The sequence below is a fragment of the Variovorax sp. Root473 genome, from assembly GCF_001426505.1.
GTDB lineage: Bacteria > Pseudomonadota > Gammaproteobacteria > Burkholderiales > Burkholderiaceae_C > Variovorax.
In genome coordinates, this window is record NZ_LMEV01000017.1 from 707,718 (window position 1) to 819,321 (window position 111,604).

Sequence of the window (111,604 nt, forward strand, 5' to 3'; positions counted from 1 at the left end):
TACGCCTTCGGTCAGGCGCTCGAAGCCGACGCGACCAAGGTCGTGAAGGAAAAGGGCGGCACTGTGCTGGGCAGCGTGAAGCACCCGCTGAACACCTCCGACTTCTCGTCCTTCCTGCTGCAGGCGCAGAACTCCAAGGCACAGGTGCTGGCGCTGGCCAATGCCGGCGGCGACACCATCAACAGCATCAAGGCCGCGAAAGAGTTCGGCATCACCAAGAACATGAAGATGGTGGGCCTGCTGGTGTTCGTGACCGACGTGCACAGCCTGGGGCTGAAGAACACCGAAGGCCTGCTGCTCACCACCAGCTGGGACTGGAACCTCGACGACAAGACGCGCGCCTTCGGCAAGCGCTTCTTCGAGAAGACCAAGCGCATGCCTACCGACATCCAGGCCGCCGACTACTCGGCCACCATGACCTACCTGAAGGCCGTGCAGGCCTCCAAGACGATCGATGCCGACAAGGTCATGGCCACGCTCAAGTCCACGCCCATCGACGACTTCTACGCCAAGGGCAACATCCGTGCCGACGGCCGCTTCGTGCACGACATGTACCTGGTGCAGGTCAAGTCGCCGGCCGAGTCCAAGCAGCCGTGGGACTACTACAAGGTGGTCCAGAAGCTCAAGGGCGAAGACGTCTTCACCACGAAGGCTGAAAGCCGCTGCGCCCTCTGGAAGTGACCTCCCGCGGGCGCCCCTGCGGCGCCCGGGTTCGTTGAAACGCTTATGAACATTTCCCTTCCCGCCTTGTTGAGCCAGCTCCTCCTGGGGCTGGTCAACGGCTCGTTCTACGCCATCCTGAGCCTCGGGCTGGCGGTGATCTTCGGTTTGCTCAACGTCATCAACTTCGCGCACGGCGCGCTGTTTATGCTCGGGGCCGTCCTCACGTGGATGGCCATGGAGTACCTGGGCGTCAACTACTGGGTGATGCTGATCGCTGCGCCGATCGTCATCGGCCTGTTCGGCGTGGTCATCGAACGGTTGCTGCTGCGCTGGATCTACAAGCTCGATCACCTCTACGGCCTGCTGCTCACGTTGGGCCTCACGCTGCTGATCGAAGGCGTGTTCCGCTCGGTCTACGGCGTGTCGGGGCTGCCCTACGACGCACCCGATGCGCTCTCGAGCGCCACCGACCTGGGCTTCATGGTGCTGCCCAACTACCGCGCCTGGGTCGTCGTGGCGTCGCTGGTGATCTGCTTTGCGACCTGGTACGTGATCGAGAAGACCCGCCTGGGCGCCTACCTGCGCGCCGGCACCGAGAACCCGCGGCTCGTGGAAGCCTTCGGCGTCAACGTGCCGCTGATGATCACGCTGACCTACGCCTTCGGTTGCGCGCTCGCCGCTTTTGCCGGCGTGCTGGCCGCACCGGTGATGCAGGTGTCGCCGCTGATGGGGCAGAACCTCATCATCGTGGTGTTCGCGGTGGTCGTGATCGGCGGCATGGGGTCCATCATGGGCGCCATCCTCACGGGCCTGGGCCTGGGCGTGATCGAAGGACTCACCAAGGTTTTCTATCCCGAGGCTTCCTCGACGGTTGTGTTCGTGATCATGGTCATCGTGCTGTTGATTCGCCCCGCCGGCCTGTTCGGCAAAGAGAAGTAAGGCGAGCGGCATGAACATGAAAAAAATCTCCACTGTCGTCTACGGCCTGCTGCTGCTCGCCCTGGTGCTCGCGCCGTTCTTCGGCGCCTATCCGGTGTTCGTGATGAAGCTCATGTGCTTCGCGCTGTTCGCCTCGGCCTTCAACCTGCTCTTGGGCTACACGGGCCTGCTGTCCTTCGGCCATGCGGCTTTCCTGGGCGGCTCGGCGTATGTGGCGGGCCATGCGATCAAGGTCTGGGGCCTCACGCCCGAGCTGGGCCTGATCGCGGGCACGCTCACCGGCGCGCTGCTGGGCTGGCTCTTCGGCATCCTGGCCATCCGTCGCCAGGGCATCTACTTCGCGATGATCACGCTGGCGCTCGCGCAGATGATGTTCTTCGTCGCGTTGCAGGCGAAGTTCACGGGCGGCGAAGACGGCCTGCAGGGCGTGCCGCGCGGCAAGCTCTTCGGCGTCATCGACCTGTCGAACGACCTGACCATGTACTACGTGGCGCTCGTCGTCGTCGTGCTGGCCTTTTTGCTGATCGTGCGCACCATCCATTCGCCGTTCGGGCAGGTGCTCAAGGGCATCAAGGAAAACGAGCCGCGCGCGCTCTCGCTGGGCTACGACGTGGGGCGCTTCAAGCTGCTGGCCTTCGTGATCTCGGCCGCGCTGTCGGGCCTGGCCGGTTCGCTCAAGACGCTGGTACTGGGCTTTGCCACGCTGTCCGACGTGCACTGGACCGCCTCGGGCCAGGTCATCCTGATGACGCTGGTCGGTGGTCTGGGCACGCTGTCGGGGCCGCTGGTCGGCTCGGCCGTGGTGGTGCTGCTGGAGAACAAGATCGGCGAACTCGGCAGCTTCCTGGCCCGCATCACCACCATCGACTGGTTCAACACGCTGGGCGAGTCGGTGACCATGGTCACAGGCCTGATCTTCGTGATCTGCGTGCTGGCCTTCCGCAAGGGCATCATGGGCGAGATCATCGCCTTCATCGATCGGCGCCGCACGAAGCAGTGACGCAGAGGCCGTGGCGGCAGCAGACGGTGTGAACATCGTCTGCGCCGGCAGGCCAGCGCAGGCGGGGTGGGTACCCTGCGCCACTTGTGGCCCTTGCGGCCGGGGCGCAGAATCCGGCTCCCACTTCGAGGAGTCGGCCATGGCCCTTCTTCCGTACTTTGTCCTGACACCCGAACGGCGCGACACGCCGCTGAACGTGCTCGGCACGCAGGTGACGGTGCTGGCGCCGAACGCCTCGACGCAGAGCTACGGCGTCACCTTCCAGCGTGGTGACGAAGGCACGGGCCCGCCACCGCACAGCCACGACTGGGACGAGTCGTTCTACGTGCTCGGCGGCGAGGTCGAGTTTCACTGCAACGGTCAGGCCCACCGGTGCCAGCCCGGCACGCTGGTGCATGTGCCGCGCGGCACGGTGCACGGCTTTCACTACGGCAAGGGCGGCGGGCAGATGCTCGAGATCACCGGGCAGGACGCGATGGCCGCGCAGATGTTCACTGCCATCGACCGCGAGATTCCGGTCGGGCCGGCACCTGATATTCCGAAGCTGCTGGCGGTGCTGGAGCGCAATGGGGTGACGGTTTCGGCGTAGTTCACACGGCGGCGCCATCGGCCCTGGCAAGGCTTCGCACTCACTCGGAGGCGGACGGCCGCCGCTGTCGCAGCGACCTTTCGTTCGCCCGGCGTTGCACCGCTCTTGCAGCGCGGCTGATGACGAAGAAGACGGCCGCAATCCCCGCAGCAGCGCAGGCGCCCGTCAGCCGGCCGAAGGGAATGCCGAATGCAATCCCTGCCAGCAGGGCGAAAAGTCCGAGCTGAAGAAGATCTCCGATGGCGTCGAGCCGGTGCACCCATTTCATCGCAAGCCTCCGTTGTCGTGAATTGCCAGCATCCGGCGCTTCGCCTCACAGCCGCAGCGGCGCCGCATACCCCGTCATCTCCAGATACCCGCGCCCCACGCGCTTTCCTTGCTGCACATCACGCAGTTCGCTCAACCCTTCCCAGTACACGCCTCCCGTCGAGCCGCGGCTGTCCAGTTCCTGGTCGTCGAGCAGCGCCTGCACCTCGAAGCGGCCCGCGGGCGTGTCGATGCGCCAGTGCGTGGGGTAGCTCGCGCGGGTGCGCGGGCTGGTCCAGCTGCGCAGGGCGTCGAAGCGCACTTCGCCGGGACCGAAGATGCGCGCCGCGCCACCGCGCGCACGGAACGAGCCGCCGGACCACAGCGCACTGCCGTCGCGGCGGCGCAGGTGGAAGGCGGTGAGTGCGCTGCCGTCGTCGAGGTTCATGCCGATCCAGTCCCAGCCCACGGCCTCGGGGTGCATCAGCGCTTCGCTCCATTCGTGGTCGAGCCACGCGGTGCCGGTGATTTCGAACGGGGCCTGGCCTTGCAGCGTGAGGCGGCCTTGCGCCTGCAGGTGCGGTTCGCTGTAGTAGTAGCTCGCCTGCTCGGGAGCGGGGCCCTTGCGCGACAGGCCTTCGCGGCCTTGCAGCAGCACCGGCTGCGCGGGGGTGAAGCGCAGGTCGAGCGTGAATTCGCCGGCGGGGATGCGCGCGGTGTAGGCGCCGCTGCCGGCATCGCGCGCCAGCGACCAGTCGCGCAACCGCACGTCTGTGTCGGTTTCGCTGGCCGAGGCGACGTCGAAGCCCGCGCGGGCGATGCGCTGGTCGTGCCGCAGCACGCGGCCTTCGAGGTCGGTGACGGCCGCGTGCGCGAACACCAGCTGCTTGGCGGCGAAGGCCGAGCGCATGGCCTGTGTGGCATCGACGCGCGAGCGGAAGAAGGTCACCTGGAAACCGAACGCGCGCCCCGCGGCGGTCTGGCCGTGGCCGGTGATGTACCACCACTCGGTGCGCAGGTCGGGGTGGCTGCCGAAGTCGCGCGGGAACTGCAGCGCCTTCGCGGGCAGGGCCCGGGCGGCATGCGGCGCGCCCGCAGCGGCCAGCGCGGCCAGCAGCAACAGCTGCCGCCGCCCGACGAAGCCACCGGGTGCGCGCGTCGGCATCGTCAACCCGCCATCAGTGCGTCGATGCGCTGCTGCGCCGGCGCGATGTCGCCGAAGGCGTTGCGCACCCAGTCGGCGTCGTGATAGCTCGGCAGGTAGCGTTCGCCCGCGTCGCACAGCAGCGAAAGAATGGAGCCCTGCTGGCCGGCCGCGCGCATTTCATGTGCCACGGCCAGCATGCCGACGAAGTTGGTGCCGGTCGACGGACCGACCTTGCGGCCCAGCAGTGCCGACAGCGCATGCATGGCCGCCACCGAATCGAGGTTGGGCACTTCGAGCATGCGGTCGACCAGCGTGCGCACGAAGCTGGGCTCCACGCGCGGGCGGCCGATGCCTTCGATGCGCGAGCCGGGCGCGGTCAGCGTCGTGTCGCCGCTGCGGTGATAGGCCGAGAACACCGAGCCTTCGGGGTCGGCCACGCACACCTGCGTGTCGTGGCAGCGAAAGCGCAGGTAGCGCCCGATGGTGGCGCTGGTGCCGCCGGTGCCGGCGCCCACCACGATCCATGTGGGCACGGGGTGCCGCTCGTGGGCCATCTGCTGGAACATGCTCTCGGCAATGTTGTTGTTGCCGCGCCAGTCGGTCGCGCGCTCGGCGTACGTGAACTGGTCCATGTAGTGGCCGCCGCTGCGCTCGGCCAGCGCACGGGCCTCGTCGTACACCTGTGCCGCATGGTCCACGAAGTGGCAGCGCGCGCCGTAGAAGGCGATCTGCGCGACCTTCTCGGGCGAGGTGCTGCGCGGCATCACGGCAATGAAGGGCAGGCCCAGCAGCCGCGCGAAGTAGGCCTCGCTCACGGCGGTGGAGCCGCTGGAGGCCTCGACGATGGTCGTGCCTTCGCGCACCCAGCCGTTGCACAGCGCGTACAGGAACAGCGAACGCGCGAGCCGGTGCTTGAGGCTGCCGGTGGGGTGCGTCGATTCATCCTTCAGGTACAGGTCGATGCCGCGCGCGGCGAGCGCGGGCAGCGGCAGCGGAATGAGGTGCGTGTCGGCGCTGCGCTGGTAGTCGGCTTCGATGCGGCGGATTGCGCCGGAGAGCCAGTCGCCGCAGGAGGAGGATGAAGGGGTGGGCTGCATAGCGCGCCAGTCTACAAGTCATGCTCTGTCACCCGGCGGGTGACGGAAAGCGACGGGATGGTCGGGCTTCCGCAACGGCGACGAGCTGCCCTCGGAGTTCGACCCCGCGCGCGGCTACGTGGTGACGGCCAACGAGAACAACATCCTGCCCGACCATCCCGTCGCGAAGAAGAGCGTGGGCCACGAGTGCAGCGATGCGGCGTGCGCGCCGCCTCAAGGCGCTGTTCGCGGCCAAGGTGGCAGCAGGCTCGCGCTTCACGATCGAGGACTCGCAGCGCATGCAGAGCGACATCGTCGCCACGCCGGCGCAGCGCCGCTGCCGCGCTGTAAAGAGGGCGCTGCCCCCGCCCGCCGCGGCGCGCCCGGCCACGCCGGTCGTCACGCGGTCGTCATTCGCCGATGTGATGCTTGCAGGAGTTGAAATACTGCCCACAAGCTTGCTGACACGATCCACTTCTTCCTTGTTGACTTCAGCGCATGGTGGTCGTGGGCGAGTGGTTGGACGGGGCTTGGGCCGGGGCAGGGACGACAGGCTCGTGCGAGCCTTTGTCTCTGGCCTGACGTGCACAGCAGTGTGCGTCTGCATCGCCTGGGGATCGACAGCGAAGGCCGTGGCCGCGGGCACCGAGGTGCAGTCGGCAGATGCCGCCACCCGCGCGTCGTCCGAATCGCAGATGCTCGACTTCGACCTGCCGGCGCAGCCCTTGGCGGCTGCCCTGGCGCAATACGTTGCGGTGTCGGGGCGATCGGTGATGTTCATCGACGAGTGGGTGGCGGGGCGAACGTCCGCCCCGGTGCGCGGGCGCCATACGCCGCATGCCGCCTTGCGGGCCTTGCTGGCCGGCACAGGTTTCGCCGCGGACGACGTGGACACGCAGCTTTCCGGTGCCTTCATCCTGAAGCGCGTCGCAGCGGCGCCCGGGCTGGCATCGACCGTCGGTTCGCCACGCGGGTACGACGCCCTGGTCCAGGCCCGCGTCTGGGACGCGCTGTGCGCCGATCTGCGTACGGCCCCCGGCCACTACCGCGCGATCCTGCAACTGCAGGTGACCACGTCGGGCCGCATCAGCCAGGCCAGCCTGGTGTCGTCTTCGGGAGACCCGGGGCGGGACGCCGCCATGCTCGCGGCATTGGCCCCTGTGAAGATGGACCGCCCCCCGCCCGCGGACCTGGCGCTGCCGCTCACGCTGGCCATCCTCCCGCACGACGTGTTGCCCGGACCCCGCTGTGCCACGGTGCACTGACACATGACGGAGAACGTCATCCCGCTGCTGCGCAGCTTCCTGGTGCAACGCTACGAGCAGCTCAGGCAACGCCTGGCCGTGCGGCTGGGGAATCGCGAACTGGCGGAAGACGCCCTGCACGAAACCTGGCTGAAGCTGGAGCGCAGCCAGCCCATGGCGGGCCCCATTGCAACGCCCCAGGCGTACCTGCTGCGCATGGCGGTCAACCTGGCCATCGACGTCCGGCGCGCACAGAGCCAGGTCTTGCTGTCCGACGACATCGACATGCTGATGAACGAGCTGCCGGACCCGACGCCCGGTCCTGCCGAGGTCGCCGAGGCCCGTTCGCAGCTGGAGGCGCTGGACGGCCTTCTGTCGCGCCTGCCGCCGCGCCGCCGCGAGATCCTGCTGTTGGTTCGCCTGGAGGGCTGGTCCCAGCGGGACGTGGCCACGCGGCTTGGCATTCCCGTGCGGACCGTCGAGTACGAACTGAAGGCCGCGCAGGATCTTCTGTTCTCGCGGCTGGAACCGCGCCCTGGCAGGTCTTCATGACGGCACGAAGAAATAGTTTGCGGATTGCGGTGTCGGCAACCGTCTATCAAGTACGGGGCCCCTGAAACCGACATGACGACGCACCCTTCACCACCGACGCTTCCCGAGACGCTGCGCGAAGACGCGCGCGCCTGGGTGCGCAAGCTGCATTCGGGCGCCGCCACGCAGTGGGAGGCGCAGGCGTTCCGCCGCTGGCGCGACGCGAGTCCCTTGCACCAAGCGGCGTTCATCGAGGCCCGGCAGCAGTGGCGCGTGCTTCAACCCGCGCTGAACAGGCTGGTGCGCACCGACGCCGAAGCGGCGAGCCTTCACCGCGAGACCCTGCACAAGCCCGCGGCGAGCCGCCGGGCCTTCCTGGGCGTGGCCGGCGCTGCCGCCGCGGCGGGTGTCGCGGGGGTGGCGGTCTATTCGCCCTTGGGGTTGTGGCCCGCGGCCAATGAATGGCGTGCGGACTGGCGCACCGCCGCCGGCGAGCAGCGTGCCATCGCGTGGTCCGACCAGATCGGCGTGACCTTGAACACCCGCACCAGCATCCGCCGGGTGGCCCCGGACGACCAGGCCGAGGGGCTGGAGTTGCTGAACGGCGAAGCGGCGATCGAGATGCTGCCCAGTGCGCGCACCTTCAGCGTCGTGGCCGGCGCCGGTCGCAGCATTGGCGAATCGGCGCGCTTCGAGATCAGCCGCCTGGAAGGGCGGGTGTGCGTGACCTGCCTGGCGGGGCGCGTGCGCATCGAGCACCCGGCCGGCGACCGTGTGCTGCTGGCGCGCCAGCAAGCGGTCTACCGCGATCACTCGATCAGCGGCATCGCCGCCGCAGACCCCGAGGTGGCTTCTGCCTGGCGGCGCGGTGAGCTCGTGTTCAAGCAGGCGCCCTTGTCGGTGGTGCTGGACGAGATCAATCGCTACCGCCCCGGGCGTGTGGTCTTGATGGTGGATTCGCTGCGGGGGAAAACGGTCACCGCAACCTTCAAGCTCGACCGCCTCGATCTGGCCTTGCTCCAGATGCAGCGTTCCTTCGGCTTGAACGCCCGGTCGCTCCCCGCCGGCGTGCTGGTCCTGAGCTAGAGGTGGACCTCGGGGTTGGGTGGTGACCCTGTCTCGATGTCGCGGCTTCCCATGGTGGTCGTGCGCGGCCACTGTGAAGCTTTCGTGACTTTGCCGAGGGGCAGTGCGCCCTCGCCGTTGATCTGCAAGGACTTTCCGGACCGCGGCTGCAGCGGCACGCGCGCGCCCACAACGAGGCCAAAAATATTCTTCTGGAATTCGACGTTTCCGTCCCGTCAAGGAACTGACGGCTCCTGTCGCGTTGGCTTTCGATCGCCATCGCAGGGGCTTCTTGAATGGGGCTGGCCTGCGCGACGCGCGCGGCCCCTTCGGCACAGGCTTTACTTCGGCGGGAATGAGAAATGACCATCAGTGGGTGCAACGAAAAGAATCGCTCGACACGCGCGGCACAGCAGGTTTTCAGGATGCTTCCCATCGCGCGGGCCATCGCTGTGGCGCTGGCCGCAGGTGGGGTCCTCGGCAGCGCGCACGCCCAGCGGGCGTTCAGCCCGGCGTGGTTCGCCGACAAGGGCGCGGCGCAGGCGGGCGCGATCGCCACGGGCAAGCTGCCCAACGGCGCGCCGGCGTCCAGCCTGGTCCACCCGACGCAGCCGTCGTCGGCGGCGAGCCAGCAGCTGCAGACGTCCATCACCAACCTGAACCTGGCCGCGCGCGCGATCGCCGCGCAGCAGGCGCAGCAGACACAGAAGCGGGCCGAGGCGCTGGCCAGCGGCGAGTCCGCGCCGGACGGCCTGGCCGAAGGCGGCCTGAAGGTCGACACGAATTCGCTGACCGCCGGCTGGCTCAACGCCAGGGACCCCGTGCAGGCCGCAGCCAACGGCAGGACCACGGTCACCATCGAGCAGACCGCCGACAAGGCCATCCTGAACTGGGAGACCTTCAACGTCGGCAAGCACACGACGGTGAAGTTCGACCAGCGTGCCGGCACCCACGCCAAGACCGGCGCCAACGAGTGGATCGCGCTCAACCGCATCAACGACCCCAGCGGCCGACCCAGCCAGATCGCCGGCCGCATCGAGGCCGAGGGCAGCGTCTACCTCATCAATCGCAACGGCATCCTGTTCACCGGCAGCAGCCAGGTCAACGTGCGCAGCCTGGTCGCCTCCAGCCTCAAGCTCAGCGACGAACAGTTCAAGGCCGGTCTCAACACGCGCCTGGGCGCGAAGGCGGGCGACCCCGGTTACTGGAGCGGCCTCGAAGTGGCCGTCGGCATTCCCACCTTCGGTGAGAACTCCCCGCAGATGCCGGCCGATTCGAACGTGCTGTTCGCCGACATGGGCCCGGCCTTCGATCCGGGCACGCCGCCGGGCGACGTCAAGGTGGCGGCCGGTGCGCAGATCACGGGCCAGGGCGGCCACGTGCTGATGTTCGCGCCCAAGGTCAGCAATGCGGGCAGCATCCGCACGCCGAGCGGCCAGACGCTGCTGGGCGCCGGCGAAAACGTGTGGCTGGAGGCCAAGGAGATCAGCCCCACCGTGCGCGGCTTCGATGCCGTCACCTCGTCGGTGCGGCCCTGGGTCTTTCCGGCCAAGTTCCTGATCAACCCACAGACAGCGCCCGCCTTCCAGCCCTATCTCATCGGGCGCATCGTGTCCGACATCCTGCCGCTGATGGAACAGCGCGCGGCCCAGGTCGGCTACAGCGTGCACAACACTGGCATCGTCCAGGCCGATCACGGCGACATCACCATGGTGTCGCGCGAAATCAATCAGGGCGGCATCCTGCAAGCCAGCACCGCGCTGAACAACCGCACGGGCTCCATCCGTCTGCGCGCCTGGGGCCAGGGCGTGCACAACATCGACATCAACCTGGCGGCCGACGTCCCGCGCCTGGCGGCCTGGTCGGGCGGCACGCTGACCCTGGGGCCGGACAGCATCACCCAGGTCGTCAACGACTGGCAGGACACCACGCGGATCGAAAGCGGCTCGCTGGCCAACCGCTACCAGCCCGGGCGCATCGAGCTCTACGGCAAGACGATCGACGTGCAGACCCGTGCCCAGGTCACCGCCGCCGCGGGCCACATCGACATCCAGGCCCAGGCCAACCCGGCGGCCCTGCAGCGCAACACCCAGGTGGGCGACGGCAGCCGCATCCTCATCGGTGAACAAGCTACCGTCAGCACCGCGGGACTGATGCAGATGCCGGTGGACATGGCCAGCAACTTCGTCGAAGCCGAATTGCGCATCAACGAACTGCGCGACTCCCACCTGCAGGCGGGGACCTGGCTGTACGGCCGGAAGGTCATCGTGGATCGACGTCGGTCGGGCACTTTCAAGGGGCTGATGGCGGGCGTCGAATGGGTTACCGACGAGTCCGGCAAGGCGCTCAAGGGCGTCTGGGTCGGCACCCCGCTGGCGGACGTGACGGGCTGGGTGGGCAACGGCCTGATCGGTCTGTCGGAGCTGGCGGCGCGAGGCGGCGACATCACCATCCAGTCCAATGGCTCGGTGATCACGCGACCGGGCTCCATCCTGGATGTGTCCGGCGGCTCGGTGCGTTACAGCGATGGCTGGAACACCGAAACCCTGCTGCGCGGCGCGGACGGGCGCACCTACACCATGTCGTCCGCGCCGGCGGACATGACCTACACCGGCATCGCGGGCCAGTACCTGAACACGCACGCGCGCTGGGGTGTCACGCACACCTACGTCAACCCGCTGATGTCCGGGAAGCGCTGGGAGCCGGGCTACGAGGAAGGCCGCAATGCCGGTTCGATCGACATCCGTGCCGGCAGCGCCTTCATTCTCGAAGGCGAGTTCAAGGGCTCGGTGCAACCCGGCGACCGGGTGCAGGAAGCGTCCGAGCTGCCGCGCGCCGGCCGCCTGGTGGTGGGCTCCAACCGGGCGCAGGAGGGCATGTGGACTTTGGGCCAGGTCGTCATCAGCGACAGGCCCGCGTTGCTGCCGACGGGTTTCAGCATCGACAGTCCGCTGGGCAGGGACGCCTTCCTGACCGAGCCGGAAGGGCAATCCCCCGGCGCCGGCGCGGGGTTGGGCCGCACGACCTGGCTGTCCGCCGCGGGGCTGAGCAACTCGGGCCTGGGCGCCATCGAGTTGAATCTGAACGCCGGCTTCGTGTTGGAAGAAAGCGCGGTGCTGAATCTGCAGCCGGGGGCGCGCTTCACGGCCGCGGTCTACGACGGCCAGGGCATCCCCGGCAACTTCGACATCCTGGGCCGGATCATCGCCCCGGGTGGCGCCATTTCGCTGAGCGCCGGCGGCAAGGCGGACAGCGTGCTGCGCCTGGGTGCGAACAGCCTGCTGAGCGTCGCGGGCCAGTGGGTCAACGACAGCGGTGGCGGCGTCACGCTGGGCCGCGCCATCCATGGTGGCTCGATTGCACTGGGGACGCCGATCAAGGAGGGCCTGGGCACGGTGTACGGCCACGTGGACGTGGCCACCGGCGCGACGCTGGACGTGTCCGGCGGCGGCTGGCTGTCCGGTGCCACGTCGGGCGGCAAGGCAGGCAAGGTGCAGGCGGGCAACGGCGGGGCCATCAGCCTCACGGCGTTCGACAACACGGCGCTCGGCACGCTGGACCTGCGCGGTTGGTCGGGGGGCGATGCGTCGCGGCTCACCATCACGGCGACCGGTGATGTGCAGGTGGGCGGGGCAGCGCCGGCGGACGGGACGGCATCGGGCACGGCCAGGCCGCTGCTGCACCTGCCGGAAACGCTGTACGCCGAGCGCGGCTTCGGCACCCTCGGCATCCGCTCGCTCGGCGGGAACGTCGTGGTCGCGGAAGGCGCACAGGTGCACATCCAGCCCACGAGCTGGGACATGCCCGCGGCGGTATCGGCGCTGCGCACGTTGCCCAGCGGCGATTCGTTGGGCCCTGTGCTGGCCCCCGTCGCGCTGGACGCGCTGAGCGATCAGCACCGCGCCGCGCGCGCGCCCGGCGGCCTGTCGCTGGCGACCATCGCGTCCGGCGGGGACATCCGCATCGACGCCAACGCCAGCATCCGCACAGAACCCGGCGGCTCGGTCTCCCTGGACGCGGACGGGTCCGTGCGCGTGGCCGGCCGCGTCGAGGTGCCGGCCGGGACGCTGGGCATCCGCGCCAAGAAAACCCTGACGCTGGCCGATGGTGCCGAGTTGCTGCTGCCGGGTGTGGCGCAAGTCTTCCGCGACCCCGTCATGCGCCTGCGCCAGGGCAGGCTGCTGCCGGGCGGCAAGGTCACGCTGGACGCCGGCACGCTGGATGCGCAGGCAGGTGCGCTGATCGACGTGTCGGGCGCGCGGGGCACGGTGGAATACTGGGATCGCGGCACGGGCGCGCTCGGCGCCCTGCGGCGCGTGGAACAGGAACTGGGCAGCGACGGCGGCGCGATCGTGATGACGGCCGCGGCCGGAGGCGCCATGAATGCCCGGCTTCGCGCCCACGGCGGCAATGCCCAGGCGGCGGGCGGATCGTTGTCCATCACGGACACCAGCCCGGCCGGGAGTTCGTCCGGGGATCTGGTGGCGCCGGACATCGGCTCCTTCCTCTACTACAAGAGCCCCACCGGCACGTACACGTTCAACGGCGAGAAGTACGCGCGGATCATCGGGACCTCCGGCAACCTCGACGTGCATGACGAGCATGCCGGCGACGTCAAGATGACCAGCGCCATGCGCACGGCGATCAACACGGCGCTGCCCACGTTGGTTTCCAGCAGCAACGGGCTCGTCATCGATGCGGGTGCGGCGCTTGCCGCGGGACCGGGCCGCGACATGGCGCCGTGGGAACACGACGCGACCATCGACAAGCGGGTGGTCGAGCTGCTCAACACGTATTTCTGGAGCGGAACCGGAACGGCGCTGAGCCACAAGATCAACATCGGCAACATCGCCACCTCGGACGGCACCCTGCACGTCTCGGCGAAGTCGCTGCAGGACACGGGCTTGTCGGCGGTCGATCTGCGCTCCACGCAAGTGGGCGTGCAGCTTGCGGGCGGCGTCGATCTGAACATTGCGGGTCGCCTGGGCATCACCGCCCCGGTCATCAGGAGCGACGGGCTGGGCGGCGTGGTGCGCCTGCACGCCCACCATCTGCAACTGAACCCGCTGGCCGGCGCGGTTGGTGCCGTGGGCGCCACGACCCCCAATGCCGGCGAACTGATCCTGTCGGCCAGCCAGGCCATCGACATCGCGGGCAGCGGCCTGAAGGGCGAGGCCGCGTCCTCCGTGGACGTCAAGCTGCGCGGCTTCGAGCGCACGGTGCTGGAAACCGGCGACCTGCGCTTCGTGGCGGGGGCCTACAGCGAAGGCGGCACCGACTACGACGACCCCCAGCTGCGGGCCACGCTGGATGTGGGCGGCGCGCTGGAGATCAAGGCCGCGCAGGTCTATCCGGCCACCGCCGTCACGGCGAAGATCAGCTCGGACAAATCCATCACCGTGCGCGGCAACGGAAGCGCCGACGCGCCTCTGTCGGCCGGCGGCAGCCTGACGCTGAACGCGCCCGTCATCGAGCAGGACGGCGTGCTGCGCGCGCCCTTCGGGCAGATTGCGCTGAATGCCGGCGAACGCCTGACGCTGGGCACGAACAGCCTGACCTCGGTGTCCGGCGCGGGCCTGGACGTGCTCTACGGCAGCCTGCGCAACGCCGAATACTGGCTGGACCCGACCAACCCGCAGGGCCGCAACCGTACCAATGCCGGCGATGCCGGTTCCCTGGACGAAAACCGCTATCTGTCGTTCCTGCCGGAAAAGCGCGTGCTCCTGCAAGCGCCGGATGTGGCCATGGCCGCGGGCGCGGTGGTGGACATCGCGGGCGGCGGCGACCTGCATGCGTGGGAGCACGTGCCCGGCTCGGGCGGCTCGCACGACGTGCTGACGCTGCCCGGCATGTACGCCGTGCTGCCGGGCTACCAGGGCCTGTCGCCCGTGGCGGGCGGTGCGGCGGGCCAGAAGGTCTGGCTGGCCGGTGGTGGCCTGGGCGCCGGCTGGTACACGCTGCTGCCGGCACGCTATGCGCTGCTGCCCGGCGCCTTCGCGGTGCAGAGCACGGGCCAGGCCTTGCCGGCGTGGGCCGCGTCCCGTGGCGAGGTGGTGAGCCTGCGCGACGGCTCGACGATCGTGGCCGGTCGGGAACAGAACACGATCAGCGGCGCGCGCGATGCCACGGCCTCGGGCTGGCGCGTGCTGCCCGCCAGCCTGGTGCGCAAGGTCAGCGAATACAACGAAGCGCGGGGCAACGCTTTCTTCTCATCGGATGCGTTCAAGCTGACGCAATACCGCCTCACAGGGCAGGACGTCGTGACCCCGCGCCTGGCGCGCGATGGCGGCGCCGTGGTGTTCAAGGCCGACCGCGCCCTGACGCTGGACGGCGAACTGCGCGCGCAACCCGATGCGGGCGGTCGCGGCAGCCTGGTGGACATTGCCGCCGCCAAGATCGCCATCGTCGGCGCGGGTCAGGACAGCAGCGACCTGCGCGCCGATGGCTACCTGGTCGTGGATGCCGGCAGCCTGACGCGCTTCGGCGCGGGCAGCCTGCTGGTGGGCGGCACGCGCACGGGCAACGTGCGGGGCCTGCAGGTGGACGTGGCCGCCAGCGACGTGGTGCTGCGCAACACGGCAGGCACCGCGTTGAGCGGCCCGGAAGTGATCCTGGCCGCGGCGAATGCGGTGTCGATCGAGTCGGGCAGCGTGCTGCGCGCGAGCGGCCAGGCATCGGGCGACGAAGCGAACCTGGTGCTCAAGCCGCAGGTGGCGCCCGTGTGGAGCGACAACAACACGCCGAACGACATCAGCGACGACCACATCGTCACACCCTCCAAAGACTGGGGTGCGCTGGTGCGCGTGAGCAGCGGCCAGGCCGTGCGGGCGCTGCGCGAGAACGTGGACACCACGGTCGGCGGCCAGGTGCGCATCGGCGCCGGCGCGCTGCTGCAGGGCGGCGAGGCGTTGCTGCTCGACGCCACAAGCAACACCGAGATGGCGGCCGGCGCGCAACTGTCGGGCAAGGCCCTGTCGGTGGCCGCGAGCCGCATCGGCATCGGCATCGGCGGCGGCAGCGGTGGCCTGGTGCTGGACACCGACGCCCTGGCGCAGCTGTCGCGCGCGCAGTCATTGACGCTGCACAGCTACGGCAGCCTGGACTTCTATCGCTCGCTGGACATGCGCGGCCTGGCGCAGGTGGTGTTCGACGCCGCAGCCTTGCGGGGCCATGGCGCCGATGCCGTGCAGGTGCAGGCCTCCCACCTCACGCTGCAGAACACGGGCGCGTCGCTCGGCAGCGCGGGCACGGGCGGTGGTCGCCTCGAGCTGTCGGCAGGCGAACTGGTGCTGGGCGCGGGCGACAAGACGATGTCCGGCTTCGACCAGGTGCTGCTGTCGGCCAGCCGGCGCATTGCCGGTGAAGGCACCGGGAGCCTGGACGCCGGCACGGCGGCGCTGACGCTGCGCACGCCAGTGCTGCAAGGGGTGTCCGGCTCAGACCAAGCTGTGCGAACGCAGGGGCCACTGGTGTTGCAGCAGGACGCGCAGCTGGATGCGCAGGAGACGGCGTCACTGGGTCGCGCCAGCCTGGGCGCGCGCCTGAGCCTGTCGGGCCAGGGCGTGACCGTGGCGCTGCCGGTGCTGGCGCTGGGCGGCAGCATTGCGGTCGATGCCGGCACGGGCAACCTCACGGTTGCAGACTCGGGCCGCCTGCACGCGGGCGGCCTGGAAAAAGTCTTCTTCGACGCGGCCCAGTACGTGGATGCGGGCCAGATCAGCCTGGCGACGCGAGGCGGCCTGATCGACCTGGCCCCGGGCAGCCTGCTGGACCTGTCCGCCCATCCGCACGGTGGCGACGCCGGCCGCCTGACGGTGGATGCATCGGCCGGCGGACGGGTCCACTTCGCTGGCACCCTGCAAGCGCAGGCCGGTGCCGGCGGCAATGGCGGCAACTTTGCGCTGGCCATCGATCGGCTGGACGATTTCGGTGCGCTGGCGCGAACGCTCAACGATGAGGGCTTCAGCCGCTCGCGGCAGTTCCGCGTCCGCCAGGGCGACCTGACGATCGCGGGCACCACGCGTGTGGCCGACTTCGAAGTCATCACCGATCGCGGCGTGATTGCTGTCGACGGCACGGCGCGCGTCGAGGCCAATGCGGCCTACGGCGGCAGCATCCGCCTGGTCGGTGGGGCGGGGCTGACGATGCAGCCTGGCGCGGTGCTGGCGGCCCATGCCACCGACGCCATCGATGGCCTGGGCAGCAGCCGCATCGACCTGGAAGCGGTCGATGGCCAACTGCACCTGGCCGGCGGCACGCTGGACCTGAGCGGCGGCGAAGGCGGCAAGCTGCGGCTGCGGGCGCAGCGCACCGCAGGCAACGACGGCCTGAACGTCACGGCGCTGAACGCCGCCGTGCAGGGCGCGCGCTCCGCGGTGCTCGAAGGCGTGCGCCGCCATGCCAGCACGGACGGCGCGGTGGAATCCGTGGCCCCGCAGGCGATCGCCGAGGCCAATGCCTTTGCAGGCCACACCGGCATCCTGGCGCGGCTGGGCGGCAATGCCACCGCCTACACCTTGGCTGCGGGCATCGAGATCACCAGCCCGGGCGACCTGACGCTGGGCCGCGACTGGAACCTGTTCGACAGCTTCGGTGCGGCGCACCGCGAAGGCACGCTCACGCTGCGCGCCGGCGGCAACCTGAACATCGACGGCCATCTGAGCGACGGCTTCGACGTGGCGGGTCGCGACAACGGCGCGGGCCGGGCGGCGAGGCTGCAGCAGGCCGCGTCGTGGAATCTGCGCCTGGTGGCGGGCGCGGACCTGAATTCGGTCGACGCACTGGCCACGCGGGCGCCGGGCGCGCTCGCGAGCGATGCCGGCACGATCCGCGTGGGCACGGCCGGTGCCGAGTCGGGCGCCGGCAAGCTGGTGCGCACCGGCAGCGGCGACCTGACGGTGCGCGCCGGGCGCGACCTGGTACTCGCCCACAAGGAGTCCGCGCTGTACACGGCGGGCCGGGCCGAGGCCGATCCCACCCTGGGTGGCGGCTTCGACACCGCCAGCGTCGATGCCCAGTACGGCACCGCAGGCGGTCACCTGGACGTCGCGGTCCAGGGCAGCGTGCGCGCGCCGACCCAGCAGGGCGTGCGTTCGGACCAGATCCTGACCGAATGGCTGTTCCGCCAGGGACGCTACGGCGGCGAGTTCAGCAGCCCCACCGGCTACTACGACCCCTACAACATGGGCGACACCTGGGCGCCGGTCATGTCCGCGCGGGGCCAGCAACCGAGCTGGTGGGTGAACCACGCCAGCTTCCAGCAGGGCCTGGGCGCGCTGGGGGGCGGCAACGTGAAGCTGTCGGCGGGCGGCGACCTGGTGAACCTGGTGGTGGCCTTGCCCAGCACCATGCGCGTGACGGGCGGGCGTTCCGCCGGCGACGCCGCGGCCTCCATCGTGACGCGCAACGGCGGGCAGCTGCAGGTGAGCGCGGGCGGCGCCCTGAAGGCCGGCCAGTACTACGTAGGCCGCGGCGCCGGCGAGATCGACGCAGGCACCAGCGCCGCCGGCTATGTCATGAGCGGCACATCGAACAACGGGTCCGGCGACACCTATGCCTACGACATCGCGCCCGTGCTGGCGCTGTCGGACGCCACGCTCAAGCTGCAGACGCTGGGCGACCTGGTCCTGCAGACCGTGATCGACCCCATGCAGATACGCCGTGCCTACATCGACCAGGTCGACAAGGACACCAGTGGCGGGGCCAGCCATGCAATGTTCATGAGCAGCCAGACCGAACGCAGCGCCGTCACGCTGGTGTCCACCGGCGGCAACGTGCGTCTGGAAAACCAGTCGGAATACGTGGCAGGCAACGACACGGGTAACACCACCAAGCTGGTGAACGGCATGACCGACACCAAGCTCCAGACCGACATGGTGGGCCTGTACCCGGCCAAGCTGAGCGTGTCGGCCCTGAGCGGAAGCATCGACATTGCGGGCCTGCTGGCGATGGCGCCGGCGAACACCAGCGACCTCTCCTTGCTGGCTGCCCAGGATCTGCGCTTCCTGCGCGGCAGCAGCCTGCTGAACACGGGGGCCATCGTGATGACCCAGACCACGCTGGACAAGTGGCCCTCGATCTTCCGCCCGTGGACAGGCCTCACGACCGTGCTGGGCGGTGCGTCGGCGTTCGGCGCGCCGCTGAAGTCCGTCTATGGCGGCTTCTCGGTGACGAATGCCTTCCTGACGAACAGCGCCAATGGGGGGGCGGAGCTGTTCGACAACCCGCAGACGCTGCCGATGCAGGCGCACGACTTCGCGCCCAGCCGCCTCTACGCGGGGGCTGGTTCCATCAGCGACCTGAACCTGATCGCGTCGGAATCGGTGCGCGTGCAGGCTGGCACCGACATCCGCAACTTCGAGCTGAGCGCGCGCAACCTGCGCGCCACCGACAGCACGGTGCTGGCGGCGGGCAACGACATCCTGGCTGTCGCCAACCGGTTCCTGTCGCATCCCTATGCGAGAACCAGCGGCGACGCGGCCTCGTACTACTACGACCGGGGCAGCCGCACCGCCCTGCAGGGGCCGGGGGAGCTGCTGCTGCTGGCCGGGCGCGACATCCAGGGCAACAACTTTTCGCTGTACACCAATGGCAACCGCTATTGGGACTACGTGTCGGCCACGCCGCGCGGCGAGGAAACGAACATCATCAAGGCCCTGCCCGCCGAAGGCGCCGACATCACCCTGATGGCCGGCATGAACAAGGCCGCCCGCTACGACGCCTTCGAGTCCGCTTACCTGAACCCGGCCAACGTGGCCGCCATGCCGCAGTACCTGAAGACCACCCTGGCGGACGGCACGGTGGCGCCGCTGTACCTCACCGACGGCGTGGATCACCGCGGCGACCTGCCCAAGCTCACGCGCCGGGGCCTGGTGTCCTTCGTCGAAGGCGTGCTCGGTGCCGACAAGGTCGCCAGCCTGGTCGCCAACGCGGACGGCAAGCTGAGCCCGCAGCAGGCATGGGAGCAATACCGGCAACTGCCGCCCTTGGTGCGCGAGCAGTTCCTGCGCCAGGTCTTTGTCTACGAACTGCGCGAAGGAGGGCGCGACCAGAACGGGGGCGACGGGCAGAGCGGGCCGATCAACGGCGGCTACCGCCGCGGCTCCGCGGCCATCGACACGCTGTTCCGAGGTGCGACGGCCGAAGGCCAGCCCGTGCGCTACGCCGCGGACCTGCCGGGCAACTGGCGCAGCAGCTGGTCCGGCGTGGGCAGCGTCGCCGCGACCCGGATGGCGGTGCGCACCCACCAGGGGGGCGACATCAACGTCTTCACCCCCGGCGGCGGCCTGCAGGTGGCGGGGCTGGGCGCGGTGGTGCCGGACGGGTACGGTCTGGTCACGCTGGCCTCGCCGGGGCAGGTCAATGTGTTCACCGACCGGGACATCACCGTGAACCGTTCGCGCATCCTGTCCTTCGTCTCGCAGGCCGAGCCGCTTGGCAGCGACCAGGTGCTGTGGTCCAGCCAGGGCGACATCGACGCCGGCCGCGGCGCCAAGACCGTGCGCATCCCGCAGGCGCCGGAAGTCACCGCGGACGCGGACGGCAACATCACCGTGCAGGAAAAGCGCGACATGAGCGGCGCCGGCATCGGCACCGTGGGCGAAGGCGACGTGGACCTGGTCGCACCGAGGGGCACCATCGATGCGGGCGATGCCGGCATCCGGGTCGCCAGCAACCTCAACATCGCCGCGCTGCAGGTGCGCAACGCCGACAACATCCAGGTCAAGGGCGAGACAACCGGGCTGCCGGTGGTGGCCGCGGTGAACATCGGTGCACTGACCACCGCCAGCGCGGCGGCGTCGGCGGCGGCCATGGCGGCGCAGGAGTCCATGCGACAGGAGCGGGCCGCGGCACGGCAGAACCTGCCCTCGGTCTTCACGGTGCGGGTGCTGGGCTTCGGCAACGAAAGCCTGTCGCCGGGCGGTGCGGGTGCATCGTCGCCGCCACGTCCCGGCGCGCAAGCGGGCGCTGCGCCTCGGTACGACCCTGCCCATTCCGTGCAGGTCTTTGGGCACGGCAACCAGTTCGACGCGTCGGTGATGTCGTTGCTGACGGATGCCGAGAAGAGCAGGTTGCGCCATGCCGGCAAGTAAGACGATGTCCGCGGCTGAGTTCGATATCGGTCCTTGTTTTCAAGGGCCATTCGCGGGTCACGGCGAGCCCGTCGGCGTGATGCTGCGGGCGTTCCTCACGGCGAACTACACGTACCTGCATCGCCGGCTGGCCCGCGATCTTGGCTGTTGCGACCAGGCCAGCGAGTGCCTGCACGACGCCTGGCTGCGCCTGGGCGACATGACGGCATCGGAGCCCGTGCGCAGTCCCGGGGCCTATGTCTATCGAACGGCGCGCAACCTGGCCATGGACCGCTTGCGCAGCGACCGGTCCTGGCAGTACGTGGGCGAATGGGATACGGCCCTCGATCTCCTGGCCGATCACGCGCCCGGCCCCGATGCCATCGCCGAGGCGCGTTCGGCCGTGGAGGCCGTCGAGCAGGCGATGCAGCGGCTTTCGCACCGGCATCGTTCGGTGCTCGTGGCACTGCAGATCGAGGAGATGACCCGCCAGGACGTGGCGGACCGGCATTGCATCTCCTTGCGCCGGGTGGACACGGCACTTCGCCAGGCCCTGGACTACTGCGCGCATGCGTCCGGTCACACCGTGAGGGCGGAAGGCGCTTCGCCTCGGCGCGGTCTTTCGCGGCGATGGCCGGAGAAAGTCGTCGCCCCGTTGCGCGCGAGCGCGCCACGCGCGCAGAAGTGAGGCGCTACCAGTCCTCTTTCACCGCCAGCACCATGTCGCGCCCCGCCGCGGCACGCCCCGCCATCCACGCTGTGAACGTGCCGGCCGCCACCACGGCCGCGCACAGCGCCAGCAGCCGCACCCAGGGCACCAGCAGGTCCATGCTCCAGTGGAAGCTCTGCGGGTTCACCACCTTCACCAGCACCACGGACACGGCCAGCCCGAGCAGCAGCCCGGCGACCGCACCGATGGCGGTCCAGGCCGCGCCTTCGCCGGCCACCACGGCCAGCACCTGCCGCCGCGTGAAGCCCAGGTGCGCGAGCAGGCCGAACTCCTTGCGCCGCGCCAGCACCTGCGCGCTGAAGCTGGCCGCGATGCCGAACAGGCCGATGGCGATGGCCACGGCCTGCAGCCAGTAGGTGACGGCAAAGCTGCGGTCGAAGATGCGCAGAGAAGTTGCGCGGATCTGGCCGACCGACGCCAGCTCGACCGCGCGATCGCGTGAGGTTCGCGAGGCGAGTGCGCGAACGGCCGCCTGCACTTCTGCTTCGGACGCACCGGGCGCGAGCCACAGCGCGACGTCGCTCACGTCGTGCTCGCCGGTGATGCGCTCGAAGTCGCGCGCGTCCATCGCAATGGCGCCGAACTGCCGCGCGTAGTCGCGCCACACGCCGGCCACGAAGAACACCTGCGGCGTCGCCGTGCGCATCGCATCGGACAGCGGCGCGAACGCGCTGCCCGGCTTCGCGCCGTACAGCTCGACCATCGGCTCGCTCACGTAGATGCCGGTCTGCCCGGGCGGCACCGGCAGCGCCTCGCCCACCAGCGGCAGCCCGCGCACCACGCCGCCTTCGAGGCTGCGCGCGATCAGCGTCACGGCGGGCTGCGCGGGGTCGAGCTGCAGCGACTGCGTGCGCAGCGTGCCGGTGCGCGCCACGCCCGGCAGCTGCGCCAGCGCCTGCACGAAGGCCGGCGCGAAGGTCGCGGTGTCGGTGCTGCTGGTGCCGCCGCTGTTGCCGCTGCCGCGCCCGCCCGAGGTGGCGCGCACGTACAGGTCGGCGGGCAGCACCACGTCGAGCCAGTGCGTGACCGATTCGCGAAAGCTCGCGACCATCACCGTGAGCGCCACCGCCAGGCTCAGGCTTGCGACCACGCCGCTCACCGCCACGGCCGCCGTGCCGCGCATGCGCCGCGCGCGCTCGACGGCGAGCATCGGCAGCACGCGCCGCGCGAACGCCGGCGCCACGCGGTCGTACAGCAGCGCGATGAGCCAGGGCAGGGCGGTGATGCCGCCCACCAGCAGGCAGGCCACCGACAGGTACGCCGCCACCGGAATGCCGCCGATGGCCGGCAGGTTGGCCAGCGCTGCGCCCGCGCCGATGAGCCCGAGCGCGAGCCCGTGGTGGCGGCCCTGCATGGGTGCCGCGCCCAGGCCCTTGAGCGTCTGCGCCTCGGGCAGCGCCTGCGCGGCGCGCGCGGGCCACCAGCCGCCCACGAGTGCAGCCACCACGCCGAGCCCGCCGTACAGCAGCGCGGCGGTGCCGCTCCAGTGCAGCCGCGGCGCCACGCCTTCGAAGTAGCCGCCGCCGAGGTCGCCGCCCAGCACGCGCAGCGCGAAGGCCGCAAGCGCGGTGCCGAGCGCCAGTCCGGCCGCGCTGCCGATCAGTCCGAGCACGAGCGATTCGGCCAGCACCAGCCGCAGCCGCTGGCGCGGCGTGAGGCCCAGCACGCCGAGGAGCGCGAACTGCTGCGCGCGCTTGGCCACGCTGAGTGCGAGCACCGAGAACACCAGGAACGCACCCGTGAACAGCGCCACCAGCGCCAGCACCGTGAGGTTGACGCGGTAGGCGCGCGACAGGTTGCTCACGCGCTCGGCCGCGTCGCCGGGCTCTGCGAACTTCAGGCCCGCGGGCCAGCCGGGCGACTTCTCGAGCGCCGCCACGAAGGCCGCGCGGTCGGTGCCTGGCGCGAGCCGCAGGTCGATGCGGCTCAGCAGGCCGAGCTGGCCGAACAGCTCCTGCGCGGCCGCGATGTCCATCACCGCCAGCGCTGCGCCGCCGGCCGTCACGTGGCCCGACACGGCAAGGCGTTGCCACGTCGCACCGCTGCGCAGCTGCAGGCTTTCGCCGGGCCCGGGCTGCAGCGGCAACTGCAGCGCCTGCCGCGCCGCCGCGTTGAGGAACACATGGCCGGGCGCGAACAGCGCGAAGCGGTCGGCATCATCGGCTGGCTGCGGCATCAGCGCCGGAGCGATGGTGGGCAGCGCGAGTGCATCGACGCCGATCACGCGCAGCGGCAGCGGGTGCCCATCGCTGCCCAGCGCGAGGCCCTGGAACTCGAGCACCGGGCTCGCCAGCGTCACCTCGGGCCGGCGCGCCAACTGGCCGAACACGGCCTCGTCGAAACTGCCCTGCGCGGCGCGCACTTCGAGGTCGGGCTGGCCGTTCACCGAGCGCACTGCGCTGGAGAACTCGTCGAGTGCCGAGGCGTTGATGAGCTGCACCGAAAACGCCAGCGCCACGCCCAGCATCACGGCCAGCACGGCCGCCGCGTTGCGCCAGGGGTGGTGCCGCAGTTCCTGCCAGGAGAAGGTCGAAAGCAATGCGCGCATGGGGTCATTGTGGCCGCCGTGGCAGGATGGCGACTCTTTCGACGATGACGACTTCACGCCCGAGGATTCCCACGATGCGGCTTCTGCCCTCCGCCTGGTGCCGCCGCTGGCTGGCGCCCTGGCTTCTCGCGCCCTGGCTGGCGGGCGCGGCGAGCGCGCAGCTCGCACCGCCGTCCGCACCCGCCGTACCGCTCTCGCTCGCCAGCGACCCGGCCGTGCTGGCCCGCACCGCGCTTGGCGCCGAGCGCGGCACGCTGGTGGTCGGCGTGCTGCGCGGCGACAAGGCTGCCTACGGCATCGCCCACAACCCCGAGCCGCTGGTGGCGCGCGCCATTGAGCCCGCCAGCGCGGAGCAGCCGATGTTCGAGATCGGCTCGGTCACCAAGGTCTTCACCGGCCTGCTGCTGGCGCAGGCTGTGGAGCGGGGCGACGTGGCGCTCGACGACAGCGTTGGCAAGCTGCTGGCCGCCACTGGCCATGCCGAGGGCCTGCCCCCCGCCGTGGCCGCGATCACGCTCAAGCAGCTCGTCACGCACACCGGCTGCCTGCCCGTGATGGCCGACGGCGTGACCGGCGGGGCCGCGCTGGCCGAGCAGTTCCGCAGCTTCGACCTGCCGATGTTCTGGGCCGCGCTCGCTCGGATCCGCCTCACCGCCGCCGCGGCGCCGTGCGAGGCACGCTACAGCAACTTCGGCATGGCGCTGCTGGGGCAGCTTCTGGCGCTGCGCTACGGCACCTCGTGGGGCGAGCTGGTGCGCGCGCGCATCACCGAGCCGCTGGGCATGAACGACACCGTGATCCCGCTCGGCGACAAGGCCTCGCGCATGGCACCGCCGTTCGCGGGCGACCAGCGCCAGCGGCGTTTCGACATGCTGGCCTACGCGCCGGCCAGCGCGCTGCGCTCGACCGCCGCCGACATGCTGGCCTTCAGTCGCGCGATCCTCGCCGGCGCCCACGGCCCGCTCGGCCCGGCCGCCTTGCGCCTGCTCACGCCGCTCGCGCGCTACCAGGGCGCCGAGATCGGTTATGCCGTCATGGTGCGCGGCCCCGAGACCGGCCGGCGCACCTACTTCCACGCGGGCGTCACCGAGGGCTACCGCACGCTCTGGCTGCTGGCGCCCGACACCGGCGAAGCGCTCATCGTGCTCGCCAGCAACCAGCGCGCACCGCTGCAGCCCGTGATGCTCGCCATCGGCAAGAGCCGCTACCCGGTGCCGACGGCGGAAGTGCCGATCGATCCGAAGCGCCTGGCCGACTACGTGGGCGAGTTCCGCGTCGGCAGTGCACAGCTGCTGGGGTTCATCGTGCGCAACGGGCGTCTGCTGGCGCGCGAATCGGGCAAGGCCTACAACGGACTCACGCCCACCGGACCCGACCGCTTTGCGGTGACCGCGATCGGCGCGCAGTTCGTGTTCCGTCGCGGCGAGGGTGGCCAAGTGAATGGCGTCACGCTGACGCAGGGTGGCAGCCGGCTTGAAGGGCGGCGCGTCGGGGTTGCGGCCCCGGCGGCACAGGACTGAGCGCCTCAGGCCCGTTCCGACATCGCGTGCAGGTACGCCCGCACCGCGCCATTGCTGCTCAACCCGATCGCCCGGTCATACGCTTGCCGCGCCGCCACGCGCGCGCCACCGGCCGCGAGCAGCTGCGCCCGCGCGGCCCAGAACGGCTGGTAGCTCGCCACTTCGTCCGGCGGGATCGCATCGAGCGCGCGCAGCCCGGTTTCAGGCCCGCGCGCGTTCGCCAGCGCACACGCCAGGCTGACCTGCGCGCCGATGCTCGGCCGCAGCGCGAGCAGGCCTTCGTACAGCGACACCAGCACTTCGGGCGGCACCGGTGCGCCGGCGCGCCGTTCGCAGTGGGCCGACTGGATCGCGGCCTCGAGCTGGTACGGTCCGAGCGACTGCATGGCCGACGCGGTGCGCAAGTGATGCTCGGCCTCGGCGAGCAGCGCGTGGTCCCAGCGTGTGATCTCCTGCTGGTCGAGCGGCACGTAGGCGCCGGCCTCGGTGCGCCGCGCGGCGGTGCGCGCCTCGCAGAACAGCATCAGCGCGAGCAGGCCCAGCGGCTCGGGGTCGCCGGGCATCAGCTGGCACAGGATGCGGCCCAGGTCGATGGCCTCGGTCGTCAGGCCGCGCGGCAGGGCGTCGGCGCCATCGACGTCGTCCCAGCCGGTGCCGTAGGCAGCGTAGATGCCGTCGAGCACGTCGCGCAGCCGGTGTGGCAGGTCGCGGGCCTGGGGGTATTCGAACGAGAGGCCGGCCGCGCGGATGCGGGCCTTGGCGCGCACCAGCCGCTGGCCCAGCGCGGAGGGCGAGGTGAGGAAGGCGCCGGCCATGCGCGCGGCATCGAGGCCGAGCACGGTCTGCAGCATGAGCGGCGCGCGCGCAGCGGCGTCGATGGCCGGGTGCGCGCAGACGAACAGCAGACGCAGCCGCTCGTCGGTCACCGTGGCGGCATCGGGGTCGGCCTCGTCCATCTCGCCCGCGAGCAGCAGCAGCGTCTGCGTGGCGTCGTCCTGCACGCGGCTGTGGCGCCAGGCGTCGAGCTTGCGGTGCCGCGCGACGCTCAGCAGCCAGGCGTCGGGCTGCACCGGCACGCCGTCGGTGGGCCAGCGCTCCAGCGCGCGGGCGAAGGCGTCGGCGAGGGCGTCTTCGGAGGCGGCAATGTCGTGCGTGCGCGCGGACAGGATGGCCAGCAGCCGTCCATAGGACTCGCGTGCCGCGCGTTCGGCGGCGTGATGTGCCGCCGGAGTGGTCACGTCTGGCTCGCGCCCGCCGTCGCGGTGGCCGTGAAGACCGGTCGCACTTCGACACCGCCGCTGGCGGCGCAGGGCGCGCGCGCGGCCCATTCGAGCGCCGCGTCGAGGTCGGGCACGTCGACCACGAAGTAGCCGCCGAGCTGCTCCTTGGTGTCGGCGAAGGGGCCGTCCTGAACCTGGCGCTTGTCGCCGCGCACGCGCAGCGTGGTGCCTGTCATGGGCGGCAACAGGCCGTGGCCGCCGAGCGCGACGCCCGACTGGCGCACCGCGTCGGCATACGCGATCCAGCTGGCGCGGTAGGCCTGCGACGAGGCGTCGTCGCGTTGTTCGAATTCGGCCGCGGGTTGGTAGAACATCAACATGTACTGCATGGTGTTTCTCCTGGAAGGGAAAACTTGCCGAGCAAGAGCGCTCACCACAATGACGGCCCGCAGTCGGTCATTTCGACACCGGATTGGTGCCGAGCAGAAGATTCTTGTCCTGTTCGAGCTTTGGCGCAACGAGGGCAACCGCCCCCTCGTGCGGGCTCAGGCGGCGCGGGCGCGCACCGCGGGCGTGAACAGCGTTTCCATTTCCTGGCGCAACCGGTAGGCGGCGGTGGTGGTGTCCATCGCCACGTCGGCCCAGCTCAGGCTCTGGCCCTTCTTCACGGGGCGCACGAGCTTGACGTTGTGCGCCAGCCCGAGCGGCAGGCCGCCCAGGCGCAGCGAGCGCTCGGCGGGCAGCAGCTTGCCCCAGACGGTGTAGCCGCCTTCGCCGTCGAGCATCTCGCCGGCCGCCAGGTCGCGCTTGGCGGTGGCGACCACGTCGGCGTTCCAGCCGGTGGCCACGCCGGTGGGCTCGCCGCGCAGCGCCACGCTGGCGACCGACAGGCCCACTTCGAGCCCAATGAGGTGCCAGCGCTTGTACAGCGTGAAGTAGCGCCCGCTCGGGTCGGTGTGGGCGTTGTATTCCTCGAAGCAGTTCTTGATGTAGTCGGTCTCGGCCTCGACCGTGACCCACACGCCCATGCGGATGTCGTAGGGAATTTTGCGGCCATCGGCTTCGAGCGAGGAGATCACCTCGACCATGCCCTTGCGCTCCAGCACGCCGCCCTCGCTGCGTGGCCGGGTGACGAAGGGAATGTCTTCCACGCTCGCGGGCGGGTAGAGCAGGCCGTCGGAAGGCACGCCCAGGCCGGTGGCATTGGCCACGGCCGAGCTTTCGATCGACGGTTTCGAGCCGTCGAGGAAGCTGTTGAACATCTTCGGATTGAGCCCGCCGCGCTTGGCCTGCTCGGGCGTGAGGCCGTAGTTGCCCCACACGGTCTCGGGCGTCGATTCGGTGAAGTGCGGCAGCCACTTGTGGCCGCGCCCGGCCGCCACCACCGGAAAGCCGCAGGTGCGCGCCCAGTCGACCAGGTCGCAGATCAGCGCGGGCTGGTCGCCGAAGGCCAGCGAATACACCACGCCGGCCTGCTGCGCCTTGTGCGCGAGCAGCGGGCCGCAGAAGGCGTCGGCCTCGACCGTCACGTTGACCACGTGCTTGCCGTGCGCGAAGGCGTCCAGGCAGTGGTCGACCGCGGCGATCGGGTTGCCGGTGCACTCGACCACGATGTCGATGCTGGGCTCGCGCGTCACGGCCTGCCAGTCGTCGGTGATCCAGGTGGCGCCGGTCTTCAGCGCCTCCTGCACCGAGCCCGCATTGCTGCGCTCGGCCTGCCAGCCCACGCGCTCGAGGTTGACGCGCGCGGCGGCGGGCGAAAGGTCGGCAATGGCGACCAGCTGCACGCCGGGCGTGCGCGGAATCTGCGCCAGGTACATGGCGCCGAACTTGCCGGCGCCGATCAGGCCGATGCGAATGGGGCGGCCTTCGGCGGCGCGTTGTTGTAGGCGGGTGTGCAGGCTCATGGCGGTCAGGCTTCCACAGGTTCGATGACGTCGAGCGAGGTGCGCAGCGCGCTCTCGGGCAGGCCGTCTTTCCACGGCACGTCGACGGGGTAGGGCTGGCGCAGGCAGTCGTCGGGCAGCATCTCGATGGGCGTGAAATCGCGATGCGCGATGAATTCCGGCCGCTTGTGGCGGCGGATGTGGTTGCTGACCGCGCACAGGCTCAGGTACACGGCCACGCGGTTGAACGGCGAGAGGTTGCTGCCCGAGGCATGCACCAGGCAGCTGTGGAACAGGATCATCGAACCGGCCGGCCCCTTGGGCGAGACGATGCCGCCCTGCTTGCCGCCGGCGCGGTCGACCAGCTGGCGGATCAGGTCGTTGTCGACCGTCCACAGCGGGTAGCTGGTGGTCGTGAGGTCGTGCCTGGCATCGACCACGCCCTTGCGGTGGCTGCCCGGAATGAACATCAGCGGGCCGTTGTGCTCGGTCACTTCGTCCAGAAAGATGGCGACGTTCATCGCGCGCTCGGTGGGCATCAGGTCGTCGTTGAGCCAGGTGCCGTAGTCCTGGTGCCATTGCCACACGTCGCCCTCGAAGGCCATCTTGCCGTTGATCTTGAACTGGTGCATGTAGACCGCCTCGTCGAACAGGTCCATCACCGGCTCGACCATGCGCGGGTGCCGCGCCAGCCGCGCGAAGGGTTCGCTGATGAGGTGCGCCGCGAAGTTTGTGCGCACGGCGTCGGAGCCTTTCTCGCGCACGTTGAAGGCCGCGCGCTTGCTGTACAGGTCGGGCACCGCATCGGTCAGCACCTTCGTCTCCTCGGGCGAGAAGTGGCCGGGGAAGAACAGGTAGCCGTCGCGCTCGAACTGCGCGCGTTGCTCGGGGGTCAGCTTCATGCCTTGTCTCCTTTTGTGGCGGGGGTTGCAGATGCGGATGCCATGTGTGCCAGCTGCTGCGCGAGCCGCTCGGCCAGCGCGTCGCTGGCGCGCGAGACGTGCTCGTCGCTCAGGCGCGCGGCGTGTTCCCCGTCGCCGGCGGCAATCGCGTCGGCAATGGCTTCGTGCTCATCCCACAGCGACTCGCGCTGCGGCTCGGCCTGCAGCACCGCGCCCATCGCGCGGCGCAGGTGGCGCCAGTGCGGGTCGGCGCTCTGGCCGATCAGCGGGTTGCCCGAGGCGGCGTAGATGGCCTGGTGGAAGGCCACGTCGGCATCGATCATGGCTTCGACGTTGCGCCCGCGCGCCGCGCGCCGGCCGCGCTCGATGAGCTTCGGGTCGATGCGAAAGCGTTGCTGGGCCGCCAGCCGCGCGGCCAGCACGTCGAGCGCACCGCGCACCTGGTAGACCTTGCGCATCGCCTCGGCCTCCAGCGGCGCCACCAGCACGCCGCGCCCTGGCGCGTCCTGCACGAAGCCGTCTTTCTTGAGCAGCCGCAGCGCCTGCAGCACCGGCTGGCGCGACACCGCGAGCCGCGCCGCGATGTCTTCCTGCGTGAGCCGCTCGCCCGGCGCGAGCGCGCCGCTGCTGATGGCGCCGAGCAGGGCGCGGTAGACCTGATCGACGAGGTCGGGGGCGACTTCGATGCTGAGCAACTGGGCGGGCATGGCGGGCCTTTCTGAACTCTGTATACAGAGTACGGACTTCGGGGGCGATGCGCATCCCCGGGTTTTTACCCACCGGGGCTGCAGGAAGACGTCGGGCGCCGCTAAGCTTGCGCGATGCAACTCCCCACCTACGACGACGTCATCGCCGCGGCCGCGCGGCTCGAAGGCCATGCCCACCGCACGCCGGTGCTGCAATCGACCACCGCCAATGAACGCTGGGGTGCGCAGTTCTTCTTCAAGTGCGAAAACTTCCAGCGCATGGGCGCGTTCAAGTTCCGCGGTGCGTTCAATGCGCTGTCGAAGTTCGACGCGGCGCAGCGCCAGGGCGGCGTCATCGCCTTCTCGTCGGGCAACCACGCGCAGGCCATCGCGCTGTCGGCGCGGTTGCTGTCGATGCCGGCGGTGATCGTCATGCCCAAGGACGCGCCCGCCGCCAAGGTCGCGGCCACCAAGGGCTACGGCGCCGAAGTGGTGATGTACGACCGCTTCACCGAAGACCGCGAGGCGCTGACGAAGCGGCTCGCGCAGGAACGCGGCATGACGATGATCCCGCCCTACGACCACCCCGACGTGCTCACGGGGCAGGGCACGGCGGTGAAGGAACTCATCGAGGAGACCGGCCCGCTCGATCACCTGTTCGTGTGCCTGGGCGGCGGCGGGCTGCTGTCGGGTTCGGCGCTGTCGGCGCGCGCGTTGTCACCTGCCTGCAAGGTTTACGGCGTGGAGCCCGAGGCCGGCAACGACGGCCAGCAGTCGCTGCGCGCGGGGAAGATCGTGCACATCGAGACGCCCAAGACCATCGCCGACGGCGCGCAGACGCAGCACCTGGGCGCGTACACCTTCGGCATCATCCGGCGCGACGTGGACGACATCTTCACCGTGACCGACGAGCAGCTCGTCGAGGCGATGCGCTTCTTCGCCGAGCGCATGAAGATGGTGGTGGAGCCGACGGGGTGCCTGGCGTTCGCGGGCGCCATTGCGGCGGCGAAGGCCATCGAAGGCCAGCGCGTGGGCATCGTGATCAGCGGCGGCAACGTCGACCTGTCGCGCTACGCGTCGCTGATCAGCTGATTCTTTTCAGGCCCGGATACCGCTCGCCGTCAGGTGCAGCAAGCGGTCCGCGCGCGCCGCCGCGCCCTCCGAGTGCGTGACCAGCACCAGCGAAGCGCCGTGCTCGCGCGTCTGGCCGATCAGCAGGTCCATCACCTTGGCGGCGGTCGACGGGTCGAGGTTGCCGGTGGGCTCGTCGGCGAGCAGCAGCGCGGGCCGGTGCACCAGCGCGCGCGCAATCGCCACGCGTTGCAGCTGGCCGCCCGACAGCGTCTGCGGCAGCCGCGCGCCCATGCCGGGCAGGCCGACGGCGTCGAGCATGTGGGCCACGCGCGCGTCTTCGCGCGGGCGGCCCAGCAGCATCAGCGGCAGCGACACGTTCTGCGCCACGTCGAGGTGCGGCAGCACATGGAAGGCCTGGAACACGAAGCCCACGTGCTGGCGGCGCCACAGCGCGCGGGCCTCGCCGTCGAGCGCGCCGATGTCGGTGCCGTCGTGTGACACGCTGCCTTCATCCCAAGTGTCGAGGCCGGCCATGCAGTTGAGCAGGGTCGACTTGCCCACGCCCGATTCGCCCACGATGGCGACGAACTCGCCGGGCGCGACCTGCAGGCTCACGTGTTCGAAGACCGGCGCGTCGCCGTAGTGCTTGCCGAGGTTGGACAGGTGCAGGGTCATGCGGCGGGCGCCGCGAGGCGGACGATGTGCTGCACGGCGGCGTCCACTGCGCCGGGCGCGTCGCAGGCGATCACGGTGCGCTGCGGCATGCTGCGCAGCCAGGTGATCTGCCGCTTGGCGAGCTGGCGCGTGGCGGCGATGCCGCGCTCGCGCAGCTCGCCCAGGGCCTTGGCATCGGGCGCCGCGTCGCCGCAGGCGTCGAACATCTCCCAGGCCTGGCGGTAGCCCACGCAGCGCATCGAGGGCAGGTCGGGCGACAGGTCGCCGCGCGCGCGCAGGGCCTTCACCTCGTCGAGAAAACCGGCCGCGAGCATCGCGTCGAAGCGTTCGGCGATGCGCCTGTGCAGCCAGGCGCGGTCGTCGGGTTCGAGCGAGACCAGCACGCCGCCATCGACCGCCTTGGCGGCCTTGGTGTCGCTCGCATGGAAGCTCGACAGCGGCTGGCCGCTGCTTTCCCACACTTCGAGCGCGCGCTGGATGCGCTGGCTGTCCTGCGGCGCGAGCCGCGCGGCGGTGACGGGGTCGACCTGCGCGAGCCGCGCATGCATGGCGGGCCAGCCGAGCGCGGCGGCTTCGGCGTCGAGGCGCGCGCGCACGGCCGCATCGGCGGCGGGCATGGCGTCGATGCCGTCGAACAGCGCCTTGAAATACAGCATGGTGCCGCCCACGAGCAGCGGCAGCGCGCCGCGCGCGCGGATGGCGTCGATGAGCCGCGTGGCGTCGGCCACGAAGGCGGCGGCGCTGTAGCTGTCGCGCGCATCGAGGATGTCGATCAGGTGGTGCGGCACGGCGGCCTGCTCGGCGGCGGTGGGCTTGGCGGTGCCGATGTCCATGCCGCGGTAGACCAGCGCCGAATCGACGCTGACGATCTCGACCGGCTGCAGCCGGGCCACGGCCAGCGCCACGGCGGTCTTGCCGGAGGCGGTGGGGCCGGCGAGGGCGATGTAGCGCGGAGACACAGGGGAAACGGGGGGCATGCGTCGAGGGTAGCAAATGGCACGCACCGCGCGGCTGCGCGGGGGTTGCCCGCGACGCAGACCCCGTGCTTCAGGCGACGACGACGGTCGCGTCCCGCATGCGCCGGATGTCGCGCAGCGGCGGCGCACCGAACAGGCGCGCGTACTCGCGGCTGAACTGCGAGGCGCTTTCGTAGCCGACGCGCACGCCGGCCGTGCCTGCGTCGATGTTCTGGTTGAGCATCAGCTGCCGGGCTTCCTGCAGGCGCAGCTGCTTCAGGTACTGCATCGGGCTCATGCCGGTCACGGCGCGGAAGTGCTGGCGGTAGGTCGACGGGCTCATGTGCGCGGACGCGGCCAGCTCGTCCGCCTGCACCGGCTTCCTGAAATTCATCTTGAGCCACGCCAGGCTCTGCGCCACCTGTTGGCTGGGCGAGCCGACGGTCATGAGGCGCTGCAGCTGCGGGCCATGGCGCCCGGCGAGCAGGCGCACGACGATTTCCTTCTGCAGCAGCGGCGCGAGCTGCGGAACGAGCCGGGGCTCGGCCAGCAGCTCGACGAGCCGCGTGACGGTGCCCAGCAGCGTCGGGTCGAGCGCGCCCAGCGACAGGGCGCGCTGGTTGTGGGGCTCCCTGGACGGCGGCGGCAACGCCATCTCGGTCGCCACCTGCACGATGGCGCGCGGATCGAGCCGGATCATGAGGCCCAGGAAGGGCTGCGCCGCGCTGGCGCGGGTGACGTGCGCCACCACGGGCAGGTCGGCCGTGATCAGCAGTGACTGGCCGGCGCCGTATTCATAGATCTCGTCGCCGAGCGCCGCGCGCTTCTGTCCGCCGACGGTGATGCCCAGGCCGAAGCCGTAGATGCAATGCACGGGCTCGGTCGCGGCGCTGCGGCGGTGCAGCGAGAGTTCGGGAATGGCAGTGGCGTGGTCGCCGTCGTTTCGGGCAATGCGCCCGACGGCCGTGGCCAGGGCGCCGAGGACGGCCGAATCGTCTGGATGCGTCGGCGGTAGAACTTCCATCTGAATCCTTTCGGCTGCTTGCGCAAAGTCTATCGGGCGCTTCTCATGCGACTGGCGTTTCCGGCGCAGTCTCGTTGTTTCAGGCAAGAACGCGCGCGGATTGGGCAAGTGGCCGCGCGCGCTTCATCGGACACTGGCCGCCGTGAAGTCTTGGCGCGCGGCGCGAGGACCGTGCTTTCCCTCCACGATGATGAAAAAAGAAATGACCCACGACGAACGACATTCGCATCGCATCACCGCCTCGCTCGTGGCCGCATTGGCCATCGGCGCGAGCATGGCCGGGTCCGCGCCCGCCTTCGCCAGCACCGCGCTGGCGCAGAAGTACGCGTGCGTGGCCTGCCACCAGCCCGCCGTGAAGGTGGTGGGCCCTTCCTGGAAGGAAATCGGCGCGCGCTACGGCGACGGCAAGGGCACGGCCGCGCAGCTGGCGGCCAGCATCAAGGGCGGCAGCTCGGGCAAGTGGGGCGCGATGCCCATGCCCGCGCAAGCCCAGGTCCCCGACGCAGACCTGCAGGCGCTCGCGCAATGGGTGCTCGACGGCGCCAAGTGAACCAAATCCTTCCTTCAGATCAACCCAATCCACGGAGAACAACAACATGAGCGCGCTCCACGTCAACGGCCGTGACCACACGGTCGACGCCGACCCCGGCACCCCCATCCTCTGGGCCCTGCGCGACACGCTGGGCATGACCGGCACCAAGTTCGGCTGCGGCGCGGCGCTGTGCGGCGCCTGCACCGTGCACATGGACGGCCAGGCCATCCGCTCGTGCGTCACGCCCATCGCGGCAGCCGAGGGCAAGAAGATCACCACCATCGAAGCCGTGACCGGCGGCAGCGACCGCGTGGGCGCTGCCGTGCATGCCGCGTGGGTCAAGCACGATGTCGCGCAGTGCGGCTACTGCCAGAGCGGCCAGATCATGAGTGCGACGGCGTTCCTGCAGTCGCTGCCCAAGGGCAAGCAGCCCAGCGCGGACGAGATCGACTCGGCCATGGCGGGCAACATCTGCCGCTGCGGCACCTACGCCCGCATCCGCGCCGCCGTGGCCGATGCGGCCAAGACCCTCGCCTGAAGGAGCCGACATGCTGCCCCACATCAACTACAACGAACTGCCGCGCGCGCTGCAGCGCCTGATGGCCCAGGCTTCGACCCGCGACACCGACGAGGCCGCCACGCTGCCGCGCCGCAGCTTCCTGAAGATCGTCGGCGCCGGTGGCTTCGCGCTCGGCGCCTTCCCCCACCTGGCCATGGCGCAGGCCGACGGTCCGGCCAAGGCCGGCGGCGCGCTCAAGCCGACGCAACAGCCGTCGGCCTTCGTGCAGATCTCGCCCAATGGCGAGGTCATGGTGACCATCAACCGACTCGAATTCGGGCAGGGCGTGCAGACCGGCCTGCCGATGATCCTGGCCGAAGAGCTCGATGCCGACTGGGCCCTGGTGCGCAGCCGCAGCGGCACCAACGATGCCGCCTATGCCGACCCGCTCTTCGGCATGCACCTGACCGGCGGTTCCAACTCGATCAAGAACAGCTACACGCAGTACCGCGAACTGGGCGCGCGTGCGCGGGCCATGCTGCTGTCGGCCGCGGCGCAGCGCTGGAAGGTCGACGTGGCCACGCTGCGCACGCAGGCCGGCACCGTGATCGGCCCGGGCGGGCGCAAGGCGGGCTATGGCGAGCTGGCCGAAGCAGCCATGGCGCTGCCGGTGCCCGAGACGGTCACGCTGAAGAGCCCGAAGGACTTCCGCATCATCGGCCGCCCGACCACGCGCCTGGACGCGCGCGCCAAGAGCAGCGGCAAGCAGGACTTCGGCATCGACGTGCGCCAACCCGGCCAGCTCACGGCCGTGGTGGCGCATCCGCCGGTGTTCGGTGCCCGCCTGGCGTCGGTGGACGACAGCGCCGCGCGCGCCGTCAAGGGTGTGAAGGCGGTGCTGCGCATTCCGCTGGACCGCGGCGCCGAAGGCGTGGCCGTGGTGGCCGACGGCTACTGGCCGGCCAAGCTGGGCCGCGACGCGCTGAAGCTGCAATGGGACACCGCCGCCGTCGAGAAGGTCGACAGCGACAAGCAGCTCGCGCAATACCGCGAGCTGGCCGGCCGCCCCGGCAACCGCAAGTTCGACGCCGACATGGCGCCGCTGGCCAATGCGCCGCACAAGCTCGAAGCCGAGTTCGTGTTCCCGTACCTCGCGCACGCGCCGATGGAGCCCGAGAACTGCACCGTGAAGCTGTCGGAAGGGCGCGCCGAGCTGTGGGTCGGCACGCAGTCCGCCGACAGTGACGGCCAGGCCGCGGCGCGCACGCTGAAGCTGGCTCCCTCGCAGGTCAAGGTCAACGTGCAGATGGCGGGCGGCGGCTTCGGACGGCGCTTCGCGCCGAGCAGCGACTTCGTGGTCGAGGCCTGCGAGGTCGCCAAGGCCGCGCGCACGGCCGGCCTCGACGCGCCGGTGCGCCTGCTCTGGAGCCGCGAGGACGACATCAAGGGCGGCTACTACCGGCCCATGCACCTGCACCGCGCGCGCATCGGTTTCGACGAGCGCGGCAAGATCCTGGCGTGGGACCACGTCATCGTGGGCCAGTCCATCACCGCGGGCTCGGTGTTCGCCGCAATGATGGTGAAGGACGGCATCGACGCCACCGCCGTGGAAGGTATGCGCGACCCGTACCCCGTGCCGATGCGCCTCACCGTGCATCACCCGCAGGTCAACGTGCCGGTGCTGTGGTGGCGCAGCGTGGGCTCCACGCACACGGCCTTCGTGATGGAAACGCTGATCGACGAGGTCGCGCGCAGCACGAAGCAGGACCCGGTGGCCTACCGCATGCAGCTGTTCGGCGACAAGCACCCGCGCCACCGCGCTGCGCTGCAACTGGCGGTGGACAAGAGCGGCTACGGCAAGAAGAAGCTGGCCGAAGGCCGCGCCTGGGGCGTGGCGGTGCACGAGTCCTTCGAGTCGGTGGTGGCCTATGTGGTCGAAGCCTCGGTCAAGGACGGCCAGCCGGTGCTGCACCGCGTGACCTCGGGCGTGCATTGCAACCTGGCGGTGAACCCGCGCAGCGTGGAAGCGCAGGTGCAGGGCGCGGCGGTGATGGGGTTGTCGACCTGCCTGCAGGGCAGCGCCATCACGTTGAAGGACGGCGTCGTGCAGCAGGGCAACTTCGGCGACTTCACCGTGGCGCGCATCACGCAGGTGCCCGAGTTCGACGTGCACATCGTGCCGAGTGCCGATGCGCCCAAGGGCATGGGCGAGCCCGGCCTGCCGCCGCTGGCGCCTGCGTTCGCGAATGCCGTCGCGCAGCTGACCGGCAAGCCCTTGCGCCAGCTGCCGTTCGACCTGGCCTCGGCCTGACGCGGGAACGGACCGGCGCAAACGCCGGTTGAGGTTGGATTAGATGGCTGCGGGTGCGGGCGCACGCGCCTCGCCCCGCACCTCTTGCGGCGACAGCGCGGCGGAAGGCACCGCAGGCTGCGGCCGGCTGTCCGCCAGCGTGCTGCTGCCCTCGGGCTTCATGCGAAACAGCTGCGACAGCGCCGCACGGTACTGCGCCGCCCCCACCGAGTTGGTGTTGTGGTGCGAGCCGCCCTCGACCAGCACGAACATCTTGGGCACCGTGGCCGCTTCGTACAGCTTGCGCCCGAGCGTCGGGTTGATCAGGCTGTCGGCCGTGCCGTGCACCACGAGCAGCGGCGCGCCGATGTCCTTGACGGTGCGAATCGCCTCGAAGCGCTGCGTGATGAACGGCCCGAAGGGCAGCCAGCCCCACTTGAAGCTGCTGGCCACGTCGGCGATGGAGGTGAAGGTGCTCTCGACGATGGTGCCGCTCTCGTCGCCCACCGTGGCCGCCAGGTCGATGCCGATGGCGCCGCCCAGCGAGTGGCCGAAGATGTAACGATGCTGGCGCGGATGGCGCGCGGCGAGCCAGGTCCAGGCGGCGCGGGCGTCTTCGCGGGCAGAGGCTTCCGAAGGCAGGCCCTTGGAACTCTTGCCGAAGCCGCGGTAGTCGATCGCCAGCACCGAGAAGCCCAGCTCGTGCATGCGCTGGATGCGGGGGGCCGAGCCAGCCACGTTGTAGCGCGCACCGTGCAGGTACAGCAGCACGGGCGTTTCGGTGGTTTCAGGAGCGCCGCCGAGCCACAGGCCGTGCAGGCGCGCCGGTTCACCGGTGATGGACGATTGAAAGTCGATCCAGACGTCCTGCATGCCTTCGGTCATGAGGGCCGAGTTGCCCCAGCTGCGGTCGCTGGGTTGAAAGATCCACTCACGCTGCCGTTCGTCGAGGGTCGAACAGCCAGCGGCCAGCAGGGCACAGAGCGAAAAGATGGACGCGAGGAGGGGCCAGCGTTTGATCATTGGGTGAAAGGACAGCGGAAGTCGGCCGAAAGTTCATCTGCTTGCTTTCTGAAACGTGTCGGCACCACGTGTCAGCTCCCCCTGTGCGGCGCTCGTCGGCGCTTGGCACGAGACCATGCAACGTGCGTGCCTGCGCTGCGGATGACGCCAAAAAATCCTCGAAAACCCCCATAACGGGCGCTGACAGCGCTTATTCGTCGTGGACTGTGGTGCTCAGCCCGCGGCGGGCTGCATGAAATACACCACCATGCGCGGGTGCCGGTGCGCGTCGATCCCCGCGTTTTGTGGTGAAAGTCCAACGGCGCGGTGTCGGTCATCCGTATGCAACGACGCAATGCAGCCGCGGCCACCAGCGCCGTCGGTATCTCAATGCTTGTGGTGCGGGCCGCCGTCACGCGCAGGCATGTCGGCGTGGCCGCCGATGACGCGAAACCTTGAGGCTCAGCGCCCGCGCATGAACAGCGAATCGAGCTCCCGGATCGACAGCTGGCGCCAGGTCGGCCGGCCGTGGTTGCACTGGTCGGAGCGCTCGGTGGCCTCCATCTGGCGCAGCAGGGCGTTCATTTCGTCGATGGTGAGCTTGCGGTTGGCGCGCACCGCGCCGTGGCAGGCCATGGTCGACAGCAGCTCGTTCTGCGCGCGCTGCACCACGGTGCTTGCGTCGTGCTGGCCCAGCTCGGCGAGCACGCTGCGCGCCAGCTCCACCGGGTCGCCGTCGGCCAGCGTGCCGGGTACGGCGCGCACCGCCAGCGTGCGGGCCGAGAAAGGCGTGATCTCCAGCCCCAGCGTGGGCAGCACCTCGGCGCAGGCCTCGGCCGTGGCCACTTCCTGCGGCGTGGCCGCGAAGGTGGCGGGGATCAGCAGCGGCTGGCTCGTGATGGCCGCGCCATCGAGCTGGGTCTTCAGGCGCTCGTAGACGATGCGCTCGTGCGCCGCGTGCATGTCGACGATCACGAGGCCCTGGCTGTTCTCGGCCAGGATGTAGATGCCCTGCAACTGCGCCAGCGCGCGGCCCAGCGGCCAGGCGTCCTGGTTCATGACGGGGGCGGGGGGCGAAGCCTCGTCGTCCGGCAGCCCGACCGGCGCGCGGAACGACATCGCCGGCGCTTCGGTCTGCCACTGCGGTGCACCCGTGACCAGCGCATGGCCTTGCTCCTCGGAGCGCCGCGGCCACATGGCCTCGAAGTCGCCGGCGCCGCGCTCGCGCGCCTGGAACGGGATCGCGGGCTGCGACCAGCTCGCGCTCGGCGGCAGCGGCGTCGGCTTGAAGAAGGGCTGCGGCGGCGCGTCGGCCGACGCCAGGGCATCGCCGGCGCGCGGTGCGGCCAGCGCGTCCTCGATGGCGTGGCGCACCGCCTGGTGCACCTCACGCCCGTCGCGAAAGCGCACCTCGATCTTGGTCGGGTGCACATTGACGTCGACGCGCGCGGGGTCGATCTCCAGGTACAGCACGTACACCGGCTGGCGCTGGCCGTGCAGCACGTCTTCGTAGGCGCTGCGCACGGCGTGCGACAGCACCTTGTCGCGCACGAAGCGACCGTTGACGTAGAAGAACTGCTGGTCGTTGCGCGAGCGCGCCGCGTCGGGAATGCCGGCACGGCCGACCACGCGCACCGGGCCGCCTTCGCGCAGCACGGCCACGCTCTGCGACACGAAATCGTCGCTCAGCGCATCGGCCAGCCGCTGCTCGGGCGTGGCGGCGGCGCGCCACTGTTCGACCAGCTTGCCGTCGTGCCACACCGAAAAGCCCACCTCGGGCCGCGCCAATGCATGGCGGCGCACGGCTTCGATGCAGTGGGCCAGCTCGGTGGCGTCGGTCTTCAGGAACTTGCGCCGCGCGGGCGTGGCAAAGAACAGCTCGCGCACCTCGACCGTGGTGCCCACCGCGCGGGCCACGGGCCGAAGTTCGCCCGTGCCGCCGTCGAGCACGAAGGCGCTGTCGGCGCCGGTGAAGCGCGAGAGGATGCTGAGTTCGGCAATCGCGTTGATGGCCGCGAGCGCCTCGCCGCGAAAGCCCATGGTGCCGACCGTTTCGAGGTCGCTCAGGCTCGCGATCTTGCTGGTGGCGTGGCGGCGCAGCGCCACCGTGAGTTCTTCGCGCGGAATGCCCAGGCCGTCGTCTTCCACCGAGATCAGCCGCACGCCGCCCGAGGCCAGGCGCACGGTGATCTGGCGCGCGCCGGCGTCCAGCGCGTTGTCGAGCAGTTCGCGCACCACCGAGGCGGGGCGCTCGACCATTTCCCCGGCGGCGATCTGGCTGATCAGTTCGTCGGGGAGTTCACGGATCGGACGTCGTTCGGCGGGGGGGAGGGAGGAGGGGAGGGCACTCACCGGAAACATTCTAAAAGCGGCGCCCGGACGGGGCCGGTGGCGGGGTATCGGCGGTGTATTTGGCGCGCTTATACCGATCCTCAACCGATCTCATTGGCTTTGGCGAAGGCGAAAACCTAAGCTCCCCTTCGCCAACGTATTCGCACCACAAACAAGAACGCACCGGAGACACCCAGGACACCGCCATGGCCCAGCGCCATGCCGCGCAGGGGGCCGCCGCGCGCGTTCGCAGACCCCCCTGAAAGCCGACGCCATGACGACACCCCGCCCCCTGCGCTCCGCCGCCTGGTTCAACAACCCCGCGCACAGCGAACTCTCCGTATTGCACCTGGCCTGGTTCCTGAACTACGGCCTCACCCGTGAAGAGCTGCAATCGGGCAAGCCGATCATCGGCATCGCGCAAAGCGGCTCCGACCTCACGCCCTGCAACCGCCACCATCGCGAGCTGTCGCTGCGCGTGCGCGAGGGCATCCGCGAGATGGGCGGCATCGCGATGGAGTTCCCGATGCACCCGATCCAGGAGAACGGCCGCCGCCCCACGGCCGCGCTCGACCGCAACCTGGCCTACCTGGGGCTCGTCGAGATCCTCACCGGCTATCCGATCGACGGCGTGGTGCTGACCACCGGCTGCGACAAGACCACCCCCGCCGCACTGATGGCCGCGGCCACCGCCAACATTCCCGCCATCGTGCTGTCGGGCGGCCCGATGCTCAACGGCTGGCACGAAGGCCAGCGCACCGGCACCGGCACCACGCTGTTCAAGGCGCGCGAGCTGTTCGCCAAGGGCAGCATCGACTTCCCCGGCTACATCGACCTCGTGGGCTCCACGGTGCCCTCGGCCGGCCACTGCAACGTGATGGGCACGGCCTCGACGATGAACGCCCTGGCCGAAGCCCTGGGCATGAGCCTGCCCGGCTGCGCGGCCATTCCCGCGCCCTACCGCGAGCGCGGCCAGATGGCCTACGAAACCGGCCGGCGCATCGTCGACATGGTGCGCGAAGACCTCAAGCCCTCGGACATCCTCACGCGCTCGGCCTTCGAGAACGCGATCGTCGTCAACTCGGCCATCGGCGGTTCGACCAACGCGCCGATCCACCTCATCGCCATCGCCAAGCATGCGGGCGTCGAACTCAACATCCAGGACTGGGAAACGGTCGGCCTCGACGTGCCGCTGCTGCTGGACATGCAGCCCGCCGGCAAGTACCTCGGCGAGGAGTTCTACCGTGCGGGCGGCGTGCCCGCGGTGGTTGCCGAGCTGCACCGCCACGGCCTGATCCGCACCGATGCGTTCACCGTCAACGGCCACACGCTCGCCGTCAACTGCGCCGACGCGCCCGTGAAAGACGCCGACGTGATCCGTCCCTTCGAGCAGCCGCTGCGCGAGAACGCCGGCTTCCTCGTGATGTCGGGCAACCTGTTCGACAGCGCGATCATGAAGACCAGCGTGATCTCCGACGAGTTCCGCGCGCGCTACCTGAGCCAGGCCGGCGACCTCGACGCCTTCGTGGGCCGCGCCATCGTGTTCGACGGCCCGGAAGATTTCGAAGCCCGCATCGAAGACCCGTCGCTGGACATCGACGCGAGCTGCATCCTGTTCATGCGCGGCGTCGGCCCCATCGGGCACCCGGGCTCGTCGGAGGTGGTCAACATGCGCGCGCCGTCGCACCTGCTCAAGAGCGGCGTGTCGGCCTTGCCCTGCATCGGCGACGGCCGGCAGTCGGGCACCTCGGGCTCGCCGTCGATCCTCAACGCCTCGCCCGAAGCCGCCGCAGGCACGGGCCTGGCGCTGCTGCAGACCGGCGACAAGGTGCGCGTGGACCTGAAGGAGCGCACCGTCAACATGCTCGTCGACGACGAAGTGCTGCAGGCCCGCGCCCGCGACCTCGAGGCGAAGGGCGGCTACCCGATTCCCGCGAGCCAGACGCCGTGGCAAGAGATCCAGCGCGCGATGGTGGACACGCTGTCCGAAGGCATGGTGCTGAAGCCGGCGACCAAGTACCAGCGCGTGGCGCAGACGGCGGGGATCCCTCGTCGGAATCACTGAGGACTTTTTTCAGGGCGACGCTCCCGCCGACGGGGAGCCTTGCTCCGCGAATGTCCCCCGGCCTGCGGCCTCCTCCTTGATTTCGCTGCGCAAGGCACCCCATCGACGTGAGCGTGTTCAGGGCACGTGTTGATCGGCCCGCACAACGACCGCGCCCATCGTGCTCAGGGCACTGGGTGCTTCCCGCAGCGAAATCAAGGAGGAGGGGCGAAGCCCCGGGGGACATTCGCGGAGGGAAGTGCCCGGTGGCCTGTGCACACGCCCTGAACGACCACGGCCAAAAGAATTTTTTCAAATCAAAGAAGGAGTCAGACATGAAGTGGATGAGCGTTCAAACGCCGCAGGGCCCCCGCGTGGGCTACATCAAGGACGGCGCACTGCAGCCCGTCGATGCGGCCCGCATGCAGGACATCGTCGAAGGCAAGCCCTGGCGCGACGCAGGCCAGCCGATCCCCCTCGCCGACGTCAAGCCCACGCTGCCGTTCGCCCCGAGAAACATCATCTGCATCGGCGCCAACTACCGCGACCATTGCATCGAGACCGGCCTGGCCATCCCCGAGAAGCCCGTCGTGTTCGCGAAGTTCAGCAACACGCTGGCCGCCGATGGCGACGCGATCACCTGGCCCGAAGGCTTCACCGAGAAGGTCGACTGGGAGGCTGAACTCGGCGTCGTCATCGGCAAACGCGCACAAGGCGTGAGCGAAGCCGACGCGCTCTCGCACGTGTTCGGCTACGTCGCTGCCAACGACGTGAGCGCGCGCGACGTGCAACTGGGCGAGGCGCAATGGGTGCGCGGCAAATCGCTCGACGGCTTCTGTCCGCTCGCGCCCACCGTCGTCACGCGCGACGCAGTGGCCGATGTGCAATCGCTGGGCATCCGCTGCCTCGTCAACGGCGAGGCCGTGCAGTCGTCCAACACCCGCGAGATGATCTTCTCGGTCGCGTTCCTCGTGGCGTACCTCTCGCGCGCCATCACGCTCGAACCCGGCGACCTGATCCTCACCGGCACGCCCGCCGGCGTCGGACTGGGCCTCAAGCCGCCACGCTTCCTCAAGCGCGGCGACGTGGTCTCGGTCGAGATCGATGGGCTGGGTTCAGTGACGAACCCGGTCCACGGCGCCGTTGCGCGCGGTTAGTCGCACGTCTTTCAGACCGACCTATTCAGGAGACAACAACAATGACAACCACGAGTCCCTACGGCGAACTGGTCACCGGCGCCATCCACAAGGCGCGCTGGCGCCTGCTGCCGATGCTGATCGTCATGTACATCATGTCGATCCTCGACCGCGTGAACGTCGGCTTCGCCAAGCAGGCGCTGCAGATCGACACCGGCCTGAGCAACAGCGCCTTCGCGCTCGGCGCCGGCATCTTCTTCGTGAGCTACGCGATCTTCGAGGTGCCGAGCAACGTGATCCTGTCGCGCGTCGGCCCGCGCATCTGGCTGTGCCGGATCATGGTCACCTGGGGGCTCGTGGCCTCGGCCATGATGTTCGCCACCACCGAGACCTCCTTCTACGTGCTGCGCTTCCTGCTCGGCATTGCGGAAGCGGGCTTTTACCCCGGCGTGCTGCTCACGCTGACCTACTGGTTCCCTGCGAAGGTGCGCGCGCAGGCCAACGGCATCCTGCTGTTCGGCTTTGCGGGCGCGCTCGTCATCGGCGGGCCGATTTCCGGTGCGCTGCTCGACATGAACGGCATCGGCGGCCTCAAGGGCTGGGAGTGGATGTTCCTCATCGAGGGCCTGATGGCCGTGGTGGTGGGCATCGTGGCTTTCTTCGTCATCGTCGACCGGCCGCACAACGCGCCCTGGCTCACGACCGCGCAGCAGAGCGCGCTGCAGGCCGTGCTCGACCAGGAAGCGGCGGAAAAGTCGGCCGACAGCCCGCAGACCGTGTGGCAGACGCTGTGCAATCCGCGCGTCATGTTCTTCGCGATCAACTTCTTCATCGTGCAGATCGCGGCCTACGGCCTGATCTTCTATCTCCCGACCCAGGTGGGGCAGATCCTGGGCCAGAAGATCGGCCTGCTGGTCGGCTTGGTCACCAGCATTCCGTGGCTGCTGGCGCTGTTCGTCGTGTACTTCGTCACGCGCTGGTCCGACCGTCACCACGACCGCCGCCGCGTCACCGTGGCCACGCTGTACACGATCTTCGGTGTGTGCGTGTGCCTCTCGGCGCACGGCTCGCCGATCTTCGCGATCGCGGCGCTGTCGATCGGCGCATCGACCTACCTGTCGGGCACGCCGATCTTCTATGCCTTCCTGTCGGAGCGGCTGTCGGGGCTGGGCATTGCGACGGGCATTGCGCTGGTCAACTCCATCGGCAACCTGGGCGGCTTCGTGGCGCCCAACCTGCGGACCTATGTGGAGCAGAACCACGGTGGCTCGGCCGCGGGGCTGTACACGTTGGGCAGCGCGGCGCTGCTGGCCGCGCTGATGCTGGCGCTCATGCCCAAGGGCTGGCGCGTGGCGACGAAGAGCGGGGCGGCGGCGCCGCCGGCGGCCGTGCGCGACGGCCGGGCGCGCGCCTGATTGTTCAGAACGCCTGTCGCCAGACGCGCGACAGGGCCTGCCACGCGCAGTCCACCTCCGGCCGTTTGAGCGCGCCGGCCAGGCAGACAAAGCGCAGGTCGCAGCCGATGCTCACGCGGTCTGCAATGACCAGGCCATCGCGCTGGCTGGCCTGCAGCGCCAGCGCATCGCGCGCCAGCGAAATGCCGACGCCCGCGCGCACCAGCGCCAGCATCGACATCTCCTGGTCGGCTTGCGCAGCTTTCTTCAGCACCAGCTTGTGGGCCTGGAGCACCGGCGCCAGCAGCCGCGAATGCGACGAGGTCGGCGGTGCCAGCACCCACGGCAGATACGCCAGCTCGGGCCAGTCGCGGCCCAGCAGCTGCGGCGCCCAGCCGCTCGGGCCGATCACCTGGTAGTTGAAGCGCGCGAGCACCTGCGAATGGAACAGCAGGCCGCCGTCCTGGCGGCGCGCGGCCGCGCCGGCCTGCGGCAGGTCGGTGGCCTCGGGATCGCCGAGGTAGAAGCCGATGTCCAGTTCCTTGTTGAGCAGTTGGGCCAGCACGTCGCCGCTCGTGCCCTGGTGCAGCTCGGTCTCGAGCTCGGGCGCCAGCGCCACCAGTTCCGTGAGGAAAGGGCTGAGCCGCGTGAAGTCGGGATCGAGGATGGTGCCGATGCGCAGCGAGCCGCGCACGCCGCCCTTGAGCCGCTCGGCCGCCACCGCGAAATCGTTCAGGCCTTCGAGCGCGTGCTCGGCATGGTTGAGCAGCGCCGCGCCATCGCGCGTGAGCAGCAGGCCAGTCGGCGTGCGCTGGAACAGTTCGAGTTCGACCAGCGCGCCCAGCTCCTTGAGCTGAAGGCTCACGGCCGGCTGCGTGAGAAACAGGCGCTGCGCACCGCGCGACACCGAGCCCTCGCGGGCCACGGCCACGAAGGCCTGCAGGAGTCGGGGCTCTATCTTCTTCATGTCGCGGGCGTGGGGGGATTCGAAAAGGGCGGGGGGCGGCAGCAAGGATAATCCGCGCCCATGGAAATCATCAGCTTTCTCGTCGACTTCATTCTTCACGTCGACAAACATCTCGAGGCCTTCGTGGTCGCCTACGGCCCGTGGGTCTATGCGCTGCTGTTCCTGATCGTGTTCGTCGAGACCGGTGCCGTGGTGATGCCGTTCCTGCCGGGAGACTCGCTGCTGTTCATCGTGGGCGCGCTGTGCGGCGTGGGGCTCATGAGCTTTCCGCTGGCCTGCGGCATCCTGATCGCCGCGGCCATTCTGGGTGACCAGTGCAACTACTCGATCGGGCGCTACTTCGGGCCCAAGGTGTTCCAGTGGGAGAGCTCGCGCTTCTTCAACCGCAAGGCCTTCGACCAGGCCCACAGCTTCTACGAGCGCTACGGCGGCATCACCATCGTGCTCGCGCGCTTCATGCCCTTCATTCGCACCTTCGCGCCCTTCGTGGCCGGTGTGGCCGAGATGAACCGCGCGAAGTTCACGGCCTACAACGTGGGTGGCGCGCTGCTCTGGGTGCTGGGCATTGCCACCGCGGGCTATTTCTTCGGCAACCTGCCGTTCGTGCGGCTGCACCTGGACAAGATCATCTGGGCGCTGATCTTCGTGCCCGGCCTGCTGGCCATCTTCGGCGCGTGGCGCGCCTCGAAGGCCGAGAAGGCCCGGGCGGCGGGACAGCACTCGCAGGCCTGAGTCGCGACGGAGTCACCCCATGAAAAAACGCGCCGGATGGCGCGTTTTTTCGTTGAGGGTGTAGATCAGTAACGCGGCCCGTTGTCCGGGTAGTAGCCGCTGCCGCGCGGGTAGCGCTGCTGGTTGTAGTAGTTGCGTTCGTCGACGTTGCGGCCCACCTGGTTGCCGATGACGCCGCCGATGGCTGCGCCGCCGAGCGTGGCCCCGGTGTTGCCGCCGATCGCATGGCCCACCGCCGCGCCGCCGAGTGCGCCGATGCCGGTGCCGAGGTTCTGGTTGGGACCGCTCGCACAACCTGCCAGCGTCATGACCGAAGTGGCAGCTGCAGCGGCGATCCAGAGACGTGTCTTCAACATGGTGTCCACCTTTCGAGGAGTGATGGCTCATCATGGTCAAAAGTATGCATTTCGCGGTGTAGGAGCCTGCCGCACGTGCCTGTGCGCGGGGGCGGGCCGCGCGGCGTGGGACAGGGCGCGTGTTGCGGGACGCAACGCGTGCAAGCAAACGCGTGGGGTCAGGCGGCGCGGGGCTTGGGGGGCGGCTTCGGTGCTCTTTTCTTCGGGGCTTCCAGCGCACCCGATGACGCCGCCCGCAGGATGCGGCGGAAGGTCGGGCATTCCATGTGGCTGGGCGCGGGGCAGACCGCCGCGTGCCGCAGGCCGTCGCGCATCGCCGTGAGCTGGCGGATCGTGCGGTCGAGGTCCTGTGCCTTGTCGGCGAGCACCTGTCGGTCGATGCGCGGCTTGCCTTCGGGCGAGAACATGTGGCCGATCTCCTCCAGCGAGAAACCGGCGGCGCGCCCCAGCGCGATGAGCGCCAGCCGCTCCAGCACGTCGGGCGCGAACACGCGGCGCAGGCCGTGCCGGCCGGTCGAAGCGATCAGCCCTTTTTCTTCATAGAAGCGCAGCGTCGAGGCAGGGACGCCGGCGCGTTGCGCCACTTCCGAGATGTCCATCTGCTGGCCCCTTGACTTCAAGTCGACTTGAATTGGCACAGTCTAGCTTTCGCCGCTTGAAGGCATCTTGAGGAAAACGATCATGGACGACCACACATCTCCCGCCAATGCGGAACAGGCTGCCCTGTGGAACGGGCGCGCCGGCAGCGCCTGGGTTCAGACACAGGCGGTGCTTGACGCGATGTTCCAGCCGCTCGAGGCGCGACTGACCAGCGCGGTACGCGCCGAAGGCGCTTGCCGCGTGCTCGACGTCGGCTGCGGCACCGGCCGCACGACGCTCGCCGTGGCGAGGCAACTGGGCGCGACGGGCCTGTGCCTCGGCGTCGACATCTCGGCGCCGATGATCGAGGCGGCGCAAGGCCGCGCTGCGCGCGAGGCGCTCCCGTCGGCCCGCTTCGTCTGCGCCGACGTGCAGGGCCACGCCTTCGAGCCGGCCGCGTTCGACATGGTCATCTCGCGCCTGGGCGTGATGTTCTTCGACGACCCGGTGCGCGCCTTCGCGAACCTGCGGCGCGCGGCAACGCAGGGCGCGGCGCTGCGCTGCATTGCCTGGCGCGGCGGGGCCGACAACCCGTTCATGACGACGGCCGAGCGCGCCGCTGCGCCAATGCTGCCCAGCCTGCCGCCGCGCCGGCCGAACGCACCGGGCCAGTTTGCGTTCGCGGACCGCGCGCGGGTCGCGCAGATCCTCGACGCGAGCGGGTGGCGCGACATCGACATCCAGCCGTTCGAGGTCGAGTGCGCGTTCCCCGCGACGGCGCTGGCCGATTACTTCACGCGGCTCGGGCCGGTCGGGCTGGTCCTGCAGGAGGCGGATGCAGCGACGCGCGCGCAGGTCGTCGAGACCTTGCACGCCGCCTTCGCGCCGTATGTGCGTGGCGACGAGGTGCGCTTTGTCGCGGCCTGCTGGACGATCGGCGCGCGCGCGACGGCGCAGGAGCGTGGCCGTGTCTGAGGCGGTCGAATTCGCACTGCGCACGTTGTGGATCGGCGTGGGTGCAACGGTGTTGATGGACCTTGGGTCGGTGCTGCGTCGGCGCCTGTTCGGCATTTCCTCGCTGGACTACGCACTCGTCGGCCGCTGGCTCGTGCACCTGACGCGCGGGCGCTTCTTCCACGATCCCATTGCGAAATCGCCGCGCGTGTCCGGCGAGCGCGTCATCGGCTGGACTGCGCACTACCTGATCGGCATCGCGTTCGCAGCGGTGCTGGTCGCGGGCTGGGGCTTGGCGTGGGCTCGCCAGCCGACGCTCGGCCCCGCGCTGATCGTCGGCATCGGCAGCTTGGTGGCGCCGTTCTGCGTGATGCAGCCGGCCATGGGGGCGGGCTTTGCGGCGCGCCGCACGCCGCGCCCCGCGATGGCGCGGTTCCAGAGCCTGGTCACGCACGGCATCTTCGGCGTCGGCCTGTACCTGGCCGCCCGGTTCGCCGGTGTGATCGGCGTCTAGATCAAAGCTGGCGGCTGCGCGCCAGCGGCGGGTTCTGTGCGAAGTAGCGCTGGATGCCGCGCATCAGCGCGTCGGCCAGGTTCTCCTGGTAGTCGGCGCGGCGCAGGTTGGCTTCTTCCTCGGGGTTGCTGATGAAGGCGGTTTCGACCAGCACGCTCGGAATGTCGGGCGCCTTCAGCACCGCGAAGCCGGCCTGCTCGACCTGCGCCTTGTGCAGCCGCGCGCCGATGCCCTTGATCTCGCCGAGCATCGCGCCGCCGAGCTTCAGGCTGTCGTTGATCTGCGCAGTGGTGCTCATGTCGAGCAGCGCGCGCTGCACCTGCACCTCGTGGTTGCCCACGTTCACGCCGCCGACCTTGTCGGCATCGTTTTCCTTGTTGGCGAGCCAGCGCGCGGCGCTGCTCGAGGCGCCGCTCTGGCTCAGCGCGAACACGCTGGCGCCGCGCGCGGCGGGCGTGGTGAAGGCGTCGGCGTGGATGCTCACGAACAGGTCGGCCTGCACGCGCCGCGCCTTCTGCACGCGCACGCCCAGCGGCACGAAGAAGTCGGCGTCGCGCGTGAGAAATGCGCGCATCGGGCTGCCGTTGACGCTGGCCGCGTTGATGCGCTCGCGCAGGCGGTGCGCCACCTGCAGCACGATGTCTTTCTCGCGCGTACCGTTCGGGCCGATCGCGCCGGGGTCTTCACCGCCGTGGCCGGGGTCGAGCGCGACGATGATGATGCGGTCGGTGCGGCTGGCCGTGGCGCGCGGCGGCGGGCCCGGCGGTGTCACGGGCCGGGCCGGGGGCGCCGCGGCCACCACAGGCGGCGGTGCCGGCGGCAGCGGCATGCCGCCAGGCGGCAAGGCCGGTGCGGGGCCGGAGGGCGCGGGACGCGCGGCCTGCTGCGCCATCAGGTCGCCCAGCGGGTCGCCGGGCGGCATGGCGGGGCGCACGGGGGCGGGGGCCGGCGAGGGCGCGGCGGGCGGCGCGGTCGCGACAGCCGTGCCGTTGTTCGGCGCGCTGCTGCTGCCGTTCTTGGGCGCATCGCGCAGCCGTTCGGCGATGAGCGCTTCCATCGGGTCGATGGCCTGTTCGGGGTACAGGTCGAGCACCAGCCGGTGCTTGTAGGCGGCCACGGGCGCCAGCGAGAACACCTGCGGGCGCACGGTCTGCTTCAGGTCGAACACGATGCGCACCACCTTCGGTGCGTTCTGCCCGATGCGCAGGCCGTTGATGTACGGGTCGCCGGGCTTGATCTTGCCGACCAGGTCGCGCAGCTCGGTGTTCAGGTCGATGCCCTCGATGTCCACGGCCAGCCGGGGCGGGCTGCCGACCACGAGCTGCTGCGAGTTGAGGCGGGCGTCGGACTCGATGGTCACGCGGGTGTAGTCGGCGGCGGGCCACACGCGCACGGCGAGGATGCTGGCGCCGCGCGCGATCTGGTGCACGCCCAGCATCAGCGCGACGCTGCCGCCTTGCAGCAGCACGCGTCGTTTCAGGCCGGTCGCCTTCATGCGGCCAGGCACGCCAGCAGATCGCTGCCGCGAGGGGTGTTCGCCAGGAGGGTCACGCTGCGGGTGTCGTCGGTCATTGCTTCTATTTTAATAGCTAGGTCGGCAGGTGGGGTGCGCCCCGCGGCGTTCTCCGGCCACTCGGCCAGCTTGAGGCCCGGGCCCGCGAAGATGTCGCGGAAGCCCGCGTCGTCCCATTCGCGCGGATCGGCGAAGCGGTAGAAGTCGAAGTGGTAGATGGCCAGCCCGTCGGGCGCCTCGTGCGGCTCGACCACCGCGTAGGTGGGGCTCTTGATGCGCCCGGTGATGCCGAGCGCGCGCAGCAGGTGGCGCACGAAGGTGGTCTTGCCGGCGCCCAGGTCGCCCTGCAGCGCGATGAACGCGTCGCGCAGCGCGGGCGATGCGGCGAGCGCGCGCGCCAGCGCGTCGGTGTCGTCTTCGCCCTGCCAGCGCAGGGTGCGCGTTTCTACAATCGGCAAGTGATCGTCAGCCATCCACTCGTTGCTCGTATTCAGGCCTTGGCCCGGGAACTCGGATTCTCCCAAATCGGAATCGCGGGCGTCGATCTGTCGAGCGCCGAAGACGGTCTGATGCAATGGCTGGCCCATGGGTTCCATGGAGAAATGCAATACATGGCAACCCACGGCACGCGCCGCGCGCGGCCCGCGGAACTGGTGCCGGGCACGGTGAGCGTGATCACCGCGCGCATGGACTACCTGCCGCAGGGCACGCCCGGCGACTGGCAGGCCGTTGAGTTCGACCGCCTCAAGCGTCCCGGCGAGGCCATCGTGTCGGTCTACGCGCGGGGCCGTGACTATCACAAGGTGCTGCGCAACCGTCTCGCCAAACTGGCCGAGAAGATCGCCGAAGAGGTCGGCCCCTTCGGCCATCGCGCCTTCACCGATTCGGCGCCGGTGCTCGAGGCCGAGCTGGCCTCGCGCAGCGGCCAGGGCTGGCGCGGCAAGCACACGCTGGTGCTCGACCGCGATGCGGGTTCGATGTTCTTCCTGGGCGAAATCTATGTCGACATGGCCCTGCCGCCCAGCGAACCTGTCAGCGCGCACTGCGGCAGCTGCAGCGCCTGCATCGACGTGTGCCCGACGCGCGCCATCGTCGCGCCGCAGCGGCTCGATGCGCGCCGCTGCATCTCGTACCTGACGATCGAGCATGCCGGCGCCATCCCGACGGAGCTGCGTCCGCTCATGGCCAACCGCATCTACGGCTGCGACGACTGCCAGTTGATCTGCCCCTGGAACAAGTTCGCGAAGAAGAGCACGCTGCCCGACTTCGATGCGCGCGAAGGGCTCACGGGCCGCACGCTGGCCGAGTTGTTCGCGTGGAGCGAGGAAGACTTTTTGCGCCGCACGGAAGGCAGCCCGATCCGCCGCATCGGCCACGAGCGCTGGCTGCGCAACATCGCGGTGGCGCTGGGCAATGCAGTGAGGTCAGGCGAGGCCGGCGCGAAGGAAGCGCTGGCCTCGCGCGCGGAACACCCGAGCGATCTGGTGCGCGAGCACGTCGCGTGGGGGCTGGCGCAACAGCCCGAAGATCAGCCGGTTTAAGCGGGGAGGATCTCGCGCACGCGCTCCCAGGGGCGGCACATGAGCGTGCCGCGCGGAGAGACGACGATCGGGCGCTGCAAGAGGATCGGGTGCGCCACGATCGCGTCGAACAGCTGGTCGTCGGTCAGCTTGTCGTCTGCCAGCTTCAGTTCTTCGTAGGGCGCCTCCTTCGCGCGCAGCAGGTCGCGCGCCGTCAGGCCCATGGCCTTCGCCAGCTCGCGCAGCTTCTTCTTCGAGGGCGGCGTTTCCAGGTACAGGACGATCTCGGGCTCCACGCCGCTTTCGCGGATCAGCCCCAGCACGTTGCGCGACGTGCTGCAGTTGGGCTTGTGGTAGATCGTCATCGGATAGGCGGTGGTCGGTGTGCGTGCGGTCATGGGGTCGATGATAGGAAACTGGGTTCAGCCTCCCGGCGCGCTCGTATCCAGCGAGAAGGGAAAGCGCGCCGCCCAGAATTCCGCCAGCCGCGGGTCGGCGTCTACGCGCCGCACCATGCGCGCCATGCGCGGCGCCACGCGGTAGAAGCGCCGGCGGGTCGGCGTCCAGCGCGACATCACGGTCACGTACAGGTCGAGCATGCTGATCTTGTCACCGAGCAGGTAGGGCGCAGGCTCGTCGATCTGCGTGTCCATGAGGTGCCAGCACTGCGCGATGCGCTCGGCCGTGCGTTCGAGCATCGTCGCCTGCGCCGCGGGCTCGGGCGTGAGGCGCGTCGGTTCGTCGCGCACCCAGAACATCGAATAGATCGACGCGGGCAGATAGACCATCCAGCGCAGGTACTGCGCGCGGCGCGGGTCGCCGGTCGCGGGGCAGAGCCCGGCCTCGGGATAGCGGTCGCCCAGCCAGATGAGGATGGCCGCGCTCTCGGTCATGACGTCGCCCGATGGCAGCACGAGCGCGGGCACCTGCTGCATCGGGTTGACGTCGGTCAGCCGTTCGCGCTCGGATGCGCCCTCCCACGGGGCGACGTCGACCGTGTCGACCTGCGCGCCGATCAGCGTCAGCGCGGCATGGATGGGTGTGGCGCCCGAACCGGGCGCGCCATAGAGGGTGTAGCGGTCGGCAGCTGCTGCGGCCGCCGAAGCGGATGAAGAGGCCATCCGCGCAGGTTACTGCAGGCTTGCGCCGCTTGCCAACTGCGGGGTCAGGCGGCGAGCAGCGCGTCGACCTTGTCCAGCGCCTCGAGCGTCCTGAAGCAGGCTTCGGCCACTTCCGTGCCCTTGATCGCGAAGTGGCGGTGGAAGTACTTGCGGTGCTCCACGTGCTCGTGGAAATGGTGTGGCGTGAGCACGGCCGAGAAGATCGGCACGTCGGTTTCCAGCTGCAGCGACATCAGCGTGCTGACGACGGTGTTGGCGACGAACTCATGGCGGTAGATGCCGCCGTCCACCACCAGCGCGCAGCCGATGATGGCCGCGTACTTGCCCGAGTTGGCCAGGCGCTTGGCGTGCAGCGGAATCTCGAAGGCGCCGGGTACATCGAAGATGTCGATGAGCTCACGCGCCACGCCCAGGCGCGCCATCTCTTCGAGAAAGGCGTCGCGGGCCTGGTGGACGATGTCGGAATGCCATTGCGCCTGCACGAATGCGATGCGCTGGCCGCGCGGCGAACCCGACGCGGTGACGGCAGAAAGGGGAAGGTCGTTGATCTGACTCATGGTGTGCCTCTTGAAAGCAGGTTTCCTGAATCAGGGCGCACGAAACCACAGGCCCGCTCGCGCGCCTGTGTGCCCCCAAAGAGCAAAGCAAAGACGCGCGGGCATGCCCGCATTTCGCGCTCTCTTTCATCCGGACTGTGACCGTCGGCTTCGGAATCGCACCGAAATCTGCTGACCCTCGAACCTGTAGAAGGTTCGAGGCGCTCGCGGGCTTGTGCGACTTTCGCCGCCATCACCGCCGGTGGGGAATTGCACCCCGCCCTGAGAACGCTTGCCGTCCGGCGAACCGGGCGACCGCGCGATTCTAGAAGCCCCGCACAGCGCCGGGTTGTCACCCGCGCGCCAGACCTTCGAGCGCGCGGGGATTTGCTTCAGAAGCGGTACGTGGCGCTGGCAGTCAGGGTACGGCGCTGGCCGTAGAAGCAGTCGCCGCGCGCCAGGCAGGTGGTGATCTGCACCTTGTCGGTCAGGTTGGCCACGTTGAGCGCCAGGCGCAGCGGGCCGTTGTCCCACGCGAACATCGCGTCGAACAGCGTGACCGCGGGCACGGGGTTGTTGTCCATGCCGTCGTACGACTTGCCCATGTAGCGCACGCCGCCGCCGGCCGAGAAGCCGTGCAGGCCGCCGATCGAGAAGCGCTTGGTCACCCAGGCCGAGGCCGTGTGCCTGGGCACGCCCGAGAGGCGCTTGCCCAGGTCGGAGCCGTTGCTTTGGGACACGCGGGCGTCGGTGTACGCGTACGAGGCGGTCCAGTCCCAGTCGCGCGCGATGCTGCCCTTGTATTCGAGCTCCAGGCCCTTCACGTGCACTTCGCCGAGCTGCACGCTGTTGAGCGGATTGGTCGGGTCGGTGGTCTTGCGGTTGGTGTCGCGCAGGTCGTACACGGCTGCCATGAACGAGGTGCGCTGACCCGCGGGCTCCCACTTCACGCCTGCTTCCCACTGCTTGCCGCGCTGCGGCTTGAAAGGGTTGTTCGACGTGTCGACGCCGCCCAGTGGCAGGAACGATTCGGCATAGCTGAGGTACGGCGCCCAGCCGCCGTCGGCCAGGTAGACCAGGCCGGCGCGCTTGGTGGTGGCCTTGTCGTCGGCGGCCGCGGCGGGGCGGCCTTCGGTGTCGGTGGTGGCCTTGTCGTGGCGCAGGCCCAGCAGGCCGATCCAGCGGCCGTACTTGACCTGGTCCTGCACATAAATGCCCGCCTGCTTCTGCACCACCTCGGGCGCGCGCGTGAAGCTGGTGGGGGCCGTGTAGTTGCCGTACACCGGTGCGTACACGTCCAGCGCGCCCGCACGGCCGCGGCCCGACAGCTTGGAGGTGGTGTTGCGCTGGAAGTCGGCGCCCAGCAGCAGCGTGTGCGCGACCTCGCCAGTCCTGAAGTGCGCCTCGGCCTGGTTGTCGAGCAGCAGCATCTTGCCGCCGTTGATGTCGCTGCTCAGGTCGCGCTCGATGGTGCGCTGGTCGGCGTTGAACACCGGTCGCGCCGGCCGACCCGTGAGGCGGTTGGCCGTGAAGCTGGTGTACGAGGTGTTGTACCAGACCTTGCTTTCCGTCGAGCGCAGGTTCTGGCGCACCGTCCAGGTGTCGTTGAGGCGGTGGCTGAACAGGTAGCCCAGCGAGGTGCTGCGCGTGTCGAAGCGATCGAAGCCGGGCTCGCCCGTGAAGGTCGAGGTCGGGATGCGGCCGTACAGCGAGGGCAGCAGCGTGCCCTGCCACGGGAAGAAGCCGATCAGCGAACCGCTCTTGTCCTTCTGGTAGGACGCCTGCAGCGTGAGCGAGGTGTCGGCGTTCGGGCGCCAGGTGAGCGAGGGCGCGATGAGGATGCGGTCGTCGGGCACATGGTCGACCTGCGTGCCGCTGTCGCGGTTCACGGCTACCAGGCGGTACATCCACTTGCTCTCGGGATCGAGCGAGCCGGTGAAATCGGCGGCGATCTGCTTGCGCGAGTGACTGCCCAGCTGCAGCTGCACCTCGCGCTGCGTCTCGGCCTGCGGGCGCTTGGAGACGAGGTTCAGCACGCCGCCGACGCCACCCTGGCCATAGAGCACCGACGAGGGGCCGCGCAGCAGCTCGACGCGCTCGAGCATGTACGGCTCGGGCTTGCTGCTGTTGTAGACGCCGTAGGTGCGTTGCATGCCGTCCAGGTATTGGACGGCGTCACCGCCGCGCACCTTGAACGAGTCACCGCGGCTGTCGAAGTAGCTCGACACCACGCCGGCCGTGTAGTTGGTGGTCTCGCGCAGCGTGAGCGCGCCCTGCGCTTCCATCTGGTCGCGCGTGACGACCGAGATGGCCTGCGGCGTCTCGATCAGCGGCGTGTCGGTCTTGGTGGCGGTGCTGCCGCGTTTGGCGACGAAGCCTGTCACGGGACCGGTGGCGGTCTCGCCCGCATCGCCCGAGACGGTGACGGTGGGCAGGGCCTGCCGCGTTTCGGCCGCGGCGGCTTCTTGTGCATGGGCGTGTGCGCTGGCGGCAAGCGCCACGGCGGTGGCCGCGAACGCGGCATAGCCCCGCCGCGCGAGCGGCGTTCCGGGGCGGCGATTCTTGAATGTCATGTGCAGCTTCTCCTGTGTCCTGCGTCGGACGTGTCTAGGGCGGGGGAGTGGCTGCGGCGCGCGGTCGGGGCGCGCCATGGCTTCTCGGGTGCGATCGAAAAAAACGGAAACGAACGAGCGCGTGCCGTGGCGCATTCCGAAAGGAAGGCGCACCGGCTGGTGTTGTGTGTCTACGGCGTCGTGGGGGCAGTGGCCGGGGGCGACGACGGGAGATGTCGTCGCTCCGGCTGCTGCGTCTTCGTTCCTTCGAAGACGGCTGGCGGGCTCGCGGCGGACGCGGGCGGCTGGCTGAGGCGGGTGATTATAAAAGGGCAGCTGCCGGGCGGCGTCAGCGGCCCGCGAGGAACTGTGTCATGCGCTGCAGTTCTTCGTCGAGCCCTGCGCGGAAGGCCGCGCCGTGTGGCTTCTTCGCGTCGGCATAGCCGAAGGCCGGCTGCAACCGCCCCTCGGGCGCGCTCACGTTGGCCCAGCCGATCACGCGGTCGTGCCACAGCATCGGCAGCGCGTAGTAGCCGAACTGCCGCTTCGGCGCCGGCGTGTAGGCCTCGAACTTGTACGTCCAGCCCCACAGCAGTTCGAAGCGGCGGCGGTCCCACACCACCGGGTCGAAGGGCGCGAGCAGGCGCACCGCATCGTCGGGCGCATGGCGCTTCGAGGCCGGGTTCTCGTCGGAGGGCCAGTACCAGGTGGTGCCGTCGATGCGGCAACTCGCGAGCTGTTCGCGCGCCAGGCGCAGCGCCGCCTGCGTCTGGGCCGCCAGGTGCGGCGCCCCATATCCGAGCAGGCGCACGAGGTAAGTGAGGCTCGCGGCGGGCAGCGGCGCGTACTTGCGCACGATCAGCTCGATGAGCGCGGCGGCGCGCCGCGCGCGGCCGGCGGGGCTGTCGTCGGCGGGCGCGTGCGTCACGGCGTCATAGACCCGTGTGCCGCTGTCGCGCCGCACCACGCGCAGCATGCCCCGGTAGTGCATGCCGTCGAGCAGGTGCGTGGTCGCGTTGCTCGAGCCGCCCCAGTAGTTCTGGATGCGCCCATGCGCGAAGTGCTGCTCGACCTGGCGCGGATGCACCGGGCCGTGCTCGCGCACATAGGCCAGCACGTCGGCGGCCTTGCGGCGCGTCTCTGGGTCCCAGGCCTGCTTGGCCTCGCGCGGATGCATGAGTGCCAGGTGTTCGCGCGGCAGGAAGCCGTAGTTGACGAGGCAGTCTTCCTCGATCGCCAGGCGCGTGTAGCGGCTTTCGAGATCGCCTGCGCGGTAGTCCTTCACGCGGTGGCGCAGCGTGAGGTCTTGTGCGCGCGCCGGTGCGCGGATCGGGTCGGCCTGCACGAAGCCGAGCTTGCGGATCGCGGCGGGCAGCGTCGTGGGCGTGAAGAGGGTGCGCGCGACCGCGTAGCGGCGCAGGTCGTCGAGGGTCGGGTCAGCCATGAAGCGAATTGCAGCACAGGCGGCTGCCTTTCGCTTCGGCGCCAGACGTCAGACCGCGCTGCGGTGTCGCTCGATGCAAGCGTCGAGCGTCTCGGCCCCGGGCCGCTGCCACCAGTCGAGGTTCGAAAAGATCTCGACCTCGCTGAAACCCGCGAAGCCTGCATCCTCGACCCAGCCGCGGATCTTCTTCAACTCGACCACGCCATCGCCCATCATTCCGCGATCGGAGAGCAGGTCGCGCGTCGGCGTGAGCCAGTCACAGACGTGGTACGCCAGCAGCCGCTCGCGGCCGGCGCGGGCGATCTGCTGCTGCAGCTTCGGGTCCCACCACACGTGATAGATGTCGAGCGCCACGCCGAGCATGCCGCTCCTGCCCGCGTCGAGTTCGTCGCACAGGTCGAGCGCGTGTTCGAGCGTGTTGATGCAGGCGCGGTCGGCTGCCTGCATCGGGTGCAGGGGCTCGATGGCCAACGGCATGCCGACCTCGCGCGCGTAGTCGAGCGATGCGGCGATGCCGTCGCGCACCTCGTTGCGCGCGCGGGCGATGTCGGTGTATGCGGCCTTGCCGTCGAGCGCGCCGGGCAGGGCACCGACGACGAGCACAAGGCAGGGCGCATCGAGCGTCTTGGCTTCGTCGATGGCGCGGCGGTTGTCGTCGAGCGCGGCCTTCAGTCCTGCCGCATCAGGCGCGGGAAAGAAGCCGCCACGGCAGTAGCCCGAGAGGCCGATGCCGTGCGCCTTCAGCTGCTTCGCCACCTTGTCGAGCCCGACGGCCGCGACCTGGTCGCGCCACGGGCTGATGGCGCGGATGCCGCGTTCGGCGCACTGGTCGATGAGGCGGTCCAGCGGTACCTCGGTGCCCGACTGCTTGCGGATGGTCGCCGTGTTGATCGACAGCCAGTCGTGGTTCTGCGAGAAATCGCGCATGGCTTCGCTCAACCTTCCACGCCGTGCAGTGCCAGCAGCGTCTTCATGCGCTGCACTGCGAGTTCGGGCTGCTCCAGCAGGTTGGCTGCATCCGCGAGGCGGAACAGCTGCGCGAAGTGCTGCAGCGAACGCGTGCTCTGCTGCCCACCCACCATCGTGAAGTGCTTCTGGTGGCCGTTGAGCCAGGCCATGAACACCACGCCGGTCTTGTAGAAGCGCGTGGGCGCCGCGAAGATGTGGCGCGACAGCGGCACCGTGGGGCCGAGGATCGCGTGGAACGTCTCGGTGTTGCCCTGCGCCAGTGCGCCCAGCGCGGCACTCGCGGCTGGCGCGATCGCGTCGAAGATGCCCAGCAGCGCATCGCTCTGGCCGTGCGTGATCTCGCTGCCGAAGCCGTCGCCCGCGATCAGCTCGGCGTAGTTGAAGTCGTCGCCGGTGTACATGCGCACGCCCTTCGGCAGGCGGCGGCGCATGGCGATTTCCTTGTCCTTGTCGAGCAGCGAGATCTTGATGCCATCGACCTTGTCCGGATGCGCCGCGATGATGCCCACGGCCGTGTCCATCGCCGCGTCGACATCCTTCGTGCCCCAGTAGCCCGCGAGCGCGGGGTCGAACATGTCGCCCAGCCAGTGCAGCACCACGGGCTGCTTTGCCTGGCTCAGGATGCGGTCGTACACGCGCTCGTAGTCGGCGGGGCTCTTCGCCACGCGGGCCAGCGCGCGGCTGGCCATCACGATCAGCTTGCCCCCGAGCGCTTCGATGGCGGCCATCTGTTCCTCGTAGCCACGGATCACGTCGTCGACGCCCTTCACGTCGTCGATGTTCAGGTGGTCGGTGCCGCAGCCTGAGGCGACGAGCGCACCGGGCACGTCCTTCGCGGCATCGAGCGAGCGGCGGATGAGTTCGAGCGACGTGGGCCAGTCCAGGCCCATGCCGCGCTGTGCGGTGTCCATGGCCTCGGCCACGCCCAGGCCCAGCGAGAACAGGTGGCGGCGGTACGCGATGGTGGTGTCCCAATCGACCGCCGCCTGCAGCCACGGGTCGACGGCCGCCAGCGGGTCGGCCACGACGTGCGCGGCCGAGTAGGCGATGCGATTGAACTTGATGCCCGCTTCGGGCTTCACCGGCGCAGTGCCGCGCAGGGCATAGGGCGCGAGCGTGCCGCTCGCAGTGGGAAGGGTCAGCGACAGTGCCATGGCAGCTTCTTCCTCAGACCTTCAGTGCGGGCACGTCGATCCAGCGGCGGTCCTTCCACGATTCGAGCGCGGCCTCGACCAGCTGCACACCCTTGGCGCCTTCGGGCAGCGTCCACTTGTAGGGCTCGTTCTCGACCACGTGGCGAATGAAGTGCTCCCACTGGATCTTGAAGCCGTTGTCGTAGACCTGCGAGTCCGGAATCTCCTGCCACTGGTCGAAGAAATTCATCATCTGCTTCTCGTCCGGGTTCCACACCGGGCGCGGCGTGGCGACGCGCGACTGGGCACGGCAGCTCGACAGGCCCGCGACGGCCGAGCCGTCGGTGCCGTCGACGTGGAAGGTCACGAGGTCGTCGCGGCGCACGCGCGTGGCCCAGCTCATGTTGAGCTGAGCGATCACCGGCTCGCCGTTGTGGCCGGTGAGTTCGCAGGTGGCATACGCCGCGTCGTCGGCAGTGGCTTCATACGGCTTGCCGGCTTCGTCCCAGCGCTTGGGGATGTGCGTGGCGCCGATGCACGACACCGACTTCACCTCGCCGAACAGGTTGTCCAGCACGTAGCGCCAGTGGCACATCATGTCCAGGATCATCCCGCCGCCGTCTTCCTTGCGGTAGTTCCAGCTCGGGCGCTGGATGGGCTGCAGGTCGCCCTCGAACACCCAGTAGCCGAACTCCAGGCGCACGCTGAGCATGCGGCCGAAGAAGCCGGCGCGGCGCAGCATGTCGAGCTTGCGCAGACCCGGCAGGAACAGCTTGTCCTGCACCGCACCGTGCTTGAGGCCCGAGCCTTCGGCCAGGCGCGCGATTTCAACGGCTTCGTTCAGGTTGGTGGCGATCGGCTTTTCGCAGTAGACATGCTTGCCGGCGCGAATCGCCTTGGCCAGCAGCGTGGGGCGCATCTGCGTGGTGCCGGCGTCGAAGAAGATCGTGTCGTCCTTGTTCTCCAGCGCCTTGTCGAGGTCGGTGCCCCAGCGCGCGATGTTGTGGGTCTTGGCGAGTGCTTCCATCTTCTCGGCGTTGCGGCCGATGAGGATCGGGTCGGGCATGACCTTGTCGCCGTTCGACAGCGTGACGCCGCCTTGCGCGCGGATCGCGCAGATCGAGCGGATCAGGTGCTGGTTCATGCCCATGCGGCCGGTGACGCCGTGCATGATGATTCCGAGACGTTGGGTGGCCATCGTTTTCTTCCTTGGGATGCGAGAGGGGTGCTTCAGTAGACGGAACGCATGGCGTCCCACGAGATGCCGGCGCCGGGCTTGCCAGTGGCAAAGCCGGTCGCAGTGGCGAGCGAGGACAGGGACAACTGTCCTTGGCGGATGGCGAGGCGCGTGGCGCCGTCGCTGGTTTGGTAGAGGCCGGGGTGCAGCTGCGACAGCGCCTGCTGCTCCGCCTCGGGCACGGCGGCGAGGCCGTTGACGTAGTGGTGTCCGTTGCGCTCGACGTGCGACAGGCCGAGCCAGCCGACGAGCGCGAGGTCCTGCTGCACGCCGATGCCCGCCTGCATGGTGAGGTCTTCGCCGGAGAGGAAATAGCGATTCGCTTTCTCCGAAGCATTCCAGTGCGCGCAGCGTGCCGCGTTGACGACCGACTTGTAGAAGCCCTTGCAGCTCTTGCTCGACACCGCGGTGTAGCCGAGCGCACGGGCCTGCACGAAGGCATCGAGCGTGGCGTCGGATTCGTCGATCAGCAGCGGGATGCGCTTGCCCAATGCCGACACGCTGCGCTCCAGCGCGGCATCGCGACGGATCGGCTGTTCGACGAAGACGGTCTTCTGCGCGAGCTTCCACAACACGGGCGTGGAGAGCATGCGGTCGAGAAAGACGGCGAAGTCGTCGGCATCGGCGTACTGCTCGTTGCCGTCGAGCGTCACGAGCTGCGCGTGGCCGTCGATCACGCGGGCGATGCGCTGGAGCCGGTCGATGTCTTGCGCGGTGTTGCCGCAGAGCTTGAGCTTGAAGTGGGTGAGACCGTAGCGCTTCACCGCCGCGGCGAGCGTGGTGGGCAGGCCGTCGGTCGGTGCATCGGGCAGCGCGTCGCTGTCGTCGATGGCATCGGCCAGGCCGACGGTGTGGCGTGCGGCAATGCTCGCGCGCGGCGACTGGCGCGCCAGGAAGGCGGGCATGTCGAAGCCCGCGAGATCGTCGGCCAGGCCACTGCCTGCGATGTCGATGCCACAGAGGTTGGCGCTCATCGCGGCTGCGAAGCTCGTGCCGGTGCGCAGGCACAGCGCATCCATCACGGCACGGTCGATCAGTGCCGGACCGTAGCTGGCCACGAGTGCTTGCAGGCCCTTGGCCTTTGCGCGCGCCTGCAGCGCGGTGTAGTTCGAGGCGAAGTGCGTCCACGCGGTCTGCGCATCGTCTTCGCCGACGTAGGCGTCGCGCGCATCGCGCAGCGCAAAGCGCAGCTGCTCGAAGTTCTGCTCGTTGTTGAGCGCCGGGTTCTTGTCGAACCACTTGGGCACCATCATCTCGGCCGCGCAGCCCTCGGCCGTGCCGCCGCTGTCAAAGCGGATGCGGGCCCGCACGTACACCTGCGGGCAGGCGGTGACGGTGGCGGCGCCGAAGCGGAACGGCAGCCGAAGCGCCACGTCGCGCTCTGCGAAGCGGATCTCTTCGATGTGAAAGCGGGGCGCGTCCATGGCGGGCTTCAGTGGTCCAGGATGCCCTGCGAGAAGAAATGCGCGCGCACCAGCTTCGTGTACTGGCCGAACTCGGGCGAGGCCATCATGTCGAGCGTGCGCGGGCGTGGCAGGTCGATGTGGTACACGGCGGCGATCGAGCCGGGGCGCTCGCTCATCACGATCACGCGGTCCGACAGGAAGATCGCCTCGGGGATGCTGTGGGTGATGAGCATCACGGTCTTCTTCGACGCCATCCAGATGCGCTGCAGCTCCAGGTTCATCTTCTCGCGCGTCATCGCGTCGAGTGCGCCGAAGGGCTCGTCCATCAGCAGCACCGAGGGGTCGTGCAGCAGCGCGCGGCAGATCGACGCGCGTTGCTGCATGCCGCCCGAGAGCTGCCAGGGGTACTTGCCCTCGAAGCCCTTGAGGCCGGCCATCTCCATGAGCTCGCGCGCCCGGGCCTGCGAGGCGGCCTTGGGCAGGTGGCGCATCTCGGCCTGCAGCAGGATGTTGTCTTCCACGCTGCGCCAGGGCAGCAGCACCGCGCTCTGGAACACGATGCCCACGTCCTTCTGCGGTCCCTGGATCGGCTTGCCGGCCAGCGTGAGCTCGCCCCCGCTGATCGGCAGCAGGCCCGCGACCATCTTGAGCAGCGTGCTCTTGCCGCAACCCGAAGGACCGACGACGGAGACGAACTCGCCTTCCTCGATGGCGAAGTCCAGCGGCTTGAGCGATTCGACCGGGCCGTCCTTGCTTTGGTAGGTTTTCGAGACGCCGCGCGCTTCGATCAGGTTGACTTGGGACATGGAGTGCGTGAGAGGTGGCAGGTGGCAACTGCAAGTGAGCGAGCGCGCAGGCAGGGGATCAGTTCGGAAGGAAGTCCAGGGTGACGTAGTCTTCCGGCTTGCCGCGTGTGGATGCGTCCATGCCGCCGTACTGCACCAGCAGGTCGAGCGAGTCGTTCACGTTCTTCATCGCCACGCGGAACGGGCGCTGGTTGGCCGTGTCCTTCGTGTGATAGAGCGCCACGCTCTGCTTCATGCCGACGATGAGCGTGTCGCGCACGCCGGCCTTCGGGTTGGCCTTGAGCATCGCGTCCACGGCCGCCTCCGGGCTTTTCTCGGCAGCTTCGGCAGCCTTGGTGGAGGCGCGCATGAAGCGCTTCACCAGGTCGGGGTTCTCGGTCAGCAGGTTCTTGTTGGTGATGATGCCGGAGCTGATCTGGTTCACGCCCGAGTCGGCAAAGCGGATCGGCGTCACGGGCTTGCCGGTGGCGTCCTGCAGCTTGATGGCCTGGTCCATCACATAGCCCAGCAACAGGTCGGCCTGGCCGTTCGTCACCGCATTGAGCTTGGTCTGGCCGTCGCCCGAGACGATCTTCACCTGGTCGGGCTTGATGTTGTTGACCTTGAGGAACAGCGGCCACATCTGCGACATCGAATCGCCGGGCGTCACGGCCACGGTCTTGCCGATGATGTCCTTGGGCGTCTTGATGTTCTTCTCGGTGAAGCCCATGACCGACATCGGGCTCACCTGGAACAGCACGCCGGTCGACTTGAGCGGCGCGCCCTTGGCGGCGGCCTTGATCATGGTCGTGACGTCGATGTAGCCGAAGGTTGCCGACTTGGCGGCCACCGCCTGCGCGGTGACGGCGGAGCCGCGGCCTTCCTGGATGTCCAGGTCGATGCCTTCCTCGGCATAGAAGCCCTTTTCCTTGCCGAGGAAGAAGGGCGCGTGCTCGCTGTAGAGGTACCAGTTGAGCATCAGCGTGACCTTGTCCTTGGGCTTGTCCGCCTGGGCATGGGCGGGTGCGATGGCGAAGGTCGCGAAGGCCGTGACGGCGACGGCAAGCATCGAGGGAAGCAGTTTCTTCATGGCGTTGTCTCCGGGAGTTTTGTGGGTATGACGAAGGATTTCAATGCACGTGGCGTTGCGATGCATGCCACGGAATCATCACGCGCTCGACCAAGTCGACGGCGACGAAAAGGATCACGCCGATGCTCGACAGCACGACGAGCGCGGCGAACATCAGGGGCAGGTCGAAGTTGCCGTTCGCCACCTGCAGCACATAGCCGATGCCCGAGTTGGAGCCGACGAATTCACCGACCACGGCACCCACCACGGCCAGCGTGACAGACACCTTCAGGCCGCTGAAGATCGCGGGCAGGGCCTGCGGCAGGCTGATCTTGAAGAAGGTCTGCAGGCGGCTGGCGCCCATCGAGCGGGCGAGGTCGAGCATGTCGGGCTCGACCGACTTGAAGCCCATCACCGTGGACACCACCACCGGGAAGAAGCCCAGCAGGAAGGCGCTGATCACCTTGGGCAGGATGCCGAAGCCGAACCACACCACGAACAGCGGCGCGATCGCCACCTTCGGGATGCTCTGCGAGAACACCAGCAGCGGATACACGTACGACTCGACCAGCCGCGAGTAGGCGATGACCATCGCGATCGGAATGCCGATGACGATCGTCAGCCCAAAGCCGCCCAGCGTGGCAAGCGTGGTCTTCCAGCTTTCGGCGAGCAGGCGCGGCCATTCGGCGACGAGCTGCTTCACGACCTCCCACGGCGGAGGAATCAGGTAGGCCGGAATCTTGAAGAGGCGGATCGCCAGGTCCCACAGCACCAGCAGCAGCAGGATCAGGAAGAACGGGCGCAGGGCCGGGGAGAGCAGGAGCTTGCGGAACATGGCGACGACCGGGTGCCTCTTTTGTTTTGTCGACTACGGCTGCACCGACAGGCCGGCGGCCTTCACGAGCTGCGCATTGCTGGCGATCTCGTCCTTGATGTAGGCGTCGAACTGCTCGGGCTTGAGCGTCCAGGCGTCGGCGCCCAGCTTGAGGAAACGCTCCTTCACCTCGGGCGTGGCGAGCGCCTTGGCCACTTCGTCGTGCAGGCGGTTGACGATGTCGCGCGGCGTCTTGGCGGGCGCCATCATGCCGATCCAGAAATTGAACTCGGAGCCCGGCACGCCGGCCTCGGTGGTGGTGGGCACGTCGGGCAGGGCGGCGGCGCGCTTGGGCGAACCCACGGCCAGCGCGAGCAGCTGGCCGTCCTTGATCTGGCCGATGACGGGCGCGATGGGCGAGAAGTAGTAGTCGACGCGGCCCGACAGCACTTCGGTGACGGCCTCGCCCGATCCCTTGAACGGGATGTTGGTCGCATCGATCTTCGCGGCCATCTTGAACTTCTCGGCGTTCAGGTGCGTGGCGCTGCCCTGGCCGGCGGAGGCGAAGTTCATGCTGCCGGGCTTGGCGCGCGCGGCGGCCAGCAGCTGCGGCAAGGTTTTGATGTTCTTGCTGGGCGAGATGACCAGCGCGTTGGGCAGCGACGAAATGGGCGTGACGCCCGCGAAGTCGTGCAGCGTGTCGAACGGCAGCTTGGCAAAGGTCGAGGGGCTCACCGTGTGCGACGACGAATGGATCATCACCGTATAGCCGTCGGGCGCGGCCGTGGCCACCGCCTGCTGGCCGATGGTGCCGCTGGCGCCGCCGCGGTTGTCGATGACCAGCGTCTGGCCCATGCTGGTGCTCATCTTGTCGGCGATGGCGCGGGCAATGATGTCCGTCGTGCTGCCGGCGGCGAAAGGAACGATCACGCGGATCGGCTTGGTGGGGTAGCCGTTCTGCGCTGCGGCGAGACCCGGCAACAGGGCGGCGATGCAGGTCAGCGAGGCAAGGACGGTGGTGCGTGCAGTGCTGGCAAAGGGCTTCAAGGGGTGTCTCCGCGCGGTCGGGCCGCATTCTGGGATCGGTCAATTCACCAATGAGTGAATTGCGGATTTTAGAAACGGCAGCGCCGCAGCGTCAACGGCGGCTGCCTAGTGAATACCCGGAGAGCGAGAAGGTGGGTGGGCGCGCCCGCGGCGGGCGCGCGCCGGTCGGCCAGGTCAGTGCAGGACGTAGCCCAGCACGAGGTCGGTCATGTGCGAGAGGCGTTGCGCCATCGCCTTGGGAGCTCGCAGGTCACGCCCGAAGATGGCCGACAGCGTGTGGTTGTTCGAGAGGTAGAAGTAGCACAGCGACGCGATGGAGATGTACAGCTGCACGGGGTCGACGCCTGCGCGAAAGAGGTTGTCTTTCTTGCCGCGCTCCAGCACGGTGTCGAGCAGCTGCACCAGTGGCGAGTTCATCTCCTGGATGCGGTCGGAGCGCTTCAGGTGCGACGCGCCGTGCAGGTTCTCGCTGTTGAGCAGCGTGATGAACTCGGGATGCTCCAGGTAGTAGTGCCAGGTGAACGACACCAGCTGGCGGATCGCCTCGACGGGTTCGATCTCGTCCAGGTGCAGGCGCTGCTCGGCGGCGCGGATGTCCGCATACACGCGCTCCAGCACGGCCAGGAACAGGTCGTCCTTGCTGCCGAAGTAGTAGTAGATGAGGCGCTTGTTCAGGCCTGCGCGCTCGGCGATGCTGTCCATGCGCGCACCGGCCAGCCCGCGCGCGGCGAACTCGTCGCGCGCCGACGCGAGGATGGCCAGCTGCGAGCGGTCGGCGTCGCGCGAGCGCGGCTCGAGCGTTTCGGGCAAAGAGTCCTTGAGGGCCTTCATGACGCGAATTTAACCAATTGGGGAATTAAGACAAGGCGTGGAAGGCAGGCACACATAATCGCCGGAGACATTTGCAACTGAGGTTCGAACTTTCCATGAGTACATCACAACCCGCGGGCCACCTGATCGTCGAGTGCCTGGTCGAACAAGGCATGCAACTCGCCTTCGGCGTGCCGGGCGAAAGCTTCCTGGCGGTGCTCGACGGCTTTCATGCCTACCGCGAGCGCGCGCGTTTCGTGGTGAACCGGCAGGAGGGCGGCGCGGCCTTCATGGCCGAGGCGCACGGCAAGCTCACGGGGCGCCCGGGCGTGTGCTTCGTGACGCGCGGGCCGGGCGCGACCAATGCCTCGATCGGCGTGCACAACGCGTTCCAGGACTCGACGCCGATGGTGCTGTTCGTGGGCGACGTCGGCAGCGACTTTCGTGACCGCGAGGCCTTCCAGGAAGTGGACTATGCGAGCTTCTTCGGTCCGAGCACCAAGGGCTTTGCCAAGCGCGTGGAGCGCATCGACGATGCCGACCGCATTCCCGAGTACATCGCGCGCGCCTTCTCCACCGCCATGAACGGCCGGCCGGGCCCGGTCGTGCTGGTGCTGCCCGAAGACATGCTGCGCACCGAGACGGCCGCGCGGCCGCTGGCGCGCGTGGAACCGGTCCAGCCGTGGAGCGACCCGGGCGCGCTGCGCACCTTGCGCGAGCTGCTGCTGAAGTCGCAGCGCCCGTTGGTGATCGCCGGCGGTGGCGGCTGGACGACGCAGGCTGCGCAGGCGCTGCAGCGCTTCGCCGAGAACTGGCGCCTGCCGGTCGCGAACGCCTTCCGTTTCCAGGACACCTTCGACAATCACCATCCGCTGTATGCGGGCGACGTGGGCATTGCCATCAACCCGAAGCTCGCGCAGCACGTGAAGGACGCCGACCTGGTCCTGGCCATCGGCCCGCGCCTGGGCGAGATGACGACCGGCGGCTACACGCTGCTCGAAGCGCCGAAGGCCAGGCAGACGCTGGTGCACATCCACGCGAGCGCCGAGGAACTGAACCGCGTCTACCAGGCCGATCTGGCGATCAACGCCGGCATGAGCGCCGCGGCGCGCAGCCTCGAGGTGCTGAGCGCGCCGCCCTCGCTGCCGTGGGAGGCCTGGACGCAGCAGCTGCACGCGGACTACGAAGCCTGGCTGCAGCCGCAGGCGCTCGCCGGCATGCCTGCCGAAACGCCGCGCGGCGCGGTCGACATGGCGGCCGTGGTGGCGCTTCTGCAGAAGCACCTGCCGGCGGATGCGGCCATCACCAACGGCGCAGGCAACTTCGCGAGCTGGGTGCATCGCTACTTCCGCTACCACGGGCTCGCCAAGGGCGCCAAGACGCAGCTGGCACCCACCAGCGGGGCGATGGGTTACGGCGTGCCGGCCGGCATCGCGGCGAGCATCGCCACCGGGCGCGTGGCCTTCACCATCGCGGGCGATGGCGACTTCCTGATGAACGGGCAGGAGCTGGCGACGGCCTCGCAACACGGCGGCAAGAGCATCGTCGTGCTGCTCAACAACGGCATGTTCGGCACGATCCGCATGCACCAGGAACGCGAGTATCCCGAACGCACCAGCGGCACCGCGCTGCGCAACCCGGACTTCTGCGGGCTGGCGCGTGCGTACGGTTACGCCGCCGAGCGCGTCACCGAGACGGCGCAGTTCGAAGCGGCGCTGCTGCGCGCGCTGGCGGCCGACACGGGCACGCTGATCGAGATCCCGCTCGACCCCGAAGTGATCACCACGCGCGGCACGCTGGCGTCGATCACGCGTGCGGCGAAGCAGCAGGCACAGGGCTGAGCGTCGCGCGATGGCGGGTCACCTCGTCGCGCAGCGCGGGCGAGCGCAGTTCGAAGGCATCGAACAGGCCCAGCGCATCGAGCGTGGGGACGAGCGACAGCAGGTCGTCGCGTGCGATGCGGCGTGCGTCGGCGGGGACGTTGGCGTCTTCGAGCACGCGCACATTCGCGAGGAAGGCGCCGACCGAGCCCTTGCGCACGGTGTGGCCGTCGATGACGGTGAAGTCCTGGCCGTCGGGAATGATGTCTTGCGCTTTCATGGCGGTTCCTTGGTGAAGATGCATCCGATGCTAGGCAGCAGAGGGGCGCCCGGCTTGCGCCGCGGGGCCAATCGATACCGCCCGCGGGCCAGTGGCCATGGCGGTTGAGTCGCCCGCGACGCTCTGGCGTGACGCGCACGAAGCAGCGCGCGTCACGGGCTACCACGCGCACGCGACCGGCCAGTTGTTCGCGCTGCGCGAAGGCCTGCAGGTCATCCAGACGCCGGCAGGCCGCTGGGTGCAGCCGCCGGGATGGATCGGCTGGATCGCACCGCGCTGCGCCCATGCTGCGCAGAGCTTCGGTGCGACGGCCGGTTGGAGCCTGCACATCGATGCCTCGGCTGCAGCAGCCTTGCCGGACGGGCCGCACGTCTTTGCCGCCACGTCGCTGGTGCGCGAGCTGGTGGCGCGGCTGATGTCGCTGGAGCCATCCGATGCGCTGCTGGAGTCCCGCCGCGCGCGATTGGTGGGTGTGCTGATCGACGAGCTGGCGGCCGGCGGGCGCGAGTCGCTGCACTTGCCCATGCCGCAGGACCCGCGTCTGATGGCCATGGCGAGCGCCCTGGCGAACGATCCGGCGGTGGCCGACGGCCTCGACGACTGGGCCGATCGCATCGGCATGGCCCGCCGCACGCTCACGCGCCGCTTCGCCGCCGAGACCGGCTGGAGCTTCACGCAGTGGCGCCAGCAGGCGCGCTTGCTGAAGGCGGTGGAGCTGCTGAGCCTGGGCGAGTCGGTGACGGCCGTGGCGCTGACGGTGGGCTACAGCTCGGTGAGCGCCTTCATCGAGGCCTTCCGCAAGCATTTCGGCTGCACGCCGGCGCGCTTCTTCGAGGCGGATGGAGGCTTGCTGCAGGCGAAAAAAAAGCCCGCATGAAGCGGGCTTTCTGACTCAGGAGCACGAGGCCCCCGAATGCTTACTTGACGTGCTTGCCAATCAGCGCAGCCAGTTCGAACATCGAGACCTGGGCCTTGCCGAAGATTTCCTTCAGCTTGGCGTCGGCGTTGATGTTGCGCTTGTTGGCCTTGTCTTGCAGGTTGTTCTTCTTGATGTAGTCCCACAGCTTGCTCACCACGGCGGTGCGCGGCAGAGGCGTCGAACCGACCACAGCGGCCAGTGCCGGGCTGGGGGTCAGGGCCTTCATGAACGCAGCGTTGGGGGTGCGCTTCTTGGCGGGAGCGGCCTTCTTTGCAGGAGCAGCCTTCTTCGCCGGTGCAGCCTTCTTTGCAGGAGCAGCCTTCTTGGCGGGTGCCGCTGCCTTCTTGGCCGGAGCGGCCTTCTTTGCGGGAGCCGCAGCCTTCTTCGCGGGAGCGGCCTTCTTTGCCGGAGCTTTCTTGGCCGGAGCCTTCTTTGCAGTTGCCATGGTTGATTTCCTTTTTTGGTTGAACGTTCACCAATGAAAAACTTGCGTCTCCAGTGGCAGTGCGGATGCTAAATGAGAAAAAACGCGTTTCCAAGGGAAAAAGCGCTTTTTTCATTGGGAGCTGTTGTTTTTTCAGAGGGGAGAAGGGGCGTTGTTCACGTTCGTCGCCCCGGCCACGTCGCCAGCACCACGCCCACGAGGGCGATCACGAACGCAAGCAGCTGTGGCGAAGTGAGCTTTTCGCCGAGCACGAGCACGCCCACGAGGGCTGCGCTGACGGGCAGCAAGACAGTGAAGACACCCGCTTGTGCCGCTGGTACGTGGCGAAGTCCGGTCATCCACAGCCACACGGTCCAGATGCTGGCGGCCAGTGCGTAGGCCACGAGCAGCGCCCATGTGCCGAAGCGCACGGCGGTGAAGTCGAACTGCAGCGCGAACCAGATGCCGAAGGGCATCGACAGCGCGAAGCCCCAGAGGTTGATGAGCGAGGCGATGCGCTTGGGGCCCAGCTTGCCGGTGAGCGACTTGCCGATCACCGCGTAGGCGGCTTCGCAGAGCACCGCGCAGAACACAAGCAGGTTGCCCAGCCAGGGCATCGACGGCGCTGCGGCCCCACTGCTGGTGGCGGCCGGCGCATGCGCGGGCGTGAGCGCGAGCAGGCCGATGCCGAGCGCGGCACAGCCGATGGCCAAGCCGATGCGCACCGTGATGCGCTCGCGCAGGAAGAGCCAGCTCGCCACGGCGACCGCTGCAGGGATCGACGCCATGATCACGCCGGCCGACACCGCGCTGGTGAGGCTCACGCCAAACAGCATGCAGATCGAGAACAGGAAGTTGCCGAGGAAGGACTCGAGGAAGACGAGCCCGCGCGTGCGTGTGCTCATGGGCGGCTCGTCGGGCCTGCGCTGGAGCCAGTGGGGCATGGCGAGCGCCGCGATGCCGAAGCGCAGCCACGCCAGCAGCAGCACCGGGAAGGCCGCTACCAGCGGCTTGGAAAGGGCGACGTAGATGCCGACGAGCGACATGCTCAAGGCCAGGCAGCCGTAGGCCACGAGGCGGCCGGAGGTGGAAGCGGCGGGGTTCAATAGACTGGGCGCTGGTTGTTGATCGGATGGATTCGATGATGCCCCACGTTCTTGTCTACGGCACGCTGCGGCGCGGCGGGCGCAACGACATCGCGCGCTACCGGCCGGCGCCGGTGTTCGTCGGCGAGGCCGTCATTGCCGGCACGCTGTACGACCTGGGTGCGTACCCGGGCGTGGTGCTCGGCGGGGCAGGGCGCGTGAAGGGCGAGATCTACCGCATCACGCCGGAGGTCGAGCGTGATCTCGACCGGCTCGAAGAAGTGGCCGACGACGACTCGGGCGAGTACATCCGGCGCAGCGTGCGTGTGGCGGTGGGCACGCAATCGGTCGACTGCCTGGTCTACGAGATCCATCCGACGCGCATCGCGGGCCGCCATGTGATCCACAGCGGCGACTGGATCGCGCATGCGGCGTGAATTGCCGCGAAAGCGCGCTTGTTTTCACAACTGAAAGAGCGATTCCGCATCACGAAAAAGTGTGCTGCTGCGCCGCAATATTTTTTCTCGATATGAGAAAAATAATTTCTCATTGAGAAATATCTCTGTAAGTTGTTGATTTTGTTGATTCAAAAATATGTCTTCTATAAGACATAAGAGTCTGCAATCGGATTACAGTGACTCCACGGCCGCAACGCCAACCTTCAACCAACCTCACGGAGTGAACATGCCCCAGACCCTGAACGAACAACTGAGCCGCGAACAGCAAATTGCCGCCCTCGAAAAGGACTGGGCCACCAACCCGCGCTGGAAGGGCGTGAAGCGCGGCTACAGCGCCGCCGATGTGGTTCGCCTGCGCGGTTCGCTGCCCATCGAGCACACGCTGGCCAAGCGCGGCGCTGAAAAGCTCTGGGCCAAGATCAACGGCGGCGCCAAGAAGGGTTACGTGAACGCCTTCGGCGCGATTTCCGCCGGCCAGGCCATGCAGCAAGCCAAGGCCGGCCTGGAAGCCGTGTACCTGTCGGGCTGGCAAGTCGCCGCCGACGGCAACACCTCGGAAACGATGTACCCCGACCAGTCGCTGTACGCCTACGACTCGGTGCCGACGATGGTCCGCCGCATCAACAACACCTTCAAGCGCGCCGACGAAATCCAGTGGGGCCGCGGCATCAACCCGGGCGACAAGGAATTCATCGACTACTTCCTGCCGATCGTGGCCGACGCTGAAGCCGGCTTCGGCGGCGTGCTCAACGCCTTCGAACTGATGAAGAACATGATCGCGTCCGGCGCTGCCGGCGTGCACTTCGAAGACCAGCTGGCCGCCGTCAAGAAGTGCGGCCACATGGGCGGCAAGGTGCTCGTGCCGACGCAGGAAGCCTGCGAGAAGCTGATCTCGGCACGCTTTGCCGCCGACGTCATGGGCGTGTCGACCATCGTCCTGGCCCGCACCGACGCGGAAGCCGCCAACCTGATCACGTCCGACCACGACGCCAACGACAAGCCTTTCCTGACCGGCGAGCGCACGCAGGAAGGCTTCTACCGCGTCAAGAACGGCCTGGAGCAAGCCATCAGCCGCGGCGTTGCCTACGCCCCTTACGCCGACCTGGTGTGGTGCGAAACCGGCGTGCCGGACATCGGCTTCGCCCGTGAATTCGCACAAGCCGTGCACGCCGCCTGCCCCGGCAAGCTGCTGTCGTACAACTGCTCGCCGTCGTTCAACTGGAAGAAGAACCTGGACGACAAGCAGATCGCTTCGTTCCAGGAAGACTTGTCGGCGCTGGGCTACAAGTACCAGTTCATCACGCTGGCCGGCATCCACATCAACTGGTTCAACACCTTCCAGTTTGCCCACGCGTACGCCAACGGCGAAGGCATGAAGCACTACGTGAACATGGTGCAGGAGCCCGAGTTCGCCGCACGCGACAAGGGCTACACCTTCGTGTCGCACCAGCAGGAAGTGGGCGCAGGCTACTTCGACGACGTGACCACCGTGATCCAGGGCGGCTCGTCCAGCGTGAAGGCGCTGACCGGTTCGACCGAAGAAGAGCAGTTCCACTGAGCTGCCTTCGCTGATCGCTGAGTGACGGCGCGCGGCGCTGTCGGCCACAAGCCCGGTCCCGTGCCGGGCTTTTTCATGGGCGTTCCGACGAATGGACGAGGCCTCACGGCCTGAGCAGGCAGCGGCTAGAATCGCCGACTCTGCACTCAACAAGAGCGAGAAAGGCACCTTGGTTATGACACCGCGAACTACCCCGCAAGGATTCAGCGGCTTTTTCTTCTTCGAAGGAAAGGGCCGGTAGCCCCGCGCTCGCTGGTTTTTCCAGCGCACCAACCAAGCAAAGCGCGGCATCCACCGCGCTTTTTTGTTTTTCTCCCCGAGGTTTTCACATGATCCAGATCACGCTCCCCGACAACTCGCGCCGCGAGTTCCCCGGCCCGGTTTCGGTGGCCGAAGTGGCCCAGTCCATCGGCCCCGGCCTCGCCAAGATGACGGTGGCCGGCAAGATCGACGGCAAGCTCGTCGATGCCAGCGACGTCATCGACCGCGACGCCAGGCTGCAGATCATCACGCCCAAGGACGACGAGGGCCTGGAGATCATCCGCCACTCGACGGCCCACCTGGTCGGCCATGCGGTCAAGCAGCTGCACCCGACGGCCAAGATGGTCATCGGGCCGGTGATCGACGAAGGCTTCTACTACGACATCTCGTTCGAGCGCCCGTTCACGCCCGAGGACATGGCCGCCATCGAGGCGCGCATGCGCGAGCTGATCGCGCAGGATTACGACGTGATCAAGAAGATGACGCCGCGTGCGGAAGTCATCGAGGTCTTCAAGTCGCGCGGCGAGGACTACAAGCTGCGCCTCGTCGAGGACATGCCCGACGAGCAGGCCATGGGCCTGTACTACCACCAGGAGTACGTCGACATGTGCCGCGGCCCGCACGTGCCGAACACGCGCTTCCTGAAGGTCTTCAAGCTCACGAAGCTGGCCGGCGCCTACTGGCGCGGCGACGCCAAGAACGAGCAGCTGCAGCGCATCTACGGCACGGCCTGGGCCGACAAGAAGCAGCTGGACCAGTACATCCAGCGCATCGAGGAAGCCGAGAAGCGCGACCACCGCAAGCTGGGCAAGGAACTCGACCTGTTCCACATCGACGAAGTGGCGCCGGGTGTGGTGTTCTGGCACCCCAAGGGCTGGGCGGTCTGGCAGCAGGTCGAGCAGTACATGCGTGGCATCTACCGCGACACGGGCTACTGGGAAGTGAAGGGTCCGCAGATCCTCGACAAGAGCCTGTGGGAGAAGACGGGTCACTGGCAGAACTACCGCGACAACATGTTCACGACGGAGTCGGAGAAGCGCGAGTACGCGCTCAAGCCGATGAACTGCCCGGGCCACGTGCTGATCTTCAAGAGCGACCTGCGCAGCTACCGCGACCTGCCGCTGCGCTACGGCGAGTTCGGCCAGTGCCACCGCAACGAGCCCAGCGGCGCGCTGCACGGCATCATGCGCGTGCGCGGCTTCACGCAGGACGACGGCCACATCTTCTGCACGGAAGACCAGATCCTCGACGAATGCATCGCCTACACGGCGCAGCTGCAGAAGGTCTACGCCGACTTCGGCTTCACGGACATTCTCTACAAGGTTGCGACGCGGCCCGAGAACCGCGTCGGTTCCGACGAGCTGTGGGACAAGGCCGAGCACGCGGTGATGGAGTCGCTGCGCCGCTCGGGCGTGGACTTCGTCATCTCGCCCGGCGACGGCGCCTTCTACGGCCCGAAGATCGAGTACACGCTGCGCGACGCCATCGGTCGTCACTGGCAGTGCGGCACGATGCAGGTCGACTTCAACACGGCCGAGCGCCTGGGCGGCGAGTACGTCACGGAATCGAGCGGTCGCGCCCACCCGGTGATGCTGCACCGCGCCATCGTCGGCAGCCTCGAGCGCTTCATCGGCATGCTCATTGAACACCACTCCGGCGCGATGCCCGCATGGCTTGCTCCGGTGCAGGTGGCGGTGCTCAATATCAGCGAAGGACAGGCCGATTACGCTGCGCAAGTTGCGAAAACGCTGCAAAATCAAGGGCTTAGAGTTCAGCTTGATCTGCACAACGAAAAGATTACGTATAAAATACGGAAGCATTCGTTGCAAAAGCTCCCTTACATCCTCGTCGTGGGTGACAAGGAAAAGGAGGCTGGTGCCGTCGCAGTGCGCGCCCGAGGCAACCAAGACCTCGGTGCAATGTCCCTCGAATCGTTCACGCAACGGCTCGTCCAGGACGTTGCTGACAAGCGTTGATTTGTCTCTGAAACACTCCATATGTTTCTCTGCCAATTCGTGCCGCCTGTCCGCGAAGACTGAGCGGCGATCGCTACAGATTTTGTAGCAAACTTTGAAGGATTCTGACCATCGCTACTGCATTTCGCGACCGCCGCCACCGCGAGGAACGCCAACACCGCCTGAACCGGGAAATCATGGCCCCGGAAGTCCGCCTGGTCGGCCCGGAAAACGAGCCATTGGGTGTCATGAGCCTTTCCGAGGCCTTGCGCCTTGCGGGTGAGGCCGACGTGGATCTGGTGGAGGTCGTTGCTGCGGCCAATCCGCCCGTGTGCCGCCTGATCGAGTACGGAAAGTTCAAGTACCACGAGCAGAAGAAGGCCGCCGAGGCGAAGTCGAAGCAGAAGGTCATCGAGGTCAAGGAAATCAAGTTCCGGCCCGGTACCGACGACGGCGACTACAACATCAAGATGCGCAACATCAGGCGCTTTCTTGAAGAGGGCGACAAATGCAAGATCACGCTGCGCTTCCGCGGCCGCGAGATCACGCACCAGGAACTCGGTCTGGCACTCTTGCAGCGCATTCGCGACGAGTTGGGCGACACGATCATGGTCGAGCAATTCCCGAAGCTGGAAGGCCGCCAGATGATCATGATGATCGCGCCGGGCCGCAAGAAGGTCGGCAGCGCAGCGCCGAAGCCGACGGCAGACGCTGCGCCGGCAGCAGCGCCCACGGCAACCGCCTGAGGCGTTGGCAGTAGACGGGTTTTGAAGGGATTTCGCCCTGGCCCGCATTTCGAAAGAAGTGCAGGCGGGGGCGAGATAAAGAAGTGTCTCGGGGCCAACAAGTCCGTGGAGTATCCGCGGCGCCTCACGAGCACAAACTAAAGGAGCATTCATATGCCCAAAATGAAGACCAAGAGCAGCGCGAAAAAACGTTTCCGCGTTCGTCCCGGTGGCACCGTCAAGCGCGGTCAAGCCTTCAAGCGTCACATCTTGACGAAGAAGACCACCAAGAACAAGCGTCACCTGCGTGGTGCAGTCGCAGTGCATGAGACCAACATGGTCTCTGTCGCCGCCATGCTGCCCGGCCGTGGCATTTAATTCAGACGAACAAGGAGTAAACACATGCCTCGCGTCAAACGTGGTGTAACGGCTCGCGCCCGCCACAAAAAAGTTCTCGNGTCTTCCGCGTCGCCAAACAGGCGGTGATGAAGGCTGGGCAATACGCCTACCGTGACCGCCGTACCAAGAAGCGCGTGTTCCGTCAGCTGTGGATTGCGCGTATCAACGCCGCCTCGCGTGAACTGGGCCTGACCTACAGCCAGTTCGCCAACGGCATCCGCAAGGCCGGTATCGAGATCGACCGCAAGATGCTGGCGGACATCGCCGTGCACGACAAGGCCGCTTTTGCCGGCATCGTGGAGCAGGTCAAGGCCAAGCTGGCTGCTTGATTTTGCACAGCAGGTTGCCGTCTCCGGACGGCTTCTTGCGCCCACGGCTCAAGGGCTGGCGCTTGAAAAGGCTCCAGCTCTTTTTTATTTCCCCTCGAAGATTTTTGTTGCTATGAACGAGTTGGACTCCCTGGTCGACACCGCACGCGCCGCCTTCGCCGAAGCGAAAACGCCCGCAGAGCTCGAAAACGCCAAGGCCCAGTTCCTTGGCAAGTCGGGCCGCATCACCGAGCTGATGAAGGGCATGGCCGCGCTGAGTGTCGAAGAGAAGAAGTCCCGCGGCGCCGCGATCAACGTCGGCAAGCAGGCCATCGAAGCCGCACTGACCGACCGCCGCCAGCAACTCGCCGACGAAGAACTCTCGCTGCAGCTGCGCGCCGAAGCGCTCGACGTGAGCCTGCCCGGCCGCCACCGCGCCGGCGGCGGACTGCACCCCGTGAGCCGTACGCTGGAGCGCATCGAGGAAATCTTCTCGAGCATGGGCTTCGACGTGGCCGACGGCCCTGAAATCGAGAGCGACTGGCACAGCTTCACCTCGCTCAACAACCCGCCGAACCACCCGGCGCGTTCGATGCAGGACACCTTCTACGTCGACCTCAAGGGCGACGACGGCATTCCCTACAACCTGCGTCCGCACACCAGCCCGATGCAGGTGCGCTACGCCCACCAGCACACCAAGAAGTACGCGGCCGAATTCGCCGCTGCTGCCGCCGACACCACCGGCACCGTGAAGGCGCCCGAGATCCGCGTGATCGCACCGGGCCGCACCTACCGCGTCGACAGCGACGCCACGCACTCGCCCATGTTCCACCAGTGCGAAGGCCTGTGGCTCGGCGAGAACGTGAGCTTCAAGGACCTGAAGGTCGTCTTTACCGACTTTTGCCGCACCTTCTTCGAGCGCGACGACCTCGTGCTGCGCTTTCGCCCGAGCTTCTTCCCGTTCACCGAGCCGAGCGCCGAGATCGACATCCAGTTCGCGAGCGGCCCGCTGGCCGGCCGCTGGCTCGAAGTCGCCGGCTCGGGCCAGGTGCACCCGAACGTCGTGCGCAACATGGGTCTGGACCCCGAGCGCTACATCGGCTTCGCCTTCGGCATGGGCCCCGACCGGCTCACGATGCTGCGCTACGGCGTGAACGACCTGCGTCTCTTCTTCGACGGCGACCTGCGTTTTCTCTCGCAGTTCCAGTAAGAGCAAGCACGCCCCTCCACAGATAGAAAAACCAGATCGAGATCGAAGAGATGCAATTCCCGGAATCCTGGCTGCGCGAGTTCTGCAACCCGCCCCTCGACAGCGCCGCACTGGCCGAAACGCTCACCATGGGCGGCTTCGAAGTCGAAGAGCGCCGTCCGGTGGCGCCGCCTTTCACGCGCATCGTGGTCGGCGAAATCAAGGAAGCCGTGCAGCACCCGAACGCCGATCGCTTGCGCGTGTGCCAGGTCGACGTGGGGCAGGGCGCCTTGCTGAACATCGTGTGCGGCGCGCCCAATGCGCGCGTCGGCATCAAGGTGCCGTGCGCCCTCGTCGGCGCCGAACTGCCGCCGGGTGAAGACGGCAAGCCCTTCCTCATCAAGCTGGGCAAGCTGCGCGGCGTCGAGAGCCAGGGCATGCTGTGCTCGGCGCGCGAGCTGAAGCTGAGCGAAGACCACGGCGGCCTGCTCGAACTCGACGCCGACGCGCCCCTCGGCGCCGACGTGCGCGACGTGCTCAAGCTCGACGATGCGTTGCTCACCCTCAAGCTCACGCCGAACCTGGCGCACGGCCTCAGCGTGTACGGCGTGGCGCGCGAACTCGCGGCGCTCACGGGTGCACCGCTGAAGACGCCGGCCATCGCGCCGGTGGCTGCGTCGTTCGCCGACGTGTTGCCCGTCAAGGTCGATGCACCCGACCTGTGCGGTCGTTTTTCCGGCCGCATCGTGCGCGGCGTGAACACCAAGGTCGCGACGCCGGCCTGGATGATCGAGCGCCTCGCGCGCTGCGGCCAGCGCAGCGTGACGCCGCTGGTCGACATCTCGAACTACGTGATGTTCGAGTACGGCCAGCCCAGCCACATCTTCGACCTCGACAAGATTCATGGCGGCCTCACGGTGCGATGGGGCAAGGCGGGCGAACAGCTCAAGCTGCTGAACGGCACCACGATCACGGTTGACGAAAAAGTCGGCGTGATCGCCGACGACCGCGAGGTCGAATCGCTCGCCGGCATCATGGGCGGCGACGCCACCTCGGTGACCGACGACACGCGCAACATCTACGTCGAGGCTGCGTTCTGGTGGCCCGAGGCCGTGCAAGGCCGTTCGCGCCGCTTCAACTTCTCGACCGACGCCGGCCACCGCTACGAGCGCGGCGTCGACCCGAGCCGCACGGTGCAGATCATCGAGCGCATCACGCAACTGATCGTCGAAATCTGCGGCGGTGAAGCCGGCAAGATGGACGACCAGACGCTGCGCCTGCCCGAAGCCGCGCCCGTCACGCTGCGAGTGGCCCGTGCCGCGCGCGTCATCGGCATGCCGCTGACGCAGGCGCAATGCGCCGACGCGCTCAACCGCCTGGGCTTCGCCCTCGTCGAAGGCGAAGGCACGTTGACCGTCACGCCGCCGCCGCACCGCTTCGACCTGCTGATAGAGGAAGACCTCATCGAAGAAGTGGCGCGCCTGATCGGCTTCAACAACCTGCCGACCACCGCGCCGCTCGCGCCGATCACGGCCCGTGTGCGTCCCGAAGCGCAGCGCAGTCGCTTTGCGGTGCGTCGCAGCATCGCAGCACTGGGTTACCAGGAAACCATCAACTTCAGTTTCGTCGAGGCCCATTGGGAGCAGGACCTGGCGGGCAATGCCAATCCGGTCAAGCTGCTGAATCCCATTGCCAGCCAGATGAGCGTGATGCGCTCGTCGCTGCTCGGCTCGCTGCTGCAGGTGCTCAAGTTCAACCTCGACCGCAAGGCACCGCGTGTGCGCGTGTTCGAACTGGGTCGCGTGTTCCTGCGCGACGACAGCGTTGTCACTACCGACAGCACCGTGCGCGGGGTGAACCAGCCCATGCGCGTGGCCGGCCTCGCCTGGGGCGATGCTGAAGCGTCGCGCTGGGATGGCAAGCCGCAACGCGCCGACTTCTATGACGTCAAGGGTGACGTCGAAGCGCTGCTCGCGCCGCGCGTGCCGACCTTCGAGGCGGCCGAGCATCCGGCGTTGCACCCCGGCCGTTCGGCCCGTGTGCTGCTGGACGGCCAGGCCGTGGGCTTCATCGGCGAACTGCATCCGCGCTGGCGCCAGAAGTGGGACTTCACGCAAGCGCCCGTGCTGTTCGAACTCGACCTCGACGCCGTCACGGCGCGTCCCGTGCCCGTGGCGCAGCCGGTGCCCAAGCTGCAGGCTGTCGAACGCGACATCGCGGTGGTCGTGGCCGAAGCGGTGTCGCACGATGCGCTGATGCAAGCCATCCGCGCGGGCGCGTCCGCCTCGGGCCTGCTGCGCGATGCAACGCTGTTCGACATCTACCGTCCGCAGCCGTTGCGAGAAGGCGCCGTCGCGGCGCCGGGTGCATTGGCGCCGGGCGAGAAGAGCATGGCCGTGCGCCTGGCCTTCCAGAGTGATGTCGCCACGCTGACGGACGAGCAGGTCGAGCCTGCAATCCGTGCAATCGTCGAACAACTGGGCGCCACCCTGGGCGGCCGCTTGAGAGGATGAAGATGAACGCCGCCGAATTCACGCTCGAAGCCCTCGAAACGCCGGCGCTCACCAAGGCGCACCTGGCCGACCTGCTGTTCGAGCAGATCGGTCTGAACAAGCGTGAGTCGAAGGACATGGTGGAGGCGTTCTTCGAGCTCGTCGCCAGCAGCCTCATCGAAGGCACGGACGTGAAGATCTCGGGCTTCGGCAACTTCCAGATCCGCGTGAAGGCGCCGCGTCCCGGGCGCAACCCGCGCACCGGCGAAGCCATTCCGATCGGTGAGCGCCGCGTGGCCACTTTCCATGCGAGCGCCAAGCTCAAGGAGCAGATCCAGGGCAGCGTCGAGCCGCAGGACGGTACATCGGAAGTCGAGTGGAGCCTGGGCGCGGAATAGTGCTTGGTGCTGCGCCGCCGCGTAGAGTAATCTATGAGGTTTCCCGCGCACGGTCTTGATTTCAATGGAAATAATGGAGAAAGCGCTCCCGCCGATTCCAGTCAAACGCTACTTCACCATCGGTGAGGTCGGCGAACTCTGCGGTGTGAAGCCGCACGTGCTGCGCTATTGGGAGCAGGAGTTCACGCAGCTTCGCCCCATGAAGCGGCGCGGCAACCGCCGCTACTACCAGCACCACGAGGTGCTGATGATCCGCCGCATCCGTGACCTGCTCTACGACCAGGGCTTCACCATCAGCGGTGCACGCAACAAGCTGCAGGAGCTCACACAGGGTGAGCGCGATCGCCGCAAGGCAGGCGAAGTGCCGCTCGAAGGCCTGGAGGCCATCGAGATCGGCCAGGAAGAATTCGACGCGGCCGTGCAGGACGAACCCGGGCCCGCCGCAGCCGCGCAGACGGTCGACCTGTCGCAGTTGTTGCACCTTCGTCGCGAACTCTTTGAAATTCGTGAGCTGTTGACCGTCGGGCACTGAATTTAGCCCGCTATAATCGAGAGCTTCGGTGTGTGGCGCAGCCTGGTAGCGCACTTGCATGGGGTGCAAGGGGTCGAAGGTTCGAATCCTTTCACACCGACCAACAAAACGTCCAAGGGCGTCCGGTTTCATCCATCGGACGCCCTTTTTCATTGGTGAGCTGGGGAGCGGATGTCCACGGTCGTACACTGAAATCCAGTGACAGCCAGCATCAAGTGGGGGTACAGGTGGGGGTTCAAACCCCATGGGCCTCTAAGCTGGCAGTTTTGTACCCCCAGTCTCCTCGACGTAGCCATGCCATTGACCGATGCTGCTGCTGTTGACCGGCGAGCGCATCGATGCGCAGGAGGCGCTGCGCATCGGGCTGGTCAGCCGGGTGGTGCCGTCACCGGATCTCGCGACGGCCGCGCGTTCGATCGCGCAGCGCATCGCCTCGAATGCGCCCCTGGCCGTGGTCACCGCCAAGAGGCTGGCCCAGGTCGGCCGGGAGCTGCCGTTGACAGCCGGCCTCGAGCTGGAGCAGCAGAGCTTCGGCAACCTGCGCGATTCCGCCGATCGGATCGAAGGGCGCCGTGCCTTCGCGGAAAAGCGCGCGCCGAGTTTTCAAGGACGCTGACCCCTGCGAACCGCACCGGGCGCTTCACGTCGCTCAAGATCATTGGACGGACCTGACCCAGGACGCCGAGAAATTCGCCGGCACGCGTGCCATGGCCCGGCAGCACCGCTTCGACGTGAACGCGCTCGCTGCATGGCTCGAAAGCAACCTCGATGGGTTCACGGGCCCCCTCACGGTGGAGATGTTCAAGGGCGGGCAATCCAACCCGACCGACAAGCTCGTGACGCCCACGCGTAGCTACGCGATGCGCGCCAAGCCGGTCCCCGTGGCAAAGCTGCTGCCTTCCGCGCACGCGGTGGAGCGCGAGCTCAAGGTCATGCGTGCCCTTGCCGGCACCGGCGTGCCGGTGCCGCGCATGCACTGCCTCTGCGAAGACGAGTCGGTCATCGGCCGTGCCTGCTGCATCATGGAGTTCGTCCAGGGCCACGTGTTGTGGGACCTACGACGAGATGAACCGCGTGATCGCCGCCGTGCATGCGGTGAAGTTCGCGCAGCACGGCCTGGCCGATTTCGGAAAGCCCGGGAACTATCTCGAGCGCCAGATCGGTTCGCTGGAGCAAGCAGTACGTTGGAGATGACGGCCAGCTGGCCTCGACCGGTTACTGCGTTGGTCACCGCATGGGCGACGATCATGTGGTGTTTTGCATCGACTGCGGCCTGGACAAGCTGCCCCTCGGTGTATCTGCTCTTTCCCATGTCCGCCATTCTCCAAGTTGACGGACTTCACTGCCATTACGCTGGTACGGCTGGAAGGGGGCAGGTCATGAAACGTAGTGTGTGCACTTCCAAGTGCTGACACACAGGCACACGCAATGTGCGCCGGAAGGAACGCGCCGAGCGAACAATTCCTTGGTCCTCTACCCAAGCTCAATTAACTACCAAGGAATTTGTCATGAAGCTCTCCCGAATCACCAGTGCTGCCTCGTTCTCAGTCCTCATCGCTCTCACCGCGGCACAGGCCCATGCCGAAGAATATGAAGGTGTGCTGCAGACGCACTCGACGCTCAGCCGCAGCGACGTTCGTGCCCAGGCCGTTGCCGCTGCGCATTCCGCAAATCCGTATGCGGAAGGCGCCTCTTCAGTTGTGATCGCGGCGTTGCCGTCTCCGCGTGACCCCTCCGCCGCGCGGTCTGAATCCCGCGCAGTCGCTCACGCACCGGGCCAGAACCTTTATGTCGAGGCCTTCGTAAACAGCCGGGTGCCGGTCCAATACCGCATTCACGGGGTGCTCCCGACGCGTCAGGCTGGAATCGCCGACGGCGTCACCCTGCGCTGAACGTCGGGGCTCGCAGTGACCATGAAATCCCATGTGCTTCTCGGCATGGCTGCTGTCGCGGCCTCGGTCGGCATACTCACTGCGGCGGCACCGCCGTCTGGAGGCGACATTGCCTCCAGGGCCGCGGAGATGGCACCCGAATTCCAGAACATCGACCAATGGCTCAACTCCCAGCCGCTGAAGCTGCAGGAACTTCGCGGCAAGGTCGTGCTCGTCGACTTCTGGACCTACACCTGCATCAACTGTCTCAACCACTTGCCCCATGTCAAGGAGTGGAACGAGAAGTACAAGGACAAGGGCCTCGTCGTCGTGGGAGTGCATACGCCGGAGTTCGCGTATGAGAAGTCCACGAAGAACGTGCAGGACGCCATCAACCGGTTGCAGATCAAGCATGCCGTGGCGCAGGACAACCACTACGCCACCTGGAAGGCCTTCAATAACCAGTACTGGCCCGCGGTCTACCTGATCGACAAGCAGGGAAAGATCGTCTATTCGCACTTCGGCGAAGGCAGCTACGGCACCACGGAGAAAAAGATCCAGGCTCTGCTGGCCGAGCAACCGTTGGCGTCGCCATCGACAGGAGGCTGAGATGAAGAAGCTCTGGTTCGCACTCCTCTTCTTTACGGGCGGAGTCGCACATGAAATGCGAAATCCCGTGAGTTGCCAATGCATCACCGCCCGTGAATTTGTGGGCGCCCGCAAACGCAATCGTACGTGAAGCGGCGGGACGCTCAGTCGTCCCGCGCCTCGATCGACGAGGCGAACACATAGCCTTCGCTGCGTACCGTCTTGATGTAGCGGGGTTCGCGCGCATCCTCGCGCAGCCGCTGCCGCAGGCGGCTCACCAGCAGGTCGATCGAGCGCTCGAAGAGTTCGGCTTCGCGGCCCTGCGTGAGGCTCAGCAGCTGGTCGCGGCTCAGCACCTTTTGCGGATGGTCGAGGAACACGCGCAAGAGCCGGTACTCGGCGCCGCTCAGGGCCACCATCGTGCCGCTGTGGTCCAGCAGATGGCGCGCCACCGTGTCCACCTGCCAGTCGCCGAAGGCCAGCTTCTGTGAGGGCTCCACCGTGCCCATGTTCGGCGGCAGCATCCGCGTGCGGCGCATCACGGCGCGGATGCGCGCGAGCAGTTCGCGCGCCGAAAAAGGCTTGGCCAGGTAATCGTCGGCGCCCATCTCCAGGCCCAGGATGCGGTCGGCCTCTTCGCTGCGCGCGGTGAGCATCAGGATCGGCGTGGCCTTGTACTTGCCGGTGCGCAGATCGCGGCAGAGCGTCAGCCCGTCTTCGCCCGGCAGCATCAGGTCCAGGATGATCAGGTCGAAGGGCCCCGACTCCTCCAGCGCCGCGCGCATGTGCCGGCCGGTGGGCACCGCCACCACGCGCAGGCCGTTCTTGACCAGGTAGGTCGTGAGCAGTTCGCGGATTTCCCGGTCGTCGTCGACGATGAGGATGTGGTCGGATGTCTTTGGGGTCATGACAGTGGGTGAGGTGTGATGTGCACCGCAGCGCAATGTATCCGGCCTGCAGCGAACGGACAGGGGGTTTGTATTCGCAAGTATCTGGCAGCGAGCGGCGCGACACTATGTTTCGCCTCTCGCTCGGCCGGCCTGCCGGCGCAGCGGCCCGGATGCCCCGCGACCGCTGGGCGTTTCAGCGGCGGCGCTCCTTCTTTGCGGCGGGGCGCTTTGCGGCGAACACCGAGAAGTTCTGTCCGATCTGCGCGAGCAACCGGTTGGCCGCGACCGGCAACGGCCGCCCCTGGCGCACCACCAATCGCACCTGCGCCGACCTGCACAGCGGGTGCGCAAGGTCGAGCGCAACGAGGTGCCCCGCCTCGATCTCCGGCGCCGCCGCGAGGCCCGCGCCGATGAAAGTCACGCCATCGGTGGAGCGCACGAAGCGCTTGAGAGCGATCACCGAGTTGCTGCGCAGGCTCGGGCGCAGGTTCACGTGCTCCGCGTACTCCAGCAGCTCCACGAGCCGCCCGACGCCGTAGCCCGGCGGCATCAGGCCCAGCGGGTAACCGGCGATCTGCCGTATCTGCAGCGGGCCCGCGATCTTCGTCAGAGGATGCCCCGCGCGCACCAGCAGTTGGGCGGGCGCGGCGGCGCTGGCGAAGAACTCGAGCTGCGCATCGGACTGCGGGTTGTAGGCCAGACCGATGTGCGCCGCATCGCTCACCACCTCGGCGATCAGCTCGCTCGCGGGCAGCGCATCGAGCACTACCGAGAGCTTCGGGTGCGCCGCGCAAAACGGCGCGACCACCTGCGCCAGCAACCCGTCGACGAAGCCCTCACTGGCGACGATGCGCACGGTGCCCGCGTCCATCGACTCGATCGCGCGCAGCCGCTCGATGAGTTGCTCCTGGTGCGCTTGGCAGCCGCGCCAGTACTCGAGCAGGTGGAAGGCGGCATCGGTCGGTGCGACGCCGCGCGCCTGCCGCTCGAAGAGCAGCAGGCCCAATTCTTCTTCCAGCAATGCGACCTGCCGCGTGATGACTGAAGGCGCGGTGTTGAGCGCATCGGCCGCGCCGCGGATCGAGCCGTGAACCAGCACTTCGTGGAAGTACTTCAGTCGCTTCTGGTTGATGTCACGCATGGCGTTCGCTCCTCGCAATCGTTGCCTGGCAGGCAACGAAGTGGTCAAAAAGTTGCTGTTGCTCGAACAGATGCTACCCCGAACAATTTGTTCCACGCGATTCCCCGCGTCCACCGCCCGCTCCACGCAGTCTGGAAAGAAGAGGATCCCATGAGAGACATTCCGAAGACCCCCATCGCCCGCGCGTTCGCGGGCATCGCCGCCCTTGCGGCCGCGCTTGTCGTCAATGCGGCGACCGCCGGCCCGGCGCTCGCCGCGGAGACTTTTCCGTCCAAGCCGGTGACCATGCTGGTCGCTTTCCCGCCCGGTGGCCCCGCCGACGTGCTCGCGCGCGCCATGCAGCCGTCGATGGCGAAGTTGCTCGGGCAGCCGCTCATCATCGAGAACCTGCCGGGCGCAGGCGGCGCACTCGCCGTGCAACGTCTTCTGAGCAAGCCGGCCGACGGCTACACGCTCATCATGGGGTCGCCCAACGAGGCGATCCTCGCACCGCTGTCCAACGCATCGGCGAAATACAAGCCCGAGGAGCTCGCGCTGATCGCGCCGATCTCCACGCACCCGCTGGTGGTGATGGCGCGCAACGACCTGCCGTATGCGTCGCTCGAGGAGCTCATCGCCGCCGCGAGAAAGCCCGGCAGCCAGAGCCTCACTTTCGGCAGCCCGGGGCACGGCTCGATGTACCACATCGTCTCCGAATACCTGGCGCAGACCACGGGCGCCAAGCTGCTGCACGTGCCCTACAAGGGCGCCACGCCGATGATGCAGGATCTGGTCGGCCAGCAGATCGACATCACGATCCTGCCGAACCTGGGCGCCTCGATCCAGCTGCTGGAGGGCCACAAGATCAAGGCCATCGACGTGCTCGACACGCAGCGCATGCGCACGCTGCCCGACGTGCCCGCCATCTCCGAAGGAAACGTTGCGAAGAAGAGCGAATTCGTGCATTCGGTCTGGCTGGCCGTGATGTCCAAGGCCGGCATTCCGGACGATCGGCTGCGCGTGCTGCTGCAGGCCTCGCAGCAAGCCATCCAGTCGCCCGAGATGGTCAAGGCGCTGGCCCTGTCGGGCACGGTGCCCATGAAGCCGCAACCCCTTGCCGACTCCGCGAAGTTCTACGTCCAGGAGACGGAGAAGTTCAAGAAGATGGCCCGCTCCATTCAACTGACCGCCCAATGATGATGAACATCCTCGTCGCCGGTTTCCAGCATGAGACCAACACCTTCGCGCCCACCGTGGCCTCGTACGACAGCTTCGTGCGCGGCGAAGATTTTCCGGGTCTCGTGCGGGGCGAAGGGCTCTTCGGCCTGCTCAATGTCAACCTGCCCGCGAGCGGCTTCATCAACTTCGTGCGCGAGAAGGGGCATGCCGTCACGCCCGTCATCTGGGCCGGCGCGGGCGCCTCGGCGCATGTGACCACCGATGCCTACGAGCGCATCGCGGGCGAGATCATCGAAGCGGCGAAGACGGCATCGTTCGATGCGATCTACCTCGACCTGCACGGCGCGATGGTCGCGCAGCACCTCGATGACGGCGAAGGTGAACTGCTTGCGCGCATCCGCGCGGTGGTGGGGCCGCAGATGAAGATCGTGGTGTCGCTCGATTCGCATGCCAACGTCACCACGCAGATGCTCTCGCTCGCGGATGGGCTAGTGGCGTATCGCACCTATCCGCACATCGACATGGCCGACACGGGCCGCCGCGCCGGCGAGCTGCTGCTCGCCCTCACCGGCAGCGACGCACCCGCCCATCGCGTGGCACGGCGCGTGCCGTTCCTCATCCCGGTGAACAGCATGTCCACCATGATGCAGCCCGCGCGCGGCATGTACGACCTGCTCGAAGAGCTGGAGAAGGAGGGCGTGCTCTCGCTCTCGTTCGCACCTGGCTTTCCGGCCTCCGACTTCGCGCAGTGCGGCCCGGTGGTCTGGGGCTACGGCTTCGACGCGGCGCGTATCGAGCGGGCCATCGATGCGCTGTTCTCCCGCATCTGCCATCCCGAGCACCAATGGGCGGTGCACTTCGAGGAACCCGATGCCGCGGTGCTGCGCGCGATGCAGGTCGCGCAAACGGCCACGCGCCCGGTGATCCTCGCGGACACGCAGGACAACCCCGGTGTCGGTGGCGACTCCAACACCACGGGCCTGCTGCGCGCGCTCCTGAAGCACGGCGCGCAGGATGCGGCGCTGGGCCTCATCTGCGATCCGGCCGCCGCTGCTGCAGCGCATGCGGCGGGCGTGGGCGCATGGATCGACATCGCACTGGGCGGCTGTCCGCAGGTCGAGGGCGACGCACCGCTGCGCGGCAGTTTCCAGGTCGAAGCGCTGGCCGACGGCAAGTTCGTCTACGGCGGTCCGATGATGAACGGCAAGGCCTCCGACCTCGGGCCGATGGCGTGCCTTCGCATCGGCGGCGTGCGCATCGCGGTGAGCTCGGCGAAGGCGCAACTGCTGGACCGCAACATGTACCACCTCGTCGGCATCGCGCCCGAGCAGATGAAGATCCTCGTGAACAAGAGCTCGGTGCACTTTCGCGCCGACTTCGCGGCCATCGCCCAAGAGATCCTCGTGGTGCGGTCGCCCGGGCCGTTCATCGCCGATCCGTCGCAGCTGCCGTGGCAAAACCTGGCCAGGGAAATGCGCACGCGACCACGCGGCGCGGGCTGAAATCCGCCCGGCCGTGAAACGTACTGTGTGGGTTTCTTGGGCAGATACAAAGGCATACGCAAGGTGCACCCGTCGGCGGGGAGCGACCCAACAATCCGGTCCGTTCCCAACCAACCCTTCCAAGGAAACACCATGACCTCCACCGAAAAGATCCTCTACACCGGAAAGACCCACACCACCGGCGGCCGCGACGGCACCTCGACCAGCAGCGACGGCCGCCTGGACATCAAGCTCTCCTCCCCCGGCGGCCCGGGCATCGGCACCAACCCCGAGCAACTCTTCGCCGCCGGCTGGTCCGCCTGCTTCATCGGCGCGATGGGCCTGGCCGCCGGCAAGCTGAAGATCAAGCTGCCCGCGGACCTGGCCGTGGACACCGAGGTGGACCTGGCCCACACCGACGGCGCGCACTTCCTGAAGGCCCGCCTGAACGTCAGCGTGCCCGGCATCGAGCGCGACGTCGTCCAGTCGCTGGTGGATGCGGCGCACGAGACATGCCCGTACTCCAAGGCCACGCGCGGCAACATCGACGTCGCCATCCAGGTGGTCTGACCCCGAGACCTCACACACAACAGGCCTGCACGGGTAATGTTCCATGTCGCTGCTTGCTGCTGAACACACTGCGATACATGCGAGGGGCTTTCCAACGAGGCCCGGGTCTATAAACGAGCCCATGTCCACCTCACCCGCTAGCCCCGTCGTCGTGAATCCTTCTGCCGGCAAGACCGGCAGCCTGCGCCGCCTGGCGCCGCGATCGCTGTTCTCCCGCGTGACACTGATCATCGTGGTGGGCCTGGCGATCGCCCAGCTGCTCACCTTCGCCGCCATCCGCTACGAGCGCGATATGGCGATGCGCGAGCTGATGATGATCGGCATCGAGCGCGACATCGCCAGCTCGGTCGCCATCCTCGACCGCCTGCCCGCCGCCGAACGCCCCGCCTGGCTCGAGAAGCTGGAGCGGCGCAACTACCGCTTCGTGCTGGGCGGCACGGCCCAGGGCGTGGCGCCCCAGTCGCTGCTGTCGCAGCAGTTCGCCGCCGCCATCGTCGATGCGATGCGCCCATTCGAGATCGTCAAGGTCGGCGAAGTGCTGCAGCCGCCCGAAGGCCTGGAGATTCAGGTGCGCATGACCGATGGTGCCTCGGTGGTCGTGCATGCGCGCCGCGTGGGCATGCCGGTGTCGCGCTGGGTCATGTGGCTGCTGGCCATCCAGCTGCTGGTGCTGGCCGTGTGCGCCTGGGTCGCCGTGCGGCTGGTCACGCGGCCGCTGGCCGAGCTGGCAGCCGCCGCCGACGACCTGGGGCCCGACCTGAAGGCGCACAAGCTCGCGGAAGAAGGCCCCACCGAAGTGGCGCACGCCGCGCGCGCCTTCAATGCGATGCAGCAGCGCATCGGCGGCTACATGTCCGAACGCGTGGAGATCCTCGCGGCCATCTCGCACGACCTGCAGACGCCGATCACGCGGATGCGGCTGCGCACCGAGATGATGGACAACGAACACGACCGCACCAAGTTCCGCCAGGACCTGGACGCGATGAATTCGCTGGTGCGCGAAGGCGTGACCTACGCGCGCACGCTGCACGGTGCCACCGAGCCGCCGCTGCGCATGGATGCCGATGCGCTGCTCGAAAGCATGCAGGCCGACTACGAGGATGCCGGCAAGACGGTGCACCTGGAAGGCAAGGCGGGCGCGCCGATCGTGGGCCGCCCGAACGCGATGCGCCGCATCGTCATGAACCTGATCGACAACGCGCTGATCTTCGGCAGCGATGTGCGCGTGCGCGTGCAGGCCGGCGAGGGGCAGTTGGCCATCGCCGTCGTCGACAACGGCCCCGGCATTCCGCCCGACGAACTGGACGCGGTGCTCAAGCCCTTCTACCGCGTCGAGAGCTCGCGCAACCGCAGCACCGGCGGCACCGGCCTCGGCCTGGCCATCGCGCACCAGCTGGCGATGGCGATGGGCGCCGAGCTCAAGCTGCAGAACCGCTCCGAAGGCGGACTGGAGGCACGCCTGACCATGCCCACGCGAATCACCTAGAGGAAAGCGGGCCGCGCACGCCGCAGCCGTTTCCATTCCATCTGCTTCCTGCAACCCGCGGCTCGTACGTCGAGACCGTGAAGCCCCCGCACGCCCCGACCGTGCGCTTCGACCACCACAGACGAGACCCGAACCATGCTGCTCCTTCTGATTGCCTACCTCGGCGGAGTGCTCACCATCCTGAGCCCCTGCATCCTGCCGGTGCTGCCCTTCGTGTTCGCGCGGGTCGACCGTCCGTTCGGCTCGCACGGCCTGCCGATGTTGCTGGGCATGGCGGTGGCCTTCGCCGCCATCGCCACGCTGGCAGCAGTGGGCGGCGGCTGGGTGGTCACGGTCAACGAGTACGGGCGCCATGCCGCGATCGCGATGCTCGCGCTGTTCGGCGTGACGCTGCTGTTCCCGAGCCTGGCCGACCGCATGAGCCGGCCCCTGGTGGCGCTGGGCATCCGCCTGGCCGAAGCGCAACCCGAGGACCAAAACGCAAAGGCTTCGGTGTTCTCGCCGCTGCTGCTGGGCGTCGGCACGGGCCTGCTATGGGCGCCGTGCGCGGGACCGATCCTGGGGCTCATCCTGACGGGCGCGGCGCTCAACGGCGCGAGCGTCGGCACCTCGGTGCTGCTGCTGGCTTATGCGGCCGGTGCATGCACCTCGCTGGCGGCGGCGCTGCTGCTCGGCGGGCGCGTGTTCGCGGTCATGAAGCGGTCGCTGCACACGAGCGAATGGGTGCGCCGCGGAGCGGGCGTGGCCGTTCTGGTGGGCGTGGGCGCCATTGCGTTGGGGCTGGACACCGGCGTGCTCAGCCAGCTCTCGGTGGGCACCACCTCGGCACTCGAACAAGCACTCGTGGAGCAGATCGACATGTCCAAGCCGCAACCACCATCCAGACCACTGGTCGAATCGCCCTCGCAGCAGCAAGACACCGGCTTCGTCAAAACGGCTGCCGTGCTCCCCGAACCGACGCCCGTGCGCAGGCTCGGCATCGAAGGCCAGTTCCCCTCGCTCGCCGGCGCGACCGAATGGATCAACTCGCCGCCGCTGACCCCCGAGGCTCTGCGCGGCAAGGTCGTGCTGGTCGACTTCTGGACCTACTCTTGCATCAACTGCCTGCGCACGCTGCCCTACGTTCGCGCCTGGACCGAGAAGTACAAGGACGCGGGCCTCGTCGTCCTTGGCGTGCACTCGCCCGAATTCGCGTTCGAGAAGCGTTCGGCCAACGTGCGCAAGGCGACGAAGGACCTCGGCATCGATTTCCCGGTGGCGCTGGACAACGACTTCAAGATCTGGCGCGGCTTCGACAACCAGGCCTGGCCCGCGTTCTATTTCATCGATGCAGAAGGCCGCATCCGCTATCACCAGTTCGGCGAGAACCAATACGACAAGGTCGAGCAGATCCTCCAGCAGTTGCTGGCCGAAGCCGGACAGCGCAACCTGCCGGATGGCGTGGTTGCACCGAAGGGCGAGGGCACCCAGGCTGCGCCGGGCAACAAGCTCGCGATGTCGGGCGAGACCTATGTGGGCGCAGAGCGGGCACAAGGCTTCGCATCGCCCGGCGGTCTGGTGAACGGCCGTGCGCATGTCTACCAAAGCCCCGTGATGCTGCGCACGAACCAGTGGGCGCTCGCCGGCGAATGGACGGTGGAGCCCGAGCGCGCCGTGTCCAACCGGCCTAACGGCCGCATCGCCTACCGCTTCCAGGCGCGCGACCTGCACCTGGTGCTCGGGCCGATGACCGATGGCAAGCCGGTGCGCTTTCGTGTGCTCATCGACGGCAAGGCGCCTCTCGCGGACCACGGCACCGACACCGATGCAGAGGGCTACGGGACGATCGAGGCGCAAAAGCTCTACCAGCTCGTTCGCCAGACGAAGGGCGAGAAGGAGCGGCTGTTCGAGATCGAGTTTCTGGACGGTGGGGCTCAGGCGTACGCCTTCACGTTCGGCTGAAGTCGCCGTCGGCGTGTAAGTTGACTGGGCGTCCATGGATTGGACGCCCCTTTCCCTTTTCTTTACCCACAGTGTTCAGCGATGCTGCAATGTTTGCCGTGAGCTTCGCGACCCGCGCCAGCCCGGATCGGGATGCTGTCGCCGGTCGGGCCTGCATTGCTGAGATAACGTTTTGTAGATGTCGCCCTCCAGGCCTTCGCGAATGCCGGCAAATCGGCGTCGACTTCGCCCTTGTGGGTCGTGCACATGCCGTGGGGCGCGCTTTTGTAGACTTGCAGGAGGGCGTCTTTCACGAGTTTGGCCGATAGCAATGCGGAGTCGGCGAGGGGTACGATCTGGCCGTCGTCTGCGTGCAGGATCAGCGTGCAGACGTCGATTCTCTTCAGGTCTTCGCTGACGTGGCTGCGTGGACAAAAGCGATCACCCGGCTGGACCGGGTAAAAATTGGTGGCGAAATGGCTGGCAGTCAGCCCCTGCCTCATCACCGAGGCAGCGATCTTTTCGTCGATACCGTCGGGGACGGACACCAGCGGATCAACCGGGATGGCGATCTTCCGCGCGTCGCTGCCGGGTGCTTAGACGCAGGCCACACGTTGACCGACCGCGACGCCGTCAACACCTTCGCCCACGGCCTGCATGCGGCCTGCGCCCTCAACGCCCAGGATCTTCAGATTGGGCATTTCTGTCTATGCCATGCCCTGACGCACCGATGTCCATGAAGTTGACGCCGGCAAAAGCGATGTGCACCGGGACCATCCCTGGGGCGGGTAGTGGGTCCGGCTGATCCACATGAGCCAACACGCCGACATCGCCGGTTTGGTTCATCGCAACTGCTTTCAGTGCCATTCCTTATTCACATTGAGGTTCGAAAGAAGGGTTGGCGCCGTTTGGAAGCGATCTTGCTCACGCCGCACGTGGGTCCGCCTGCGCGAGGCTGTTCACAAGGCAATGGTCTTGGGCTCCAGGAACGCTTCCATGCCGAAGAGGCCGAACTCCCTGCCGATGCCCGACTGCTTGAAGCCGCCGAAAGGCGCAATCAGCTCTGGCGCGATGCGGTTCACCAGCACCGAGCCCACCAGCAGCCTGGAGGCCACGCGCAGTGCGCGCTGCGGCTGCGAGGAGAACACGTACGCCTGCAAGCCATACGGCGAGTCGTTCGCAATGGCGACGGCTTCGTCCTCGTCGCCATAGCCGATCACCGAGAGCACGGGGCCGAAGATCTCCTCGCGCGCAATGTCCATGTCGTTGTGTACGTCGGCGAACACAGTCGGCCGCACGAACCAGCCCTTGTCGAAGCCCTTGGGCCGGCCCTCGCCGCCGGCCACGAGCGTGGCGCCCTGGGCCAGCCCGCGGCGGATGAAGCGCTGCACGCGCTCGAACTGCGCCCGGCTCGCAAGTGGTCCGACCGCGGTGGCGGCATCGCGCGGATCGCCTACGCGCATGGCGGCCGCGGCGGCTCGCAGGTGGCCGATGGCCTCTTGCATGCGCGAGGCCGGGATGAGCAGGCGCGTGCCGGCCACACAGGCTTGGCCGTTGTTCATGAAGGCGGCGTTCAGTGCCATGGGCAGCACGGTGGCCAGGTCGGCGTCGTCCAGCACCACGGTGGCCGACTTGCCCGAGAGCGCAAGGCTCACGCGTTTCATCGTCTCCAGGCCCGCGCGTGCGATGAGCTTGCCGGTCTGCGTGGAGCCGGTGAACGAGATCTTCGCAATGCCCGGACTCGTGGAGATTTCATCGCCCACGTCGATGCCGCGCCCCAGCAGCACGTTGACAGCGCCGGCCGGCAGGCCCGCATCGTGCAGCGCTTCGGTCACCACCTGTGCTTGCAGTGGTCCCAGCTCGCTGGGCTTGACGACCGATGCGCAGCCCGCGGCAATGGCCGAAGCCAGCTTGCTGCAGATGCTGCCCGCGGCGCTGTTCCAGGGCGCAATGAGACCAGCAACGCCGACCGGCTCCATCATCACCGTGGCTTCGCCCATGCGACGTTCGAAGGCGTAGTCTTTCAGCATCAGCGCCGTGCTGGCGAAGCATTGCGAGGCGTAGTTGCTGACCCATTGCGAACGCGACAGCGGGCCGCCGTACTCCTCGATGGTGGCGTCGCGGATCTGGTCGGTGCGCGCGAGCACGGCGGCTTCCAGGCGCCCGAGCATCTCAATCCGCTGCGCCCGTGTGCTGGCCGCCATGGCGGGCTGGGCCCGGTTCGCGGCGTCGATCGCACGCTTCGCATCTTCGCGATTCGCGAGCGTGACCGTGCCGATGACTCGCTCGGTCGCGGGATTGGCGACGTCGAGCCGCTCGCTGCCCTGCACGGACACGAAGGCGCCGTCGATGTACGCCTGATGGAGGCTCCACATGGTCGTTTCCTGTGTTTTGAGAAGGTTGTTTGCCAACCGAACGGCGCTTTACCCGCGTGCAACGTCAATCACGGCCTTCGCAAAGGCCTCGGGTGCTTCCTGCGGCAGGTTGTGGCCGATGCCGCCGCTGACCAGCCGGTGCTCGTAGCGGCCGGAGAATTTTTTCGCATACGCACCGGGTTCCGGATGCGGCGCGCCGTTGGCGTCGCCCTCCAGCGTGATGGTCGGCACGCCGATCACAGGAGCTTTGGAGAGTCGGCTCTCGAGCGCCTGATACTTGGCTTCTCCTTCGGCAAGGCCAAGGCGCCAGCGGTAGTTGTGGATCGTGATGGCAACGTGGTCGGGGTTCTCGAATGCCACGGCGCTGCGATCGAACGTGGTCGCATCGAAGTTCCACTTCGGCGACGCAAGTTGCCAGATGAGCTTGGCGAAATCGTGGCGATTCTTCTCGTAGCCCGCGCGGCCGCGCTCGGTCGCGAAGTAGAACTGGTACCACCATTGCAGTTCGGCCTGCGGTGGCAGAGGCGTCTTGCCGGCCTCCTGGCTACCGATCAGGTAGCCGCTGACCGAGACCAGCGCCTTGACCCGCTCTGGCCAAAGCGCGGCCATGATGCAGGCTGTGCGCGCACCCCAGTCGCAACCCGCCACGGTGGCGTTCTGGATCTTGAGCGCATCCATGAGCGCGATGATGTCGACGGCAACCACGGACTGCTGCCCGTTGCGTGGCGTGTCGGCCGAGAGGAACCGCGTGGTTCCGTAGCCGCGCAGATACGGCACGATGACGCGCAAGCCCGCCGCTGCAAGCGCAGGCGCCACGTCGACGAACATGTGAATGTCGTACGGCCAGCCGTGCAAGAGAATCACCGGCGCGCCGTTGGCCGGACCAGCCTCGTAGTAGCCGATGTTGAGAGTTCCGGCATCAATGCTCTTGAGCGGTTCGAGGCGTTTGAGCGCACCGGAGGTCTGGGCGAAGACCGGCGTGACCGCTGCGAGTTGGGCAGCCGCAGCGCTGAGCGCCGTCGCAGTGAGGAAGGTTCTACGGGGAAGTTGGAAGGACGATGTCATTGGAATCTCCGAAGGGGCAGGTGTGAGTGGAAGGACTGGCAGGTGCAAATGTTGCCCCGCAGGATCAGCATTCGGCCGATGCTTCGTATCGCTGTGTGTCTACCGCCGTTTTTTCGACAATACATTTCGTATGTCCAAGCATTGGGTGCGGTGAACGGCCCATCGACATGCTGTTTTGTCGACCTGCGTGTCGACGAGCCGCCGCAGGAGTGCGCCTATCGGCTCGCGGCTTCAACGATGAGCTTGGCGACCACGTCGGGTTTCGACGTCATCACCACGTGCGATGCGCCCTTGACGACCACCGTCTTCACTGACTTGGCGCGCTGGGCCATGAAGGCCTGCGCCGCCGGCGGAATGTTCTTGTCGCCGTCGCCGTAGATGAACCAAGAGGGCACCGTCTTCCATGCGGGTTCGCCGGCCGGCTCGCCGAGCGCCGACTCGGCGATGGGACGCTGCGTCGCGGCCATCAGGCGCGCAGCGGCGGCTGGCACGTCAGCCGCGAATTGATCGTGGAACCTGTTCTTCAGGATATACAGATCCTTGCCGCCATCGGCGAGCGCAACCGGTGGTGCCAGCGCGGGCCCGAGCGTGCTGCCGGGAAACTTCCCGGCGAGATCGGCGGCCGACTCACCGGCTTCGGGTGCGAACGCGGCGACGAAGACAAGCGCCTTCACGTTGTTCTTGCCGGTGGCGGCGCTGGAGATCACAGAGCCGCCGTACGAGTGGCCCACCAGAACCACAGGTCCCTTTACCGCATCGACGACGCCCGCAACGTAGGCCGCGTCGGACTTGACGCCGCGCAACGGATTTGCGGCAGCGATCACTGGATAGTGCTGCGCCTCAAGCTTGCGGATGACGTCGTCCCAGCTCGACGATTCAGCAAAGGCGCCATGCACGAGCACCACTGTGGGTTTGGTTCGCTGCGCAGTGCTCGCGGTCTGTGCCGAAGCACTGAGCGTGGCGAAGGCGCCGGCCAGTGCCATGAGGCCGACGGCGGCAATGGTGCGGGTAAAGCGGCGGATCAGGGTTTTCATTTTGATTTTCCTGCGGTTGAAGTGGGGGCATAGACGAGTGATCGCCCTTTGCAACTCGTGACGAGCGTGGTGAGGGCAAAGCACGGCCGCGTTTATAGGGCGCGCCTCCAAGCGAACGACAGATGCCTGTATGCCACTGTGTCTGCGGGCTCGGGGGACATGAAGAATTACGCGAATGCGTTGCGGGCAAGGATTTCTTCGCTGTCACCGTCAACGCGGAAAGTGCTGCGCGGGAGACACCAAAGCGCTCGCCAATGAAACGCAATGCGAGTTCCGGCGGCCTAGATACACACGCATCCGCAGATCAGTTCGAGCATGCGTTGGCGGCGAAAAATCCGGACGCTCGGGCGCTGCGAGGTTTCGCACTTCGCAGCAGTTCTTAACTCACACGGCTTGTCTTATGAATCGACGCAAAACGCAACAGGTACCCACATCGGAGAAAGCTCATCGAGCAACGCTTCAGCCGGGCCAAGACGGTGCGAGGCAGGCGTCGCCACTGTCTTGAATGTCAGTCGACAAGACTCGACGGGAGCCGCAGGTCAAATCTTTCTTGACGCAAGACTTCAAATGAAACATCATTAGTTACATGAAACGAGATGGCCGCCTGTCTTCCGTCCTACATGTGCTGCTGCTATGGCCGAGCAGCATGGTCCCGTCACTTCTGACACCTTGGCCCAACGCTTGGGCACCACCCCGTCGTCGTCCGGCGCACCATGGGGTGCCTGCGCGAAGCGGCCATCGTGACTTCGGATCGAAGTCACATGGGTGGATGGCGCATCGATGCCGACCTTGGCTCCATCACTCTCGCCAATTGCACCAGGCGCTGGTGCGAGCCGGCCATGTTTGCCATCGGCAACCACAACGAGACACCAAAGTGCCTGGTCGAGCAGGCGGTGAACGCCGCGCCCGAAGGCACGTTTGCCGAGGCTGAGGAGCTGCTGCGCAAGCGGTTCTCGGAGATCACCTTCGCTGATCTGGCCGCGGACTTGGCGCGCCGGCATGCGGCTGCACGACGCAAAAGGATCTGAGCATGCACCACGACGTCATCGTCATCCACGGGCGCTATGCAGGAATGGCCGCCAACTTGCAACTGGTACGAGCGCGCAGGTCTGTGCTGGTGATCGACGCGGGCGAGCGGCGCAACCGCTTTGCCAGCCATTCGCATGAATTTCTCGGCCAGGATGGCGTGCCTGCCGGCGAGCTCGCGGCGAGCGCGCGCCAGCAGGTCGAAGGCGGCATCTGATGACCCCGTTTTTCGACCCGGCGGCCGTATCGAGCTATGCAGAGAGGACCGCGAGGATAGTGCCCGGCCTTCGGGACTTGCACAGGATGGCGGGTGTGCTGCTGGCTGAACGCGCGCCTGCCGACGCACGCATCCTGGTGCTCGGCGCCGGCGGCGGGCTCGAGTTGAAGGCCTTGGCCGAGATGCAGTCCGCTTGGCACTTCGACGGCGTGGACCCTTCTGCCGAGATGCTCGACCTGGCCCGCACGACCCTCGGACCTATGACGCCTGTTGTGCGGCTGCACGAAGGCTATATCGACAGTGCGCCCATCGGGCCTTTCGATGGCGCGACCTGTCTTCTCACGCTTCACTTTCTGCCCTCGGCCGAACGCCTCGGAACCTTGAAGGAAATCCACTTGCGGCTCAAGCCCGGGTGCCCCCTTGTCGTTGCGCACCACAGCTTTCCCAGCGAGGATCCTGTCAGGGACCGATGGCTCGCGCGCAATGCAGCGTTCGCGGCTGCTTCCGGCGTGCCTATGGCACAGGCCGAAGGCAGCATCGCAGCGATCAAGGAGCGGCTACCCGTACTTTCACCCCAGCAGGATGCCGATCTGCTTCGCGAGGCCGGATTCACTGATATCGAACTTTTCTATTGCGCGTTCACCTTCAAGGGCTGGGTCGCCCGCAGACCATGAGGGATCAGGCCAACTGGCCGCCTGGTGGCGCGATGTCAGCCTTCGCATCGCCCTGGGAAGTTGCCGCCTTCTTTCGATGGCTTGCCGGTTCCTACCGTGGCATTCAGAATGATCGGCAGCTTGCGCATGCAAGCCACGATGGCAAGCGCAAGGTCGTCGAGATCGAGCAGTTGCAGGAGCGACTGGCGCAGAACAAGGCGCAGCTTCTGGTGGCCATCGAACGCGTCCGGAACCGCCCTGAAGAACTGGCGTGCGCCGACCGCCCCTTCCAGGTGCTGAATCAGCTTCGCAAGAAGAGCGCGTGATCGGAACTCGTCACTGGCCGCTGACGACTGTAGCCGTCTGGGCTAAGACCCGCCCTGACGCAATCGGGTAGTCATCAGAGCACGATCGCAGTCGCTGCTTGACGTGAACGGCCAGCGGTCCGATTGGATTCACGCCCCGTCCTCCCAACCGTAGCTTTTCTGGCTCAGGCAGCGCCTCGCGAACTCATTCGGTCAATGTTGCATGACCGGAATAGCCCAAGGCTCTCATTGCCAATCGAGTGCCGAGCTTTTTTGGCGACTTCTCGCTTCGGTAGATCAGGCCCCATTTTTCCCGAAGTTTCGCCTTGCCTCCAGCCCGTGCCAGCATGCAAGCTGCGTCTTGGCGCCAGACGCGAACTCTCATCCGAGCGTTCAGATGCCTGGCGCCGACACCACAGGCACCGAGGGGTCCCGGTGGAATAGCTGGATATACGCGTACCACCCGGACTCGCCGGAGCACATGGCCATCGATGCAGAGGCCATATGCGTCTTGTGCTCTGGGGCCTGGTAGATGAGGTCAACGATCGCGCGCCACAGCTCGCCCGCATTCCGCGTTCCGAAAGTGAAGTTGAAGTCGGCGCCGCCGTCTGTGCCGCTGTCGAAGGCATGGTGTTGCACCAGTTCTGCACGACCCGCCAACGCGGTGAACAGCTCAGTGAGTCGGGCGAGGTCGATACCGGGTGATTTCTCTGGCTGTATCTGGACCGTGATGGACTTCACGATGGCCTCCGTTCAATCTGCGCCGGACAGCAGCCCAAGGCGTCGCGAAGACTCGCCGCGACTTCTCGCCAAGCCCACCGCATGATCGTCGGGCTTCACCACAGCGCTGCTCGCGATGGAGACGCAGGTGCGTCAGGAGTTCTCGGCATGACGGCCTCGCGACGTTGCCGCTGGTGGAATGGAAGTACCGCTGTACGGTGTCGGCAGTGGCGGCGGCTGACCGGTGGCCAGCCACTCGTCGTAGAAAGCGATCTTGCCGTCGATCAATTCGAGCGACTGCCGCCACTGTGCGATGGTGGCCTCTGCTCGCGCTCGGTGGGCTTCCAGCAGTTCCTTCCTCTGCCGGAGGCTGCTGCGGCCCTGACGCACCAGCGCGGTGTACTCGCGCATCTGCGCGACCGACATGCCGGTGGTGCGCAGCCTGTCGATGAGCTCCAGCCAGCTCACGTGGGTGGCGTGGTAAACGCGGCGGCCGCCCGCATCGCGCGCGACCCCGGGGATGAGCCCCTGCGACTCGTACCAGCGGATCGTGTGCACGCTGCGGCCAGTGCGTGCGGCCAGATCGCCAATGCTCAAGCCACCCTCGTTCATACGCCCGGTCTCATGGGCGGCACCAGCACCGATTCGGCCAGCGCGGTGTCCATGTACTCGGTCAACTCCTTGAGCTTGCTGTCTTCGAGACGGCAGACATAGCAATACTGGTTGTGATACGGCTGCCCAGCCTTCGTCGTGACCTTGCCTTGGCATTCGATCACCACGTGGTCGCCTTCGGCGACGAAGCGCTGGGCGGTGTTGGTGTAGCGGTCGGCGAACTGCGCCATGAGCGGCCCAAGCAAATCCTCGAGGACCGCCCGTTTGCCACAGTAGCTGCCGCGCCAAGGACCGCCACTTTTGAAGGTCCAGCAGAAATCCTCGGCCATCGCGTCCACGAGTGGCCGGCCGTTGCCGATCGCGAGTTGCGAAAAGATCTTTTGCATGAGCACCTTGTTCGTTTGCATGGTCCAGCTCCGGTGAAAAAATGAATGGAGTTGGGATTGGGCCAGCTAGAGCGCACTCTAAGTCAAGTGGCAATCGTGCTGGGGACCTGCCCGCAAACCCGGCAAGCTTGCGGCCCCCACTTCTGTTCCGCCATGGGGTGCTCTTGATCAGCGCGCGCCCAAATTGGCCGACGGCACCAAGCATCCGGAGGTCCGGCCAGGACACCGGTTCTGGCAAGGAGCGCATTGCGCGTGTCGCATCCCTTGAGTTCTTGAGTTCTTGAGTCACAGGCGAACCGAGAACCTGTGGGACGTGACTCGTCCATGCGCCCAGTCCGTTCGGAGGTTGGCTGAAACGCAGTCGCCGATCGCAGCCGCCGACGCGTGCCGAGACAGACCTGATGAATCAAGTCCTCGGTGTTGGCCGCACCGGGATATCGAAATGCAGCACGTCCTCGCGCGCGCCGAGCTTTGCGTACAAGGCGACCGCCGGCTCGTCGGGAGGGTCCGCCTGGACGAAAATCACCCAGGCCCCGCGCCTGGCACCGATGTGCTGGAGCTCGCGGATCAACGCCGTCGCAACCCCTTTGCGCCTGTGCGCGGCTGCGACGGCCAGGTCATAGATGTAGATCTCGCTGCGCTCCTGCTCGAACTTCTTCAGCTCGTAGGCCGCGAGGCCTGCGATGACTTGTGTCCCCTCTCGGGCGACCAATGCAATGAAATGGTCGCTGTCGAGCAATTGCCGAAGGTAGGCTGGCCGGGGACGGCTGGCACCGTAGGTTTCCGCGTCGTCGAAGGCTTCGCCGAAAACGGCCAGCAACACATTCATCAGCGGCCCGTCATCGGCACGAAGCTGCTGGATCACGTGGCTGGCTGGCGCGGACATCATGCCATCTTAGCGATTCCCGCGCCTTCAGCGCGATGCTGCAGGGTTCAACTCGCAGGGTCGCCGCAAGGGCCGATCACTGCCTTGAGATCGACCTCGGCAGCCGACTTCGAAGCGCGAGCGTCGAACCCGCTTCGCACACAGCAAAGGTCCGCGCGTCAGTCTTGGCTCGACATGGCCAAGCCCCTCGGACCGCGGGCACCGCGCCGCTTGCGCGGCCAGTCGTTCAAGAGATGGCCGTCCATTTCTGGCACGCCGGACTCGAGATCCACAAGTCATCGCTGTAGGCAGCGAGGAACTCGAGGGGTGACACCACTGGCATGAAGCCCATGTCGCTGATTGCCCGCTTGGGTCAGGCGACACGACAAACGTCCCCCTTGGAAGGCAGCTTCGGACGTCGCTTGACAGCCGCGGCCACGCAACTCGCCAACCCGCGCATGCCGAGGTGGCTGCTGCGCAGCGCGCTATTCCTTCCTCCAGCCGGAACCGGATGAAGCCCGCGGTGCAAGGTTTGTACTCACGGTATCGGCGCTCACGGGCCAGGCGGACAGCTCGACCTGCGCAGGTCCGGCCGCACGTTCGCGCTCGATCGCAAGGCGCAGGAGTGCAATGGTGCCAATCAAAACGGCGATGGCAACAAGAACGATCAATTCGCCGTTGGGCGAGCGAGGTGAATGCCGACCACGATTTTTCATCTCGACCTCCTGGGGGTTTTGGAGAGGATTTTCCGAAGCGGTGAAGCCCGTCCATGTCGGACGAGGGGGAACCGTGTTGTCTCAGAAGGTCGATGGCGAGCGTGGGAGGCGCTGCCTCCAACGACATTTTCTGCACAAGGGCAGCGCAGGCCCGGGTGACCAGAGAATGAGCTACGCGACGCGCAGCCGCACTTCGGATGGTCGAACTGCCAGCCTGCCAGCGGCGGGATGCGCGGAAGCGTCGAATTGCCATTTGTGGCCGACGGGTCGACCTCGGCCGTTGCGACGCGTGTAGCGGTTTCACCTCGGTGGCCACGACACGCGCTGGCGATACTGTTCGGGTCGACATGACGAAAGGCTGGTGCAACCCGGCCGAGGGCACGATCTTCATGACGTTCGGTCGCCCGAGACAAGGGGGAGGGGACGGGAAGGAACCTTGTCGAGATCGGCACGGCAGGCGGTAACCGCGTGGCTATCGGGTTCACTGCCGCTGCGACCGCCTACGCGTCCTCGATTGTCAACAGCCTGTCCGGCCCGAACGCGGTCTCCACTGGGCGCCTCACGTGGCGGCAAGCTTGACGGTGCGCGGCGATAGGCCTCGCAGGAGAGGCCCGTCGATGCATCATAGGAGGCAGGCGGCCCGACAGCTGCCCATGGCCAACTTCGATCGCCAGGCTCATCCCCATGATTGCGCTCCTCCAGCCACCATGTGAGCTGGGCCTGTTCCGCGAGGATCAGTTGTTGATCTTCGCCGGCAAGCATCGAGATGCGTCGCGCCCGTGTGACGGGGCTGCCGGATTCGCCGGATGCTGGCTATGCGGCTGACGCCGCTTGGCGGCCAAAGCCCGGGTCGTCGATGGCGGGGGCCTTGGCCTGCATCTGCTTGCAGGCGCAGGTCTGGTCCAACGCGTGGGTTTCAGCTCAGGCCGAGCGCTCGCAGCTTCGCATCGGGGGCCGAGAACGGTCGCTCGCACACGATCTTGTCAGCGCCCGGTGCGAACTCGAAGCTCGCCGCCATGCGGATGCGGAATTTCCGGCCGGTCGCGTCGAACACTTTGCCATTGGCATGCAGAGGGCCCAGGTGCGTTCCGCTGAGCCAGAACTCGACCAGCACAGTGTCCTGGTCGGCGGCGATGGCGATGATCTCGTTGGCCAGGTCGGGAAACGGCGTGCGTGAGCTCCTGAAATAGCCACGCACTTCTTCTTCGCCGTCGAACACCACGCCGCTTCCGTGCATCTCGTAGCGCGGATGCTGGAACGTATCGATCACTGCATCCCACTCCTGCGTGCATTCGAGCGCCATGTGATCGCGCACCGTCTTGATTCGTGCCGCCTGAAGCGTTGCTGTGTCCATGGGGTCTCCTGCTGGTTGCCGAACGGGGTGCGCCATGGCCGTCATGGTGTGGGCGCGGTGACGGTTGCGCCCACGCGGCGGATCGGATCCTGGCCGTCCCATCCCTCGGCTGCGCGCCTGATCTCGCGGAAGTACTCGCCCTTGCCGCCGGCCATCTCGGAGATCTCGAACATGCCACTGGGCAGGTCGGGATGGACGAAGTAGGCGAAGCGCCCGCGCATCCCCATGCGGCCGCTGTGGCCCTCGACATAGCCCATCGACAGCAGGTGCTGCACGGCCGTGTCGAAGCCCTCGTCGGTCCAGTAGGCCAGGTGCTGAGCGCCTTCGCCGCCGCGGCGCAGCGAATCGAGGTAGAGCGAGGGCGCGTCGTCACGCTGCTGGATCAGTTCGATCTGCAGGTCACCAGAGTTGGCCAGCGCAATGGAAAGCCTGGGCAGGCGCGAGGGCTTGCCGTAGTAATTGAACTCGGTCGTGCCGACTTCTTCCTTGTAGAACCACGGCCCCACGCCCAATGTGCGGGCCCAGTGGGCCATGGCCTTCTCGATGTCGTGGACGACGTAGCCGATCTGGCGTGCGCCGCCGAACAGCATGCTCATTGAATGGACTCCTTGGTGCTTCGGTGGTGCGCTCAGCGCATGTACGCGCCGCCGTTGACGTCGAGCGTGGCCCCCGTCATGAAAGACGACAGGTCGGACGCCAGGTAAAGGCACGCGCCCGCAATGTCTTCGGGCTGGCCGACGCGGGCCAACGGAAACGTCTTGCCGAGCGCTTGCTTGTTGTCGTCGGAGTTCGCGCCGCGCGAGAAGTCCGTCATGATCAAACCGGGCGTGACGGCGTTGGCGCGCACGCCCTGCGGCCCCAACTCTTTGGCGATGGCGCGCATGAAGCCCAGCACGCCGGCCTTGGCAGCGCAGTAGTGGCTGCCGCCGAACACGCCGCCGCCTTGCTGCGCGGACATCGACGAGATGCAGATGATCGAGCCGCTGCGCTGCGCGACCATGGTGGGGATCACGCACTGCGACATCTGGAGCGTGCCGCGCAGGGCGATCGACACGACCTGTTCGAAGTCCTCGGCGCTCACTTCCAGCACGCCGCGCTTTTGTGTGATGGCGGCGTTGTTCACCAGCACATCGATGCGGCCGGCCCATTGCAGGGCGCGCGCCACGGCCGATGCGCAGGCGCCGGCATCACGCACATCGCAGCCGATGCCGAGGTGCGCGGGGCCGATCGATCGGGCGGCGGCCTGTGCCTCGTCTTCGTCCAGGTCGAGCAGCGCCACCCGGGCGCCGTGCAGGGCGAACAGCCGTGCCGTCGCCAGGCCGATGCCGCGCGCGCGCGACGCACCGGTGATCAGGGCCACGCGGCCCTGCAGCAGGGGGAGGAGGGCAGCGTCACTCATTGCTGATGTTCGCGGCCTTGGCGATCTGCTTCCAGCCTTCGATGTCCGCAGCGGTCATGGTGCGCAGCTCGTCGCCGCCGACGAAAGCGGCGGTGATGCCCAGGTCCAGCAGGCGGGCCTTCACATCGGGCATCTCGAGCACCTGCTTGAGCGCGGCGGAGAGCTTGCCGACGATCGGCTTGGGCGTGCCGGCCGGTGCGTACAGCGCCCAGCGCAGCGCGCCCATGCGCTTGCCCGCGAAATCGATGCCCTCGTCGTCGTAGCTCGACACCTCGGGCAGGCTGGGCGAGCGCGAGGTGCAGGCGGTGATCGCCTTGACCTTGCCGGACTTGACCATCGGCGAGCCCGACGCCATGTCCACGTAGGCCAGCTTGACGTGGCCGCCCAGCATGTCGGTCTGGATCTGCACCACCGACTTGTAGGGGATGTGGCTCATCTGCGCCTGCGTGCGCAGGTTGAACAACTCCCCGCAGAAATGGCCGGTCGAAGCGATGCCCCAGCTGGCGTACTGCACGCTGCCGGGCGACTTTTTGGCCAGCGCGATGAGCTCCTTGGCGTTGTTCGCCGGGAAGTCGTTGGTCGCGATGAGCAGGATCGAGGCGGTGCCGACCTGCCCGATGGGCGCGAAGTCCTTGACCGAGTCGTACGAGAGCTTGGGATTGCTCGCGGGCAGCAGCACGTGCGTGGTCGCGCCGCCGATGCCGATCGTGTAGCCGTCGGCCGGTGCCTTGGCGACGAAGTCGGTGGCAATGGCGCCGCTGGCGCCCGGCTTGTTGTCCATCACGAAGACGCCCTTGACGAGCGGCGCCATCTTGTCGGCCAGCAGCCGGCCGAGTGCGTCGCCGCCGCTGCCCGCGGCCGAGATCAGGACAAAGCGGATCGGCCGCGTCGGATAGTCCGCGGGCGTTTCGGCATGGGCGGCGAACGCAAGGCCCGCGAGCGCTGCAATCCACAGTTTGCGCATGGTGTTGTCTCCTTCTTTGGAATGGTTCGGATACCGACCTACAGAGACAGGCCGCCGTCGACCACCAGCTCCAGGCCCGTCACGTAACTCGATTCATCGGAGGCGAGGAACAGCGCCGCATGGGCCACGTCCCACGCCGTGCCCTGGCGGCCCATGGGGCAGCGCGCATTGCGCATCTCGCGGCCCGCCTGCGCCTGCTTCTCGTCCTTGAAGAGGGCGGCGGCATGCGGGGTGTCGATCAGGCCCGGCACGATCACGTTGCAGCGCACCTGATGCCGCGCATACTGGCGCGCCACGACGCGCGTCATGTGATTGAGCGCTGCCTTGGAGGTGCTGTACGACAGGAACTGCATCGGGCTCCACTTGCGGCTGGCAATGGAGGAGATGTTGATGATGGAGCCGCCGCCCTGGCGGATCATGTGCGGCACCACCTCGCGCGCCGTGAGCATGGGGCCCTTGAGGTTGATGGCGTGCACGCGGTCCCAGGATTCCTCGGTGACCTCGATCAGCTCGCCGAACTCCTCGATGCCGACGTTGTGGTGCAGCACGTCGATGCGCCCGAAGCGCGCGATGCAGTGCGCCACCATCTGCCCGATCTGCTCGCTGCTGCGCACATCGGCCTCGAAGGCTTCGGCGATGCCGCCGATGTCATGGATGCGCTGCACCGACGCCGCAGCAGCTTCCGGCGACCGGTCCGCACAGAGCACTTTGGCGCCCTCGCGGGCGAAGGTGACGGCGCAGGCGGCGCCGTTGCTGATGTCGCCGCCGATGGAGCCGGCGCCGACCACGAGGACCACCTTGTCCTTCAGGCGCTGCGTCATGGGGCGGTTCTCGTTGTCTTGCGCGCGGCGACGACGCCGGTGGCAGCCTTGGCGACCGGGCCGCAGGATTCGCGCAGCACCATCTGCGTGGTCAGCAGGATGCGCTCCTGCTCGAGCGGTACCGTGCGGTCCAGCCGCCGCAGCAGCAACTCGGCCACGGCGGTGCCCACCGCTTCCAGGTCCCAGGTCAGCGACGTGATCGCCGGACTGAAGAGCTGAGACAGGTCCGTATCGCCAATGCTGATGACGCTGACGTCATCGGGCGCCAGGCGGCCCGAGTGGCGCAGCGCCTGCAGCACGCCCGACAGGATGCGGGTGCCCAGGCACAGGAAGGCCGTGGGCGCCGCGGGCGAGCCCAGCAGCGAGAGCGCCTCGCTGAAGGCGAAGTCCATCGCCGATTTCTCCGCGCGGATGAGCTTGGGGTCGGGCTGCAGGCCCCGCTCCGCAAAGGCATCGCGGTAGCCCACGATGCGCTCGCGCCCCGGGCGCAGCACACTGCCGGGCGTCAGCAGCGCGATGCGCGTGTGGCCCAGGTTCAGCAGGTAGCGCGTGGCTTGAAGGGCGCCGTGGCAGTGGTCGACGTGCACGCCCGCGTTGTCGCCCTGGAAGTCGCGGTCCAGCGCGATCACCGGACCGTGCGCCGCCAGCTGGTCGAGGTACGCCGGGGTTTCCTCTTGGCAGGGGCCGAGGATGAGTCCGTCGACGCGCCGGCGCCGGAACAGGTCGACCAGCGTCTTCTCCCGCTGGCCGTCGTTGTGCGTGCTGGCCACCAGCAGCGCATAGCCGGCCGTCAGCAGCCGCGATTCGACCGCCGTGATGATCCGCGCATACAGCGGATTGGCCAGGTCCGACACCAGCAGCCCGACCACGCCCGTGGAGCGGGTGCGCATGCTCTGCGCCACCGCGTCGGGGGTGTAGCCGAGGTCGCGTGCCGCCTTGGTGACCGCGGCGATGGCCTGTTCGCTGACGCGGCCCGTGCGGTTCAGCGCGCGCGACGCAGTGCCGATGGCCACGCCGGCGGCCTTCGCCACTTCACGGATGGTGACCTTGGCCTTCATGCCGGCACCTTGGCTTGCGCAACCGGGGCACAGAAGCGCTGCGCGCCTGGCTCCAGCGGCACGCCTGCGCTGTTCAGAAAAAAGGCAGCCATGTGATAGAAGCTCGACGCGAAGATGAGCTCGATCACCTGCGCCTGCGGCCAGCCCGCGCAAAGCGACTGCCAGGTCTGATCGGACACCGTGGAATGGCGGTGCAGCTCGTCCACCATCCGCACGATCAGGCGTTCCTTGTCGGTCCATCGCGTCGGCGACAGCGCCTGCCAGTCGGCGCTTTCGGTGAGCTCGCGCACCTGCACGGCATCGAGCCCGCATTTCTCTGCGTAGATGCTGACATGCATCCCCCACTCGTACTCGGACCGCGTGAGCGCGCCGGTGCGAATGATCGCGATCTCGCGATCGCGCTCGGGCAGCGCGCACTGGAACAGCACCACATGCGCCATGGCCTGGAAGGCCGGACCGAGCGTGCTGTGGTTCGCGAGCGCCAGCCGGAGGTTCAGCGGCGACAGGCCCTTGAACGCGGTGCTTTGTATCGCCGCCGCGACCTCGGGTTCGTAGGGCGGCGGCCGCAACGGCAATCGCCGGGATGGTGCGAGGAAAGGAACTGCTGAACCGGTCATGGCCGCAGTTTGAAATCAATGTGGAAACGTTTCTACGGTGGTAACCCTAGTCAAAATCCGGGACCAAGCAGAATGGAAGACGGAAATGCGAAAACGGTTCCACAAAGGCCGTACGGGATGACGGGATCCCGTCTGCGGCAACGTCAGGTGCGGTCCTGACGGTGAGTTGCTCGCCCCGTTGGCGCGTCGCGAGGCCCTCGTCCAACGGCGAGGCGAACAAGCCTGGTTGAAGAGGTCTCGGCAGTGCCATCGGGCAAGGCAGGGTCTGAAGGGCGGCACCATCGTCCCGGCATCCAGTTCCACGGAAACGATCGCCCGCATGGGGGTGAAACTGCATTGCGAGGAGAGCGCGTCGTCGCAGCGCGCGCTCAGAACGAGTGTCTTGCGCGATCCGTTGACCGATCAGGCCGGTGCGGCCGGCGCCGCGCGCAACCGATAGAGGCCGACGTCGATGAGCCCCGCGCGAAAGCCTGCTTCGCAATAGGACAGATAGTAGTTCCACAAGCGCTTGAACGCAGCGTCGAAACCGAGTGGCTCAATCTGGGGCCAGGCGGCGAGGAACCGGTGGCGCCACTCCGCCAGGGTTCGTGCGTAGTCCTTGCCAAAGCAGCGGGAAGTCTCGATCACCAGCCCTGCGCGCTGCGCCTGTTCATGCAGCACGCGCGCGCTGGGCAGCATTCCGCCGGGAAAGATGCAGTGCTGGATGAAGTCGGCCCCACGGCGGTAGCTGTCGAACTGCGCATCGGCGATCGTGATGGCCTGCAGCACCACGACGCCACCGGGCTTGAGGCGCTCGCGCAAGGTGGCGAAGTAGGTGGGCCAGTAGGCCTCGCCGACGGCCTCGATCATCTCGATGGACACGATGCGGTCGAAGCGGCCCTGCACGTCGCGGTAGTCCTGCAGCCGCAGGTCGACCCGGTCGGCCACGCCCCAGTCTTGCGCGCGTTCGCGGGCGAAGGCCAGTTGCTCGCTCGACAGCGTGACGCCGGTGACGCGCGCTTCGTGCCGGCGGGCCAGGCTCGCGGCCAGCGTGCCCCAGCCGCAGCCGATCTCCAGCACGTCGGCGCCTTGCGGGGTGTCGAGCATGTCGGCGATGGCTGCGAGGCGGCGCGCCTGGGCAGCTTCCAGCGTGTCGTCGTCGGCGTCGCTGAACATCGCGCTCGAATACAGCATGCTGTCGTCCAGCCAGTGCCGGTAGAACGCGTTGCCCAGGTCGTAGTGGAATGCGATGTTGTGGCGGCTTCCGCGCCGGCTGTTGCTGCGGGTCAGGTGCCGCAGCCGCGCAGCCCAGCGCGTCAGCGTGCGCCCCTTGAGCAGCGATCCCCAGGCCGACTCGTTGGCCAGGCCGAACTCGAACAGGGCCAGCAGGTCGGGACTTTCCCACTGGCCATCGCGGAACGACAGGGCCAGGCCCAGATCGCCCTGCAGCGCCAGGCGCAGCAGCGGGCGCCAGCTCAGCAGGCGCAGGCTCGCGTGCGGCCCGGGCTCGCGGCCGGCCACCTCGATGCACCGGCCGCCCGGAAGGCTCAGGGTCAACCGCCCGAAACGCGTGAGGGCAAGCACCCGGCGCAGCGGCGAGAAGGCCGCAGCGGCATCGAGGGCGGGGGCGGAAGGCGTGGTCAGGCTCATGGGGTCTTGCTCGGGGAAACGATGGTGAGGTCGCGATCGGGGGCCGCCGGTCGCGGATGCAGCGGCACGCGCTTGATCCACAGGCGCAGGGCCTGCCAGTGGATGGCGACCACCACCTTGAGGGTCAGCAGCGGATGGGTGATGAACACGCGCAGCAGCGCCCGGTCGCTCAAGGGCACCCGCTGGCCGTCGAGCCGCGCGTTGAGCACGGCGCCGGCCGCGTCGTGCACGCTGATGCCGACCGAGACCGCTTCGCCCGGCGGCGCGATGCGGAACCGGTAGTGCAGGTCCATGCCGTTGAAGGGAGAGACGTACATCTGCTTGTCGCAGTGCTGGTCGACGACGGGCGCGCCGTCGTCCGCGACCGGGATCAGGTAGCTGTGCCGCTGCCCGAAGGTGTTGTTGACCTCGTACAGCAGCGCCTGCAGCGCGCCGCCGGGCGCATGGCAGAACCAGACGCTGAGCGGGTTGAATACATGACCGAGCAGCCGCGGCATGGCCAGCAGCCGGATCGTGCCGCCGGTCGGCAGGCCGGCCTCGCGCAGCCGCGCCTGCACCTGGGCCCGCAGGTCGCTGCCCGAGCCGTCGCCATGGTCGGCGGCATGGAAGCTGAACAGGTTGAACCGGTCCACCGAGAAGCAGCGCAAGCGCGCGTGCAGCTGCGACAGTTCGTCGATGTCGATCAGCAGGTTGTAGACCCGGTAGCTCAACCGGTGCCGTGTCGGCCGCAGCCGCTGGTGCATGACGCGCCCGATGTAGAGCGCCGAGCCTTCGCGCGCACTCATGGCCTGACGGCCTGCGC

102 protein-coding genes, 1 tRNA gene, 5 pseudogenes and 1 riboswitch (2 of these 109 only partly in view) are annotated in these 111,604 nt (G+C 67.8%); of the genes and pseudogenes, 49 read left to right on the forward strand and 59 right to left on the reverse strand.

What is annotated here, in order from left to right:
• The 4 genes from ASD34_RS16625 to ASD34_RS16640 all read left to right on the forward strand — a co-directional run.
• Nucleotides 1-681, forward strand: the 3' portion of a protein-coding gene (locus ASD34_RS16625; protein WP_056579622.1) for an ABC transporter substrate-binding protein. The gene continues 516 nt to the left of window position 1, outside the view; 681 of the gene's 1,197 nt are visible here — the last part of the coding sequence; its start codon lies beyond the left edge, outside the window; the stop codon is at nt 679-681.
• A 45-nt stretch (nt 682-726) separates the two neighbouring features.
• Nucleotides 727-1,602 carry a branched-chain amino acid ABC transporter permease gene (locus tag ASD34_RS16630; RefSeq protein WP_056579624.1) on the forward strand — a complete coding sequence of 292 codons (876 nt, stop codon included), beginning with the start codon at nt 727-729 and terminating at the stop codon, nt 1,600-1,602.
• 10 nt (nt 1,603-1,612) lie between these two features.
• On the forward strand, nt 1,613-2,602 hold the full coding sequence (locus tag ASD34_RS16635) for a branched-chain amino acid ABC transporter permease (protein ID WP_200937593.1): 990 nt from the start codon (nt 1,613-1,615) through the stop codon (nt 2,600-2,602).
• A 139-nt stretch (nt 2,603-2,741) separates the two neighbouring features.
• A complete protein-coding gene (locus ASD34_RS16640; RefSeq protein ID WP_056579626.1) occupies nt 2,742-3,191 on the forward strand; it encodes a cupin domain-containing protein in 450 nt (149 codons plus the stop codon).
• A 40-nt stretch (nt 3,192-3,231) separates the two neighbouring features.
• Here ASD34_RS16640 and ASD34_RS16645 read toward each other — a convergent pair whose 3' ends face one another.
• The 3 genes from ASD34_RS16645 to ASD34_RS16655 are packed head-to-tail and all read right to left on the reverse strand — an operon-like array spanning nt 3,232 to nt 5,681.
• The gene (locus ASD34_RS16645) at nt 3,232-3,459 is read right to left on the reverse strand and encodes a hypothetical protein (RefSeq protein WP_056579628.1); all 228 of its coding nucleotides are present in this window, start codon (nt 3,457-3,459) and stop codon (nt 3,232-3,234) included.
• 45 nt (nt 3,460-3,504) lie between these two features.
• On the reverse strand, nt 3,505-4,602 hold the full coding sequence (locus ASD34_RS16650; RefSeq protein ID WP_056579630.1) for a lipocalin-like domain-containing protein: 1,098 nt from the start codon (nt 4,600-4,602) through the stop codon (nt 3,505-3,507).
• Between the two features lie 2 nt (nt 4,603-4,604).
• Nucleotides 4,605-5,681: a PLP-dependent cysteine synthase family protein gene (locus ASD34_RS16655; RefSeq protein WP_056579632.1), complete on the reverse strand. Its 1,077-nt coding sequence runs from the start codon at nt 5,679-5,681 to the stop codon at nt 4,605-4,607.
• Nucleotides 5,682-5,766: 85 nt separating this feature from the next.
• Between ASD34_RS16655 and ASD34_RS27155 the strand changes: the two genes are divergently transcribed.
• The 6 genes from ASD34_RS27155 (at nt 5,767) to ASD34_RS16680 (ending at nt 21,259) form a co-directional block, all read left to right on the forward strand.
• Entirely contained in the window at nt 5,767-6,102 is a 336-nt protein-coding gene (locus ASD34_RS27155) for a penicillin acylase family protein (protein ID WP_235510178.1), read from the forward strand.
• A gap of 190 nt (nt 6,103-6,292) precedes the next feature.
• Complete coding sequence (locus ASD34_RS27770) at nt 6,293-6,925, forward strand: TonB C-terminal domain-containing protein (RefSeq protein ID WP_162248701.1); 633 nt, start codon at nt 6,293-6,295, stop codon at nt 6,923-6,925.
• 3 nt (nt 6,926-6,928) lie between these two features.
• Nucleotides 6,929-7,456 carry an RNA polymerase sigma factor gene (locus ASD34_RS16665; protein ID WP_056579636.1) on the forward strand — a complete coding sequence of 176 codons (528 nt, stop codon included), beginning with the start codon at nt 6,929-6,931 and terminating at the stop codon, nt 7,454-7,456.
• Nucleotides 7,457-7,528: 72 nt separating this feature from the next.
• Complete coding sequence (locus ASD34_RS16670) at nt 7,529-8,521, forward strand: FecR family protein (RefSeq protein ID WP_056579639.1); 993 nt, start codon at nt 7,529-7,531, stop codon at nt 8,519-8,521.
• A gap of 404 nt (nt 8,522-8,925) precedes the next feature.
• Nucleotides 8,926-20,592: a filamentous haemagglutinin family protein gene (locus tag ASD34_RS16675; RefSeq protein WP_056579641.1), complete on the forward strand. Its 11,667-nt coding sequence runs from the start codon at nt 8,926-8,928 to the stop codon at nt 20,590-20,592.
• On the forward strand, nt 20,579-21,259 hold the full coding sequence (locus ASD34_RS16680; protein WP_056579643.1) for an RNA polymerase sigma factor: 681 nt from the start codon (nt 20,579-20,581) through the stop codon (nt 21,257-21,259). The genes ASD34_RS16675 and ASD34_RS16680 overlap by 14 nt, the downstream gene beginning before the upstream one ends.
• Before the next feature lie 4 nt (nt 21,260-21,263).
• On the opposite strand, the gene ASD34_RS16685 is transcribed toward ASD34_RS16680, so the two are convergent.
• Nucleotides 21,264-23,849 carry an FtsX-like permease family protein gene (locus ASD34_RS16685; RefSeq protein WP_056579644.1) on the reverse strand — a complete coding sequence of 862 codons (2,586 nt, stop codon included), beginning with the start codon at nt 23,847-23,849 and terminating at the stop codon, nt 21,264-21,266.
• Nucleotides 23,850-23,923: 74 nt separating this feature from the next.
• On the opposite strand from ASD34_RS16685, the gene ASD34_RS16690 reads away from it, so the two are divergent.
• Nucleotides 23,924-25,369 (forward strand): serine hydrolase domain-containing protein, encoded by a 1,446-nt coding sequence (locus ASD34_RS16690; RefSeq protein WP_056579647.1) that lies wholly within the window; start codon nt 23,924-23,926, stop codon nt 25,367-25,369.
• Between the two features lie 5 nt (nt 25,370-25,374).
• Here ASD34_RS16690 and ASD34_RS16695 read toward each other — a convergent pair whose 3' ends face one another.
• From ASD34_RS16695 to ASD34_RS16715, 5 genes are all read right to left on the reverse strand, one after another.
• Nucleotides 25,375-26,607 (reverse strand): RNA polymerase sigma factor, encoded by a 1,233-nt coding sequence (locus ASD34_RS16695; RefSeq protein WP_056579649.1) that lies wholly within the window; start codon nt 26,605-26,607, stop codon nt 25,375-25,377.
• Nucleotides 26,604-26,978 carry a YciI family protein gene (locus ASD34_RS16700; protein WP_056579652.1) on the reverse strand — a complete coding sequence of 125 codons (375 nt, stop codon included), beginning with the start codon at nt 26,976-26,978 and terminating at the stop codon, nt 26,604-26,606. Before ASD34_RS16700 ends, ASD34_RS16695 begins: the two co-directional genes overlap by 4 nt.
• 156 nt (nt 26,979-27,134) lie before the next feature.
• Nucleotides 27,135-28,496, reverse strand: coding sequence for an NAD(P)H-dependent oxidoreductase (locus ASD34_RS16705; protein ID WP_056579654.1), 1,362 nt, complete (start codon nt 28,494-28,496; stop codon nt 27,135-27,137).
• Nucleotides 28,497-28,501: 5 nt separating this feature from the next.
• On the reverse strand, nt 28,502-29,377 hold the full coding sequence (locus tag ASD34_RS16710) for a phytanoyl-CoA dioxygenase family protein (RefSeq protein WP_056579656.1): 876 nt from the start codon (nt 29,375-29,377) through the stop codon (nt 28,502-28,504).
• Nucleotides 29,374-30,084: a GntR family transcriptional regulator gene (locus tag ASD34_RS16715; RefSeq protein ID WP_056579658.1), complete on the reverse strand. Its 711-nt coding sequence runs from the start codon at nt 30,082-30,084 to the stop codon at nt 29,374-29,376. The genes ASD34_RS16710 and ASD34_RS16715 overlap by 4 nt, the downstream gene beginning before the upstream one ends.
• Before the next feature lie 114 nt (nt 30,085-30,198).
• On the opposite strand from ASD34_RS16715, the gene ASD34_RS16720 reads away from it, so the two are divergent.
• Nucleotides 30,199-31,155: a threo-3-hydroxy-L-aspartate ammonia-lyase gene (locus ASD34_RS16720; protein ID WP_056579660.1), complete on the forward strand. Its 957-nt coding sequence runs from the start codon at nt 30,199-30,201 to the stop codon at nt 31,153-31,155.
• 6 nt (nt 31,156-31,161) lie between these two features.
• Here the strand turns inward: ASD34_RS16720 and ASD34_RS16725 are convergent, their stop codons facing one another.
• From ASD34_RS16725 to ASD34_RS16735, 3 genes are all read right to left on the reverse strand, one after another.
• A complete protein-coding gene (locus ASD34_RS16725) occupies nt 31,162-31,812 on the reverse strand; it encodes an ABC transporter ATP-binding protein (protein WP_056579662.1) in 651 nt (216 codons plus the stop codon).
• On the reverse strand, nt 31,809-32,789 hold the full coding sequence (gene miaA, locus ASD34_RS16730; RefSeq protein WP_056579664.1) for a tRNA (adenosine(37)-N6)-dimethylallyltransferase MiaA: 981 nt from the start codon (nt 32,787-32,789) through the stop codon (nt 31,809-31,811). The genes ASD34_RS16725 and miaA overlap by 4 nt, the downstream gene beginning before the upstream one ends.
• 70 nt (nt 32,790-32,859) lie before the next feature.
• Nucleotides 32,860-33,792, reverse strand: coding sequence for an AraC family transcriptional regulator (locus ASD34_RS16735; RefSeq protein ID WP_056579667.1), 933 nt, complete (start codon nt 33,790-33,792; stop codon nt 32,860-32,862).
• Between the two features lie 202 nt (nt 33,793-33,994).
• Between ASD34_RS16735 and ASD34_RS16740 the strand changes: the two genes are divergently transcribed.
• Genes ASD34_RS16740 through ASD34_RS16750 form a run of 3 tightly spaced genes read left to right on the forward strand, consistent with a single transcriptional unit; the run spans nt 33,995 to nt 37,134 of the window.
• A complete protein-coding gene (locus ASD34_RS16740) occupies nt 33,995-34,342 on the forward strand; it encodes a c-type cytochrome (RefSeq protein ID WP_235510095.1) in 348 nt (115 codons plus the stop codon).
• A gap of 46 nt (nt 34,343-34,388) precedes the next feature.
• Complete coding sequence (locus ASD34_RS16745) at nt 34,389-34,862, forward strand: (2Fe-2S)-binding protein (RefSeq protein ID WP_056579669.1); 474 nt, start codon at nt 34,389-34,391, stop codon at nt 34,860-34,862.
• Nucleotides 34,863-34,872: 10 nt separating this feature from the next.
• Complete coding sequence (locus tag ASD34_RS16750; RefSeq protein WP_056579671.1) at nt 34,873-37,134, forward strand: xanthine dehydrogenase family protein molybdopterin-binding subunit; 2,262 nt, start codon at nt 34,873-34,875, stop codon at nt 37,132-37,134.
• A 39-nt stretch (nt 37,135-37,173) separates the two neighbouring features.
• Here ASD34_RS16750 and ASD34_RS16755 read toward each other — a convergent pair whose 3' ends face one another.
• Together ASD34_RS16755 and mutL are read right to left on the reverse strand one after the other, a co-directional pair.
• Entirely contained in the window at nt 37,174-38,136 is a 963-nt protein-coding gene (locus tag ASD34_RS16755) for an alpha/beta hydrolase (RefSeq protein ID WP_200937594.1), read from the reverse strand.
• A 441-nt stretch (nt 38,137-38,577) separates the two neighbouring features.
• A complete protein-coding gene (gene mutL, locus ASD34_RS16760; RefSeq protein WP_056582427.1) occupies nt 38,578-40,467 on the reverse strand; it encodes a DNA mismatch repair endonuclease MutL in 1,890 nt (629 codons plus the stop codon).
• A 253-nt stretch (nt 40,468-40,720) separates the two neighbouring features.
• Here mutL and ASD34_RS16765 point away from each other — a divergent pair, with 253 nt between their 5' ends.
• From ASD34_RS16765 to ASD34_RS16775, 3 genes are all read left to right on the forward strand, one after another.
• Nucleotides 40,721-42,511, forward strand: coding sequence for an IlvD/Edd family dehydratase (locus ASD34_RS16765; protein ID WP_056579673.1), 1,791 nt, complete (start codon nt 40,721-40,723; stop codon nt 42,509-42,511).
• Nucleotides 42,512-42,825: 314 nt separating this feature from the next.
• Nucleotides 42,826-43,647 carry a fumarylacetoacetate hydrolase family protein gene (locus tag ASD34_RS16770; protein WP_056579675.1) on the forward strand — a complete coding sequence of 274 codons (822 nt, stop codon included), beginning with the start codon at nt 42,826-42,828 and terminating at the stop codon, nt 43,645-43,647.
• A 41-nt stretch (nt 43,648-43,688) separates the two neighbouring features.
• Nucleotides 43,689-45,041, forward strand: a complete 1,353-nt coding sequence (locus ASD34_RS16775; RefSeq protein WP_082548757.1) for an MFS transporter — start codon at nt 43,689-43,691, stop codon at nt 45,039-45,041.
• A 4-nt stretch (nt 45,042-45,045) separates the two neighbouring features.
• On the opposite strand, the gene ASD34_RS16780 is transcribed toward ASD34_RS16775, so the two are convergent.
• Nucleotides 45,046-45,987, reverse strand: a complete 942-nt coding sequence (locus tag ASD34_RS16780) for a LysR family transcriptional regulator (RefSeq protein WP_056579677.1) — start codon at nt 45,985-45,987, stop codon at nt 45,046-45,048.
• A gap of 60 nt (nt 45,988-46,047) precedes the next feature.
• On the opposite strand from ASD34_RS16780, the gene ASD34_RS16785 reads away from it, so the two are divergent.
• Nucleotides 46,048-46,719, forward strand: coding sequence for a DedA family protein (locus tag ASD34_RS16785; RefSeq protein ID WP_056579679.1), 672 nt, complete (start codon nt 46,048-46,050; stop codon nt 46,717-46,719).
• Nucleotides 46,720-46,784: 65 nt separating this feature from the next.
• Here ASD34_RS16785 and ASD34_RS16790 read toward each other — a convergent pair whose 3' ends face one another.
• Together ASD34_RS16790 and ASD34_RS16795 are read right to left on the reverse strand one after the other, a co-directional pair.
• Entirely contained in the window at nt 46,785-47,075 is a 291-nt protein-coding gene (locus ASD34_RS16790; protein ID WP_235510096.1) for a glycine zipper domain-containing protein, read from the reverse strand.
• 158 nt (nt 47,076-47,233) lie between these two features.
• Entirely contained in the window at nt 47,234-47,674 is a 441-nt protein-coding gene (locus tag ASD34_RS16795; protein WP_056579683.1) for a helix-turn-helix domain-containing protein, read from the reverse strand.
• A gap of 82 nt (nt 47,675-47,756) precedes the next feature.
• Between ASD34_RS16795 and ASD34_RS16800 the strand changes: the two genes are divergently transcribed.
• Together ASD34_RS16800 and ASD34_RS16805 are read left to right on the forward strand one after the other, a co-directional pair.
• Nucleotides 47,757-48,629: a class I SAM-dependent methyltransferase gene (locus ASD34_RS16800; RefSeq protein WP_056579685.1), complete on the forward strand. Its 873-nt coding sequence runs from the start codon at nt 47,757-47,759 to the stop codon at nt 48,627-48,629.
• Nucleotides 48,622-49,122, forward strand: a complete 501-nt coding sequence (locus tag ASD34_RS16805; RefSeq protein WP_056582429.1) for a DUF2938 domain-containing protein — start codon at nt 48,622-48,624, stop codon at nt 49,120-49,122. The genes ASD34_RS16800 and ASD34_RS16805 overlap by 8 nt, the downstream gene beginning before the upstream one ends.
• 1 nt (nt 49,123) lies before the next feature.
• Here ASD34_RS16805 and ASD34_RS16810 read toward each other — a convergent pair whose 3' ends face one another.
• Together ASD34_RS16810 and tsaE are read right to left on the reverse strand one after the other, a co-directional pair.
• A complete protein-coding gene (locus ASD34_RS16810; RefSeq protein WP_056579688.1) occupies nt 49,124-50,617 on the reverse strand; it encodes an N-acetylmuramoyl-L-alanine amidase in 1,494 nt (497 codons plus the stop codon).
• Nucleotides 50,614-51,108, reverse strand: coding sequence for a tRNA (adenosine(37)-N6)-threonylcarbamoyltransferase complex ATPase subunit type 1 TsaE (gene tsaE / locus ASD34_RS16815; RefSeq protein WP_056579690.1), 495 nt, complete (start codon nt 51,106-51,108; stop codon nt 50,614-50,616). Before tsaE ends, ASD34_RS16810 begins: the two co-directional genes overlap by 4 nt.
• On the opposite strand from tsaE, the gene queG reads away from it, so the two are divergent.
• Nucleotides 51,094-52,176, forward strand: a complete 1,083-nt coding sequence (gene queG, locus ASD34_RS16820) for a tRNA epoxyqueuosine(34) reductase QueG (protein WP_200937596.1) — start codon at nt 51,094-51,096, stop codon at nt 52,174-52,176. The two genes, tsaE and queG, sit on opposite strands and share 15 nt — an antisense overlap.
• Here the strand turns inward: queG and arsC are convergent.
• The 14 genes from arsC to ASD34_RS16890 all read right to left on the reverse strand — a co-directional run bounded on the left by arsC (nt 52,173) and on the right by ASD34_RS16890 (nt 67,099).
• Nucleotides 52,173-52,553: an arsenate reductase (glutaredoxin) gene (gene arsC, locus ASD34_RS16825; protein ID WP_056579692.1), complete on the reverse strand. Its 381-nt coding sequence runs from the start codon at nt 52,551-52,553 to the stop codon at nt 52,173-52,175. The genes queG and arsC overlap by 4 nt on opposite strands.
• A gap of 24 nt (nt 52,554-52,577) precedes the next feature.
• Nucleotides 52,578-53,276 carry a glutathione S-transferase family protein gene (locus tag ASD34_RS16830; RefSeq protein ID WP_056579694.1) on the reverse strand — a complete coding sequence of 233 codons (699 nt, stop codon included), beginning with the start codon at nt 53,274-53,276 and terminating at the stop codon, nt 52,578-52,580.
• A gap of 44 nt (nt 53,277-53,320) precedes the next feature.
• Entirely contained in the window at nt 53,321-53,833 is a 513-nt protein-coding gene (locus ASD34_RS16835; protein WP_056579696.1) for a 6,7-dimethyl-8-ribityllumazine synthase, read from the reverse strand.
• Nucleotides 53,834-53,947: 114 nt separating this feature from the next.
• Nucleotides 53,948-54,106: riboswitch (FMN riboswitch) on the reverse strand.
• A gap of 98 nt (nt 54,107-54,204) precedes the next feature.
• Nucleotides 54,205-56,385, reverse strand: coding sequence for a TonB-dependent siderophore receptor (locus tag ASD34_RS16840; RefSeq protein ID WP_056579698.1), 2,181 nt, complete (start codon nt 56,383-56,385; stop codon nt 54,205-54,207).
• Nucleotides 56,386-56,713: 328 nt separating this feature from the next.
• Nucleotides 56,714-57,808 (reverse strand): DNA glycosylase AlkZ-like family protein, encoded by a 1,095-nt coding sequence (locus ASD34_RS16845; protein WP_056579700.1) that lies wholly within the window; start codon nt 57,806-57,808, stop codon nt 56,714-56,716.
• Nucleotides 57,809-57,856: 48 nt separating this feature from the next.
• The gene (locus ASD34_RS16850; RefSeq protein ID WP_056582432.1) at nt 57,857-58,735 is read right to left on the reverse strand and encodes a sugar phosphate isomerase/epimerase family protein; all 879 of its coding nucleotides are present in this window, start codon (nt 58,733-58,735) and stop codon (nt 57,857-57,859) included.
• 8 nt (nt 58,736-58,743) lie between these two features.
• The gene (locus tag ASD34_RS16855) at nt 58,744-59,931 is read right to left on the reverse strand and encodes a dihydrodipicolinate synthase family protein (RefSeq protein WP_056579702.1); all 1,188 of its coding nucleotides are present in this window, start codon (nt 59,929-59,931) and stop codon (nt 58,744-58,746) included.
• Nucleotides 59,932-59,944: 13 nt separating this feature from the next.
• A complete protein-coding gene (locus ASD34_RS16860) occupies nt 59,945-61,108 on the reverse strand; it encodes a Gfo/Idh/MocA family protein (RefSeq protein ID WP_056579704.1) in 1,164 nt (387 codons plus the stop codon).
• Between the two features lie 32 nt (nt 61,109-61,140).
• Entirely contained in the window at nt 61,141-62,571 is a 1,431-nt protein-coding gene (locus ASD34_RS16865; protein WP_056579706.1) for an enolase C-terminal domain-like protein, read from the reverse strand.
• Nucleotides 62,572-62,579: 8 nt separating this feature from the next.
• The gene (locus tag ASD34_RS16870; RefSeq protein ID WP_056579708.1) at nt 62,580-63,359 is read right to left on the reverse strand and encodes an ABC transporter ATP-binding protein; all 780 of its coding nucleotides are present in this window, start codon (nt 63,357-63,359) and stop codon (nt 62,580-62,582) included.
• Between the two features lie 58 nt (nt 63,360-63,417).
• On the reverse strand, nt 63,418-64,428 hold the full coding sequence (locus ASD34_RS16875; RefSeq protein WP_056579710.1) for an ABC transporter substrate-binding protein: 1,011 nt from the start codon (nt 64,426-64,428) through the stop codon (nt 63,418-63,420).
• A 40-nt stretch (nt 64,429-64,468) separates the two neighbouring features.
• Nucleotides 64,469-65,242, reverse strand: coding sequence for an ABC transporter permease (locus tag ASD34_RS16880; RefSeq protein WP_056579712.1), 774 nt, complete (start codon nt 65,240-65,242; stop codon nt 64,469-64,471).
• A gap of 33 nt (nt 65,243-65,275) precedes the next feature.
• Nucleotides 65,276-66,268, reverse strand: coding sequence for a tripartite tricarboxylate transporter substrate binding protein (locus tag ASD34_RS16885; RefSeq protein ID WP_056579714.1), 993 nt, complete (start codon nt 66,266-66,268; stop codon nt 65,276-65,278).
• A gap of 174 nt (nt 66,269-66,442) precedes the next feature.
• The gene (locus ASD34_RS16890) at nt 66,443-67,099 is read right to left on the reverse strand and encodes a TetR/AcrR family transcriptional regulator (protein ID WP_056579716.1); all 657 of its coding nucleotides are present in this window, start codon (nt 67,097-67,099) and stop codon (nt 66,443-66,445) included.
• Nucleotides 67,100-67,194: 95 nt separating this feature from the next.
• On the opposite strand from ASD34_RS16890, the gene ASD34_RS16895 reads away from it, so the two are divergent.
• Entirely contained in the window at nt 67,195-68,919 is a 1,725-nt protein-coding gene (locus ASD34_RS16895) for a thiamine pyrophosphate-binding protein (RefSeq protein ID WP_056579718.1), read from the forward strand.
• Here the strand turns inward: ASD34_RS16895 and ASD34_RS16900 are convergent.
• On the reverse strand, nt 68,885-69,178 hold the full coding sequence (locus ASD34_RS16900) for a hypothetical protein (RefSeq protein WP_056579720.1): 294 nt from the start codon (nt 69,176-69,178) through the stop codon (nt 68,885-68,887). The genes ASD34_RS16895 and ASD34_RS16900 overlap by 35 nt on opposite strands.
• 97 nt (nt 69,179-69,275) lie before the next feature.
• On the opposite strand from ASD34_RS16900, the gene ASD34_RS16905 reads away from it, so the two are divergent.
• Entirely contained in the window at nt 69,276-70,055 is a 780-nt protein-coding gene (locus ASD34_RS16905; protein ID WP_056579723.1) for an AraC family transcriptional regulator, read from the forward strand.
• A 40-nt stretch (nt 70,056-70,095) separates the two neighbouring features.
• On the opposite strand, the gene ASD34_RS16910 is transcribed toward ASD34_RS16905, so the two are convergent.
• Together ASD34_RS16910 and ASD34_RS16915 are read right to left on the reverse strand one after the other, a co-directional pair.
• Nucleotides 70,096-70,542 carry an SWIB/MDM2 domain-containing protein gene (locus ASD34_RS16910; RefSeq protein WP_056579726.1) on the reverse strand — a complete coding sequence of 149 codons (447 nt, stop codon included), beginning with the start codon at nt 70,540-70,542 and terminating at the stop codon, nt 70,096-70,098.
• 155 nt (nt 70,543-70,697) lie between these two features.
• Nucleotides 70,698-71,627, reverse strand: coding sequence for a DMT family transporter (locus ASD34_RS16915; protein ID WP_056579728.1), 930 nt, complete (start codon nt 71,625-71,627; stop codon nt 70,698-70,700).
• 35 nt (nt 71,628-71,662) lie between these two features.
• On the opposite strand from ASD34_RS16915, the gene ASD34_RS16920 reads away from it, so the two are divergent.
• From ASD34_RS16920 to ASD34_RS28490, 16 genes and pseudogenes are all read left to right on the forward strand, one after another.
• Nucleotides 71,663-72,043 (forward strand): gamma-glutamylcyclotransferase, encoded by a 381-nt coding sequence (locus ASD34_RS16920; protein ID WP_056582434.1) that lies wholly within the window; start codon nt 71,663-71,665, stop codon nt 72,041-72,043.
• Between the two features lie 247 nt (nt 72,044-72,290).
• On the forward strand, nt 72,291-73,622 hold the full coding sequence (gene aceA / locus ASD34_RS16925; RefSeq protein ID WP_056579731.1) for an isocitrate lyase: 1,332 nt from the start codon (nt 72,291-72,293) through the stop codon (nt 73,620-73,622).
• 329 nt (nt 73,623-73,951) lie between these two features.
• Nucleotides 73,952-75,859, forward strand: a complete 1,908-nt coding sequence (gene thrS / locus ASD34_RS16930; RefSeq protein ID WP_056579733.1) for a threonine--tRNA ligase — start codon at nt 73,952-73,954, stop codon at nt 75,857-75,859.
• A 101-nt stretch (nt 75,860-75,960) separates the two neighbouring features.
• Nucleotides 75,961-76,584, forward strand: coding sequence for a translation initiation factor IF-3 (infC, locus tag ASD34_RS16935; protein WP_082548760.1), 624 nt, complete (start codon nt 75,961-75,963; stop codon nt 76,582-76,584).
• A 153-nt stretch (nt 76,585-76,737) separates the two neighbouring features.
• A complete protein-coding gene (rpmI, locus tag ASD34_RS16940) occupies nt 76,738-76,941 on the forward strand; it encodes a 50S ribosomal protein L35 (RefSeq protein WP_007832497.1) in 204 nt (67 codons plus the stop codon).
• Nucleotides 76,942-77,021: 80 nt separating this feature from the next.
• A pseudogene (gene rplT, locus ASD34_RS16945) lies at nt 77,022-77,291 on the forward strand (50S ribosomal protein L20); the annotation flags it as partial.
• Between the two features lie 112 nt (nt 77,292-77,403).
• A complete protein-coding gene (pheS, locus tag ASD34_RS16950; protein WP_056579739.1) occupies nt 77,404-78,480 on the forward strand; it encodes a phenylalanine--tRNA ligase subunit alpha in 1,077 nt (358 codons plus the stop codon).
• Nucleotides 78,481-78,530: 50 nt separating this feature from the next.
• Entirely contained in the window at nt 78,531-80,972 is a 2,442-nt protein-coding gene (gene pheT, locus ASD34_RS16955; RefSeq protein WP_056579741.1) for a phenylalanine--tRNA ligase subunit beta, read from the forward strand.
• Between the two features lie 2 nt (nt 80,973-80,974).
• Nucleotides 80,975-81,349 carry an integration host factor subunit alpha gene (locus ASD34_RS16960; RefSeq protein WP_056582445.1) on the forward strand — a complete coding sequence of 125 codons (375 nt, stop codon included), beginning with the start codon at nt 80,975-80,977 and terminating at the stop codon, nt 81,347-81,349.
• 73 nt (nt 81,350-81,422) lie between these two features.
• Entirely contained in the window at nt 81,423-81,881 is a 459-nt protein-coding gene (locus ASD34_RS16965; RefSeq protein ID WP_056579742.1) for a MerR family transcriptional regulator, read from the forward strand.
• Between the two features lie 26 nt (nt 81,882-81,907).
• A tRNA-Pro gene (locus ASD34_RS16970) sits at nt 81,908-81,984 on the forward strand.
• A gap of 204 nt (nt 81,985-82,188) precedes the next feature.
• Nucleotides 82,189-82,497: an enoyl-CoA hydratase/isomerase family protein gene (locus ASD34_RS16975; RefSeq protein ID WP_235510097.1), complete on the forward strand. Its 309-nt coding sequence runs from the start codon at nt 82,189-82,191 to the stop codon at nt 82,495-82,497.
• A gap of 91 nt (nt 82,498-82,588) precedes the next feature.
• A pseudogene (locus ASD34_RS28595) lies at nt 82,589-83,067 on the forward strand (phosphotransferase family protein); the annotation flags it as partial.
• A 322-nt stretch (nt 83,068-83,389) separates the two neighbouring features.
• Entirely contained in the window at nt 83,390-83,773 is a 384-nt protein-coding gene (locus tag ASD34_RS16985; protein ID WP_056579744.1) for a hypothetical protein, read from the forward strand.
• A 21-nt stretch (nt 83,774-83,794) separates the two neighbouring features.
• Nucleotides 83,795-84,361: a thioredoxin family protein gene (locus tag ASD34_RS16990; RefSeq protein ID WP_414929880.1), complete on the forward strand. Its 567-nt coding sequence runs from the start codon at nt 83,795-83,797 to the stop codon at nt 84,359-84,361.
• A gap of 1 nt (nt 84,362) precedes the next feature.
• A complete protein-coding gene (locus ASD34_RS28490; protein WP_268810577.1) occupies nt 84,363-84,491 on the forward strand; it encodes a hypothetical protein in 129 nt (42 codons plus the stop codon).
• A 13-nt stretch (nt 84,492-84,504) separates the two neighbouring features.
• Here ASD34_RS28490 and ASD34_RS16995 read toward each other — a convergent pair whose 3' ends face one another.
• A complete protein-coding gene (locus tag ASD34_RS16995) occupies nt 84,505-85,248 on the reverse strand; it encodes a response regulator (RefSeq protein WP_056579748.1) in 744 nt (247 codons plus the stop codon).
• Between the two features lie 175 nt (nt 85,249-85,423).
• A complete protein-coding gene (locus ASD34_RS17000) occupies nt 85,424-86,371 on the reverse strand; it encodes a LysR substrate-binding domain-containing protein (RefSeq protein WP_056579750.1) in 948 nt (315 codons plus the stop codon).
• Nucleotides 86,372-86,521: 150 nt separating this feature from the next.
• Here ASD34_RS17000 and ASD34_RS17005 point away from each other — a divergent pair, with 150 nt between their 5' ends.
• From ASD34_RS17005 to ASD34_RS17025, 5 genes are all read left to right on the forward strand, one after another.
• Nucleotides 86,522-87,547: a tripartite tricarboxylate transporter substrate binding protein gene (locus ASD34_RS17005; RefSeq protein WP_056579752.1), complete on the forward strand. Its 1,026-nt coding sequence runs from the start codon at nt 86,522-86,524 to the stop codon at nt 87,545-87,547.
• Nucleotides 87,548-87,549: 2 nt separating this feature from the next.
• Entirely contained in the window at nt 87,550-89,031 is a 1,482-nt protein-coding gene (locus tag ASD34_RS17010; RefSeq protein WP_056582460.1) for a M81 family metallopeptidase, read from the forward strand.
• Between the two features lie 132 nt (nt 89,032-89,163).
• Nucleotides 89,164-89,580, forward strand: coding sequence for an organic hydroperoxide resistance protein (locus tag ASD34_RS17015; RefSeq protein WP_056579754.1), 417 nt, complete (start codon nt 89,164-89,166; stop codon nt 89,578-89,580).
• A gap of 121 nt (nt 89,581-89,701) precedes the next feature.
• Complete coding sequence (locus ASD34_RS17020; RefSeq protein ID WP_056579756.1) at nt 89,702-91,066, forward strand: ATP-binding protein; 1,365 nt, start codon at nt 89,702-89,704, stop codon at nt 91,064-91,066.
• Between the two features lie 135 nt (nt 91,067-91,201).
• A complete protein-coding gene (locus ASD34_RS17025) occupies nt 91,202-93,007 on the forward strand; it encodes a cytochrome c biogenesis protein DipZ (protein WP_056579758.1) in 1,806 nt (601 codons plus the stop codon).
• A 191-nt stretch (nt 93,008-93,198) separates the two neighbouring features.
• Here ASD34_RS17025 and ASD34_RS28305 read toward each other — a convergent pair.
• From ASD34_RS28305 to ASD34_RS17045, 6 genes and pseudogenes are all read right to left on the reverse strand, one after another.
• Nucleotides 93,199-93,402 (reverse strand): annotated as a pseudogene (locus tag ASD34_RS28305) (alpha/beta fold hydrolase); the annotation flags it as partial.
• A 180-nt stretch (nt 93,403-93,582) separates the two neighbouring features.
• Complete coding sequence (locus ASD34_RS28600; protein WP_414929881.1) at nt 93,583-93,687, reverse strand: alcohol dehydrogenase catalytic domain-containing protein; 105 nt, start codon at nt 93,685-93,687, stop codon at nt 93,583-93,585.
• Nucleotides 93,659-93,853 carry a hypothetical protein gene (locus ASD34_RS28310; RefSeq protein WP_235510098.1) on the reverse strand — a complete coding sequence of 65 codons (195 nt, stop codon included), beginning with the start codon at nt 93,851-93,853 and terminating at the stop codon, nt 93,659-93,661. The genes ASD34_RS28600 and ASD34_RS28310 overlap by 29 nt, the downstream gene beginning before the upstream one ends.
• A gap of 92 nt (nt 93,854-93,945) precedes the next feature.
• Complete coding sequence (locus tag ASD34_RS17035) at nt 93,946-95,361, reverse strand: aldehyde dehydrogenase family protein (protein ID WP_056579762.1); 1,416 nt, start codon at nt 95,359-95,361, stop codon at nt 93,946-93,948.
• A gap of 48 nt (nt 95,362-95,409) precedes the next feature.
• Complete coding sequence (locus ASD34_RS17040; RefSeq protein WP_056579763.1) at nt 95,410-96,426, reverse strand: alpha/beta fold hydrolase; 1,017 nt, start codon at nt 96,424-96,426, stop codon at nt 95,410-95,412.
• Between the two features lie 215 nt (nt 96,427-96,641).
• Complete coding sequence (locus ASD34_RS17045) at nt 96,642-97,460, reverse strand: alpha/beta fold hydrolase (protein WP_056579765.1); 819 nt, start codon at nt 97,458-97,460, stop codon at nt 96,642-96,644.
• Nucleotides 97,461-98,046: 586 nt separating this feature from the next.
• On the opposite strand from ASD34_RS17045, the pseudogene ASD34_RS17050 reads away from it, so the two are divergent.
• The 4 genes and pseudogenes from ASD34_RS17050 (at nt 98,047) to ASD34_RS17065 (ending at nt 99,682) form a co-directional block, all read left to right on the forward strand.
• Nucleotides 98,047-98,488, forward strand: a pseudogene (locus ASD34_RS17050) (Rrf2 family transcriptional regulator).
• Between the two features lie 2 nt (nt 98,489-98,490).
• Nucleotides 98,491-98,691, forward strand: a pseudogene (locus tag ASD34_RS17055) (thioredoxin reductase); the annotation flags it as partial.
• Nucleotides 98,692-98,702: 11 nt separating this feature from the next.
• Nucleotides 98,703-99,377 (forward strand): class I SAM-dependent methyltransferase, encoded by a 675-nt coding sequence (locus ASD34_RS17060; protein ID WP_056579767.1) that lies wholly within the window; start codon nt 98,703-98,705, stop codon nt 99,375-99,377.
• A gap of 32 nt (nt 99,378-99,409) precedes the next feature.
• A complete protein-coding gene (locus ASD34_RS17065) occupies nt 99,410-99,682 on the forward strand; it encodes a hypothetical protein (protein WP_056579769.1) in 273 nt (90 codons plus the stop codon).
• Between the two features lie 372 nt (nt 99,683-100,054).
• On the opposite strand, the gene ASD34_RS17070 is transcribed toward ASD34_RS17065, so the two are convergent.
• From ASD34_RS17070 to ASD34_RS17140, 15 genes are all read right to left on the reverse strand, one after another.
• Nucleotides 100,055-100,402: a hypothetical protein gene (locus ASD34_RS17070; protein ID WP_056579772.1), complete on the reverse strand. Its 348-nt coding sequence runs from the start codon at nt 100,400-100,402 to the stop codon at nt 100,055-100,057.
• A 132-nt stretch (nt 100,403-100,534) separates the two neighbouring features.
• Nucleotides 100,535-100,993 carry a MerR family transcriptional regulator gene (locus ASD34_RS17075; protein WP_056579773.1) on the reverse strand — a complete coding sequence of 153 codons (459 nt, stop codon included), beginning with the start codon at nt 100,991-100,993 and terminating at the stop codon, nt 100,535-100,537.
• The gene (locus ASD34_RS17080; RefSeq protein WP_056579775.1) at nt 100,990-101,400 is read right to left on the reverse strand and encodes a nuclear transport factor 2 family protein; all 411 of its coding nucleotides are present in this window, start codon (nt 101,398-101,400) and stop codon (nt 100,990-100,992) included. Before ASD34_RS17080 ends, ASD34_RS17075 begins: the two co-directional genes overlap by 4 nt.
• A 385-nt stretch (nt 101,401-101,785) precedes the next feature.
• Nucleotides 101,786-102,268 carry an AAC(3)-I family aminoglycoside N-acetyltransferase gene (locus ASD34_RS17085; protein WP_056579777.1) on the reverse strand — a complete coding sequence of 161 codons (483 nt, stop codon included), beginning with the start codon at nt 102,266-102,268 and terminating at the stop codon, nt 101,786-101,788.
• Between the two features lie 461 nt (nt 102,269-102,729).
• Complete coding sequence (locus tag ASD34_RS27575) at nt 102,730-102,960, reverse strand: hypothetical protein (RefSeq protein WP_157609699.1); 231 nt, start codon at nt 102,958-102,960, stop codon at nt 102,730-102,732.
• 916 nt (nt 102,961-103,876) lie between these two features.
• Nucleotides 103,877-104,359: an ester cyclase gene (locus ASD34_RS17095; RefSeq protein ID WP_235510099.1), complete on the reverse strand. Its 483-nt coding sequence runs from the start codon at nt 104,357-104,359 to the stop codon at nt 103,877-103,879.
• Entirely contained in the window at nt 104,356-104,910 is a 555-nt protein-coding gene (locus ASD34_RS17100; protein ID WP_056579782.1) for a VOC family protein, read from the reverse strand. The genes ASD34_RS17095 and ASD34_RS17100 overlap by 4 nt, the downstream gene beginning before the upstream one ends.
• Nucleotides 104,911-104,942: 32 nt before the next feature.
• Nucleotides 104,943-105,713, reverse strand: coding sequence for an SDR family NAD(P)-dependent oxidoreductase (locus tag ASD34_RS17105; protein WP_056579785.1), 771 nt, complete (start codon nt 105,711-105,713; stop codon nt 104,943-104,945).
• A complete protein-coding gene (locus ASD34_RS17110) occupies nt 105,706-106,677 on the reverse strand; it encodes a Bug family tripartite tricarboxylate transporter substrate binding protein (RefSeq protein WP_056579787.1) in 972 nt (323 codons plus the stop codon). The genes ASD34_RS17105 and ASD34_RS17110 overlap by 8 nt, the downstream gene beginning before the upstream one ends.
• A 38-nt stretch (nt 106,678-106,715) precedes the next feature.
• Complete coding sequence (locus ASD34_RS17115) at nt 106,716-107,498, reverse strand: SDR family NAD(P)-dependent oxidoreductase (RefSeq protein ID WP_056579788.1); 783 nt, start codon at nt 107,496-107,498, stop codon at nt 106,716-106,718.
• The gene (locus ASD34_RS17120) at nt 107,495-108,556 is read right to left on the reverse strand and encodes a substrate-binding domain-containing protein (protein ID WP_056579790.1); all 1,062 of its coding nucleotides are present in this window, start codon (nt 108,554-108,556) and stop codon (nt 107,495-107,497) included. Before ASD34_RS17120 ends, ASD34_RS17115 begins: the two co-directional genes overlap by 4 nt.
• Nucleotides 108,553-109,173 (reverse strand): carboxymuconolactone decarboxylase family protein, encoded by a 621-nt coding sequence (locus ASD34_RS17125; RefSeq protein WP_082548765.1) that lies wholly within the window; start codon nt 109,171-109,173, stop codon nt 108,553-108,555. The genes ASD34_RS17120 and ASD34_RS17125 overlap by 4 nt, the downstream gene beginning before the upstream one ends.
• A 402-nt stretch (nt 109,174-109,575) precedes the next feature.
• Complete coding sequence (locus ASD34_RS17130; RefSeq protein ID WP_056579792.1) at nt 109,576-110,802, reverse strand: SAM-dependent methyltransferase; 1,227 nt, start codon at nt 110,800-110,802, stop codon at nt 109,576-109,578.
• The gene (locus ASD34_RS17135) at nt 110,799-111,587 is read right to left on the reverse strand and encodes a DUF1365 domain-containing protein (protein ID WP_056579793.1); all 789 of its coding nucleotides are present in this window, start codon (nt 111,585-111,587) and stop codon (nt 110,799-110,801) included. The genes ASD34_RS17130 and ASD34_RS17135 overlap by 4 nt, the downstream gene beginning before the upstream one ends.
• Nucleotides 111,584-111,604, reverse strand: the 3' end of a protein-coding gene (locus ASD34_RS17140) for an NAD(P)/FAD-dependent oxidoreductase (RefSeq protein ID WP_235510100.1). It continues 1,377 nt past the right edge of the window; the window shows 21 of its 1,398 coding nt (coding positions 1,378-1,398); its start codon lies off the right edge, out of view; it ends in the stop codon at nt 111,584-111,586. The genes ASD34_RS17135 and ASD34_RS17140 overlap by 4 nt, the downstream gene beginning before the upstream one ends.

Bases quoted from the DNA above. Each gene is read 5' to 3' on its own strand.
- ASD34_RS16675 (WP_056579641.1), top strand. From the start codon at position 8,926: ATGCTTCCCATCGCGCGGGCCATCGCTGTGGCGCTGGCCGCAGGTGGG.
- ASD34_RS17040 (WP_056579763.1), bottom strand. From the start codon at position 96,426: ATGACATCGTCCTTCCAACTTCCCCGTAGAACCTTCCTCACTGCGACG.
- ASD34_RS16875 (WP_056579710.1), bottom strand. From the start codon at position 64,428: ATGAAGAAACTGCTTCCCTCGATGCTTGCCGTCGCCGTCACGGCCTTC.
- aceA (WP_056579731.1), top strand. From the start codon at position 72,291: ATGCCCCAGACCCTGAACGAACAACTGAGCCGCGAACAGCAAATTGCC.
- ASD34_RS16705 (WP_056579654.1), bottom strand. From the start codon at position 28,496: ATGAGCCTGCACACCCGCCTACAACAACGCGCCGCCGAAGGCCGCCCC.
- ASD34_RS16720 (WP_056579660.1), top strand. From the start codon at position 30,199: ATGCAACTCCCCACCTACGACGACGTCATCGCCGCGGCCGCGCGGCTC.
- ASD34_RS28600 (WP_414929881.1), bottom strand. From the start codon at position 93,687: ATGCCCAATCTGAAGATCCTGGGCGTTGAGGGCGCAGGCCGCATGCAG.
- ASD34_RS17115 (WP_056579788.1), bottom strand. From the start codon at position 107,498: ATGACGCAGCGCCTGAAGGACAAGGTGGTCCTCGTGGTCGGCGCCGGC.
- ASD34_RS16655 (WP_056579632.1), bottom strand. From the start codon at position 5,681: ATGCAGCCCACCCCTTCATCCTCCTCCTGCGGCGACTGGCTCTCCGGC.
- ASD34_RS16755 (WP_200937594.1), bottom strand. From the start codon at position 38,136: ATGATCAAACGCTGGCCCCTCCTCGCGTCCATCTTTTCGCTCTGTGCC.
- ASD34_RS16960 (WP_056582445.1), top strand. From the start codon at position 80,975: ATGAACGCCGCCGAATTCACGCTCGAAGCCCTCGAAACGCCGGCGCTC.
- ASD34_RS16810 (WP_056579688.1), bottom strand. From the start codon at position 50,617: ATGAAGGCGACCGGCCTGAAACGACGCGTGCTGCTGCAAGGCGGCAGC.
- ASD34_RS17010 (WP_056582460.1), top strand. From the start codon at position 87,550: ATGAACATCCTCGTCGCCGGTTTCCAGCATGAGACCAACACCTTCGCG.
- ASD34_RS16870 (WP_056579708.1), bottom strand. From the start codon at position 63,359: ATGTCCCAAGTCAACCTGATCGAAGCGCGCGGCGTCTCGAAAACCTAC.
- thrS (WP_056579733.1), top strand. From the start codon at position 73,952: ATGATCCAGATCACGCTCCCCGACAACTCGCGCCGCGAGTTCCCCGGC.
- ASD34_RS17035 (WP_056579762.1), bottom strand. From the start codon at position 95,361: ATGTGGAGCCTCCATCAGGCGTACATCGACGGCGCCTTCGTGTCCGTG.
- ASD34_RS16865 (WP_056579706.1), bottom strand. From the start codon at position 62,571: ATGGACGCGCCCCGCTTTCACATCGAAGAGATCCGCTTCGCAGAGCGC.
- ASD34_RS16850 (WP_056582432.1), bottom strand. From the start codon at position 58,735: ATGCGCGATTTCTCGCAGAACCACGACTGGCTGTCGATCAACACGGCG.
- ASD34_RS17095 (WP_235510099.1), bottom strand. From the start codon at position 104,359: ATGACGGCCATGGCGCACCCCGTTCGGCAACCAGCAGGAGACCCCATG.
- ASD34_RS16845 (WP_056579700.1), bottom strand. From the start codon at position 57,808: ATGGCTGACCCGACCCTCGACGACCTGCGCCGCTACGCGGTCGCGCGC.
- ASD34_RS17085 (WP_056579777.1), bottom strand. From the start codon at position 102,268: ATGATGTCCGCGCCAGCCAGCCACGTGATCCAGCAGCTTCGTGCCGAT.
- ASD34_RS16965 (WP_056579742.1), top strand. From the start codon at position 81,423: ATGGAGAAAGCGCTCCCGCCGATTCCAGTCAAACGCTACTTCACCATC.
- ASD34_RS16650 (WP_056579630.1), bottom strand. From the start codon at position 4,602: ATGCCGACGCGCGCACCCGGTGGCTTCGTCGGGCGGCGGCAGCTGTTG.
- ASD34_RS17015 (WP_056579754.1), top strand. From the start codon at position 89,164: ATGACCTCCACCGAAAAGATCCTCTACACCGGAAAGACCCACACCACC.
- ASD34_RS16735 (WP_056579667.1), bottom strand. From the start codon at position 33,792: ATGGAAGTTCTACCGCCGACGCATCCAGACGATTCGGCCGTCCTCGGC.
- ASD34_RS16895 (WP_056579718.1), top strand. From the start codon at position 67,195: ATGAGTACATCACAACCCGCGGGCCACCTGATCGTCGAGTGCCTGGTC.
- ASD34_RS17120 (WP_056579790.1), bottom strand. From the start codon at position 108,556: ATGAAGGCCAAGGTCACCATCCGTGAAGTGGCGAAGGCCGCCGGCGTG.
- ASD34_RS16795 (WP_056579683.1), bottom strand. From the start codon at position 47,674: ATGGACATCTCGGAAGTGGCGCAACGCGCCGGCGTCCCTGCCTCGACG.
- ASD34_RS16645 (WP_056579628.1), bottom strand. From the start codon at position 3,459: ATGAAATGGGTGCACCGGCTCGACGCCATCGGAGATCTTCTTCAGCTC.
- ASD34_RS16665 (WP_056579636.1), top strand. From the start codon at position 6,929: ATGACGGAGAACGTCATCCCGCTGCTGCGCAGCTTCCTGGTGCAACGC.
- ASD34_RS28310 (WP_235510098.1), bottom strand. From the start codon at position 93,853: ATGGCACTGAAAGCAGTTGCGATGAACCAAACCGGCGATGTCGGCGTG.
- ASD34_RS17080 (WP_056579775.1), bottom strand. From the start codon at position 101,400: ATGCAAACGAACAAGGTGCTCATGCAAAAGATCTTTTCGCAACTCGCG.
- ASD34_RS17045 (WP_056579765.1), bottom strand. From the start codon at position 97,460: ATGAAAACCCTGATCCGCCGCTTTACCCGCACCATTGCCGCCGTCGGC.
- ASD34_RS16790 (WP_235510096.1), bottom strand. From the start codon at position 47,075: ATGTTGAAGACACGTCTCTGGATCGCCGCTGCAGCTGCCACTTCGGTC.
- ASD34_RS17065 (WP_056579769.1), top strand. From the start codon at position 99,410: ATGTCAGCCTTCGCATCGCCCTGGGAAGTTGCCGCCTTCTTTCGATGG.
- miaA (WP_056579664.1), bottom strand. From the start codon at position 32,789: ATGCCCCCCGTTTCCCCTGTGTCTCCGCGCTACATCGCCCTCGCCGGC.
- ASD34_RS16975 (WP_235510097.1), top strand. From the start codon at position 82,189: ATGCTGCTGCTGTTGACCGGCGAGCGCATCGATGCGCAGGAGGCGCTG.
- ASD34_RS16830 (WP_056579694.1), bottom strand. From the start codon at position 53,276: ATGGCCTCTTCATCCGCTTCGGCGGCCGCAGCAGCTGCCGACCGCTAC.
- pheS (WP_056579739.1), top strand. From the start codon at position 77,404: ATGAACGAGTTGGACTCCCTGGTCGACACCGCACGCGCCGCCTTCGCC.
- ASD34_RS16840 (WP_056579698.1), bottom strand. From the start codon at position 56,385: ATGACATTCAAGAATCGCCGCCCCGGAACGCCGCTCGCGCGGCGGGGC.
- ASD34_RS16690 (WP_056579647.1), top strand. From the start codon at position 23,924: ATGCGGCTTCTGCCCTCCGCCTGGTGCCGCCGCTGGCTGGCGCCCTGG.
- ASD34_RS16890 (WP_056579716.1), bottom strand. From the start codon at position 67,099: ATGAAGGCCCTCAAGGACTCTTTGCCCGAAACGCTCGAGCCGCGCTCG.
- ASD34_RS16910 (WP_056579726.1), bottom strand. From the start codon at position 70,542: ATGGCAACTGCAAAGAAGGCTCCGGCCAAGAAAGCTCCGGCAAAGAAG.
- ASD34_RS16700 (WP_056579652.1), bottom strand. From the start codon at position 26,978: ATGCAGTACATGTTGATGTTCTACCAACCCGCGGCCGAATTCGAACAA.
- ASD34_RS16835 (WP_056579696.1), bottom strand. From the start codon at position 53,833: ATGAGTCAGATCAACGACCTTCCCCTTTCTGCCGTCACCGCGTCGGGT.
- ASD34_RS16905 (WP_056579723.1), top strand. From the start codon at position 69,276: ATGGCGGTTGAGTCGCCCGCGACGCTCTGGCGTGACGCGCACGAAGCA.
- ASD34_RS16855 (WP_056579702.1), bottom strand. From the start codon at position 59,931: ATGGCACTGTCGCTGACCCTTCCCACTGCGAGCGGCACGCTCGCGCCC.
- ASD34_RS27575 (WP_157609699.1), bottom strand. From the start codon at position 102,960: ATGAAAAATCGTGGTCGGCATTCACCTCGCTCGCCCAACGGCGAATTG.
- ASD34_RS16900 (WP_056579720.1), bottom strand. From the start codon at position 69,178: ATGAAAGCGCAAGACATCATTCCCGACGGCCAGGACTTCACCGTCATC.
- ASD34_RS16920 (WP_056582434.1), top strand. From the start codon at position 71,663: ATGATGCCCCACGTTCTTGTCTACGGCACGCTGCGGCGCGGCGGGCGC.
- ASD34_RS17075 (WP_056579773.1), bottom strand. From the start codon at position 100,993: ATGAACGAGGGTGGCTTGAGCATTGGCGATCTGGCCGCACGCACTGGC.
- tsaE (WP_056579690.1), bottom strand. From the start codon at position 51,108: ATGGCTGACGATCACTTGCCGATTGTAGAAACGCGCACCCTGCGCTGG.
- rpmI (WP_007832497.1), top strand. From the start codon at position 76,738: ATGCCCAAAATGAAGACCAAGAGCAGCGCGAAAAAACGTTTCCGCGTT.
- ASD34_RS16780 (WP_056579677.1), bottom strand. From the start codon at position 45,987: ATGAAGAAGATAGAGCCCCGACTCCTGCAGGCCTTCGTGGCCGTGGCC.
- ASD34_RS16750 (WP_056579671.1), top strand. From the start codon at position 34,873: ATGCTGCCCCACATCAACTACAACGAACTGCCGCGCGCGCTGCAGCGC.
- ASD34_RS16640 (WP_056579626.1), top strand. From the start codon at position 2,742: ATGGCCCTTCTTCCGTACTTTGTCCTGACACCCGAACGGCGCGACACG.
- ASD34_RS16630 (WP_056579624.1), top strand. From the start codon at position 727: ATGAACATTTCCCTTCCCGCCTTGTTGAGCCAGCTCCTCCTGGGGCTG.
- ASD34_RS17110 (WP_056579787.1), bottom strand. From the start codon at position 106,677: ATGCGCAAACTGTGGATTGCAGCGCTCGCGGGCCTTGCGTTCGCCGCC.
- ASD34_RS17100 (WP_056579782.1), bottom strand. From the start codon at position 104,910: ATGAGCATGCTGTTCGGCGGCGCACGCCAGATCGGCTACGTCGTCCAC.
- ASD34_RS16800 (WP_056579685.1), top strand. From the start codon at position 47,757: ATGGACGACCACACATCTCCCGCCAATGCGGAACAGGCTGCCCTGTGG.
- ASD34_RS16880 (WP_056579712.1), bottom strand. From the start codon at position 65,242: ATGTTCCGCAAGCTCCTGCTCTCCCCGGCCCTGCGCCCGTTCTTCCTG.
- ASD34_RS16710 (WP_056579656.1), bottom strand. From the start codon at position 29,377: ATGAAGCTGACCCCCGAGCAACGCGCGCAGTTCGAGCGCGACGGCTAC.
- ASD34_RS16995 (WP_056579748.1), bottom strand. From the start codon at position 85,248: ATGACCCCAAAGACATCCGACCACATCCTCATCGTCGACGACGACCGG.
- ASD34_RS16740 (WP_235510095.1), top strand. From the start codon at position 33,995: ATGACCCACGACGAACGACATTCGCATCGCATCACCGCCTCGCTCGTG.
- ASD34_RS16785 (WP_056579679.1), top strand. From the start codon at position 46,048: ATGGAAATCATCAGCTTTCTCGTCGACTTCATTCTTCACGTCGACAAA.
- ASD34_RS17060 (WP_056579767.1), top strand. From the start codon at position 98,703: ATGACCCCGTTTTTCGACCCGGCGGCCGTATCGAGCTATGCAGAGAGG.
- ASD34_RS17105 (WP_056579785.1), bottom strand. From the start codon at position 105,713: ATGAGTGACGCTGCCCTCCTCCCCCTGCTGCAGGGCCGCGTGGCCCTG.
- ASD34_RS17130 (WP_056579792.1), bottom strand. From the start codon at position 110,802: ATGAGCCTGACCACGCCTTCCGCCCCCGCCCTCGATGCCGCTGCGGCC.
- ASD34_RS16680 (WP_056579643.1), top strand. From the start codon at position 20,579: ATGCCGGCAAGTAAGACGATGTCCGCGGCTGAGTTCGATATCGGTCCT.
- ASD34_RS17025 (WP_056579758.1), top strand. From the start codon at position 91,202: ATGCTGCTCCTTCTGATTGCCTACCTCGGCGGAGTGCTCACCATCCTG.
- ASD34_RS16775 (WP_082548757.1), top strand. From the start codon at position 43,689: ATGACAACCACGAGTCCCTACGGCGAACTGGTCACCGGCGCCATCCAC.
- ASD34_RS16985 (WP_056579744.1), top strand. From the start codon at position 83,390: ATGAAGCTCTCCCGAATCACCAGTGCTGCCTCGTTCTCAGTCCTCATC.
- ASD34_RS28490 (WP_268810577.1), top strand. From the start codon at position 84,363: ATGAAGAAGCTCTGGTTCGCACTCCTCTTCTTTACGGGCGGAGTCGCA.
- arsC (WP_056579692.1), bottom strand. From the start codon at position 52,553: ATGACCGCACGCACACCGACCACCGCCTATCCGATGACGATCTACCAC.
- ASD34_RS16765 (WP_056579673.1), top strand. From the start codon at position 40,721: ATGACGACACCCCGCCCCCTGCGCTCCGCCGCCTGGTTCAACAACCCC.
- ASD34_RS16670 (WP_056579639.1), top strand. From the start codon at position 7,529: ATGACGACGCACCCTTCACCACCGACGCTTCCCGAGACGCTGCGCGAA.
- ASD34_RS17000 (WP_056579750.1), bottom strand. From the start codon at position 86,371: ATGCGTGACATCAACCAGAAGCGACTGAAGTACTTCCACGAAGTGCTG.
- ASD34_RS16745 (WP_056579669.1), top strand. From the start codon at position 34,389: ATGAGCGCGCTCCACGTCAACGGCCGTGACCACACGGTCGACGCCGAC.
- ASD34_RS16635 (WP_200937593.1), top strand. From the start codon at position 1,613: ATGAACATGAAAAAAATCTCCACTGTCGTCTACGGCCTGCTGCTGCTC.
- ASD34_RS16770 (WP_056579675.1), top strand. From the start codon at position 42,826: ATGAAGTGGATGAGCGTTCAAACGCCGCAGGGCCCCCGCGTGGGCTAC.
- pheT (WP_056579741.1), top strand. From the start codon at position 78,531: ATGCAATTCCCGGAATCCTGGCTGCGCGAGTTCTGCAACCCGCCCCTC.
- ASD34_RS16990 (WP_414929880.1), top strand. From the start codon at position 83,795: ATGAAATCCCATGTGCTTCTCGGCATGGCTGCTGTCGCGGCCTCGGTC.
- ASD34_RS16715 (WP_056579658.1), bottom strand. From the start codon at position 30,084: ATGCCCGCCCAGTTGCTCAGCATCGAAGTCGCCCCCGACCTCGTCGAT.
- ASD34_RS17135 (WP_056579793.1), bottom strand. From the start codon at position 111,587: ATGAGTGCGCGCGAAGGCTCGGCGCTCTACATCGGGCGCGTCATGCAC.
- ASD34_RS16725 (WP_056579662.1), bottom strand. From the start codon at position 31,812: ATGACCCTGCACCTGTCCAACCTCGGCAAGCACTACGGCGACGCGCCG.
- ASD34_RS17125 (WP_082548765.1), bottom strand. From the start codon at position 109,173: ATGACCGGTTCAGCAGTTCCTTTCCTCGCACCATCCCGGCGATTGCCG.
- ASD34_RS17005 (WP_056579752.1), top strand. From the start codon at position 86,522: ATGAGAGACATTCCGAAGACCCCCATCGCCCGCGCGTTCGCGGGCATC.
- ASD34_RS17020 (WP_056579756.1), top strand. From the start codon at position 89,702: ATGTCCACCTCACCCGCTAGCCCCGTCGTCGTGAATCCTTCTGCCGGC.
- ASD34_RS16685 (WP_056579644.1), bottom strand. From the start codon at position 23,849: ATGCGCGCATTGCTTTCGACCTTCTCCTGGCAGGAACTGCGGCACCAC.
- ASD34_RS16860 (WP_056579704.1), bottom strand. From the start codon at position 61,108: ATGGCCACCCAACGTCTCGGAATCATCATGCACGGCGTCACCGGCCGC.